Raw genomic sequence first — 115,343 nt, forward strand, 5'->3', positions numbered from 1 at the left:
CAGGGCAGCGTCGGCGGCAGCGTGAACGTCGTGACGAAGCGTGCCGACGACACGCCGCTCAACCGCCTGACCGCCGAATACGCGTCGAGCTCGGTGTTCGGCGGCCATGCCGACATCGGCAGGCGCTTCGGCCAGAACGGCGAGTTCGGTGTACGCGTCAACGCGGCCCACCGCGAAGGCGACACGCCGATCGACGAACAATCGCGGCGCAACACGTCGCTGTCGGTCGGGCTGGATTACCGCGGCCGCCGCCTGCGCGTGTCCGGCGACGTGATCTACCAGGAGGACTTCATGCGGGCACCGGTGCGCGGCTACACACCGATCGCCGGCATCGCGGTGCCGGAGGCGCCGAATTCGCGGACCAATCTCGCGCAGACGTTTTCCTATTCGAATTCCCACAGCCTGACGGCGCTCGGGCGCGCCGAGTACGATCTGTCGTCGAACGTGACGCTGTTCGGCGCGGTCGGCATGAACCGCTTTGGCTTCGACAAGCTGGAAGACCCGGGCGCGACGATCATCAATGCGCGGGGCGACGCGAGGTCCACGTCGAGATACCAGTCGGGCGCGTCGCATGCGCTGTCGGCCGAGACGGGGGCGCGGACGCGTTTCAAGACGGGCCCGATCGATCACCAGCTCGTCGTGAGCAGCAGCTACCTGCAGCAGACGACGTGGTTCGGTCAGACCGCCTACGGCAGCTACGCGACGAACATCTACATGCCGACCCGCCTCGCCGGGCCGGGGGCGCCGGTCTCGGTGTCGCCCGAAGCGAAGGACAGCGCGCAGATCCTGCGCAGCATCGGCGTGGCCGATACGCTGTCCGCCGCCGGCGGGCTCGTGCAGCTCACGGTCGGCGTGCGTCGCCAGCAGGTGAGCAGCCGCAACTTCGACACGTCCGGCGCGGAAACGTCGCACTACGACCAGGGTGCGACGACGCCGTCCGTCGCGCTCGTCGTCCGGCCGCTCGACCAGCTGTCGTTCTATGCGAATTACATCGAGGCGCTGACGCCCGGTTCGGCGCCGCCGCCCGACGCGGCGAACCCGAACCAGGTGTTCGCGCCGTTCAAGTCGAAGCAATACGAAGTCGGCACCAAGCTCGATCTCGGCAGGTTCGGCGCAACGCTCGGGCTGTTCCAGATCGACGTGCCGAGCGGGATCGTCGACCCGGTCAGCAAGCTGTTCAGCCTCAACGGGCTGCAGCGCAATCGCGGTCTCGAACTGTCCGGCTTCGGCGAAGTGACGCGCGACGTGCGCCTGCTGGGCGGCGTCACGTGGCTCGATGCGCGGCTGCGCCGCACGCAGGGTGGCGTGTACGACGGCAATCATGCGGTCGGCGCGCCGTCGCTGCAGGCCACGCTCGGCGCGGAATGGGATACGCCGTTCGTGCCGGGCGTCACGCTGACGAGCCGGATGATCTACACCGGCAAGGCCTACGTGAGCCAGGACAACACGCAGCACGTGCCGAGCTGGACGCGCTTCGATCTGGGCGGTCGCTACACGACGAAAGTGGCCGGCCGCGACGTGACGCTGCGAGCGAACGTGACGAACCTGTTCAACCGCGACTACTGGCAGGCGAACCCGACCGGGTATCTGTTCACGGGGGCGCCGCGCACGTTCTGGCTGTCGGTGTCGACCGACCTGTGATGGACGCCGTCAATCTGGTCGCATTCGCGAGCGGGCAGGGCGCCACCGCGACGATGCTGCTGCGCAAGTTCGCGTGCCGGCCGGGCGCGCTGGTGAAACAGGCCGGAGCGACACGATCGTGAACGAACGGCCCGTGGCGGCAAAGCGCCTGCGCATTTCACGGCCGGGTTCGGCGTCCGGGGGGCGGGCGCGTGTCGGCGTGATCGCGCTCGCGCTGATCGTCGGCATCGGTGCGATCGCGCTTGCGAGCCTGTGTGCCGGCAACCTCGTGCTCGGCCCTGCCGTCGCGCTCGATGCGCTGCGCGGCGGCGACACGCCCGCCGCACAGATCGTGTACGCGCTGCGTCTGCCTCGCCTGATCGCGGCGCTGATGGTCGGTGCGAGCCTCGCGGTGTCCGGCGCGCTGATGCAGGGCATCACGCGTAATCCGCTGGCCGACCCGACGTTGACGGGTGTCGTCAGCGGCGCCGCGCTCGCGGTCGTCGCAGCGACCGTACTGGCGCCGGCCCGGACCGCAGGCATGCTGCCGTTCGTGGCGCTGGCCGGCGGCGGCATCGCGGCAACGCTTACGTTCGCGCTGGCGTGGCGCGCACGGCTGTCGCCGTTGCGTCTCTCCCTGGCCGGAACGACGATTGCCGCACTCGGCAGCGCGGGTGTCATTTCGCTGATGATCGTGGCGGGGCCGCAGGCCGGGCCGTTGTTCTACTGGCTGGCCGGCGGCTTCGCGGGTGTCGGCTGGCAGCAGGTCGCGATGGTCGCGCCGTGGACCGTCGCAGGTCTCGTTGCCGCCCTTGCCGGCGCACGCGTGCTCGACACGCTTGCGCTCGGCGACGAAGCCGCGCAGAGCGTCGGCCTCGACCTGTTGCGCTGGCGCTTGATTCTCGGCGGCATTGCGGTCGCCTTGTCTGCGTCGGTCGTTTCGATCGCGGGGCCGGTCGGCTTCGTCGGTCTGTGCGTGCCGCATCTCGCACGCGTCGCACTCGGCGGCGGCTATCGGCGAACCTTGGCCGTGACGGCGCTTGGCGGCGCATTGCTCGTATCGGTAGCGGATCTCGTCGCCCGCACGGTCGCGGCGCCGCGCGAACTGCCGGTCGGCTTCCTGACCGCGCTGGTCGCGACCCCGCTGCTGATCGCGATGATTCGCCGCGACGAAGGCGTATCGACATGACGGGCGTCCCGATCCGGCCGATTCGTACGACGCGCGTACCGGGCATCGCGAGGTGGCGGACGTTTGCGCACGGCGCAGGGTGGGCGGCGATCCTGATGCTCGCGGTCGTCCTGTCGGTGTGTTTCGGCGCGGCCGACTTTCCGTTGACGTCGGCCGTGCAGGCGCTGATCCAGCGTGACGGCGCGCGCGACGTCGCCTTCGTGATGTGGGAGCTGCGCATGCCGCGCGTGCTGCTTGCGCTGATGATCGGCGCGCAACTGGCAGCGAGCGGGCTCGTGCTGCAGACCGCGCTGCGCAATCCGCTCGCGGAGCCCGGCGCGATCGGCGTGTCGTCCGGCGCGACGCTCGGCGTGATGCTGCTGCTGCTCGTCGCGAACTTCGCGGGGTCACTCGACGGCAGCCGGCTCGACGCGTACGACATCACGTGGATGCCGCTCGTCGCGCAGGTGGGCGGCATCGGTGCGGCGCTGGGCGTCTACGCGCTTGCATGGCGCGACGGCACGGCGCCGTTTCGGCTGATCCTGATGGGCGTCGCCGTCAGCGCGGCGATGTATGCGGTCGCGATGACGATCCTCGCGGGCTGGGGTTCGAGCCGCATCGAGGTACTGCTGACGTGGCTCGCCGGCAACCTCTACGCGCGCGGCTGGCAACACGTGCTGCTGCTCGCGCCGTGGACCGCGGCGACGATCGCGTTGCTGCCGGTCGTGTTGCCGGCGGTGCAGGTGCTGTCGCTCGGCGACGACGCGGCAGCGAGTGTCGGCCTGAACGTCGAACGCTGGCGCCTCGTCGCGATCGCCTATGCAGGCTTCGCGGCCGCCTGCGCGGTTGCGATCGCCGGTCCGGTCGCGTTCGTCGGCCTGATCGCGCCGCATCTCGCGCGGCTGGCCGTGGGCGGTTCGCTCGCGCGGCAGGCGCCGTTCGCGCTCCTTTGCGGTGCATTGATCGCGGCGCTTGCGGATCTGACCGGCCGCGTCGTCGTTGCGCCGGCCGAAATTCCCGTGGGAGCGGTCACGGCGCTGTTCGGCGCACCGCTCTTTCTTTATCTGCTGTCCCGCTCCTCACGATGACACTCGTTGCCCGCGATCTCTCGCTCGGATATGGCCCGCGCCGCATCGTCGACACGCTGTCGCTGTCGATCGAGCCCGGCCGGATCACGATGTTGCTCGGTCCGAACGGCTCGGGCAAAAGCACGCTGCTGCGCGCACTGGCCGGCCTGCTCGCGCCGCGCGACGGCGATGCGTTGCTCGATGACGTGCCGCTGCGGCAGTGGCCGCGTCGCAAGCTCGCGCGACGCATCGCGTTCCTGGCGCAGACCCAGGACATTCCGTCCGGCCTGACGGTGCAGGCGCTCGTCCGCCACGGACGGTTCGCACACCGGAACTGGCTGCGCGGAGAAACGGACGACGATCGGGACGCAGTCGAATGGGCGCTGGAAATGACCGGGCTGGCCGCGATGCAGGATCGTGCGCTCGTCGCGCTGTCGGGCGGCGAACGTCAGCGCGTATGGATTGCGATGGCGCTCGCGCAGCGCGCGGACATTCTGCTGCTCGACGAACCGACGACCTATCTCGACCTCGGCCATCAGCTCGACGTGATGCAGACGCTGCGGCGGCTCAACGAGGAATTCGGGCTGACGCTCGTGATGTCGCTGCACGACCTGAACCAGGCGATGCGTTTTGCGGATCGGGCGATCGTGATGCGTGACGGGCGGCTCGTTGCCGACGGCGCGCCGGTCGACGTGCTGACGCCGTCGTTCGTTGCGGATGTATTCCATGTGCGCAGCGAACGATTGCATGGTGCGAGCGACGGCGTGCCTGTCTGTCATCCGCTCGGTTATGCCGCACCCGGCAGCGGGGAGGGCGATGCGGGGCCGCCCGTTCGCGACGCGGTGTCGTCAATCGGAGCGGCCGGCGATGATTGATCGCAAGCGCCGTACGCTGTCGTTCGCGTTGCCGGCTTCGCTTGCATCGGTGCTCGCGCGGCCCGTTCGCGCGGCGGTGCCGGGGGCGCCGTACAGTGTCGTCGACGATCGCGGCGCGACGCTGCGCTTCGATGCTGCGCCGCGCCGGCTCGCCGCGATTTCGTACTTCGGCGCCGATACTGCACTGGCGCTCGGCGTGCAGCCGATCGCGTCGACGTTTCTCGTGCGCGACCGGCGGCCCGCCTATCTGCTGGACAGAATGGATCGCGTGATCGACCTGGGGCAGCGCGCGAGTCCGAATCTGGAATTGCTGGCGAGCGCTCATGCGGATCTGATCGTTGCGATCCGGCGCTACACCGAAGCGAACGCGGCGCGGCTTCAGCAGATCGCGCCGTATCTTGCGCTCGATATCGAGGTTGGCGCCGACAGCGACCGCAGTATCGCGCTCGTCGGCGCAGCGCTGGGTCGTGCCGAGGCTGCTGCCGCGCTCAACCGGCGCTTCGCCGATGTGCTGGCGGGATTCCGTGCGCGTGCAGCATCACGCGCCGCGCCGCGCTACCTGTTCGTCTGGGGGGCGGGGGTTGCGCCGTGGGCGTTCTACGACGAGAACATGACCTGCTCGCTCCTGAATGCGCTGGGCGGCGTCAACATCGCCGGACGCAATCCGTTGCCGTCGCAACGCGACAATACGGCGTTCCAGATGAGCCTCGAGACGTTGTTGCTCGCGAAGCCCGACACGATTTTCGTCTACGACGACAGCGGTCGGCGCGGCTTCGAGAAGAACCCGGTCTGGCAGCACCTGGTTTCGACGCGCAGGGTGAGGATCGTGAGCGTGGGCGATCACTGGATCGAATCGTTCGGACCGATTGCACGGCATGCCGTGCTGGCTGAAGCGGCCGCGTTCCTGCATCCGGGCTGGTTCGCGCCGCCGGACTTGCGGGAGATCGCGTCATCCTATTTGACACGTGCGGATTGATGCGCGGTCCTGGGGCGTGACGGTCGCGACGAGATCTTGCCGGTGCGTTTGCGCGTACGGACACAAAACGGTCTGACAACGACCGGGATGTCGGGTGGGGCGATCCGGATTTCTCGCGCTCCAGATGCGTTGAGGCAATGCGCTTCAGCGGAGCGTGGGGTGATGCAGCGATCCGTCAGTGCTCGCGTGACGCCGCTTCGCGACTTCCGCATTTTTGGTGTCCGCGCCCGGACGATGGAAATCGAATCTCAAGGGCCGGAACGAAAAGCCTCGCCAGTCCTGGCTCCCGGCACCCGCACGTCGCCATCGCCATCGCAGCCGCTTGCGGCATGCCGGGCAGCGGCGGTGCGCCGCCGCAACGCCAATGCGCGCACGGTCGACGATGCGCCGCCCGTTCCTCCGTAGCAAAAAAACGTCGATCGCTGATGGAAATGGCCAGTCGCATGTGCGATGCACGGATTCAACAATGAAACGTGTCGAAGGATGCAAACCCGAATCGCGCAAACCGGAAAGTGTTCATAGGATAGGTAAACCGCGCGCGGATGCCGCGGCGATCGCCATCGATACGGGGTGTCGATGGCGCCTGGAACCTGGGTGGTGACGTTCGGTGGCGGCCGCGATGCAGCGAGACAGGCGCGCGGCCGATCGCGATTGCCCAATCCGGGTCCGTTCGTTTTCACGGGGGGCAGCATGGTGAACTGGATCAGCCGGTGGGCGCTGCGTCACGCCCCGACGCCGGAAAAAACTGCCGCGTCGATGCTGGTGACTGCTCGCATGGAATTGTTCGCTGCCGAGCAGCGTGTCATCGATGCGAAATTGCGAGCAAGCTACTGGAGCACACGCGTTGCGTTTCTCGAAGAAGTGCAGCAGCAGGGCATCGATCCTTGGGTACACGCACTGCCGTCGCCACGGCCTGAAGCCGAGTTAATTCCGCTTGGCGCGGGCCCGCGTCTCGCCGCCGGCACTTGACGGCCATCCGCTGCGTGATCGCTCGCGGTTTCCAGAAAAGACGATCCGGTAAATCCGGATCGATCAGTCAGGACGCCGGTGACGGACGTCGCGAAAGGTGCGCCCGCCGGCTCCGAGGCCGCCAGCGCGTCGCTGGATTCGGCGATTGCCGCCAAACGCGCTTTGCGCAACACTGCAACGAACCGGCCAACAGGCGGTCCAGGTCGCCCGAAGCAACCTCGACATGGCCGTGATGGCAACCTCGACATCCACCCGGCGTGCTGTCGGGCCGGCGGCACAGGCCACCAAGCGGTATGTCTGACTGCCGTTGGAGAGGTGGCCAGGCGTGAGCGCTCGCGGCTCGCGCTATAAGGCACCAGGGGTTCCGGTGCCCGCAAATCGCGGCGCGATCCGATCCTCTGGTCTGTTGCCATTGTTATTGCTGGAGCGTGCCGGAATGGGAAAACACTCTGATGTTCGCTTCCGTTTTGCTTTCGTCGCCGCCGTTGGCCTGGCTGCTGCGGGCTTTGCGCATGCCGACGAAGGCGCGCCGGGTCCGTCGAATGGGCTCGGCCCGGGGCAACACACACTCGACGCGTACGCCGTTTATGGTAATGGCCGCGCGAGCGAGGGCGGCAACATGCACTGGCGCGCTTATGAAATCGGCTTCGGCCAGGCACTGAACGATTACGCGTCGGTGTTCGTCGCCTACCTGAACGAAGGCCATCCGACGGACAACCATCGCGACGGTTTCGCGCTGCTCGGCGCGGCGCGCTTGCCGCTTGGCGGGAGGACGGCGCTCGAGTTTGCGGCGGGCCCGTATTTCAGCATGAACACGACGCACGTCGGTGATGGGGCGCACAACGAAAAGCGTCTCGGGATCCGCGCGTCGGCGGCGTTGCGTTACGAGCTTACGCCCAATGGCATCTACCTCAAGGCGCAGTACAACCGTGTTCAGATGGCGGGCGGCCACTCATCCGATGCGGTGCTGTTCGGCATCGGTTCGGGATTCGGCGGCGACCCTCATCCGTCGCTTTCCGACGGCAGGACTCAGCTGAGCGTCTGGGCCGGAACCTCGCAAACGAACCGGCCGAGGGTTCCGATCCAGAAGGGTTACCTGGTCGAGCTCAAACGGCCGATCGGCACTGCCTGGGCATATTCGGCAAGCTTCGTTTACGAGGGCGTCAACGACGTCGCCGCCAGAAGGGGCGCCGCAGCCCAACTCTGGTACGTTGCGCCGATCTTGAGCAGATGGAGTCTCAGTGCCGGAGTCGGCCCCTATCTTGCATACGACAAGAGTGCGCCGTCTAGCCGGATGAAGCTTGCTGCGCTTTTCAGCGCGCAGGTTGGCTATGAATTTACCAGGGACTGGACTGCGAATCTTCGCTTCAACCGGGTCGCGACCGGCAACAACACGGACCAGGACATGTTCATGATCGGATTGGCCCATAATTTCTGAGGTGGGAGGGACGTACAGGAATCCTGACGATTATGCTAACTTCGTGTCAGTGAGGGGCTGACCTCTGGCCCCTGTCGTGGAAGTCCTTGCCGATCGATTGCGATGTGCTCGCGCTCGGCGCAGGAAGCCGACCCGAGCGACGCGTTCGAGCGCGGCCGGGCCGTTACGCTCCCATGCCGCCATTGCTCGACGCAGCGGGCCGACGTCTCCGTCCGATCCCGAATACTGCTGCCTTACCGGCCGGGAGAGGTCGTACGGCCTGCGCGCGTCGCTTGCTCGGGTTCGACCTTCGCCGGCGCGTGTGCCTGTGAAGCAGGCGGCGCCGCACCCATATACGCCGGTGCAGCCTTTTTCTCCTTTCGTATTCCCGGTGGCGGCGCGGTCGGGCGCTGCTCCATGTCGGTCAGCATCTGCTTGCACGGCAGCGGCTGATCGCGGCCCGGCTGGAGCAATGCGAGCAAACTCGCGAGCGGATTCAGCAGGCCCAGCGCCACCGCCGCCCCGCCGCGCGCGATGAGCGCCTCCGGCTTCACGCCCACGTGAGGCTGCCTGAAGGTGCCGGTGACGTACAGCGGCGAGCGCAGCGATATCACCCGGAACCCCTTGGTATGCGGACGAATCGTCAGGTTCATGGTCTCGTCCCGCAAGTTCACGTTACCGTTCATGCCGATCACCGCATCTTCGGTGTCGAGCGCGAATACGCGCGAGTCGAGCACGCCATTGGTGGCCACGAAATCGGCCGCCGCGCAGTTGATCTTCACGTCGCGATCGCCGAACAGCTTCTCGTACACCACGTTCGCCACGTTCAACCCGGCCGCTTCCATCAGCACCAGGCTTACGGTGCCGTCCGTGACCAGCGTCTTCACTTCCCCGTTGGCCGTTGAGGCGAGCGCCGCCGGCGAGTTGCCGGCGGCCGACAGTGCGGCATCGCCGTTGACTTCGCCGAGCGCCGTCTGCATGACCGCGAACGTCGGGAATAGCTGCTTCAGCTTCAGGTGCCGCGCCTGCAGCGTGAACCGCCCCTTGAGCGGCGTGCCACTGCCGTCCAGGTGGATGTTCGACGCCAGCGTGCCGCCCGCGACGCCGAAGTTCAGCGGGTTGAGCGTCAGCACGCCGTCCTGCATGACGACGTGGGTCGTCAGATCGGTGATCGGCAAGCTCGGGGACTTGATGATGCGCTGCCCGGTGAACCGGACGTCGGCGTCGATCTTTTTCCAGCGCTCCGTGCGGAACGCCTCGACCGGCAGCGTCCTGTTCGCGGGCTGCGCGACCGCCGCGCCGCGGCGCGCCTTGCTGGCATTCGTGTCGGCGCCGATGAGCGGCGCGAGGTCGGCGAACCGCAGCACCTTCGACACGAGCGTGCCCGACAGGAGCGGCCTCGGTTCGCGCGAAACGTACACCAGCGTGCCGGAGAGATCGCTGCCGCCGACACGACCCGTGAAGTCCTCGTACTTGAAGACATTGCCGGACGCGCGGAATTGCCCGATCAGCCGTCCGTCGGTCGCATAGGGCGGGGTCTCGGGCAGCGTGATGCCGGTGACGTCGTACAGGTGCGCCATGCTGGTGCCCGCGAGCCACAGTCGCAGGTCGACCGCCGCCAGATGTGCCGGATCGGTCAGCGTGCCGACGAGCGCCAGCTTCGTATCGCCGAAGCGCAAATTGGCCTGGACCGGAAACGGGCGCTGAACGCCTTGCAGCCCCAGCACGTTTCCGATCTTGCCATTGCCGGCGACGTGCCCTTTCTTGTAGGTTCCGTCGACGGTCCACCCGATCGTGTAATCGCCCGCGCTGACGGACGCCGCGGGCGCAGCACCTGCCGACGCGCCGGACGCTGCCGGGGCCGTCGCGCCCGACGCCGCTGTCGCGGACGCGCTCGACGCAGCCGATGCCGCCGGAGCGATCGCGGTAGTGGATATCGCGGCCGACGCTTGCGACGCCGCGGCCACTGCCTGCGACGCCGCTGCCGATGCGCGGGAAGCCGCATCGATACCCGACACGGGCGCCGGGGATCGTGCCGAATCGTGGTGCACCTGTGCCGCGAGTTTCTGTTGGCCCTCCTGGCCGACGGTCTGCGCCGATTCGCTGCGCGCCAGCGCCGCCTGCTGCTTCAACGCATCGCCGAACGCAATTGGCTTGCCGAGCGTGTCGATCACGCCGCTCAGGTCGAACTGCTTCTGTTGGTCGTAATAGCGGAGCTTGCCGGTGGCGAACGCGATATCGTGCAGGTCGAGCGTCCACTTGCCCGGACGATCGGAACGCTTGAACTGGAACGTCCAGTTGACGCGCCCGTCCGCGAGGCGTTCGAGGTCGACGGACGGATTGACGAGGTCGATGGCCGGAATCACGATGCGGCGCGCGATCAGCGGCAGCGCCTCGACTTCGAAGCTGATCGCGTCGAGCGTGGCGAAATGCTTCGTGCGCGCCCAGTCCGGGTTGGCGATCGTGACATTGCGGGCGCTGAATCGCGGCCACGGCACCCAGGCGCGCCAGCCATGCTCGCTCACGGGCCGGTGCCATCCGACACGCAGGTCGCCGTTGATGGCGAACTGCCGTCCGATCGCGTCCGATACCTTGTCATCGACCCAAGGGCGCGCGCGGTTCCAGTCGAACGTCGCGATGAAGACGAACACCGCGGCAATCGTCAGGGCAACGACGACGGCGAGCCACGCGGCCACCTTGCCGACGGTATGGCCGTTGCGCATCTTTCACTCCCGGGTTGGGCTTCACCGAAACGATAGCGCAATTCGTGTTTCCGAATGCATTCGATCGGCCAGCCGATCTGTTTCAGCGTTGTCACCAGGCAGGCGAGTCGGATGCATCGCGATGGCATATCGCTTGCTACTGAGATTGCGCCCGCAGACTAGTGATCCGGGAAATGGCGTCCAGGTGCCGATCGTCTTCATGAGGATCGAGCGGAAATCGTAATGACCATACTCGCGACTGACACGCTCGCATTGCAGCACGGCGGCCATGCAACGTTCTTTATTCCTCGGAGCGGCTGCCCATCCGGCGCGGCCCGGTTTTTCCTTGCCGCGCATCTGACCGATGGTGCTGGGTCGCTCGCCGACAGATTTCATCGGGCGAACAGGTCTGCCGAGCTGACTTCACCCGACGCGCATGAGAATGTGTCCTATCGCTATATGGTCGATCTCGACGGGCATATCCTCGCGTTTCGGCGCGACTCGGATGGGAACGAGTGGGAGCGGTTTTTCTCGGGGCACTACGCAGAATTCATCAATGGGCACGCGCCGTTCAAGGAACTCGGCGACGGCGTGCTGAAGCACATCAAGGCGTCCTGCACCGGCGGAAATGACGAATGGGTGACGCGCGGGCAGCTTGTCAGGCGTCATGCCGCAGCCCTGGAGACGCTGTCGTTGCAACGCGAACGTTTTCCGGAGCGGGCGAATGTCGTTTCAAGCTATCAGAGCGATGTCGATGCACTGGCCGTTTCTCTCCGGCGATACAGCGAGGGTGAGGATTTCGAATGAACGCGGCAGAATGTTTCGAAAAAAACATTCACCTGTATTATCTGAAATCTTCAAAAATGACTGGTATCGATTGATATATGTGAAATATAGAGTGATTTATATATTCACACCATTTGGCATGGTTGCTTAATTTAGATCAATGGTAACGTTTCCGAATCAGGGCATCCACCTACGAGGAGACGGACCGGAAATGCATGCGAGCGCGTTAGAATGTGCCCACTAAATTTCGCATTGAATCGTCGCAGGAAATGGTGGAGTCGTTACAAACTCTCGAGCACCTTGTTGCGTTGAAAGCGGGAGGCATGCGTTCGCGCATGTATACACAATCCAATTGTCCGACACGAGCATTCCATGCAGACCATGCTAAGTCCGCACGAAATTACTACTTTAATGATCGTTTGGGGTGCTCCGGATCAGATCGAACTGGATCGCGACGAACTCGTCACGCTCATCGAGCATCGTCTGATCGCTCTTGATCAGCCGGCATCGGGCTGTCGGCGTGTCCAGGTTACCGCAGAGGGTCGCGCTGTCCTGAAAGCGGTTTCGCGAATGCGTTGAGTGATCCGGAGTTGGCCGAAAAAGACGGAGGCTGCGATGAGCGGAGCATGGGTCGGATTCGTGGGCGGCGCGTTCGTGCTGGCGTTTGCGGCAATTGCCGCAATGAACCGCTATCGCCGCGAGCATCGTCGCGCGGAATTGCTTAGAAATCTGGACCACCATGAATGGTGGCACTGGACTCATCACTCCACGGCGGGTTCGCGAACCGCGAAACGATGAACCCGGCACATCGCAGGCGAGGCATCCGGCAGCAGGTCGCGCGCAACACGTTGCAATAACGCGTCGAGCGCGGCCATCTCTATCGGCTTGACGAAGTGATCGTCGAATCCGGCGCGCGCGGTGCGCAGGCGGTCGGACGGCGAATCGGCCGACATGCAGCGGGCCCGGCAGTCCTCGGTGCGGTCAGCCATCGCGGCTGGGCGCAAGTGACGCGCATCCGCTACACGATTGCATCGGCGACGCCCGACGGGCTCTACGCGAACGTCGACTTTGCAACCACGCTGACGAGCGGCGCAATCGTGACGACGATGAAGCGCGACTACGTGGCCTTCATGCCGAAACCGGATGCAGCGCTGGCCGTGCAGAATCTCGCCGATGCGTTCGAGCATGACGACGAGAAGCATCCCCATAGCGCACTGAAATATCGTTCACCACGCGAGTTTCGACGCGCCGTGGATTCATCGACGGTAGTGCGAGGCTGTGTCCGGGACGACGGGGGGCAACTCCAGTCCATTTAGTGTTCGGGCGGGATGACGCAGATCTAATTTTAGGGGCCGTATCGAAAAGCCTTGCGGGTAGCGGCTCACGGCACGGGCACGATCCAAAGTTAAATGAAATGTGATCACTTGCCGCCGCAAAATTTTGCACAATGTCGGCAGCGTGGCTTTCCGCCCCGATTCGCCCCGGGCCACCGGCCAGCCGGACCGGGGCCGGCCCGAACCGGCCACCGATCGCCTGCCGACCACCAACCATCACTACCGAGCCCACTGTGCCGCCGCCCACCGCCATGGACCATCCGAAACGCATCCTGATCGTCGAGGACGACGCCGACATCGCCGACGTGCTGAGCCTGCACCTGCGCGACGAGCGCTACGAAGTCGTGCACAGCGCGGACGGCGCGGAAGGGCTGCGCCTGCTCGAACAGGGCAACTGGGACGCGCTGATCCTCGACCTGATGCTGCCGGGCGTCGACGGCCTCGAAATCTGCCGGCGCGCACGCGCGATGACGCGCTACACGCCGATCATCATCACGAGCGCGCGGTCGAGCGAGGTGCACCGGATCCTCGGCCTCGAACTCGGCGCCGACGACTATCTGGCGAAGCCGTTCTCGGTGCTCGAACTCGTCGCGCGCGTGAAGGCGCTGCTGCGGCGGGTCGACGCGCTTGCGCGCGATTCGCGGATCGACGCGGGCACGCTCGACATCGCCGGGCTGTCGATCGACCCGATCGCGCGCGAGGCGAGCGTCGACGGCGCGCGCATCGACCTCACGCCGCGCGAATTCGACCTGCTGTATTTCTTCGCGCGGCACCCGGGCAAGGTGTTCTCGCGGATGGACCTGCTCAATGCCGTGTGGGGCTACCAGCACGAAGGCTACGAACACACGGTCAACACCCACATCAACCGGCTGCGCGCGAAGATCGAGGCCGATCCGGCCGAGCCCGTGCGGATCCTCACCGTGTGGGGACGCGGCTACAAGCTCGCCGCGCCGGGCCAGCGGGACGCGTCATGAAACTCACGCTCACCCAGCGGCTGTCGCTCGTGTTCTCGATCCTGCTGCTCGCGTGCTCGGGCGCGTCGGCGTGGCTGCAGATCCGCGCGAACGACATGCGCGAGAAGGAAGTCGTGCAGGCGCTGTCGCGCGACCTGGCCGCCAACATCGCCAACAGCGCGCCGCTGATGGACACGAACGGGCTGCGCCCCGACGCCGTGCGCACGCTGTTCGGCCAGCTGATGGGCGTGAACCCGAGCGTCGAGGTGTACCTGCTCGACAACGCGGGGCGGATCAAGGGCGACGATGCGCCGCCCGGCCACGTGAAGCGCGATCGCGTCGACCTCGCGCCCGTGCAGCGCTTCATCGCGGGCCAGCCGCTGCCGATCCTCGGCGACGATCCGCGCAGCCCCGACGCGCGCAAGGTGTTCAGCGCCGCGCCGCTGCAGCGCGCCGGGCAGCCGCCGTCGGGTTATATCTACGTGGTGCTGCTCGGCGAGGCGCACGACCGGCTGGCCGCGCGCGTCGACGCCGGCAACGTGCTGCGCACGACGTTGTGGTCGATGGCGCTCGTCGCGCTGCTCGGCCTGCTCGCCGGCCTCACCGCGTTCAGCTTCATCACGCGCCCGCTGCGCCGGCTGACGGACGCGCTGCGCCGCTTCGACGCGAACGGCGCGCCCGACACGCAGCCGCCGATGCCGCGCTCGCTGCCGGGCCGGCGCGGCGACGACATCGCGGTGCTCGAATCCGCGTTCGCGCAGATGGCCGACCGGATCGGCGACCAGTGGCGCGCGCTGACGCACCAGGACCAGCAGCGGCGCGAACTGATCACGAACATCTCGCACGACCTGCGCACGCCGCTCACGTCGCTGCACGGCTATCTGGAGACGCTGTCGCTGAAGTCCGACGCGCTCGGCGAGCCCGAACGGCGGCGCTACCTGTCGATCGCGCTCGCGCAGAGCGCGAAGGTCGGCCGGCTCGCGCAGGCGCTGTTCGAGCTCGCGCGGCTCGAATCGGGCGGCGTGCAGGCCGAGCGCGAGCCGTTCTCGCTCGTCGATCTCGTGCAGGACGTGTTCCAGAAATTCGAGCTGGCCGCGCAGGCGCGCGGCGTCGCGCTGCATGCGCGGATTCCGCCGCGCGTGCCGGTCGTGTCGGCCGATCTCGGGATGATCGAGCGCGTGCTGACCAACCTGCTCGACAACGCATTGCGGCACACGCCTTCGCACGGCGAGGTCGAGGTCGCGCTGGCGCCGCAGGGCGACTGCGTGGTCGTGACCGTGTCGGATACCGGGGAGGGGATTCCGGTGGCGCGGCGCGAAGGGCTGTTCCAGCGGCCGCAGCGGCCGATGAGCGGCGGCGCGGTGACGAGCGGCGGGCTCGGCCTGCTGATCGTGCACCGGATGCTGGCGCTGAACGGCAGCAGCATCCGGCTCGTCGACCGGGCCGGACGCGGTGCGGTGTTCGAATTTGCGCTGGCAGTCGCGGCGCCGGCGGCCGGCGACGCACGCTGAAATTCGTCGGCGTCGGCGTCGTTCGGGTTCAGCCGCCGCGCTTGCGCCGCACGTCGCTCGGCGTGGTGCCGGTCCAGCGCTTGAACGCGTGGCGGAATCCGACCGCATCGCTGAAGCCGAGCGTCAGCGCGATGTCCTCGGTGCTGAGCGTGGTCGTGCTCAGGTAGTCGATCGCGAGCGCCTTGCGCACGCTCGTCAGCAGTTCGCTGTACGACGTGCCTTCCGCTTCGAGCTTGCGGCGCAGCGTGCGCGACGTGATGCAGAGGATGTCCGCGATCGCGTCGATGTCCGGAAAGTGTCCCGGCGTGCGCGTGAGCTCCTGATAGACGCGGCGCGTGACGCCCGACTGGGTGCGAAGTTCGTCGAGCAGGCGCGCGCAATGCGACGACACCTGCGCGGCGGTGATCGGATTCGCGAGCTGCGGCGCGCGCGCGAGCCACGCAGCCGGGTAGTCGAGCACGTTGCGCGGCTGGCCGAACGCTAGCGGGCATTCGAGCGCGTCGGACAGCAACGCCACATGCGGCGGCTCCGGCTGCGTGAACTGCGCGCGCGCCGGCACGCACCATGCACCCATCACGTCCTTGATGATCGTCACGTGCAGCGCGAACTGCATGTCGATCAGGAAGCGGTACAACGGCGGGTCGAGGCAGGGCAGCAGCACCTCGTCCTGGTTCGGAAACAGCCACGACGCCGTATCGCCCTGCGCGACCCAGTGGATCTCGAGCGCGCGGTTCGCGAGCTGGTGATATTTGACGGCCGAGTCGAACGCATGGGCCATCGACTCCGAGCACAGCATCGCGTAGCCGTACATCCCGTAGCTCGATGCATGCAGCAGGCGGCCGACGCGCACGCCGAGATCGGAACCGTCGTACCGGCCGATCGCATTGCGCGCGGCCGTCAGGAACTGCTGCGACGACGTGAGCGTGAACGGGTCCGCGACGTCGGCCGGCGTGAGGCCGGTGCCGTCGAGCACCGTGGCCGGGTCGAGACCGGCCTGCGCGGCGACGTCGATCAGCACGGCCAGCTTGGCCGGCGAGAAGCGCTGCTCGCGCAGCGCATGGGCGGGTGCGGCGTCCGGCAGGCGGGCTGCGCGGGCGGCCGTCGGGGTCAAGAGCGCACTGCGCGGCATGGCGGGTCCTGCGTCCGATTCGATATCGTTGACGGAACGCCATTCTGAGCGGGAACGGTTCCGGACGCCACAGGGTTCACCCTGATGCGGGCTGCCGCACGCGGCCTGCCTGGGCCCGGCGACCGGCCGGCCACCGGGGTCGTGTCCGTTTCGATCATCTTTTCGGCCGGCCGGATCATTTTCAAAGCATCACGCGCGGGCGATAGTCGCCGATCAGGCGACGGCCCGCGCCACCGAGGCGTGCAGGCCGTCGTGCGAACGGCGCGAGGCCGGCCCGGGGCGGTTCCCGGCCGGCCTGCGCGCCGTCCTCCAGGAGCGAGACATGACGAACAGACACTGGACCGGGTCGTATGGCTCGATCCCCGCGGAGATCGACGCCGATCGCCATCCTTCCGTCAGCGCGCTGCTGGACGACGCGATGCGTCGTTTCGCCGATCGCCCCGCGTTCCATTCGTTCGGCCGCACGCTGACCTATGCCGACGTCGACCGCCTGTCGAGCGCGCTGGCCGCGTATCTGCAGCAGGTCGTCGGCGTGCGCAAGGGCGATCGCGTGGCCGTGATGCTGCCCAACGTGCTCGCGTTTCCGGTCGTGTTCGTCGCCGTCGCGAAGATCGGCGCGATCCAGGTCAACGTGAATCCGCACTACACCGCGCGCGAGCTCGAGCATCAGCTCGACGACGCGGGCGTCGAGGTCGCCGTGGTGTGCGGCGGGTCGATGGGCACGTTCGCGGACGTGGTCGGCGGCACGCGCGTGCGCACCGTGCTGAGCGTGGGGCGCGGCGATCTGGGCGCGGTCGATGCGCCGGCCGGTGCGTGCGACGCGCTGCCGCCCGGTTCGATCGCGCTCGCGGACGCGATCGCCGCGGGCGGATCGCTCGCGGGCGAGCCGGTCGCGCTGGGCGGCGCGGACCTGCTGCTGCTTCAATACACGGGCGGCACGACCGGATTGTCGAAGGGCGCCGCACTGTCGCACCGCAACCTCGTCGCGAACATCGAGCAGTTCGCGGCGATCGTGCCGGCCGCGCGTGAGCCGGGCGAGGAAGTCGTCGTCACGGCGATCCCGCTGTACCACATCTTCGCGTTGACGGTGAACTTCCTGTCTTACTTCGCGATCGGCGCGGCCAACTGGCTCGTCGCGAACCCGCGCGACATGGACGCGTTCATCGACGTGCTGAAGGCCGCGCGGCCGACGGTGTTCGTCGGCGTCAACACGCTGTACGCGGGGCTCGCCGGCCATCCGCGCCTGAAGGAAGTCGACTGGTCGCGGCTGAAGCTGTCGGCCGGCGGCGGCGCGGCGGTGATCGACGTGATCTCGTCGCGCTGGAAGGCAGTGACGGGCAACTTCATCCGCGAGGGCTACGGGCTGTCGGAAACGTCGCCGGTCGTGTCGTTCAACCCGCAGTCGATCGATGCATTCACGGGCACCACGGGCCTGCCGCTGCCGTCGACCGACGTGAAGCTGCTCGACGACCAGGAGCGCGAGGTCGCGATCGGCGAAGCGGGCGAGATCTGCGTGAAGGGGCCGCAGGTGATGAGCGGCTACTGGCAGAAACCCGAAGCGAACGTGTCCGCGTTCACGGCGGACGGCTATTTCCGCACCGGCGACGTCGGCATGTTCGACGCAGCCGGCTTCCTGCGGATCGTCGACCGCAAGAAGGACATGATCATCGTGTCGGGCTTCAACGTGTACCCGAACGAGGTGGAAGCCGTCGCGACCGCGCTGCCGGGCGTCGCCGAATGCGCATGCATCGGCGTGCCGGACGCGCGCACGGGCGAGGCCGTGAAGCTGTTCGTGGTGCTGGCGCCGGATGCCGACGTGACGGACGCGCAGCTCGTCGCGCATTGCCGCGAGAGCCTCGCGGCCTACAAGGTGCCGAAGCTCGTCCGCTTCGTCGACCGGCTGCCGAAGTCGACGGTCGGCAAGATCCTGCGCCGGGAACTCAGCCGCACCGACTGATGGCGCCGAAGCGCCGCGCGGCTGCGGCTGCGCGGCCCGGCGCCCCGAAGGCCCCGCGCGGGCCGCTCAAGTACAATGCGAGCGGTTCGATCGACGGGGACGCGATGACCGGCTCAGATTCACTTTCCGCCCAGCCCGGGCGTGCGCTGCCGTCGCCGAGCGCGACGGTGCCGATCTCGCTCGTCAACGGTTTCCTCGCGAGCGCGGGGGCGCAGCGCGACGTGGTCGAACGCTACCTGCGCGGGGCCGGCATTCCGATCGAGCTGCTCGGCGAGCCGCATGCGCGCGTGACGGAGGAACAGTTCTCGACGCTGTACCGCACGCTCGCGATCGACCTCGACGACGAGATGCCCGGCATCTTCTCGCGCCCGCTGCGCGGCGGCACGCTCAAGTATCTCTGCCTGAGCCTGCTCGATGCGCGCAACCTCGAAACGGCGCTGCATCGCTTCGGCCAGTTCTTCCATATCCTGCTCGACGACTTCTTCGTCGAATCGAAGCGCGACGGTCTCGTCGCGCAGGTGCTGCTGCGCCCGAACGAGGCCATCGGCCCGATCGGCGCGCTCGGCCAGGAGCTGATGCTCAAGCTCGTGCACGGCGTGTGTTCCTGGCTGATCGGGCAGAAGATCCCGCTGCTGCAGATCGAGTTCGCGTGCCCGCGGCCGCGCCATGCGGTCGACCACCTGTACTTCTTCACCGGCTCCGTGCAGTTCGACTGCGAGCGCACGCTGATGCGCTTCAGCGCGGACTACCTCGACGCACCGATCCGGCAGAGCAAGCGCAACCTGCGCAAGTTTCTCGCGCGCGCGCCCGGCGACTGGATCTTCGAATCGTTCAGCGAACAGCTCGTGTGCCATCGCGTGCGGCAATACCTGTCGGCGGCGCTGCCCGACCTGCCCGTGATCGACCAGGCGGCCGAGCACCTGCATTGCTCGGTGCGCACGCTGAGCCGCCACCTGGCCGCCGAAGGGACGACGTTCCAGGTGCTCAAGGACGAACTGCGGCGCGACATCGCGATCCAGCGGCTGACCGATACGCCCGATACGATCGCGGCGATCGGCGCCGATATCGGCTTCGACGATCCGAGCGCGTTTCATCGCGCGTTCCGGCACTGGACGGGGAGTACGCCGGGGACGTATCGGCGGCGCGCGTAGCGCGCGGCGCATGCTGTCGTCTTTTCGAAGTCGGCTCCCATAACCGGCTCCCATCTACGGTTCCCATAACCGGCTTCCTTCGCGGGTGGAAGTGAATCGTGGAATCTCCGATGCGGCGCCGCGCGCTGCGACGCGGGGCGTGGAATAAATCCGTCATGCGCGTGTTGTCGATAGATCAGCCATCGACGCTGTTCCAGGAACGAAATGCGCTCATCTACCGATATGCCGGATGCTTCCGTCGCCGCGTGGCACGAATCGATCGATGCGTTTTGCCGCTTGCAGGACGTCGGTTCCGTGGCAACGGGCGTGCACGGAACGAAGTCGATCTACAGTGGCGCGCCCGTGCCCGTGCTCAATGCAGTGATCGGCATGACGCGCGAGCCCGACGTCGAGGAGATCAGGGGCTTTGCCGAATCGTTCAGGGATTGCGAGTTGCCGTGGAGTATCCAGACACGCGCTGCCGGCACGCAAGCTGCGGCAATTCGACAAATTGCGGGCGAATACGGTCTGACGCATTGTGTCGCGCTGCCGTTCTTGACGAAGCGGCTGGACGGCGCCGAAGCACCGGCGGCCGGCGATGGCCGGGTGGTCGTGCGGCGTGTGTCGGCAGCGGACAGCGAACGGTACAACAGCACGCTTGCCGCGGGCTACGAAGCGCCGGAGCCGGTGTTTCGACGGCTGAGCGCGCCGGCGGTGCTGGAGTCGGACGGGATGATGGGCTTCCTGGTGGAATGCGCCGGCATTCCGGTTGCGACATCGTTCGGTATCCTGCGCAACGGCCAGGTGGGGGTATTCAATGTGGCGACCGTTCCCGCGTATCGGCGACGTGGCTACGCGCGAGCGGCGACCCAGGCGGTATTGAACGCCGCTATCGCCGAAGGTGCGCATACCGCGTTTCTGCATTGCACACCGGCGGGGCGCCACGTGTATGAGTCGATGGGCTTTGCCGCCGGCGAGGAGTGGCAAGTGTACGTCGCCCGGTGACAGACGGGCGCGCACATTCGACGATGAACATTCAAAGCGACTGGGCTTTGGTCTCCGGCAACAGGAGAACCGCCAGCAGCACCACGCCATAGGCCGCCCCTGAAAAGATCGCGATGGCCATCGCCAGCCCGATCGAGTGGCTCAACATCCCGACCAGGCTCGGAAACAGGGCGCCGATTCCGCGGCCGAAGTTATAGGTAAAGCTCTGTGCATTCGCGCGGAAGCCCGACGGAAACAATTCCGTCAGGTACGCGCCGACCCCGCTGAAGATGCCGCACGACGAAAAGCCCAGCGGAAACCCGAGCCAGAGCATCTGCGCGTTGGACAGCGGAAGCGTCAGGTACAGGCATACCGATACGAGCGACAGTGCCGAAAACAGCATGAAGTTGCGCCGCCGCCCCCAATAGTCGGAAAGGTACGCACCGACGACGTAGCCGCAAAACGACCCCACGATGATCACGAACAGATAAGCGCCGGTGTCGAGCACGGACAGATGTCGCTCGACCTTGAGGAAGGTCGGCAGCCAGATGGACATCGCATAGAAACCGCCCTGGATGCCGGTGCAGAGCAGTGCGGCCAGTACCGTGCGGCGCACCTGCGGACGGGAGAAGATGATCCATGCCGAGGGCTGGCCGGCGCCTTGTTTCCGGGTGGCGTTCGCCTGCGCGAACACGTCGGGTTCGGGCACGTGCCTGCGGACGTACAGGACGAGCAACGCGGGCAGGATCCCAACCCAGAACAGGCTGCGCCAGGCGAGCGACTCGGGCAGCACGGAAAACGCGATGCTGTAGAGAATTGCCGCGATACCCCACCCGACGGCCCAGCCGCTCTGCACCAGGCCGACCACCTTGCCGCGATGGGCGGGCGAGACGATCTCGCCGATCAGCACGGCGCCGACGGCCCATTCGCCGCCGAAGCCGAGCCCTTGCAACGCGCGCAGGACGAAGATCTGCTCGAAATTCTGCGCGAAGCCGATCGCGAGCGTACAGACCGAGAACCACAGGATGGTCCCTTGCAGGACCTTGACCCGTCCGTATCGATCCGCCAGGATGCCGGCAATCCATCCGCCGATCGACGAGAAAATCAGCGTCACGGTGCCCAGCAGGCCGGCCTTGCCGCGATCGAGTCCCCACAGGTCGATCAGCGAAGCCAGAACGAAGCTGAACACCATGAAATCGAACGCATCGGTCACCCAGCCGGCGAACGACGCGTTGAACGTGCGCCTTCCCGCAGGACCGAGTTCCGCATACCAGGACGGGCGGGATACCGCGGGTTGCGACACGTGCTCGACATTTCTCGTTGACGTCATTGTTCTGTCCGGGAGTAGAAGCGGCCTTGTCAAAGCCCCGCGGGCGCGCGTCGGGTCGCCAGCGCCCGACGGACGACATCCGGCGACGCGGGGGCTTCGCGGATTCGCACGCCGATCGCGTCATGGACGGCATTCAGGATGGCCGCGGCCGTCGGGACCAGCGCCGGCTCGCCGATGCCTTTTGCTCCGTAGGGGCCGACGGTCGTCGGTGCTTCGACGAAAATCGACTGCACTTCCGGCATGTCATGCACGGTCGGAATCATGTAGTCATGCAGATTGTTGTATTGCCCGGGGTGATACTTCTCCATCAGCGCCATGCCGACGCCTTGGGCCACCGCGCCTTCGATCTGCCCTTCGAGCAGCGTCGGATTGACCGCTCTGCCGACGTCGTGTGCGGCCACGACCTTGAGCACCCGAACGCGCCCGCTCTCGCAGTCCACCACGACTTCCGCAATCTGCGCGCCAAACGCGTAGGCGGCGTAAGCGATGCCTTGCCCCGCCGCATCGAGCGACGTCGTCGGCGGATCGAAGCTTTCCTCTGCTGCGACGACGTAGCCGTGCGCATCGACGGGCAGGGCGCGGAGATCCAGTGCCGCGCCGTCGACGACGATCCCGCGCGGATCGGACGAAATCCGTGCATCGGGCGCCGCGCCTGCCAGGGCGAGCAGCCGGTGGCGCAGCGTCGTGCCGGCGAGAAAGGCAGCCCGACCGGTGACCATGGTCTGGCGCGACGCCGAAGTACGGCCGCAATCCGGCGTCAGCGCGGTGTCCGGACCGACGATCCGCAGGCAATCGACCGGTACGCCCAGCGCATCGGCCGCGATTTGCGGAATGACCGTGTTCGAGCCCTGACCGGCGTCCACTGCACCCTGGTGCAACACGATCGTGCCGTCGGGTCGAATCCCGAAGCGGACCGTCGACGGATTCGGCAGGGCGGTGTTGCCGCAACCATAGAAGAACGCGGCCAGGCCGACGCCATGGCGAAGATGGCCGGGCGACGCGCTATTCAGCGCGGCGACGCGGGCTTGCGCTTCGCGCCATGCCGGCCGCAGCGCATCGAGGCACGCGACGAGGCCCACGCTATCGTCCAGGACTTGCCCGGTCGGCAGCAGGTCGCCCGGCCGCAGCGCGTTCAGCGCACGAAACTCGAGCGGATCGATGCCCGCCTTGAGCGCCAGCTCGTCGACGAGTTGCTCCTGCGACATCGTCGTTTGCGGTACGCCAAAGCCGCGGAACGCGCCCGCGGGCGTGACGTGCGTATGAATCGCACGTGAGTGCGCCGTGTAGTGGGGAATCACGTACGGGCCGCCGGCATGCACCGGGACGCGATTGGCGACGGCGGTGCCCCAGGAAGCGAACGCGCCGGTATTGAAGTCGCCGTCGAACGTCACGGCACACAGTCGGCCATCGGCATCGGCGGCCATGCTGGACGTCATTCGGCCGGGATGGCGCTTGGTCGACGTGGCCATCGATTCCTCGCGCGACAACACCATCGCAACGGGCCTGTCGAGATGCCAGGCTGCGATCGCGAGCAACGGCTGGACCGTCATGTCGAGCTTGCCGCCGAAGCCGCCGCCGACCGCGGTTGCCACGACGCGCACCTGCTCCGGCGGGACGGCGAGAATGCGGGCGAGATCGCCGCGATGCGGATGGGGCGCCTGCGTGGACGAATGGATTTCGATGGTGTCGCCCACGCGTCGCGCCCAGCCGGCCTCGGGCTCGAGGTACGCATGCTCGACGAAACTGGATTCGAACGTTGCGCTCACGACGTAAGGAGCGCCCAGCATCGCGCGTTCCGCGTCGCCGCGGCGCACGAGCCCCTCGATCAGCACGTTGCCGGGACGATCGGCGTGCAGTTGCGGACTGTCGTCCAGCACGGCGTCGGCGATCGCGAGCACCGGTGTCTGCGGTTCCCATGTGACGGGAAAGCGGCTCAGGTCGAGCGCCGCGAGTGCGTCGCGCTCGCCGACCACCAGCGCAACCGCCTCGAGATGGTGTCGCGTCTCCGTTTCCGGAAGCACGGGCTGGTCGGCGTACGGTGTCGTGACGCCGTGCAGATTCATGCCGGGCACGTCGACGTGGGTCAACACACGATGCACGCCCGGATGGGCTGCGACAAATGCGTCGAGGTCGCCGAACGCGAAGCGAGCGCGGTGATGCGGGCAACGGACCGCGCGCAGGAACAGGCTGTCGGCGGGGTAGTCGTCAGCGCCGAAATGCTGGCTGCCATCGACCTTTTCGGGCCCGTCGAGGCGCGTCAGCGGTACGCCGACGGACGGCCCGTCGGACGGGGCTACCGTACAGCGCCGCGCGGCGGCGCCGCACCCGACCTCGGTCACCGCGTCGACGATCTTCTGGTAGCCCGTGCATCGGCACAGCACGCCATCGATGGCGGCCTGCGCACTGGCGCGGTCGGTCACGCGGTCGGCGTCGATGGCCGCCGCTGCTGCCGTCAGCATGCCCGGCGTGCAAAATCCGCATTGCACCGCCTGATGCGCGAGGAAGGACTGCTGCAGGCGGCTGCCGCAGCGGGTGCCGTCGGCCAGCCCTTCGACGGTGACGACGCGGCGCCCCGCGACCTGCCCCAACGGAATCAGGCAGGCATAACGCGCATCGCCATCGACGATCACGGTGCAGCTTCCGCAGTCGCCCTGGCGGCAACCCTCCTTGGTCCCGAACTGCCGCAAGTCCGCGCGCAGGTAGTCGACCAGCCGCTGCGACTGGTCCGCCGGCAGGTGCAGCCGCGTGCCGTTGAGTTCGAACCAGTCGAGTGGCGGCGAAACCGGCGCGCTGCCGCTTGCAGTGGTTTCGCGAACGTCGGCAAGCTCGTCAAGCAGTGGATGCGCCACGTGCGTTCTCCTCGATGCAGCCTCTGAATGCGCGCGCCACAGCCAGCCGCGCGAGATGAATGCGATGCGATGCCGTCGCCCGGCAGTCGTCGAGCGGGGACAGCTCCGCGAGCGACGCCGCTTCGATCACGCCGGCCAGATCGGCGCACCGCCGGCCCGACAGCGCCGCCTCGAGCACCGGTATCCGCCGCGCAACGTCGGATGCGCCGCCGACGGCAACGGCGGCAGCCTCTACCGTACCGCCGGCGGACACGCGCAGATGCGCGGCGGCCGAAACGACGGCGATCGCTGCGCCGTCGCGATTCGTGCATTTGACGAACGAGGTCCGATCTTGCGCGCGCGGTAGCGCAAACAGGATGGCAACCAGCAGTTCGTCCGCGTGCAGCGCGGTCCGGCGGCTGCCCGGCAAGAACTCGGCCAATGGCAAACGGCGCACGCCCCGCGTGCTCGCCAGCTCGACGCGAGCGTCGAGTGCCAGCAGCGGCGGAATGCCGTCCGCGACCGGCGAGGCATGGCACACGTTCCCGCCGATGCTGCCCTGGACGCGAATTTGCCGGGGCCCGACGGCAGCGGCCGCTTCCGTGAGCGCCACCGGCAACCAGGCGGTCCGGGCGATGGCTTCCCAGGTGCACGCAGCGCCGATACGGGCGACGCCGTCGCGCTGCTCGATGCCGCGCAACGAGTCGATGCGGCTGATATCCACCCATGCCGACCTGGCGGGCACCAGCCCGATATCCGCAAAGGCATCGGTTGCTCCGCAGACGATGCGCGGCCGCGGATGCTCCGCAAGCCGGCCGAGCACTTCGTCGATGGTGTGGGCGCGGAGATAGTTCATCGCAAGGGGGCGTGCATCTTCATGGTTACGATGGTCGACATTGGCACCGGCACGCGCTCAATCGCCGGCCGATGCATCCTTGCGAACAACCCGCAGCACGCTGTCGATCACGAACGTCTCCCAATGACGCAAGGATTCCGGCGCACTCAGCTCCTCCCCGAGGAACACGGACAACGTGTAGCGGTTCGACGTATAGAAATACGCCGTCGAGATGATCAGCAGGAACACGTCGCGCGCATTCAGGTCGTCACGAAACAGGCCTTGTTCGACGCCGTTGGCGAGAATCTTCGCGATGATCTGCACCGCATGCGACGAGTATTCGCCCCGACGCTCCAGCTTGGACACGTGCTTGCCCTTGTGCAGGTTCTCCGTGTTGAGCAGCGTGATGAAATCGGGATTGCGCCAATAATAGTCCAGCTTGAAGCGAATCACGGATTTGAGCGCTTCCACGGGAACCGCAGGATCGGGCGTCATCTTGAGTTCCGACTCGTCCATCCGCCGATAGATGCCTTCGAGCACCGCGACGAACAGGCCCTCCTTGCTCCCGTAGTAGTAATAGATCATCCGGTCGTACGACTTCGCCAGCCGGGAAATCCGCTCCACGCTGCCGCCTTCGTAGCCGTAGCGCGCGAAGACCTTGGTCGCCGCACGAAGGATCTTGTCGCGGGTTTCCTGTGCCGCTGCTTCCCGGACACCGGTTCCGCGCACAGCCTTGCTTTTTGCTGCCTGGGCCATACTGCTCCTATGGCGGCCGACAACCTGGCCTTTGCCGCCTGAAAAAACTTCCAATAGCGGGCTTCCTCGACTTTCGTACAGGGAACGCTACATGAACTCCGGATTCTACGGAACTCTTCGCGTGACTGCAACAAGACATAAAATTGTCGTAGATTCAATGAGTTATTTTTGATTTTCTCCGCCGTCCAGTCACGCGTTCGAATGAATCCTTCGTCACTTTCAGTTTTTATTTCCGGAAAGTGCTGCTACCATTCGTTTGTGGAGTACTCACTACATGAAACGCTGATTCCAGGGTGTCTGGGGCCGATGTCCGGTAAGCAGGAGATAGACGAATGAACAACGAACTCGACGATCCCTGCAGCGCTTTCGCTGCGCGGAGCATCTGGAAATCGCCGTCCGACGCGAGCGATCCTGGAATGACCCCGGTCTTCGCGGGACGTGCGTCTCAATCGCTGCTCGATCTGGACATGCTCGCGTTGCGACACGTTTCCCAGGCGATGGCGAACGAGCTCGCGCCCGCCGCGCGCATCGGAAAATTGCTCGAGGCCGCGATGCAGGGCGCGACGGCGACCTGGGGGCTGATTGCGGTCATGCGCGACGGCGGCTGGGAGGGGGCCGCCGAGGCGACGGCATCGGGTGCGCCGAACGGCGACGAGGAACGGCTGCCGATCGACCGGCTTCCGGTCTCCATCCTGGCGGCTGCCGTCCATCTGCGCAACGGACTGGTGCTGAACGACGCCCGTGCCGCCGATCAGTGGCGCATGGACGACTATGTGCGTCGTCGCAAGCCGCGCGCCGTGATCTGCGTGCCGATCCGGTGCAACGGCGCATTGACCGGCGCGCTGTATCTGGAACACGGCGACGTACCCGGCATCTTCACGCCGGCGAACACCGCGTTGATCGAGATCGTTGCACTGCATGCCGGGTTCGCGCTGGAGAACATGCGTCTTCGCGACGAGCTTGCCGCGCTGCACGCACGCCTGAGCAGCACCGAAGCAAGGATGCACGACACGCTCTCCGAGATGGATCGCGTCGACCGGCTGAAAGCCTACGGGGAACTGGCGGCGTCGATCGTGCATGAAGTCGCCCAACCCGTCACGGCAATCGACACGTCCGCGCGCGCGGGACTGAAGTGGCTCGACCGCAGTGCCCCGAATATCGATGCCGCCCGCGAGATGCTCGCCCACATCTGTGCATGCGCGGTGCGGGCGCGGACCATCATCAGCGCGCTGCGCGCGAGGGCGCGGCACGCAGCGCCCGTCTTCACCGTGTTCGATCTCGCCGATGCGCTCCGCGAGGCAGCCGAAATCGTGGAAAGCACGCTGGACGCGATGAAGGTGAGCTTGCGCGTCGAAGGGTTCTCGTCCCCGATGCCGATGCGCGGCGAACGCGTGCAGCTGCAGCAGGCCATCATCAGCCTGCTGATGAACGGCGCGGAAGCCATGCTTGGCACTCCAGAGGATCAGCGGGTGCTCGTACTGGCATGCGAATCCGCTCCCGACCGCTTGCGCATTCGCGTCGACGATCGCGGCGACGGCCTCGATCCGCAGCTGGCGGAGCGCATCTTCGAACCGCTGTTCACGACCAAGCCCCATGGCATGGGCATGGGGCTGTCCATCTGCAAGTCCATCGTGGATGCGCACCACGGTCAACTGGCGCTGATGCCTCGTCTGGAGGGCGGTACTCGGGCAACGGTGACGCTTCCGCTTGTTTCGACGTGACGCGCGCGGGTTCCACGGCGAGCGAAGTGAATCGCCGAGCGGTCGGCGGGTGGTGCGAGATGGCATGCGCATTCGGTAATGGACCGGGTGCCTATACAAACGTATGGGGCGACTTATCCTGACGCGTCATCCGGCTAGCTGCAGGTTCAATGGATCGGGTCGACACGGCGCCTTATGCTCGTCCCACCGGTACACGAATCGCATTGACGCCGGCTCGAGCGACAGGTCGTCGAGCCGGATTCGTGATGTGGCGGAAATGTGATGCGTGTGCGTCGTGACGATGCAGACGACCGGAACGTGCGTGCTTCTCGATACCCGAAATCCAAGGAACCCATCATGAAACTCCGACAAATCGTTGCAAGCGGCGGCCTGGTCGTCGTCCTGACTACCTGCTTGCAACTGCAGGCATTTGCTGATGAACGGCCCGATACGGCGGGCGCGGATGTCGCGGCGACGTCGACCACGTCGACCACGGCGACCGGCACGACGAAAAAGGCCGTGCGCGCCGCCAATCGCACATTCTCGCGCTCGGTTCAGAAAGTGCTGGCTCGCACCAAAGGACTGGAAGGGAAGCCGATCACGGTTTTCGGCAACGCTTCGACAGGGCGGGTGACGCTGGCCGGCCAGGTGGAAAGCGAAGACCAGGACCATCTGGCGGTCGAGGCAGCCAGGAAGGCTCGCGGCGTGACGTCGGTGACCAGCCGGATCACGCTGCGACCGCAAGGCGGAGCCTGAGCGACGGGCGGGCGCACTGCCGGGCCGGATGGCATGGTATCGGTGACCAGCGTGCGTTCGCTTTCACATGACCGATCCGATTGGCTGGGAGAAGTGGCGATGGCGACACTGCCTGAAGCGGACATCGTGGTTCGCACTTTGATCAATGTCCTCGATCCTTCGCTGGAACAACGCGATGTCTGCTTGCGAGCGCAGCGCGCGCGATACAAGGCGCGACGCTTCGGTTTGCGTCAATGCGACGAACCCGATGTGCCCGCGCGGGCCGAACCGCTTTCCAGCATAGCGGTGACGGAATGCCTTTCGCTATCCCAGATCAGCGTGTCATGGAGCGACTCGTGTTCAGGGCGCTATACCGAGCAAATCTGGTGCAGGAGCCGCGCGCGCGTCCCGTCGGTCTGCGCGCTGACGGGGCGCGCAATACGGCGCGGCGATCCCGTGTTTCGTCCGCGTGCGAGCGATATCTGCCTGCCCTCCAACCGTCAGCGAATGATTCTTGCCGCGACCGTTCAACCATGCAGCGGCGCGTCTGCACCCGACACGATCTAGCGGTACGGATGAATCGGCCGCGCATCCGCGGGCGTGGCGTGAGCCGGGCCTAACGCGACGGGACCGTCACGACGATCAATGCCGCACCGTGCAGGCGCTCGGCCAGATCGAAGTGAACGGGACGCTCGCGCCACCAGCGCGCGAACCCGATGCGGGCGCAATGTCCGACGACGACCAGGTCCGGACGGGTTGTCATCGCATGTGCCGCGATGGCGTCGGCCGGGCGTCCGAACCGCACGTAGCCGCGCGCCGCGATACCGTCGTCCGCCAGTGTGCCGATCGCCCGTTGAAGTTCGTGACGCGCGAATTCCTCGATGCGGTGGTGGGCGAGATCGCCGAGCATTCCGGCCGCCTGTGCATTCGCGGTCACGGGGTCGACAACGGCCACGACGTCGACCTCGGCCGACAATGCCCGCGACAGCGCTGCACACCGCGCGAGCGCGGCCTTTGCCTCGTCGGTCCCGTCATAGACGAGTAACATTCTGGAAAGCGATGACATGTGTTTCGCGTTGGTTGTGGGAATAGACTCGTCCGTGGCGCGCGCCGGCATGCGTGGCGCGTGCCCGGATACTTCCGCCGCAGCGGATGCGATTGCCTACACTGAACACGCGACGCATCCCGTTTATTCCAGCGTCATTCGGACGTCAGCCGCAGGTTTCGGTGTCGACGAAATTTTCCGCCGGCATGCGTGATTCGCCGGGCTCGTCGAACGCCGTGCGAATCGCTTTGCGCGCGCGGGATATCCGGCTCATGATGGTGCCGACGGGGATGTCGAGCGTATCGGCTGCTTCCTGATAGCTGAACCCGTCGATGCTGACGAGCAGCAACGCGATGCGCTGGGGTTCCGGCAACCGCGCCACGGCATCGATGATCTGCCGGACGGCCAGGCCGGTTTCGGACGTGGCGCGCGGATCGGCGACCGTTTCCATCAACGCATCGTTCCAGTCGAGCAGCAGGCGGTCGCGATGATTGCGTTGGCGCAATTCATTGAGCCATATCGAATGGATGATCGAGAAGACCCAGCTCAGGGGCGACGTATCGGAGCGCAGTTGATGGGCCCGCTCGAGCGCGCGAACGCAGGCGCGCTGAACGAGTTCTTCTGCATCGTGCCGATTCCCGGTTATGCGCATGGCGAACGACCGCAGGCGTGGCAGCATGTCGGGAAGCATCATTGAAAGTTCGGTTTGCTTCATGGGCTACTCGAGTCCGGCACGGGATCCCGGCTGCACATCGCGCGATGCGTCGACCTGCAGTACGCGCGGAATGGATCCCTTGGGAAAGAATGTCCAGATGCGGCGGTTGGGCCGATGGCGTGGTTCGTTGCGATCCAGCCAACCGTGCGACGTCTGTACCGACGTATTGGAACGTCGCAACGTATCGGGCTTATTTCGTCAGACGGGATGAATGCAACGCCATGTACCTGCGACGGGGCCGGATACATAGAGAGACAATTGACGGCGCTATACGGGCGACGGCTTGCAATCGCAGCGTCGTGACTCGACAGCGGTTCCCGTCATCGACGGGCACGATTGCGGGATGCAGGCGTTCGTGCGGCGGGATGGATCGCTGATGGCAACGCATCGGCGCGGCAGGCTCGAATACCGATGGGGCGGGTCGCTGTCGGGTGACCGGTTTGCGTCGATCGAGAGCAAACGGCCAATGACGTGGGCAGCAGGTTGCGCAGGATGCGGGGAATCGGCACGCGGGCGCGACACGGCGAACGTCTGGATGGAATCCAGGCCAGACGATTCGCCGGACGGCCGGCCGCGCTGCAATCGAATCACGCATCCGTCAGGCGGCCGTGCGGATTGAAAAGATTGAACATTGGAATGGGACCGGGGCAGGGTGCAGTGGCGGTCCGGGCGCCGCGGGCGTGCCGACATTGCCCCGCCAGTGCCGGGCCTGACAAGGAGGCCGGTGTTCAATGTCCGGAATACAGCTTCCTCAGTGCGTCGAGCTCGCCGCTCTGCCGCGCCCGCTCGAGTTCCTGGCGTACTTCCGTACGCGTCTTTGCCATCGGCACCATGGCGACCGGCGCCCACTGATTCGTGACCTGGGCATCGTGATTTCCCGTGACCGAATCCGCGGGGGTTGCCGCATAAGCCGAGGCCGTCATCGCGATCGCGGCGAGCGCGAAGGTGATCTTCAACGTATTCATGTCGGAATCCTTAAAATAGAGCGATCGGAAAGTACGCACGGCATCTGATGAAGTCGGGAGCGCGCATGAGCCAGCCGCGTGAAGGTTTGTCGCCAGATTCCGTCGTGTGTGTATTGGGCGCCGGGAAGGTATCTCGCATGTGTCCGGGGCGCGGCATTTTGCAATGTCGTGTATCCATCCATCGGCGGGATACATTCGGATACGCAATCGCCCATCGTCGCGGGGTGCGAGCCGGCTTCGATGGCCCGCGCGCCACCGGCCGGTCGTGCTGCCCGCGTGGTGCTGCCGGGCGTCCGAGAAGGATCAGCGCAACGCTCGTTTTCCGTTTGGCGTGACAGGCGTCGCGCACGGGAGAAGGAACGTCTCCGTCGGCGAAATCCCGGTCCGTTTTCACGCCGGTTCCGATGCGACGACAACAGCTGTACATATCGCCGAAGCGATGAAACGGACGACAGTCGATTCGTACGATGTACCGCCGGAAGCGGCCCGATCCGAACGGGTGGGCTCGACTGTCGGGGCCGGGCGCCGGGGGCTCGTGATGCCGGGTTGTGCCGCCCCGGGGCCCGTTGTTGCGTTGGCGATTCCGGGCTGGAATAATCTGACGGCTCGCGTGTTTACAGTGGTGCCGGCAGAAGGTCGTTGCGATCGGTGGGGGCGGCAACGACCGAGGGGAGTCGACGACGGGTACCGGCCGTGGCATGCGCTGCGGCTGCGTGTCCGACCGAACGGATACGACCGGGTATCCCGCTCCGAGCCTGCGCACAGGTACCGACATGTCGCGTGCCGCGCCGCCGTGCCAGCGGCGTCCGGGTTCATGCCCGCCACCGTTTCCTTACTGCATCTGCATGATCGAACTTTCGACACGACGCTTGATTGAGCTTTGCCCCGGCCCGCCGCGGCTGCAACGCGCGATCGACGACAATGCGCCGTCCGTCCTGATCGCCGGGCGCGGTGCGGCGGCACCGTCGGCCGTCGCGGCGATGCAACGCGAATACGTGTTGCGCGCAGTGCTGCGCGATGGCTGGTCCGCTGTTCCGCAAGCGATCGTGTCGCACGGCGGCGGGGCCGTGCTGGTACTGGCCGATCCGGGTGGGGAGCCGCTGTCGGTTGCCGGCGTACCGCAGGAAGGGCCGGCCGCGTTTCTGCGGCTCGCGATTGCGCTCGCGACGACGGTAGGCGCGATGCATGCGGCCGGTGTCGTGCATCGCGCACTCGCGCCGCATCGCTTCCTGGTGGACGGCGACGGCCGTGCGTTCCTGACGGGCTTTGACCTTGCCGACTGCCCCGGTGTGATCGACCCGTTGCGCGATGCGGAGCTCGATTGGGGCGACACGAATTTCGTCTACATGGCGCCCGAATTCGGCGCGCGCATGAACACATGTGTCGACGCACGGGCCGACCTCTACTCGCTCGGGTGCATTCTCTATGAGCGGCTGGTCGGTGTGCCGCCGTTCGACGCGACCGATGCCGCCGCACTCGTGCATGCGCACGCCACGCATTCTGCGCGGGCGCCTCACGAGCGTGCGCGGCACGTACCCGAGCAGATCTCGCGGATCGTCATGAAGTTGCTCGAGAAAGCCCCGGACCAACGCTACGGCACCGCCACGGCGCTCGTCGCCGATCTGCGGCGATGCGAACAGTGCTATTGCCGCGACGGTCGCATCCCGATGTTCGTGCCCGACGGGCAGGCAGCGCTGCAACGTTTGCAGCAGACTGCTCATGTGGTGGGCCGGGAAGAGGAGCTCGACGCGTTGCTCGCGCAGTACCGTGTCGTCGCCGCCGGGGGCGAGGCGCGCGTGGCGTGGATCTCCGGCAACTCCGGAATAGGCAAGTCGACATTGCTTCTGGAGGCCGTGGTGCGAATCCGGCAAAGCGGCGCGCCACTCGTGGCCATCAGCAAGGGCGAGGAGGGGAGCCGCGGAACGCCCTATGCCATGCTTTCGCAGGCACTGGGGTCGCTGCTGCAGTTCGTGCTCGGTTGCGTGGACGACGAATTCGAAATCTGGCGCGCCCGCATCGGGATGGCGGTGGCGCCTGTCGGGCGCACGCTGACGAGGTTCCTGCCTGCGCTCGCAGCCGTGCTTGGCCCGCAAGCGGCCATGCCGGAACAAGCCGACCTGGCTCCCGCGCTGGAGCGGGCCCGCGTGTTGCAGGCGCTTGCCCGGCTGATCGCCTGCTTTGCGGCACCGGAGCGCCCGCTCGTGCTGCTGCTCGACGATCTGCAATGGGCCGATGCCGGCACGCTGCAGGTACTGGAGTGTCTGCTGGTCCAGCACCGCGAGACGGCGTTGCTGCTGGTCGGCGCCTATCGCGGGAACGAGGTCGATGCGGGGCACCCGTTGCGGGTCGGCACGATGGCCGGCATTCCCGACGCGTTGACGATGGAACTGGGGCCGCTGAACGAGCGCGCGACGACCGAGCTGATTGCCCGGGCGCTGCATCACGATACCGAAGCACTTCGCCCGTTGTCCGACGTGATCGGACGGAGAACCGGCCGCAATCCGTTCTTCGTGCATCGTCTGCTGCGTCTGCTGGCCGATGAAGGCATGCTCGATTACGATGCGGGCGCCGGCCTTTGGCGCTGGAACATCGCGCGCATTGCCGCGCATCGCGGGAGCGATGACGTCGCCGCGATGTTGACGCGCCAGTTCGAGCTGCTGCCGGACGCCGCGCAATTCATGTTGCGTCTGCTGGCCTGCATCGGCCAGCGCGCATCGACGCGCCTGCTGGCCGTGGCCGCTGGCCTGACCGAGGGCGACGCGACGCAGTGTCTGCAGGCCGCGCTCGACGCAGGCAGCCTCCAGCGCGACGGCGACGACTGGACGTTCCGGCACGACCGCATTCGCGAGGCCGCTTACGCGTCGATCCCGGAGGGCGAACGGGCGCCGCTGCATCATGCGATTGCCTGCCGCTTGCTCGCGGGCGAAGACGCCTGCGCCGACGCCTTTGTGCTGGCGGCACAAGCGAATCTGGCAAGCACGGTCATCGATGCACCCGCGGAACGCCGCGCGTTCGCGCGCGTGAACCTGGATGCCGGGCGGCAGGCCAGGGCGGCAACCGCGCATCATGCCGCGCTCGGCTTTTTTCGCGCGGCACTCGATTTCCTCGGCGCACGGAACACCAGCGAGGATGGACTGAGGGCGCGCATGCTGTGCGGCGAGGCCGAGTTCATGACGGGTGCGCTCGAAGCCGCCGAAGCGCGCCTTGCCGAACTGGAGGTCGTGGCCGGGGACGGTACGTTCGGCGCCGAGCTCACGCGCCTGCGCGCGGCGTTGTACACGGCGCTGGGCCGCTTCGACCTTGCGCTCGGCGTCGGGCTCGCCTTCCTGAAGCGGGCGGGCATCGATATCCCGCCCCATCCCGGCAGCGCGGACGTGCATCGCGAATACGTTCGCCTGCGCGGCTGGCTGGACCGGCACGGGATCGAAGCGCTGCGCGATCTGCCGATCATCGCCGATCCGCTGCAGCGGGCGATCGTCGACATCTTTGTCGACCTCATCCCGCCGGCACTGTATTCGGACCAGGATCTGGTCGACGTGATTCTGCTGCGCGCGGTCAATCTCGCGATCGAGCATGGCCATTCCGACGCCTCCGCCGACGTATACGTCTGCATGAACCAGATCTTCGGTGCACGCTACGGCGATTACGCCGCGTCGCTGGCGTTCGGTGAGCTCGCGCTGCACCTGGTCGACGAGCGCGGACTCGATCGTTACCGCGGCCGTGTGTACATGGCGTACGGGACGATCGTGGTGCCGTGGGTGTTGCCGGCACGTTCGGCCCGTGGCTATATCGCGCGGGCGTTCGAGATCACGGTCGAGTGCTGCGACCACACCTTCGCGATCTATTGCAAGCGCAACGAGGCAACCGGGATGCTGTTTGCCGGCGAGTTTCTCGGCGACGTGCGCGACACCGTGGCGCGTGGGCTGGCCATCGCACGCGACGCGAATTTCCAGCTCGTCATCGATGCGCTGCTCGCGCAGCAGAATCTGGTGAGACGGTTGCAGGAAGGCGAGACCGGCGATCGCGACGCGTGGCTGCCGCCGCCGGACGAAGGCCGGCCGGCGACGCTGGTCGATCTCGCCTACTGGGTCTATCGATTGCAGGCGGCGCTGCTGTTCGGCGATCTGCCGGACGCGCTCGAGGCGCGCCGCCGCGCCGAAGCATGCGAGCATGCCGCGCGCTCGTTTGCCGAGCGGGCCGATTTGCCGTTCTACGGTGCACTCGCCCTGCTCGCGTTGCCGCGCCGTGACGCGTCGCAGGAGGCTGCGCTGCAGCGTCATGTCGAGCAACTCGACGTCTGGGCGCGAGCCTGCCCGGCGAATTTCGACGCGCGACGCGAACTGGTGCGCGCGGAGGAGGCGCGCGTGCACGGTCGATCGCCGGACGCCGCGCAAGCGTATGCGCGTGCCGTGACTCACGCGCGCGTGCATGGCTTTACGCAGGTCGAGGCGCTGGCGTCCGAGTGCGCGGCGCGATTCCATGCGGGCCGCGACGAGATCGCTGCACAAGCCTATTTGCGCCATGCGCAGGGCGCCTGGCAGCGGTGGGGGGCGCTGGCCAAGGTGCGGGAACTGCAGGCAGCGCATGCCGATGTATTCGATGCGCAAGCGTGGGAGCCCGCCGGGAATCGTTTGCACGAGCTGGATGTCCGGGCGGTGCTGCGCATCTCGAACGCGCTGGCGAGCGACATCGTGCCGGCGCGCCTCGTGGAGACGCTGTTGCGCACGACGCTCGAAAGCGCCGGGGCCGAACACGGCGCGCTCGCGGTGGTGCGTCAGGGCGTCTGGCATGTGCCGGCGCGCGCGGACGTGGTCGACGGTACGATCGTCGTGACGCAGGCGGCCGAGCCTTTCACGGCGAGCGTGCTGCCCGTGTCTCTGGTGCAGGCGGTGGCGCGTACGCAGGAGGGCGCGGTGATCGACGATGCGTCCGAGTCGCCGGTCCACGCACAGGATGCGTACGTTCGGCGCAAGCGCCCCCGTTCGGTGATGTGCGTGCCGCTGATGCGTTATGCGACGCTCGTCGGCGTTCTGTACCTGGAAAACAATCTGGCGGCGCGGATGTTTACCGCGGCGAAGGCCGCCCTGGTGGAAGTGATTGCGTCGCAGGCCGCGTTCGCACTCGAGAATGCGCGGCTCTACGAGGAACTGGTCGAGCAGAACCGTCAGCGCACACATGCCGAGGAACAGCTGCGGGCCGCACTTGCCAGCCTCGAGCGCGCCAGCCGCCTGACAGCGATGGGCGAGCTCGTCGCGTCGATCGTCCATGAAGTCGGACAGCCGATTGCGGCCGTCGATACGTCGGCGAGCGCGGCGTTGCGCTGGCTGAACCGGGAGCCGCCGGACGTCGGCGAGGCGCGGGAAATGCTCGTGCATATCAACCGGGGGGCGGCGCGAGCCAAGAGCATCATCCAGGCACTGCGCGCGAAGGCGCGCAAGGCCGCACCGCAATTCACGACGGTCGATCTCAACGAGGCCGTCCGGGAAGCCGCGACGCTCGTCGCACGGCAACTCGACGCGCTCGACGTCGAGCTGGAGCTGCACGGCCCGGACAGCCCCGTCTATGTCCATGGCGACCGGATCCAGCTCCAGCAGGTCGTGATCAACCTGCTCACGAACGGCGCCGAAGCGATGGCGGAGCTCGAGACGGTGCGTCGCCTGTCGCTTGCTTGCGAAGCGGACGGCGTTGACAGCGCACGCGTGACCGTGGAGGATCTCGGCAGCGGGATTGCGCCGGAGATTGCAGACCGGCTGCTCGAACCGCTCTTTACGACCAAGGAGAACGGGATGGGCATGGGCCTCGCCATCTCGCATTCGATCGTCGATGCACACGGCGGGACGTTGACGTTGTCGACCCGCGACGGCGCCGGTACGTGCGCGATCGTCATGCTGCCGCGCGCCGATCCCTGACCGGGCCGTCCGCCGGCGCGCGGCGCGGCGGACGGACAGGTCCTTCGCGATGTCTTCGAGCCGCCACGCGGCCATCCCTGCAAATTCACCAGCGAATACTTCGATGCCCGAAACCAGAATGCCCTACCCGAATCCTTCATCTGCGGATCGGAACGGCCGTGTCGTCTACGTCGTCGACGACGACGAGTTGATTCGTGCCGCGCTGATCGGCCTGCTGCGATCGATCGACCTTGACGTTCGCGCATTTGCATCGACTGAAGAATTTCTCGCGGCGCCGAAGGGCGCCGGACCGTCGTGCCTCGTGCTCGACGTGAGGCTGCGCGGGCAGAGCGGGATTGCGTTCCAGAAGTCGCTGGTCGAGAACGGCGGTCCGCAGATGCCGATCATCTTCATCACGGCGCACGGCGATATCGCGATGACGGTGAAAGCAATGAAAGCAGGCGCGATGGATTTCCTGACGAAGCCGTTCCACGACCAGGAAATGATCGATGCGGTGATCGCGGCGCTCGATCGCGACGCGAAACGGCTGGAGGCCGATCACTCGCTGCTCGATCTGCGCGCGTGTTGGGAATCGCTGACACCGCGAGAATGCGAGGTGCTGCAACACGTCGCGGCGGGCCTGATGAACAAGCAGGTCGCGGGGAACATGGGCATTGCGGAGATCACGGCCAAGATCCACCGCGGTCAGGCGATGCGCAAGATGCAGTGCCGCTCGGTCGCGGAACTGGTGCGCAAGATGACTGCGCTCGGAATCGGGCCGCCCGCACGCTAGCGGCGGCACCGTCATCGGGGAAAGCCTACCCCATACGTAGATATGGTGACGGTGCGGCGGCGTGGCGGTATGCTGGCAACTTGGGTAGCCGTAGTCGGGACGGTCCGTTCCGTTCACTCGCCATAAGCAGGGATGCCTTTCTCACTCTCAGCCACCGATCTCGTATCGATTGTCGACGACGACCCGTTCGTGCGCGCCGCCGCGAAAAGCTTCGTGCGTTCGCTGGGCGGGGAGGCGCACGAGTTTGCGTCGGGCCCGGCATTCCTGGCTTCCGACGTGGCGTCGCGAACAGGCTGCCTGATCTGCGACATCCAGATGCCGGAGATGGATGGCCTCGAAGTGCTGGAGCGGATCGAAGCACGCGGCCTGAATATTCCGACCATGTTCGTCACGGCATTCGCCACTGCCCGCGAGCGCGAGCGCGTGCGGGCCAGCGCCGCGCTGTGTCTGCTCGAGAAGCCGATCGACGCGCAGGAGCTCGAGACGTGGCTCGCCCGCGCGCTCGGCTACGGCTGATCCGCCGCGGTTTGCCGCCACGGCAACCTAAACCTTCGTAGGGGGTGGATGGCCGCTCGTTTGATGGTGCGAGCCCCCGTCTGCGTGTTTTCATTCTTCCTGTACCGTCCGCCGTGGCGGCGACAGGAGAACGAAGATGGCGAACCTTCCTACCTTATCGTGCGGGGCCTTGTCCGAATTCCGCATCGCGCGTCGCATACGCAACGTCGCCCGCGCAGGGTTCCCGTATGTGCGCGAGTTCATCGTGTGGCCCGTCCGTCTTGTCCTCGCCGCTGGCGTGCTGCTCGTCGCGGAGCGCATGCATGATGCTCGCGCCATGCTGCCGAACGCGTTGCCTCCCGTTGCCGGCGGTGGTCTGCTGCTTGCAAGTGCGGCCGGTATCCTGTTTGCGCTAGCGGCGGTGCTGTGGCTGCGTACGCGGAGGCTGGACGCGAGAATCCGGCAGCTCGCCGCGGCCATCGAGCATCATGGCGTCGACGCGCTGCCCGACGCACTGGTCGAACGCGGCGCGCCCTCGATCGCAAGGCTGACACGCGCGATCAACGACGCGCATCGCCAGCACGCGGAACGCGTGACAGAGTTGCTGCATGTACTGGCCGCGTACGCGCATGATCTGCGCACGCCGTTGACGCGGATGATGCTGCGTAGCGGGATGCTGGAAGATGGCGCGTTGCGTGACGCGATGGAGCGCGATCTTGCCGAGATGGGGGAACTGGTCGAAGCAAGCCTTGCCTGCGCGCGGCTTCAATGCAGCGTGGCGGAGCCGCCGCGGCGCGTCGACGCGGACGAGTTGCTCGGCGTGCTGGTCGACACCTATCGCGACGCGGGCCTGACCGTCGGCCTGGACGGGCGGGTGGGCCATCCGCTGGTGACCTGCCCGCACGCGCTGCGCCGCGTGCTCGTCAATCTGATCGACAATGCGCTGCGTTACGGCGGCGACGTCCGCCTGTGTGTCCGGGTCGAGGCAAGACGCGTGATGCTCAGCGTGGTGGATTCGGGGCCCGGCATCGTGCCGGCGGAGCTGGAGGCGGTGTTCGCGCCCTGGTATCGAGCGCCGCAGACAGCGGCGCGCGCGTCCGGATCGGGGTTGGGGCTGGCGATCGCGCGCCGTCTGACGCAGGCGATGCAAGGGGAATTGCAGTTGAACAACCGCAGTACCGGAGGCCTCGAAGCGAGAGTGACGTTGCCGCTCGCCGTCGCATGACGGCATGGGGCGATGTCATTGGCGAGCGTGACGACATTGCCCCGCCGGGCGAAGCCAAAGCGATCGTCTAGGCGTGGCGCCGGGATTGCAGCGAGAGCCTGCGTCGCTCGGTTCTCAACGAGTTGGCGCCAACTGAATTCGGTCGTCGGCTGGTGCTTTCGAAGATGCCGGTGTTTTCCGGCCTGACGGCGGCCGAAGGGGCTTGCCGTCATCGATGCGCAACGTCAGCCACGTCGATCAATCGGCGCGCCATGGAATGACACGAACCGGTCAGGTGTTATGAGCGAGTAGCACGTCAATGGGTTGGCGCGCCGTCCCTGAACCAGACCTCTTCCAGATGAATTCCATAGACTCGCGTCAGATTCCGGTTGTACCGCATCGTCCGCTGGCAGGCAGTGATCACCGAACGCTGGTACTCGCCGCGTTAGGCGGGGCACTGGAGTTTTACGATTTCGTGATTTACGTGTTTTTTGCAGCGGTGATCGGCCATCTGTTCTTCCCGCCGTCGATTCCCGACTGGCTGCGCCAGGTGCAGACATTCGGTGTATTTGCGGCAGGCTATCTCGCGCGGCCGCTCGGCGGCGTGATCATGGCGCACTTCGGCGATCTCGTCGGTCGCAAGCGCATGTTCACGATGAGCGTGATGCTGATGGCCCTGCCCACGCTGATGATGGGGCTGCTGCCGACCTATGCGTCGCTTGGCGTTGCTGCGCCCGTGCTGCTCCTGCTGTGCCGGGTGGTGCAAGGTGCGGCGGTGGGCGGCGAGGTGCCGGGGGCCTGGGTGTTCGTCTCCGAACATGTGCCGCCGCGTCATGTCGGCTATGCGTGCGGTCTGCTGACGGGCGGCCTGACGTTCGGCATCCTGCTCGGCTCGCTGATCGCGTCGGCGATCAACCATCACTATTCGCCTGCGGCAATCAGTGCCTATGCGTGGCGGATGCCGTTTGTCATCGGCGGCCTGTTCGGAATCCTGTCCGCGTTTCTGCGACGCTGGCTCAATGAAACGCCCGTGTTCATCGAAATGAAGCAGAGCCGGTTGCTGGCCGGCGAAGTGCCGTTGAAAGCCGTGCTGCGCGATCATGGCCGGGCAGTGCTCGTATCGATGATCCTGACGTGGACGCTGACCGCGGCGATTGTCGTCGTGATCCTGATGACGCCGACGCTCGTCGCAAAGCGCTTTCATATCGACCCCGCGCTCGCGCTACAGGCGAATTCGGCAGCCACGTTCTGCCTGACGATCGGATGCGTCGTCGCCGGTTCGGTGGCGGGGCGGATCGGCACCGGCCGCACGATCTTCGTTGGCTGCCTGCTGCTCGGCGCATCGTATTTCCTGATGGCCAGGCAACTCGCCGTGGATCCGTCGTTGCTGCTGCCGCTCTACGCGGTATCCGGCTTCTTCGTCGGTGCGGTTGCGGCGATTCCGGTTGCGATGGTCAACGCGTTTCCGCCGATCGTGCGCTTTTCGGGCATCTCGTTCTCGTACAACGTCGCGTATGCCGTGTTCGGTGGTCTTACGCCGGTGTTCGTGTCGGTGATGCTGAAATCGAATCCGCAGGCGCCGGAAATTTATGTGGGCGCGCTGTGTATCGTCGGGGCGCTGGCAGGTCTCGCGTTGCGCCCCGCGCGCTAGGCCGATGCCGTAGCAGGCGCACCCAGCTTCGCACCGAAGAAGTCGCCGAGCTTCGATACGGCAGCATCGACGTACGGCGCTTTGTCGTACAGGGCGACATGGGTGGCGCCTTCAACCCAGCACAGTTCCTTGGGTTCCTGCGCATTGGCGAAGGCGTCCGTCGACATCCATGACGTCACGGCCTCGGTGCCGACGATCATCAGCAACGGACGCGGCGCGATCAGGTCGATGAACCGGAATGCGTCGAAGTGTGCGATGCGATCGACACTGTTCCAGGTGAAGAAGCTGGCTGAGCGAGGGTGATGCGCGCGCGGCGAGCAGTAGTACTCCCAGCCTTCGAACAGATGCAGGTCGCCCGACCGTGCAAGTTCTTCAGTCGGGAAAATCTGAAACACGCCCACGCCGTCACCGTTGACCTCGGCAATGCGAGCCGCTGCGGCGGCATCGAGCATGCGTTGGAATATTGCGGGATCCTGATGACCATCCGCGCCGAAGCGAAACTGCAGGTTGATGTCCGCGGCGCTGACCGTCGCCACCGCCTTGATGCGACGGTCGGTGGCGGCGGCGGGAATGACGTAGCCGCCGGATGCGCAGATGCCCAGCGCACCGATGCGATTCGGATCGACGTCGTCCCGTGTCGCGAGGAATGAGACGGCGGCCTTGAAGTCCTCGATGCGGTGGGCGGGATCTTCGAGTCCGCGCGGTTCGCCCTCGCTCTCGCCCTGGTGGGCCGCGTCGAAAGCAAGCGCGATGAACCCTTGCTGGGCCAGACGCTGCGCGTACAAACCGGCAGCCTGTTCCTTGACGCCGGCGCCAGGGTGGCCGACGACGATTGCAGGACGCAGGATCCCGGCTTTGGCAGGCTGAAGGTAGAGGTGGCCGGCGAGTTTCACCCCGGCGCTGTCGAAGCTGACGAATATTTTCATGGTTGATCCAATGGCGTGCAAAAGAGGCGTTTCCCGATATCGGCCCGCAGGAGCCACCACGTCACGCCGCAGACTCGTGCGAATCACTGCCCACATACGTTCGTATGTTCATCGCCTGTTGCCTGGGCCGACGTGAAGTCCTGCAATTGCCGCTGCGCCGCTTGCAAACGGCGACAACGGAAAGGAATCCTGAAGGCGTGCAAATAGCCTCGTTGGAGAACCCGGACCGTTATGCCGTGCGCGCGTGCGTCGCGTCGCGATGCCGGTCGGGCGAAGTCGCATCGGCGGTATTGTCGCCTTGGGATTTCGACGGGCTGTTCTGGTCCGAGCGTGCGATCTGCAGCGCGGCGGCGATGTCGTCCGGATAGCGCGGTTCGCTGCGGGCCGGGTTGTAGCCGGCCTGCTCGAGCCGAACGAGATCGGCGCGCACGGCGGCGCGCGTGAGGCTGTGTCCGGCATCGGCGAAGGACACGACGGGAACGATGGCAAGCAAGGCGGCAGCGAGGATTCGAGTGGCTTTCATCTGAGGGCTCCTGAAGTCAAGTGATCGGATCGACCGTCGGACATCCGAGTCAGCGTCGTATGTCGCATGTCTTCCGCATGTCGACAGTAGAACCCGCCAACGTATCGGCGATGTTTCCGCAACCCGGGCTTCGTGCATGCTGATGTTTCGGGCGCGGCCCTGGATACGGTGCGATACAAAATCGGGCGATGCCGTATCGGTCTTGCCGCGACGGCTTCGCTCACTGCGGCGGCGGTGCGGTTCGCATCGCATCGGTCCGCGCAACGCCCCGAACCCGATCGCCACGACAGGTGGCTGACGGGGAGGGCAGCTGTGCTGCATCCGCCCGTCGATACCCCGGGCCGTGTCGGCGCGTCTGTCGTCGACGTACCAGGCCGCTGCGTTCCGGTAAGCGATACGGGGCGCGGGTGACGGCAGTGTGTGATTCAACGTCGATAGGGTCCGGTCAAACCATCGATTGCCCTGATCATCCCTTCGTACAAGTAGCCCCGTGCATCCGGTTTCGATACCTTGTCTTCACTGCGCCGCGGGTTGCGTTCGCAGTCCCGTTTCACGGCGGCGCTCAGGCGCTTTGCCCGAGAAACCCCTTACCGCTCGAGGATGAAGGCAAATGTCGATCAGTGAACGGATCCCGGTGTTCCTCGCCGTCAGCGAGGTCTTTTTTCGCGGCGCCGACCGGGACTTCGCCGGCGAAGCGCGTGTGCCGACCGTGCGCACGATGTCGATGTGCCCGGATGCCGTGTCGCCGCTTGATGACGGGCGATGCCAGTCGACCGAGCCGTGTGGTCGTCATCACGCAGTGGTTGCCTGACGGTAGCAAGGCAAGCGCTGCCGCCTCTGGCGGCGTGTGCCCAGGGACGATTGGAGGTGTTGACGCAATGAGGACGACGATGGATTTCGCGACGAGCGCGATGGCGGTGGATCCGTGGACGCAGACGCTCGGTCTGCTTGCGCAATTGAGCGGGAGCAGCGATGCGCGCGTGGTGGCGCCTTTGTGCGAGACGCAGCGCGGGTGCGTGTCCGGATACGTGGCGCACCAGCGGCCGGTGAGCGTCGTGCGTCGCTCGGGCTTGGTCAACTTTGTCGATCGTCCTACTGCAACGACCGTGACGATCGCATGGCGCGATTCGACGCATTGCTCGTACGGTGACCAGCTCTGGCAGGCGTCACGTGCCATAGTGAACGGCGTCTGTGCGGTGAGCGGGCATCCGATCCACCGTGGCGACGCCGTCTACCAGCCGCGCCCGGATCATCCGAAGCCGCTCAACGCCGACGCGATGATTCTGGCGTCGGCGTTGCAGGAGATCGAAGAGGACTGATCGATCCGCGTGGGTTTTCTGAACGGAGCCGGGCGTTTCACGAACCATCTGCCGTAGACAGAAGGCTGTATTGCCGCGCGAATTCGATCGGCACCGGATCGCCGCAGGCATGATGAACAAGCAGATCGCGGGCAACACGGCGATGGCGGACATCGCGGCCCGGATTCATCGCGTTCAGGCGATGCGGAAGATGCAGTGCCGTTCGGTCGCCGAGCGGGTGCGCAAGACGGAGGCGCTCGGCATCGGGCGCGCTTGCGCGCTGGCCTGGCCGCCGTCGTTGGGGACGCCAGACCTATACGCACATATGATGGCGGCGCGGCTGCACGGCGGTAAGCTGGCACGTCGGGCAACGGTGTTCTTGACGGGCCTGTCCGTTCGCCTCGCCATGGTGCACGGTTTGACGGTGTTGAGTGTGGTTCGACTTCGAAGACGAGGGGCGCTTGGATACGCTACAGAACATGCGGATATTTGCCAGAGTCGCGGAATGTGGCAGCTATACGGCTGCCGCGCGGCGTATGGAGATCTCCACCGCTTACGTTTCCCGGTCGGTGTCGGATCTCGAAGCGCACTTGCGCACACGACTTCTGAATCGCACGACGCGCAGGATTGCGTTGACCGAGGCCGGCGCACGCTATCTCGATCGCTGTCGCGGCATTCTGGCCGATATCAATGCGGCGGAACGCGAGGCCGCCGACACGCATGCACGTCCGATCGGACGATTGCGTATTCATGCGACACCCAGCCTCGGACAGTACTACGTCGCGCCCGCCGCGGCACTGTACCGTGAGCGTTATCCCGACGTGTCGATCGAGCTGACGCTCGGACAGGAAATTCCCGACCTGCTGAATGATGGCTACGACGTCACGGTGCAGATGACGCTCGGCAACCTCCCGGATTCCGGGCTCGTGGCTCATCGGCTGGGAACCTCATACAGCGTGCTTTGCGCGTCGCGGGCCTATCTGGAGCGCAATTCCGTGCCGCGGGACGTCGATGAACTGAGGAAGCACGCGTGCGTGCAGGTCGTGACGCCGTTCTTTTCCCCCGACAGCTGGTCGTTCGATGGGGCTGCCGGACGCGCCGAGTTTGCAATGACCGAAACGTTTTTTCGCGTCAACAACGCAGAGGCGCTGTCGGCTGCATTGGGCAGCGGAATCGGAATCGGAGCGCTACCGGTCGCGAGCGCGCTACCCGCGTTGAGGGCCGGCTCGCTGATACGAGTCTTGCCCGAGTACCGGCTGCAGACCGTCACACTGCATGCGCTTTACGCGTCGCGGCAATATCTGGATGCGAAGATCGGCACCTGGGTCGAGCTGCTGCGCGACGCGATATCGGTCAAGCTGACGGCTCAGGAAGCCGAGTTGCGGGACATGGAAACGCGCCGAAGCTGCAGCTTGGTCTGAACGCCCGTGTTCCGGATCCTGCAACCCTGGTATCCCGATATCGCATACCGGAATGGAAAAGTTTGATCGTCCGGCGGTTCTTGAACCGTCACGAAGCAGGCGTTGATTCTGTATTTCCTGCCGGGCGGCAAGATCGAGTACCGACCGCCGCCGGCAGATCGCAACCGATCGGAACGCCGATCTACTGATATCGAGGAGTGTGATGAGCATCAGGATTCTTGCAATCAGCGGCAGTACGCGCCGCGACTCGCTGAACCAGAAGCTGCTGAATGTGGCTGCGAGCGGTGCATCCGACGCGGGCGCGACGGTGACGCCGGTACGCCTCTCCGATTACGAACTGCCGATCTACGACGGCGACCTGGAGGCCGAAATCGGTGTGCCGGCGCGGGTTCGCGCGCTGCAGGCGCTGGTGGCCGCGCACGACGCGGTGCTCATCGCGACACCGGAGTACAACGGCGGCTACAGCGCATTGTTGAAGAACGCGATCGACTGGATCAGCCGGCCGCGCGAAGACGGAACGGCCGGCGCGGCATTGCTTGGCGGAAAGGTGGCGGCGCTCGTGTCGGCTTCCCCGGGGCAACTCGGCGGACTGCGCTCGCAGATGGGCATGCGGGCCGTGCTGGACAAGCTCGGGATGCTGGTGATCCCCGAATCGTTCGCGCTGAGTGCAGCGCACGACGCATTCGATGCCGAGGGGCAGCTCAAGGACGCGAATGCCGGGAAGCTGGTCCGGGGTGTCGGCGCCGCGCTGTACCGAACGGCTTCGCGTCATGCCGGCCGTCCGGCCTGATCGAGCGCGATCTTGCCGGGACCGGGGAGCGGGCCGGCAACGATGCTGTCGACGCACATACGAACGTATGCGGCGCATCACCGGAACGGTTCGTTCCTTTGCCGGCAGATTGCATGGATCATGGTGCGACCGGCTCCCGCCTTTTTCGCGGTGGGCCTGAATCGATGGGCATGGGCTCATGCGGCTGGCCGGTCGAGCCGGACGCGCGCGGCGACGCGTGACATCACGCCGGCGCGTCGCTCCGGCGCCGCCAGCTCGAATGGGCCGGATTTTTGAAAGAGGGGAGCCATGATGGCCTATCCACGCACGATGTCCCCGCGCGTCGCGTCGTTCGGGCTGCTCGCCGCGCTGCTGACTGCATGCGGATACGGCGCGACATTTCTTCTGTCGATGCATTTTCGTTCGGCAGGAGGCAACGACGTCGATACGGGGGCCGCACTGGCCGAAGCCATGGTCGGCACGCTGATCGGCCTGCCGCTGGTCGCGTGGCTTGCACACGGGATCGGGGCGGCGCGTACGACCGCGCTGGCCGCGCTGGTCGTCGGCGCGGGCGTCGTCGGCTTCGCCGTGATCGGGCGCACCGGCTCGCTGAGCGTCGTGCCGGGATTGCTGGTCGGCGTCGGTTGGGGCGGGTTCTACCTTGCGGCGCCGATGATGCTGGCGGAGCGGACTACCGATACCGAGCGCGAGCGCTGGTTCCTGCGGTTCGGCTCGTTTCAGATGGCCGGAGTCGGAGGCGGCCCGGCAGTCGCCGCGCTCGCGATACGCAACTGGCACTGGACGACGGGCACCGTTTTCTTCACCGTCGGCGGATTGTGCGCGATGGCGGCGTTGATGCTGGAATGTTTCGGGCGCCTGTCGCCTGCGCCGCTCGCCGTCGCGCCGCCGATACGGGAACGGTGGTTGCGCGAGATTCGTGCGATCGCCCGTACGCATGCGATCTACCCGATCGCGATCATCGCGCTCGGCTCCAGTGTGTTCTCGGGCCTGATGACGTTCCAGATGTCGCTGGCACAGGAAACGGGCGTGAAGGCGGGCACGTTCTTCGGCCTCTATTCGGCAACGGTTGTCGTCACGCGCTGGCTGCTCGGTGCGATCGTGATTCAGCTGCGTGTCAGCGCGACCACGCAGATCCTCCTCGGCTTCATGATCCTGAGCGTCGCCGTGACGTTCGCCGTGCCGCACAACACGATGCTTCATTCGGTCAGCGCCGTGCTGCTCGGTACCGGGTATGGCCTCATCTATCCGATCGTTCAGGCGCAGGCCGTCAACAGTACCGATGCGCGGCACCGCCACGCAGTGCTGACCTGGTTCGTGGCGTCCTATTTCGTCGGCGTGTTCGGATTTCCCGCTGTCGGCGGGCTGGTGCTGGTCAGCATGGGCAAGACGACGCTGCTGATGCTCATCGCCGCGTGCGGCATGGCCGCGCTGCTGCTGTCGATTGTCGAGCACCGGAAGCGAGCCTCGCTCGTGGCCTTCTGATGGCGCGGGAACGTTCCGGACGCGCAAGGGTTCGGAACATTCCTGCAACGGAAGCGGTGCGAGTCGGATTCCCGCAAGGCAACACGCTGAGTCATGCGGAACGGGAATCGCCGTGACACGCGTGCGCGAAGCCTTTCCGAACCCGCTGCGATTTGCGTCGCTTCAACGCGAGGATTGCAACGCTGCGGAGCGCACAGCCGCAATGAAATTGTCCCGGGAATCCGCTTCGATGCGCTTCTGGATTTCCTTCGCAGCCACCACGCCGTCTGCCATCGCCGTCACGCAGCACGGATGCATTCTCTGCGCAACCTCGCCGATCGCGAAGACGTTGGATATCGACGTTTCGGTCGTGCTGACGTCCGTCGACACGAATCCCCTGGCGTTGCGCACCAGATCGAAACCATGCATGAACTCGAGCGCCGGAGCCCAGCCGTAGAGAACCACGATCACATCGTACGGGCATCCCGAGACCGTCGACGTGCAGGGGCAAACCTCGTATGGCCCGATACGCACGTCCGTCACGGGAATCCGCTCGAGGAACTCCCGTCTCGCACGAATCGATCTCGCATGGATGTGAACCCTGGCCGCGCCTTTGGCGCGAATCAGCTCGTAGTTTTCGAACGCGTTGTCTCCACCGCCCAAGATCGCGACCGACTTGCCGTGGAAATCCCGGTCGTCGATCCGCTTGCCCGGTCCGATCACCCGATCGGGGCCCGCGAGAAGCCCGCCGTCCGCGGGACGTACGCCGGACGCGAGTACCAGGTAGGGGCTGGAAAGGAAATCTTGCCGGCCCGCGGCATCGACGACCCGGACGACAAACCGGCCGTGGTCGATCGTTGCGGACTCCACCGATGTGCGCAGGCGGCATGCGATACCGCGGGAGAGAATGTTGGCATGCATGCCGCGCGCCACGTCTTCGCCGTGCAGGCCGACCACCGGCGCGATCCAGTTATTCGGGTAGGGGTTTTCGTTTTGTAGTCCACCCAGTTTCGGGCGCCGCTCGACAATGCAAGGTTGAAATCCCAGCTGTTTGAGCCACAGGGCGCACGATGCGCCGGCAGAGCCGCCGCCCACGATAATTGCGTCAAAAGCAGACATAAGCGATATCTTTTTCGTCTCCGTCACCGGAGAAGGCGCGCGAATCAACGAGTGAAGATTTTTTCATGCGAAAGAATCTTCACCTGGCCTCGTCATCGGCGTGACGGTGCCGTCACGGCTTCGTCGAGAATCGCCCGGACTTCGCCGAGCAGCCCGGGTATCGCGCCATAGCTCGTGTGCGTGAGCCGCAGAATGCCGTCGATCGTGCACACGCCGATGGCCTGGTCGTCGGCGAAGCCCGAAGTCACGACGGGGCCCCATAGCGCTTTGAGCGACAAGCCGTCGTAAGCGGCGGCAATGGGCTGATTGCCCAGATTCGACAGCAGGACGTCGAAGGCCAGCACGGCCGACAGGAACCCGGCCGCGTGTTCGACGCTCGGCCGCGCGGACATCGCGGCATCGAGCGTTTTCAGTTCCGCTGCGACGCTCGCGCGCGTTTGAAAAGGTGCGAGATCCTGTTTGATCTTGCGAGCGACAGTCCATAGATCAGTACCGCACGGGTAGTCGTCGACCGTGATGGTCTGCGTGATGTACACGCCATTGGCGACGCCGATTTCATCGGCAAGATGGCGCAGGTCGATCGGCGTGACGGTGCGCAACGCGCGCCCGGACCATTCGCTCGACAGACGCCGGCCCGCTTCGTGAACGGCCGCGGCTACGGCGCCGTGCACGGTGGTGTGCTCGACACGCGCGCGAGCAATGAGCCGGCGCGTGGATTCAGCCGAAAGCTCGACGGCGTCGACACGCGGCACGTCCGCGGCGTCCGGGCGAAACGGCTTGGGTGCGGGCGCAGGCGGTGCGTCCGGCAAGACGTCGGTCCGGTTCAGGTCGGCGTCGAGCACGGTCTCCAGCGACTGCACCAACGGCAACGGCGCCAGCGACTCGCCCGACAGCAATCGCAGCAGATCGTCGATCAGATACGCGCTGCCCATGCCGTCGACCGCGGAATGATGCGCAACCAGGATCAGCGTCGAGTTGCCTTCGCCTTGCAGCAAGGTCGCGCGCAACAGCGGCGCTGCCGACCAGTCGAAGCGCGTCGCGATCTCGCGGGCCGCTTCCGCGCGCCACGAAGTGTCGCTCTGCTCGATCACGCGCAATGGCACCACGGCATCGGGTGCGCGATGGAAGCCGGAATTCATCTGCGCGTCTTCGGCGATACAGGTCGACAACAGCGGATGCCTCCGCTGGAGCGCGCGAAAAGCCGCATGCCATGCTGTCGGCGGAAAACGGCGGTCGATCTCCGCAACCATCGCGAAATGCGTCGGCCGATTCTGGTCGAGCAACCAGAACAGGTGTTCCGTACTGCCGAGTCCGCGGACGTATGCCGGCGCGGTCGATTGATCGTTGTCGATTTCCTGTTGCGGGTTCTGCATCGTCTCGCTCCTGCGGAAGGGGTGTCTGTATGACAGAACACGCGAGAACGGATCGCTATTCCGCCTTTTTCGGATTAGCCGATATATCGGACTGCTTTTTTGCGTCGTCGGGGCTGTAGGTCACGTAGAGTTTGGTATAGCCAGGCGTGTCGAAATGCCCCGTCCATCCGTTGGGAAGCGTGACGGCTTCGCCGGTCTTCACGACCATCACCGAACCGTCCGACGAGGTCAGCTTCACGCTGCCCGACAGAAAGTACAGGAACTCGTTGTACGGCAATCCTCGCGGCCCCTTGATTTCTTCATGCGAAGGCCCGGATCGATAGACGCCGGTCTGATAAGCCGTGTCGGTCGACGTGAACGTCACGACGTCGGCGCTCCGCTCGCCGTTTTCGTCTTTTTTCACGGCATCGGCGCGAGCGAATATCGCACCGGCCAGGTCGGACTTCGACGCCTTGATCGGCTTGATTGTTTCAGCGCGCGCGCCGGCCGAGGTCATGGCGCCGACCAACACCAGCGTTCCGATTGCGTATCTGATCATCGGTGATTTCTCCTTGGGTTTTCCTGTGGCAACGACGCAAATGGACGGGCTCGCCATTGCGGCGTCATTTCATTGGAGCGTCATTCTGTCGGAAAAGCGATTTCCATTTTGGAAAGTTATCGAAAATGGAACGGCAGATTTGTTTCTTAATGTGTACGAGACCGGAATAGATACATGGCATTGCAATAGCCCCGTTATCGAGACACACGCCAGATACGTGGCCTGGATTTAATGCATCTCAACGACTGGGTCCGATCGAGGCACTCGGGCAGACATCGCAGGATGAAGCCGCCACCGAGTACCCGGCTGGATTCGCGAAACTTGAATTGCTCCAGGAGAACGACATGAAGGCAAAGACGATCGCTTTGGTTTTTGCGGCTTGTGCCGCAGTTGCAACCGCCGCTTCTGCTTACGCAGGCAGCCCCGCCGACACGAGCGCCAACGACCATGGCGCACAGCAGGCGCGCCAGTCGGCGTCGGTCGCCCCGTCGCCGAAGGCAAGGACGCGTGCCGAAGTGCGCGCGGAACTGGTTCGAGCGGAGAAAGACGGCCAGCTCGCGGCGCTCGACAAGCTCTATCGGGGCGGCTGATTTCCGGCTGCCGACGCAACGCCGAATTAAAGCATCGCCATTCACCCACCGCTGTCACCCACCCAGTTCAATACGACACCGATCATGAGCCAAGAAACGAAAGTCCTGTACACCGGCAAGACCCGCACCACCGGCGGTCGCGATGGCGCTGCCCACAGCTCGGACGGCCGCCTGGACGTCAAGCTGTCCGGACCCGGTTCGGCCGCGCCCGGCACGAATCCCGAGCAGTTGCTGGCCGCAGGCTGGTCGGCATGCTTCATCGGCGCGATGGGCCTGGCCGCGCAACGGCTGAAGATCGCGCTGCCGCGCGACACGCATGTCGATGCGGAGATCGATCTGGCCATGAACGACGGTGCGTACTTCCTGCAGGCACGACTGAACGTCAGCGTGCCGGGCGTCGACGCCGCCGTCGCGCAAGCGCTGGTCGACGCGGCGCACCAGACCTGCCCGTATTCGAAGGCCACGCGCAACAACATCGACGTCGTCGTCGCCGTCGTTTGACTCGCCTGCTGCCGGACCCGCGCACGACGCCGTTTGCATGATCGGCGCGCCCGGCGTGGTGCGCGCTTCCAGTAAACACTCCCGCGTGTCGCGATCGATACGCGGTTTTCTTCTCGCGCCAGGATACCCATCATGTCATCCACACCGTTTTCTCCCCGTCGACGCCACGTGCTTGCCGCTTCCGTCGCTGTCGGCGCCATGGGGCTGATTCCCGGATCGGTGTTCGCCGCAACCGGCAACACGGCAATCCGTCCGTTCAAGGCCAGCGTGCCCGAGGCCGCGCTCGTCGATCTGCGGCGCCGCATCGCGGCGACGCGCTGGCCCGCCAAGGAGACCGTCAACGACGAATCGCAAGGCGTGCGGCTCGCGAGAATGCAGGCGCTCCTCCAGTATTGGGGTTCCGACTACGACTGGCGCAAAGGCGAGGCAAAGCTGAACGCGCTGCCGATGTACATGACCGAGATCGACGGCCTCGACATCCAGTTCATTCACGTGCGTTCGCGCCACAAGAACGCGCTGCCGTTGATCATGACGCACGGATGGCCAGGTTCGATTTTCGAGCTGATCAAGGTCATCGGCCCGCTGACCGATCCGACCGCGTACGGCGCCAGCGCGAACGACGCGTTCGACATCGTGATTCCGTCGCTGCCCGGCTTCGGCTTCTCCGAGCAGCCGAAAACGACCGGCTGGGGCTCGGATCACATCGCCCGCGCATGGGGTGAACTGATGGCCCGACTCGGCTACACGCGCTTCGTATCGCAAGGCGGCGATTGCGGTTCGGTGATTTCGCACCGCATGGCGATGCAGAAGGTGAAGGGGCTGATCGGCATCCATGTCAACATGCCGGCCACCGTGCCGCCGGACATCGCGTCCTTGCTCGCACTCGGCGAACCCGCGCCGGGCCGGCTGTCGCCGAAGGAAAAGGCCGCATACGATTCGCTCAACGTCTTCTACAAGGACAATTGCGGCTATTCCGCGATGATGGTCACGCGTCCGCAAACCGTCGGTTACGCGTTGGCCGATTCGCCCGCCGGCCAGGCCGCGTGGATGTACGACAAGATCTCGCAATGGACCTATAGCGGCGGCGTGCCGGAACGTTCGCTCACCCGCGACGAAATCCTCGACGATATCTCCCTCTACTGGCTGACGAACAGCGCGACGTCCGCCGCGCAGATCTACTGGGAAGATCATTCCAACAACTTCAACGCGGTGGACATTTCGATGCCGGCTGCCGTGACGATCTTCCCCGGCGAGATCTATCAGGCGCCGCGCAGCTGGACGGAGCGGGCTTACCACAACCTCATCTACTTCAACGAAGTCGACAAGGGCGGCCATTTCGCCGCGTGGGAAGAGCCGCAACTGCTCGCAAGCGAAGTGCGCGCCGCGTTCCGGACACTGCGCTGAGCAAGCAGGTTTCGACGGCGATCGCGTGCCGCGGTCGCCGTCGCGTTCCGATGCCGACGCGACGCGAGCACGGTCAAGCCAGGAATTGTCATGTCTGAATCCCCCGATACCCGAAAGGCAGCCGCGGCCATCGCGCTGTTGATACTCTCGATTGCATTGCGCCCGCCCATCGTTTCGATCGGGCCGGTGCTCGAATCGATCCAGCAGAGCTTCGGCCTGAGTTACACGCAGGCGTCCCTGCTGACCGCGATTCCGGACGTCTGCATGGGCGTCTTCGCGCTCGCCGCGCCGGGCGTCGCGCGCAGACTGGGCACGGACAACGCGGTCGTGGCCGCGCTGGCCCTGCTGGGCGTCGCGATGGTCGCCCGCGCGCTGGCCGGCTCCGCCGGCGTGCTGCTTCTGTGCACCGTCTTTACCGGCATCGGCATCGCGATTTCGGGTTCGCTGATCGGCGGCTGGGTGAAGAAGCACTTCGCGCGCGACGCGACGTTCTTCATGGGTATCTACAGCGCGGGGCTCAGCGTCGGCGCGACGGTCGCGGCGAGCGCGTCGGGTTATATCGCGCTGCATTTCGGCGGCTGGCGCGTGGCCGTCGCGTTGTGGAGCGTGCTTTGCATCACCGCGATCCTGAGCTGGCGCGGGCTGGCACGGCGCTTCCAGGACGCGAAGGCCGCGGAAGCGCAACCTCGGCAGGCTGTGCAAGCGCCGTCGGCCGTCGGCCTTCCGTGGGGCAACATCCACGCGTGGCGGGTCGCGGCTTATTTCGGCGCGAGCCAGTTCATCGTGTACGCATGCTTTGCGTGGCTCGCGTCGTCGAGTGCCGAGCTGCATATCGAGACGCTGTCGCCCGGTCTTGTATTGGGCCTCTTCACCTGCGTGTTCGCGCTCAGCAGCTTCGGAATGGGGATGAAGGCCGGTCGCTCCACCGACCGGCGCGGCCGGCTCGGCCTCGCGTCGGCCATCACGGCAGTGGGCATCGGCGGGCTGGCGTTCGCGCCGACCGCCTATCCGGTGTCGTGCATCGTCCTGATCGCGATCGGACAAGGCATGTGCTTCACGCTCGCGATGACCTTGCCGCTCGACCACACCCATTCGCCCGCCGAGACCAACGCGTGGAGCGTATTCATGCTCTTCATCGGTTATCTGGTTGCCGCATTGGGGCCGCTCGCCTTCGGGTATCTCCGCGACCGGACGGAGGGTTATTTCGCGTCCTATTTCATGCTGTTTCTGGTGGCCACGGGTATCACGCTGATGGTGCCGCTGCTTCGGCCCACGTCGGCGCCGAAAGACGAGGCCTTTCCCGCGGTTTCCGAATCGCCGTGATTTCGCGGAGGCTTCTGCGGAATTCGATATATGGCGGACGATAGCGGCGACACTAGTCCGTCACCGCGCCGTCGGAATAAAGCCGGCATTCAAGTGTTCTGGTCTGGCAAGCGGGAATCCGGCAGAGCGTCGTGTACGCCGGCTTCCGTTACCGACCGTCCTCGAGCTGCGCGAGCCTGCGTGACGTTCGGTCGGCCATGCTCGCGCATTTCGGCGTCGATCTGGTGCAGTTCGCGTTGCTGACCTATCCATCGATCGCTCGAGCATGAGCGAACGCGCTTCCCGGCCGCAACGCGCCGGGATCAGGCAATTCGGTCAACACACGACGGCGATGGAATATCTTCGCCGACCAACTGTTTACCTGGGGGGTATCGCCCGCTCAATTTCGCCTAAACCCATGGATACATGTCAGATACTGCAGTTTCTCAACGTCGGCTTGGTCGCACCGCGGGAGGATCGACGTAGATGACCGCAGCCGAACTGTCCGCCATGCTGCCTTCGATGCTCCCGCGTCTGTGGGCATTCGCGCTACGGATCTCGGGTGATCGCCACGATGCTGAAGATCTCGTGCAGTGCGCGTGCCTTCGCGCACTCGAGCGCGCGCATCAATTGCGACCGGACACCGCGCCGCTGAGCTGGATGTTCTCGATCGTCCAGTCCACCTGGCTCAACGAGCTCCGCGCACGCAGCGTGCGCAGGCGCGCGGGCATGGAGTGGGACGACGACTTCCTCGAAACCGTCTCCGATCCGGCTGCACCGACGCTGGAGCAACAGGCCCTGGATGGTCAGATCGTCAGGGCAGTGCAGCAGTTGCCTGAAGCCCAGCGGGTGGTCATGCTGCTGGTCGGCGTAGAGGGGCTCAGCTATAGCGAAGCGGCCGACGCGCTCGGCGTACCCATCGGTACGATCATGAGCCGGCTTTCGCGAGCTCGCCAGACGATCGGTTCCCTGTTCATCGATCGAAAAGAACGACGTGTGAAAAGGGCAGCGAATAGCGAGGATCGGGGGGCATGAAAATGGACGACATCCTGCTCATGGCATACGTGGATGGAGCGCTCACGTCGCACCAGCGCGAGGAAGTCGAGAGGGCGATCGGAACGTCGGCCGATATCGCCACACGCGTTGCACGGCTCGAAGCATCGGTGTTGCCGTATCGGCGTGCATTCGAGCAGCAGGAATGGCCGTCGGTTCCGCAGAGCCTGGTGCGCAAGGTCGCCGACATCGCGCAGGCGTACGCCGCGCCTTCGGACATCTCCGCGGTTGGCGTCAGTCATCCGATGGATGTGCCTGCGTCGCAACCCGAGGTGCGCGCGGCGCCGATACGCTCGCGCGTTCGCACGATGGTGCCGTGGCTCGCCGTGGCCTTCGTCGCGGGCGCGTTCTGCGGCGGCGCCATCCTGCGCTTCGCGCCGGGCGCGGCTCACGGTGGCTTCGCACCGCAGGGCGCACCTGTGGTTGCGCAGACGAAGGCGTCCCCTTGGGTCATGGCCGCCGTGAATTATCAGCGACTCTATACGCGCGACACCGTTGCTTTCGATTCGTCGAATCTCGCTGTCGCGGCGCATACGGTGGAAAACATTCGCCGTGACGACGGGCTGCCGATACGGATTCCGGACCTGCGCGCGGCGGGGCTGACGTTCAAGCGCATACAGCGCCTGCACTTCAACGACAAGCCGCTGGTGCAGATCGTCTATCTGCCGGAACAAGGCATGCCGGTGGCGCTGTGCGCGATGCAGGACGACAAGCCCGACACGGCGCTCGCCCGACAACAGGTCGGCAGCATGGACGTCGTGACATGGCGGCGTGCCCGGATCACTTATGCGCTGATCGCCCGGCCCGGCGACACCGACCTCGGCGCAATCGGCAAGCAGATAGCCGAAAACGGCGTGGGGGAAGTGCTCGGTCAGTTGCCGCATGCCGACCACGCGATCGCGAGTTGAAGGAGATCGCCGGGTTTCCAGCGCATTTCGGTCGCAAGGCGCGCATTTCCACGCCAGTTTCGCGTTGAATTCGCGGCGGCACTGCCGCCGAGCGGCGACGCGGTATTGACGCCGCTGGTGCGGCGCAGGCTTGCCGATATGCAAGCGCGCTACGCTTCGCCGGGTGCGTCGGGCGTCGGCGCGATCAGCCGTTTCAGGCTGGCGTCCATTTGCCGCGCCTGCTCCTGAAGTTCAGCGATGAACCTTCCTTTTCCGTTGGTTTGCAGACGGGCAACTTCGTTGTGCAGGACCGACGGCGAATCGCGCCGTTTCCCGCGGCCGTCCGGGCCGAAAACGGCAGCGAACACCTGGCCGCGTGCGATCACGGCCTTGCCGCAGCCTTCGCTTCCAGCATTTTCACGAGCAGACAGAGCGTCTGATTGACCGGTGTGCCGATGCCTGCGGCAAGGCCGCGCCGAACGACCGCGCCGTTCAGATGGTCGATTTCGCTGCGTTTGCCCCGCGCCAGATCCTGCGCTGTCGACGAATACTGCCCCGGCGGAATCGTCGCTTCGATTTGCTCGACGATTCGTGCGGGCGGGTCGGCGAAGTGGACACCCTCGGCGGCAGCAACGGCGATGCACTCGGCGACGACTGCGCACATGGTTTCGCTCAGTGCGGCGCGATGCGGCATCTCGCCCAACGGCAGTTGCACGATAGCCGAAACCGCGTTGTAGGCGCAGTTCAGGATGAACTTCTGCCAGAGCGTCGCGCGTACGTCGTCGGCGATCCGGGTGGGAATGCCCGCCGCACGCAGGACGCCCGCGAGCGGTTCGCTGGGCGGCGCTGCTTCGATCGCGAGATCGCCGCGGCCGTGATGCAACAGATGCCCCGGGCCGGCCATCTCGCTGGCGACATACACGGCTGCGCAAATGACGGGTTGCGAAATCTCGGCACGCAAGAGCGCGGCGTTGTCGACTCCGTTTTGCAGACTGACCACGGCGGCGTCCGGTGCGAGGATGCGGCCTAGCTTGCGCGCCGCTTCGGCGGTGTCGCCCGATTTCACGCACACCAGGACTACATCGACCGATTTGGCCGCCTCGATATCGGTCGACGCGTTGGCGGGCACGCGCTTGTCGAACGCGCGCGTCTGGAGGCGCAATCCGTTATCGCGAATCGCGTCCACGTGCAACGGCCGGCCAACGAAGACGACATCGTGGCCGTGCAGCGCCAGCATGCCGCCGAAGTAGCAGCCAACCGCGCCGGCGCCCAAAACTGCAAACCGCATGATTGCTCCAAGGGAACCCGTGAACACTTCACGCATGCACAAAGTGCACGCGCAAGACCGGCCCGTCGGGCCGTCCATCCACATTGAACACGCAAGTGCCGCTGTTTATTCCCGAAGTTGCGGAAGGTTGTCGCGCACGGTCCGGTGAATGAACCGGCTCCCATAACCGGCACGCGTCGTCAACGCGCTCGCCGCTTCGACCCCATCACCCGGGCATACCGACGGCCCGCCGCTGCCCCGATCCGGCCAAACCCCTATCCGGCGGGCCGTTACCGGCCGCGCCCGCGCATCGCGTGGCCGATTTTGTCACCATGTGGGCCGGATATGACAACGGGAATCGGCCCTCGCGGCATTACGATGGGTCACGTCGTCGCCCGGGTCTGGCCGATTTTGCCGTACCGGCCCGGTAGCGCGCCTCATTCACCGCCTGATTGGAACATCAACCATGAGCTATAACGCCCCCGTCAAGGACATGCTGTTCGTGCTGAAGGAACTCGCGGGCATCGACGCCGTTGCGCAGTTGCCGGGTTTCGAGGATGCCGGTTACGACACGGCGCAGGCCGTGCTCGACGAGTCCGCGAAGTTCTGCGGCGAGGTGCTGGCGCCGCTGAACGTCGAAGGCGACCGCAACCCGAGCAGCTGGAAGGACGGTGTCGTGACCGCGACGCCGGGCTTCGGCGACGCGTTCCGCCAGTTCGTCGAAGGCGGCTGGCAGGGGCTGCAGCATCCGGCCGAGTACGACGGCCAGGGGCTGCCGAAGCTGATCGCGACGCCGTGCATCGAGATGCTGAACGCGTCGAACCTGTCGTTCGCGCTGTGCCCGCTGCTGACCGACGGCGCGATCGAGGCGCTGCTGACGGCCGGCACCGACGAGCAGAAGCAGCGCTACGTGCCGAAGCTGATCTCGGGCGAATGGACCGGCACGATGAACCTGACCGAGCCGCAGGCGGGCTCCGATCTGGCGCTGGTGCGCTCGCGCGCGGAGCCGCAGGGCGACGGCACGTACAAGGTGTTCGGCACGAAGATCTTCATCACGTGGGGCGAGCACGACATGGCGGACAACATCGTCCACCTGGTGCTGGCCCGCACGCCGAATGCGCCGGAAGGCGTGAAGGGCATCTCGCTGTTCATCGTGCCGAAGTTCATGGTCAACGACGACGGCTCGCTGGGCGCGCGCAACGACGTGCACTGCGTGTCGATCGAGCACAAGCTCGGGATCAAGGCGAGCCCGACGGCGGTGCTGCAATACGGCGACCACGGCGGCGCGATCGGCTACCTGATCGGCGAAGAGAACCGCGGCCTCGAATACATGTTCATCATGATGAACGCGGCGCGCTTCGGCGTCGGGATGCAGGGGATCGGCGTGGCCGACCGCGCGTACCAGAAGGCGGCGGAATTCGCGAAGGAACGCGTGCAGAGCCGCCCGGTGGACGGCTCGGCCAAGCAGTCGGTGACGATCATCCATCACCCGGACGTGCGCCGGATGCTCGGCACGATGCGTGCGCTGACCGAAGGCGCGCGGGCGCTGGCCTATGTGGCCGCCGCGCACAGCGACATTGCCCACCGCCATTCGGACGAGGCGACGCGTGGCCGTCATCAGGCAATCTACGAGTATCTGGTGCCGGTCGTGAAGGGCTGGAGCACGGAGATGGTGAACGACGTGGCGAGCCTGGGCGTGCAGGTGCACGGCGGGATGGGCTTCATCGAGGAGACGGGCGCGGCGCAGTACTACCGCGATGCGCGGATCCTGGCGATCTACGAAGGGACGACGGCGATCCAGGCGAACGACCTGGTCGGCCGCAAGACGATGCGCGACGGCGGCGCGGTGGCGAAGGCGCTGATCGCGGAGATCGGCGAGACGGTGGCGGCGCTGGGCCGGCTGGATGGCGCGGCGGCCGCGTCGATGAAGGCGCAGCTGGAACAGGGGGCGCGCGCGCTGTCGTCGGTGGTGGATTACGTGGTGGCGAACGTGAAGCAGGACCCGAACGCGGTGTTCGCGGGCAGCGTGCCGTACCTGAAGCTGGCGGGCGTGGTGCTGTGCGGGTGGCAGATGGCGCGCGCGCTGGTGGCCGCGCAGGCGAACCGCGCGAGCGATCCGGCGTTCTTCGACGCGAAGATCGCGATTGCGCAATGCTATGCGGAGCACATTCTCGTGCAGGCGGGTGCGCTGGAAGCGTCGATCGTCGGCGCGAAGGGCAACGAGAGCGTGCTCGCGTTGACGGAAGACCAGTTCTGACCGATTGACGGTCGGGACGCAGGAGGAGACAGGATTTTGACCACACAGGACTTGCTCGCGCAATACGGCCCGCGCGAATCGATGGAATACGACGTCGTGATCGTCGGCGGCGGCCCCGCCGGGCTGTCGGCGGCGATCCGGCTCAAGCAGCTGGCCGCCGAGAAAGGCACCGAGATCGGCGTGTGCGTGCTCGAGAAGGGTTCCGAGATCGGCGCGCACATCCTGTCGGGCGCGGTGATGGACCCGCGCGCGATCACCGAGCTGTTCCCCGACTGGAAGGAACAGGGCGCACCGCTCACCGTCGAGGTGACGGAAGACCGCTTCCTGTTCCTGTCCGAAAAGAGTGCGGTGACCACGCCGAACTGGGCGTTGCCCGAGAACTTCAAGAACCACGGCAACTACGTGATCTCGCTGGGCAACGTTACGCGCTGGCTGGGCACGCAGGCGGAAGCGCTCGGCGTCGAGATCTTCCCGGGCTTCCCGGCTGCCGAGATTCTCTATAACGACGACGGCTCGGTGAAGGGCGTCGCGACCGGCAACATGGGCGTGGGCAAGGACGGCGAGCCGACCGAGAACTTCCAGCTCGGCATGGAGCTGCACGCGAAGTACACGCTGTTCGCGGAAGGCTGCCGCGGCCACCTCGGCCGCCAGCTGATCTCGAAGTTCAAGCTTGACGCGAACGCCGATCCGCAGGCGTACGGGATCGGCATCAAGGAACTGTGGGAAATCGATCCCGCGAAGCACAAGCCGGGCCTCGTGATCCACACGGCCGGCTGGCCGCTGAAGTCGGATACCTACGGCGGCTCGTTCCTGTATCACATGGACAACAACCAGGTCGTGGTCGGCTTCGTGGTTGGCCTCGGCTACACGAACCCGTACCTGTCGCCGTTCGAGGAATTCCAGCGCTACAAGACGCATCCGTCGATCCGCGCGTTCCTGGAAGGCGGCAAGCGCGTGTCGTACGGTGCGCGTGCGATCACCGCGGGCGGGCTGCTATCGCTGCCGAAGACGGTGTTCCCGGGCGGCGCGCTGATCGGCGACGACGCGGGTTTCCTGAACGCATCGCGGATCAAGGGCAGCCACGCGGCGATCAAGACCGGCATGCTGGCGGCCGACGCCGCGTTCGACGCGGTGCAGGCCGGCCGTCAAAGCGATGAACTCAACGCGTACCCGGACGCCTTCAAGCAGTCGTGGCTGTACACGGAGCTGTACCGCGCGCGCAACTTCAAGCAGTGGATGGCCAAGGGGCTGTATCTCGGCACGCTGATGGTCGGGCTCGAGCAGAAGGTGATGGGCGGCAACGTGCCGTGGACGCTGCATCACCGGCACGCGGACCACGAGATGCTGAAGCCGGCGTCGCAGTGCGAGCCGATCGAGTATCCGAAGCCGGACGGCAAGCTGACGTTCGACCGGCTGTCGTCGGTGTTCATCTCGAACACGAACCACGAGGAGAACCAGCCGGCGCACCTGACATTGAAGGATGCGAACGTGCCGGTGAACGTGAACCTGCGCACGTACGCGGGGCCGGAGGGGCGCTTCTGCCCGGCGGCGGTGTACGAGTTCGTGAAGAACGACGACGGCAGCGATCGGCTGGTGATCAACGCGCAGAACTGCGTGCACTGCAAGACCTGCGACATCAAGGACCCGACGCAGAACATCGTGTGGGTCACGCCGGAAGGTGGCGGCGGGCCGAATTACCCGAACATGTAACGCATCAACGCGCATGCGTGCGCGAACGAACCGGAGCAGACGATGAGCAATGCAGCGAAAGAAGTCGTGGTGGTGAGCGGTGTCCGTACCGCGATCGGTGATTTCGGCGGCAGCCTGAAGGATTTCTCGCCGACCGACCTCGGTGCGAAGGTCGTGCGCGAGGTGCTGTCGCGCGCGAACGTGCCGGGCGATGCGGTCGGGCATGTCGTGTTCGGCCACGTCGTGAACACGGAACCGAAGGACATGTATCTCGCGCGCGTCGCGGCGATCGACGGCGGCGTTGCGCAGCACGCGCCGGCGCTGACCGTGAACCGCCTGTGCGGCTCGGGCCTGCAGGCGATCGTGTCGGCCGCGCAGACGATCATGCTCGGCGATGCCGACGTCGCGATCGGCGGCGGCTCGGAGAACATGAGCCGCGCGCCGTACACCGTGCCGGCCGCGCGCTTCGGCCAGCGCATGGGCGACGGCAAGCTCGTCGACATGATGCTCGGCGCGCTGCACGACCCGTTCCAGACGATCCACATGGGCGTGACGGCCGAGAACGTCGCACGCAAGTACGACATCTCGCGCGACGCGCAGGACGCGCTTGCGCTCGAATCGCATCGTCGCGCGGCGCGCGCGATCGCGGAAGGGCGCTTCAAGGACCAGATCCTGCCGATCTCGATCCGCACGAAGAAGGGCGAGGTCGCGTTCGACACCGACGAGCACGTGCGTCACGATGCGAGCGCGGACGATTTCACGAAGCTGCGCCCGGTGTTCGCGAAGGAGAATGGCACGGTGACGGCCGGTAACGCTTCGGGCATCAACGATGCGGCCGCGGCCGTGCTGATGATGAGCGCGGACGCCGCGCGTGCGCAAGGCGTGAAGCCGCTCGCGCGCCTCGTCGCGTATGCGCACGCGGGCGTCGATCCGGCGTACATGGGTATCGGCCCGGTACCGGCCACGCAGAAGGCGCTCGAACGCGCGGGCCTGAAGATCAGCGATCTCGACGTGATCGAGGCGAACGAGGCGTTCGCCGCGCAGGCCTGCGCGGTCACGCAGGAACTCGGCCTCGATCCCGCGAAGGTCAACCCGAACGGGTCGGGCATCTCGCTCGGTCACCCGATCGGCGCGACCGGTGCGCTGATCACGGTCAAGGCGCTGTATGAGCTGAAGCGCATCGGCGGGCGTTACGCGCTCGTGACGATGTGTATCGGCGGCGGCCAGGGGATTGCTGCGATCTTCGAGAACATCTGATAATCGGACACTCAGCACCCGAACACACAGGAAATTTCATGGCCATCGAAATCGTCGGCGTCGTGGGCGCCGGAACCATGGGCAACGGCATTGCGCAGACCGCCGCCGTTGCGGGACTCAACGTCGTGATGATCGACGTCAGCGATGCCGCGCTCGACAAGGGCATCGCGACGCTGAAGGGCAGCCTCGAGCGGCTCGTGTCGAAGGACAAGCTCGACGCGGCAGCACGCGACGCGGCGCTGGCGCGCATCACGACGTCGACCGACTACGCGAAGCTCGCGTCGGCCGACATCGTGATCGAAGCCGCGACCGAGAACGTCGAGCTGAAGGGCCGCATCCTGAAGCAGATCGAGGCCGTCGCACGGCCGGACGCGATCATCGCGACCAACACGTCGTCGATCTCGATCACCGCGCTCGCGGCGCCGCTCGCCGATCCGTCGCGTTTCGTCGGCATGCACTTCTTCAACCCGGTGCCGTTGATGCCGCTCGTGGAGATCATCCGCGGGCTGCAGACGAGCGACGCGACTGCGTCGGCCGTGCGCGAACTGACCGAGCGTTTCGACAAGTCGCCGATCGGCGTGCGCAATTCGCCGGGCTTCGTCGTGAACCGGATCCTCGTGCCGATGATCAACGAGGCGTTCTTCGTGCTGGCCGAAGGCATCGCGTCGGCCGAGGAGATCGACGCGGGGATGAAGCTCGGCGCGAACCACCCGATCGGGCCGCTCGCGCTGGCCGACCTCGTCGGCCTCGACGTGTGCCTCGCGGTGATGGACGTGTTCGTGAAGGACTTCGGCGATCCCAAGTATCGTGCGTGCCCGCTGCTGCGCGAGATGGTGTCCGCAGGGCGGCTCGGGCGCAAGACGGGGCGCGGGGTGTACGACTACAGCGCGTGATGCGAGCGTCGGGCGCGGGTGGCGTGTACGCTGCCGCGTGAATCCGGCGACGGCATGAAGCCGGCGTGAAGGCCGGTTTGGCACCGCACCCCGGAGGCCGGATCTCGATCCGGCCTCCGGGGTGTTTTTTCGAATGAAATATTCGCGTCCGTTATTCGCCGAAGATCAACCGCTATGGGTTGGTGCCCGTCGCCCATACCGGTACGTGCGGTTCGCAAACCACGAGGCTCGATAAACTGCAACGCCATGGGTGACCGCCATTCGTCGTAAGGCTTCAATGGGTGCGGCACCGGGCGCCATCGAGGCGCCCGGTGCCGATCCGACGCACGCGCCGATCAGGTCTGGATCGTGTTCATCACGTTGGCCGGCGTGATGAGATCGAACACCACGGTTTCGGGAATCGCGGTGGCGCCCGGATGTGCGTTCAGATAGTTCGCCGTATCCCTCGCCTGCCGCGCGCCGATCGCCTCGCCGATCTTCACGACATCCCGGTAGTACTCGAACACGGCGTCCCGCAGCTGCGGGTCGACGAAACCGTAGCTGTCCTGCAGGAAGTCGATCGAGGGCTCCAGCACGCCGCGCCCCGTCACCGTTTCGGGGTAGGGGCCCTGGCCGGTCACCGACGCGTTGATCTGAACGTCCATGAAGTTCATGCCGCCGAGGGTCGGGTAGGTGGCCGTTTGCGACGGCAGGCAGGCCAGCACGTCGGCCGGCGTCCACCGCGAGGACAGCTTGCCCGCCGGCAACGGGTACATCAGCGTCGATGCGTTGGGCACGAACGCTGCATGGTTGTACGCGCCATCGTTGACCACCGTGTGCTGCACCGAGAACTGCCAGATGAACATCGTGAGCACGTCGCGCAGCGTCGCGACGGTCTTGACCTCGGCCGGGAAGCGATGGGCGAACGTCGCATTGTCGACGAAGTTGAATGCGGGAATCAGTTTGTCGAAAAAGCGCTGAAGCTGGATGTCCGCCGCGATCGCCGGATCGCCGTCCGGATACCGAATCGCGATGAACTTGCCGACGAACCGGAAGATCGCGTCGTACCAAAGGCCGGCGTCATGAACGTACGCGTAGGAGAACGGCGTCTGCTCGACGCCGCGCCGCTTCGTATCGGCCGGAAGGGCCTGCTCCAGGAAGCGAAAGCGATCGTTGTCGTAGTACATCTTGTCCTGCAGCTGATAGTTGCCGATCCGCCCGCACGAGAAGATCAGGTCGTAGACGAAGCCGATGTTGTACACGCCGGGTGCGCCGTTGGCCTCGCGGGTCGCCGGGAAGGACTCGGCATACGGGTCGTAGGCACGGTTGTAGATGGTCTGCTGGAATTCCACGGTCTTCACCACGTGCGGCCGCAGCAGCTTGAACACGGGGTGCTGCTGGAACGGCTCCGCGGAATGGGGCAGCGTGTCCGGGTTGAAGACCTCCTCCGAGAACAGCGCGATCGACACCATCGCGCAGATCTGGTGCGTCAGCAACTGATGAAAGCCCACGTCGTGCAGCGTCTGGCCCGCGCAGTTGGTCTGCATCTTGGCCAGCAGCCACGCATTCTCCGCATTGACCATGTCCGGAGTGAACAGCTCGCCGCCCGGTTCGAGCTGGATGCCGACCGGCATCAGCTCGTGATGGTGGTTCACGGTGAAGAAGACGAGTGGCTTGGCGAGGTAGTAGCCCACCGGCGTCACCGTGCAGGCGTCCAGGTAGTGCCGGTAGTTGGCCACGTATTGCACCGCGCCCGGCCGGCCGAGACGCGCCGCGTCGACAATGCCGGCTTCCGAAACCAGCCGGTCGAAGTCCGCCGTCGACACCTTCTCGAGCAACGTCGGCATGAAGCCCGCGAGCTGCTGCCGGGCAAACTCGTCGTCGCTCTTCAGCCAGAATTTCGGCGCGGGGATCGTCTGGAAATTGTTGCCGTAGTAGATGTCCTCCAGCATCTTCACCGCGTTTTCCATATCCACGGGCCTGGGCGGCAGCTTCGCGCGCCAGGCGACGTTGTCGTCCCAGGCCGAGTTCAGCATCGCCAGCACCTGCTTGTCGCGGTTGATGGCCTTCATGGATTGCGGCACCGTGTCGTAGTCCGCCACGAACGCGGGCACCTGGCCATCGAACACGTATTGCGCGTCGCCGTAGATGCTGTCGCCGCCGCCCGGCGGCTTCGACGCCGCATCGCGGTCTGCCAGGTTGTACGTGTAGGCATACGACATCTGGTTTGCCGTGGCCGGGTCGCCTTCGATATCCGGCGCCAGGAACTTGCCCCAGGTCTGCTGCATGGCCTCGATCTTTTCAGCCTCGCCCGCATGCAGAAGGATGTTCAGCACTGCGTTGTAGGCCGAATCCAGCGCCCCGACGATCCAGCCGTGATGCACCGAGCAGCACTCGCCGGCGAAGTTCAGGCAGCCGTCGAACTCGGGCGTCAGCAGCGTCGGGTAGAGCTGCTTGAACTGCCCCGGCTTGAACAGCGCGAACGCGCCGCCCCCTGCGTGCTCGTCCCAGAACCAGGTCTTGGTCGTCACGCCGTCCTCGTAGCCCGCGAAGTACTCGTAGACATCGACTTCGGGGTACAGGTATTGAATGCCCTTGAGGCATTCCGCGATGCGCTCCCGGTCGTCGAGCGCCCCCAGCTTGCGCGCATCGAGCGCCCAGCAATACACCTGCAGCACGCCCTGGTCCGCCGCATAGCCGTACGACGGATAGATGATCTGCCGGTTCGGGCGGTCGGTTGCCGCCGCGCCGTAGCCGCCCGTCTGCTCCTGGCGCTCGCCCGCGTCGGCCCAGAACTGGCGCTTGAAGGTCAGGAAGGCCTTGAACGACGCCATGTAGTTGCATTCGCGGATGGCCTGCGCCTTGTCGAAGGAGATCCCTTCCAGCAGGTTCACGTGCTTCTGGCCGTTCAGGTAGGCGCCGGTGGGCAGCGTGGTGACGACATAGGGATAGGTTCGCTCGTGCTCGCGGCCGTCGTGCGTGCGGCGCACCTTGACCCGCATGCCGCCCTGGCCGTCGTTCAGGCTCGGGTCGTGGCGCAGGCTCGTCACCTCGTGCTGAAGGTGCACGCGCTGCTTGTAAGCGGCCCGCGACGGCTCGCCGCGCGACGCGCCTTCCGGATAGCGGGCGGTGGATGCCGGCGGCCTGGCATCCGGCGTGAGATTGGGCGGATCGTAACGGTAGGGGCCGCCCGGTTGCGGCAACATGCCGACCTGAATCTGCGCGGTGACGCCATCCTGCACCGTGACGGCGTCCTGCAGATCGAGCACCATCCGGCACGCGTCCGGGAAGCGCTGCATCCCCTGGTCCACGGTGAGCATGTAGATCGCGTCGTCGTCCGGCCGATAGGGGTCCTTGCTGCCGCCCCAGTCATAGACGGCGATCACCATCTCCACGAATGACACCGAGTACATCCCGCTGCCGACGTTGGTGGTCTCGAGGAAATTGGCCACGGACCACGGCAACAGGTCGTTCTTCGCGCCCATCGCCGGATCGTAGTACTCGCCGAGATCCCCGAGGCGGAACTGCGTCGTCAGGTAATCCCACATCGAATACTGGTCGTACTGCATCAGCAGGTCGAAGCCCTCGGCAAACGACCGGTTGATGGCCTTCAGGAACGGCGCGTTCACCTGATCCAGCACCTTGTTGATCGGCAGGTATTGGTCGTTGCCGACGCCCTTCGGCGTCACCCAGACCAACGGCACGTCGCCACCGTTCGCCACGCCGAAGTTGAAGCTGTCCAGCGTCGACTCGGCGGCCGTCGTGGGTACTGCCATGTTGTTGTAGCGCAGCCGCTGCTGCGGCGAGTCGTAATAGAACTTCCGCCAGTACACGCTCTGGTCGTCCAGGCCGTTGCGGGCCAGCACCGCATTCACCGCCAGCGCAAGCTGCTGCACCGGCAGCATGTCCGCCGAAAACTGCGGCAGGCGCATCCCGCCGACTTCGCCATACAGGCCGGCGCGCTGCACGTCGTTCGGATCGTAGTCGCTCGAGTACCACGTGTGAATGCGTCCGCCCACGCGGTCCGACGATTCGAACAGCTCGAACTCGATGTCGAGCGACTGCAGGATCAGCCCCGCGAACATCCCCGCGAAACCGCCGCCGACGATCCCGACCTGGGGCGCGTCCGCTTTCGCCGACAGCTTGTACGCGGCAGCGCCGCGCGTCGCGCGGATTTCGGCGGCCTTCGCGCGCTGCGCTTCGATCCTGGCGCGGTAGGTGGCCCCATGGTTGGCCAGTATCCAGTTCGAGAACGCGGCGCCGAGCGGGCGCCGCTGCCGGGCGTGGCGCACCGGCGAGACGGTCGTGGCGTTGAAATGAAGGAAGCTCATGATGACCTCTTTGCGTGTGGTGTGACAGCGGGGACGGCTAAGTCATTGGGCGATGCCGATCAGTCTCCGAATCGACATCGGACACGCGACGTGCGCGGTGCGCGACGCAAATGCGTACTCGATCGACAGGGAGGCTGACTTACTTCGGGAGGGGGCGTCCGGTGGACGCGTATCGAAACGGGGAACCGCGCCAGGCGCTATTGCGACCAAAGCTGTCCATTTTGAAATGGTCTCCGTGACAGAGCTGTTCAACCCGATGGCGTGGATCGGGATTTTTTAAATAAATATTGAATTTAAAATCAACAAGGCGCGACAGCCGCCATGCAGTCGTCGGCCAAATCCGCACAACCTGGCTTTTGAAATATTGTCCTTTTACCGCTTGGAAGCCCGGCGCCATTGATGCTGTAATCAACTCGTCACATTTGCCGATTCGAGGATGTCTGATGCGTGTTTCGGCGGGGCCATTCTGATATTAGTGGTCGGGTATTTAATATTCCACCTGTTATTATCGACAGTGTTTTTAAATATTGGAATTGTCGACAGTATTTTTTCAATATTCGAGAGCGATCGGGCGGCGCCATACGATATTTCCTGATCGAAACGATACGGATGCCTATACTCGTCGATTACCGTGCTGCACATTCGAATTCGATCGACATCACATCGCACGCCGCACGCCGCACGACTGCAGCACGCGGCCGTGCCGGCGGCCGCAGAGCCTCTGCGTGTCGATCCAGTCCCGGCAAATGCTTCCCGGCGTCGTCGGGATTCATATCGGTCGAGTCGCCGGCGGGCGAGCCGCCGGTGCCGGCGAAGCGCTGACCGGCACGGGCCGGCGCCGCGTGATCGGACGCCGGCCACCGTGGCGCCCGACGCACCAGAGCAGGGAGCAGGAAGCGGCCCTCGAACGGAAGTTCGAGGGCCCCGTCGCGTCGACATGACGCGCCGCCACCGCGCTAGCGATCCGTGCCGATGTCGGCAACATAGTTTGCAATACTGAAGAATCGATAGTCGCTCAGCAAATCAGGCGCCGGGAACCCCTCCGGATGAATCCGCCCGTAAATCGGGCTGTCGGGGCGTAGGCCGGCGAGGGTCAACGCGAGCGTGAATTCGTTGAACGGCGCCATGAACTGACGCGACACGAAATGCATGCCCCAGTTGAACACCGACGGAAGCTGCTCGGTGCGCAACCACGTGTCCGGCCCGCCCGGCGCACGCGCGCAAAGATTCTCCGCCCACGGGCTATGTCCTTCCACGATGAGAAAGCCATGCTTCGCGTGGCGCTTCCAGCGGGTCAGGAAATCGATGAGATCCGCAGCCGCCACGTAACCGGGAACAAGGCCTTCCGCGTCGCTATACGCCACCTTGAACGCACGCTTGATCTGGTCGAGCGTAATCGGCAACTCGGCCCGATCCGATACCGTCAGCGCGCCCGCATAGTGCTGGTCGATAACCGCGCGCAGGCGTGCTCGATCGACGGTGCGGAGATGGCGCTCGAGGATCGCTTCGGCGTCGTCCTTGCGCCGGATGCTCAACCGGCGGTTGTGGACCAGGAACATGAAGGTATGCAACAGGTCGCTCAGCCGCGCCGGGCGCACGCTGCCGTCCGGCTGCCCGACGGTCAGGCCGCTTTCGGCCACGGCTAGGTCGTAGCGGTCGGGCTGGGAAATGTCGGCGGCGATCACGCGTACCTGCACGCCGGAGATGTCCTTCAGCGCAGACAGCGTGGCGGCGGCGCGGCCGCGTGCGGATTCGTTGTAGTCCGCGCCGATCACGAGCAGCGGATGGGTCGCGAGGTGCCGGCCGCGCCGCGTCGACGCAATGACGTATTCCGCCAGGCGCTTCAGCGCGCTGCCGTCGCCGCAGCCCATGTCGGCGATGCCGGCCGGCTGGCGATCCAGCGGCGTGTCGTCGAACAGTTCGTGCAGGATTTTCGTCGTGATTTCCTGCGACGCCGGCCCGGACCCGGCGCCGCTCGACGCATACACGTTCATCACGCGATCGATGTGGCCGTCGCTATCGATATCGAGCGGATCGGGGTTGCGGAACAGGAGTTCGTCGAGCAGCGCATACGAACGCAGATAGGACGCGGGCAACCCCGCGTAAGGGGCAGCAATCGGCCGGTGAATCCGGCCCGACTCGGTGAGGCGCACCTTTTCCCGATCGATTTCCGCCATGCCGAACTTGCACATCAGCGCCCATGCCGCGTGCAGCACGACAGGATCAGCCTGCGTCCACGCGCCGACCGCGACCCCGTCGGGCTGCGCGTCGAGCTTGCCGAGGATGCCGGGCGCCGACTGCGAGTACTGGCCATCCGGCTGCCTGTCGAACACCGGCATATCGAGCGCGACCCAGGTCGGGCCGAGCAGCAGGCCGTCCATCGCCGTGCGCAGCTGTCCATTCACCTGGCGCTCCAGATCGGTGGCCGGGAGCGGAAACTCCGGCCAACCCGCCACGCAGATCCGCGCGAGCTGCGCATACAGCACGCTGTCGTTGGCCGCCACGCGCGTTCGATGACACAGTGCGTGCAGATGCTGGAGCACCGGCGTGGCATTCGCCAGTTGCTCGAACAGCGGCCGGGCGTGCTCGACGCACGCGACGACATATTCACCGGCCGGGGTGAGCGCATATTCGGCGTCTTCGTCGCCGCGATCGAGGGTCAGCCAGCCGGCCAGGCTCATCAGGTTGAGGGCGCCCCACAGCACTCCCAGGTTACGGGTCGGGTCGGGCTGGTGGGACTCCGCGAACGCGCGCATCGCGCGGGGCGCGCCGGCCCGCAGGCCGCGGAACGCGCCGGCAAACACCAGGCGTACCAGCGTCGGCACCAGCACGATGCCGTTCGCCCAGTTGCAACTGCGCGTATAGGCCATCACGCGCTGAGCGTCGTGGCGGCCGATGCGCAGCGTGGCTGCATGCGTATGTTGCTCGAGCTTGACCGGCAGTTCCATGTCGAGCACCTCGACGCCGATCGCGGTACCGGCCGACAGGCCGAGCAAGGTGCGCGTTTCGTCGGGAAAGGCGTGGAGATAGTGTTCGAGTTGTCGGGCCAGCGCGGCGGTGGAATCACCAAGGTCGAATCGGGCGTGCATGTTGGACGGTCTCACAGGGTCGAAGGTTGGGCTGCAATGGGTGAAGGTGCATCCGGATCGGCGTGCGCGACGGCAATCGCCGGCGCGGCGCCGTGAGTTCTGGGCGCGAGATGGGCGGCCAGCGCGCGAATGGACGGGTAATCCCAGGCCGCGGACGGATCGACGGTCACGCTGAACGCCTCGCCGAATACGAGCGTCATTTCGACGGCGAGGATCGAATCGAAGCCGATCTCGGCGAACGTCGACTCGCGCGTCAATCGAAGCTTGCGGTGCTTGAGGCGTTCGCCCAGCCACGCGATGAGCCATTGTTCGACGGCATGAACCTGCTGGCGATCGAGCAGGCTCGCCGGCTCGCTCACGATCGGGGCCGCCGAACCGGCGTCTTCGCCGGCTGGCGCGTCGGGCGCGCGGGAGACCGAACGCGCGTCGGCATGGGCGTCCAGCAACGGATCGACGAGTTGGCTTGCACCCGGGATCGTTTGCTCGATCGCGCCGATCTCGAACCCGGTGCGCGCTGCCCAGTCGTTCAATTCCACCGACGTGGACAGGGCAGAGCGCAGGCCGACCTGCCGCTGCGCCGCCTCGATCGCGCGTTCGTACTGGCTCTGCACCCAGCGCAGCGCGGCATCGCCGATGCGCTGCTGCGCAGCCGCGCGTTCGATCACCGCAAGCAGCAAGCCCCATTGCGCGACCGTGCCGAGCCAGTAATTGACCCAGACGGCGGCATGCGCGGTGCCGCCGAGTTTCGACGCATTGGCGAGCCCGTCTTGCGCCAGCTGTGCGCCCAGCTCGCGCAGCTCCGTGGCCAGCACGCCGGCGCCCAGCGCATGCTCGAGATAGCGCAGCAAATCGTCGCTCCCGTTGAGCAGACGGCTGCCCAGGTGAACCAGCAGCGTTTCGGTCGGCCCCTCGAAGATGCGGGTCAGGCGCGCGTCCCGGAAGATCTGCGGCGCAAGGTTGGTCTCGATATAACCGCGGCCGCCCAGGAACTGCATCATCTCGTCGGCGGATTGCGACAGCAGCTCGGAGCCGAGAATCTTCGAGATCAGCAGGCAGTCTTCAGGCAGCGCGACGCCGAGGTCCAGCTCGGCGGCCAGGTGCTCGACCAGCGCATTGAGCCCGTCGATGCGGTCCCGCAGCTCGCCCAGGCGCAGGCGGCTCAGCGGGTTGTCCAGCAGGAGGCCGGTGCCGACCTGGCGCCGTGCCCCGTAGCGATGCATCAGCTGCGCACAGCGTTTCATTCCGCCCACGCAGACGGCCGCGATACCGAGGCGCGCAATGTTCATCGCGTGCTGCGCCACGAACATCCCTTGCCCGATGTCGCCGAGCCGGTATGCGTCGCTGATTCGTGCCCGATCCAGATGCAGCGAATTCTGGATCATGCCGCGCACGCCCATCGTCAGCTCCTCGGCGCCGATCCGCACGCCTGGCGTGCCGGGGCGCACCGCCAATCCGACCATTCCCGTGCCGTCGGCCTGCTTCGCGAACACGTTGATGATCCCCGCCCACGCGGATGAGCCGCTCCAGCTCTTGTTGCCCGTGACCAGCCAGTCGCCGGACTCGATACGCTGCGCGCGGGACGCGATCGCGCGTACATGCGAGCCCGCCGCCGGCTCCGTGATCGCGAATGCGGCGAGCATCCGGCCGCTCGCGAGGCTCGGCAGCAATTCCTCGCGCAACGGCGGCTGCGCATGCTGCATGATCGGCAGGATCCCGAGCGTGTTGTTCAACGCGACAAAGAAAGCCAGCGTCGAATCGATCGCGGCCAGCTGCGCCAACACGCGCGACATGTCGCGCTGGCCGAGGCCGAGGCCGCCATGCGAACGGTCGATCGGCATGCCGAGCAGGCCCCGGTTCCCGAAATCGAGCACGACGTGCGGCGGAATGGTGCGACGCTCGTCGATGGTGCGCGAATCGATCCGCGTGCGGGCGTAGTGCCTGAGCCAGTCGTTCAGTTCGTCGACGGTGGCACTGGCATCATGCCGGCGATCGTTGGCCGCCGGTTTGTCGATAACCGCTGCCGGGCGCGCGGGCTGCCGGCGATCGGGCGCGGGCGGTTGGACGCCGCCCTCGACGTCCCACTGCGCGAGGATCGTCAGCGCGCCGTCGTGCAACTGCGTGCGGCACGTGCTGCGGCGCACCTTGCCGCTCGACGTTTTCGGCACGCTGCCGGGCGACACCAGCACGATCGCGCTCGGGCCGATGTCGAGGCGGTTCCAGATCGCCTGGCGAATCGCGTCGATGAAGCTGTCGAGATTGCCCTTGCGCTGCGTGCGCTCGACTTCCGCCACGACGATCAGGCGTTCCGCGTCGACCTGGTCGTCCATGAAGGCCGCGCAACCGTTCGGCACGAGTTCCGGTACGCCGACGATCAGCGCGTACTCGATGTCTTCCGAGTAGTAGTTGCGGCCGGCGAGAATCACCATGTCCTTGAGCCGGCCGGTGACATACAGTTCGTTATCCAGAATGAAGCCGAGATCGCCGGTGCGCATGAATGCCTGATCCCGGTCGGCGGCCAGCGTGTGCCGGAAGGTCGAATGCGTCTGCTCGTCCAGACGCCAGTAGCCGGCGGCGATGCTCGGGCCGGCCACGCAGATTTCGCCGATGGTCCGATCGTCGCAACGCGCATTGGTCTCCAGGTCGCGCACGATCACCTGTTGTTCGCCGTCGGTGCGGCCCACACCGACCAGGACCCGCTCGCCCGGGCGGTCCAGCGGCTGCGGCGATACGCCCTGGAATTCGCTGCGCAATACGACGGATTGCCGCTGGAGCGCGGCCTGATCGACGCACAGCGTCCGGATCGGATGCTGCTCCGTGCGGCCGGCGACGTACAGCGTGCCCTCCGCCAGCCCGTAGCACGGCAGGAAACCGTCGGCGGCGAAGCCCGCGGCGGCGAAGCGCTGCGCAAAATCAGTCAGGGTGCTGGCGCGTACCGACTCGGCGCCGTTGTAGGCGACCCGCAGGCAGGACAGGTCGAGCGTCGCCAGCTGTTCGTCGGAGATCCGCCGGCAGCACATCCGGTACGCGAAATCCGGCGCGCCCGTCAGGTCCGCGCGGTACTGGCTGATCGCACGCAACCACAGGTACGGATGCTGGATGAAGCGTTCCGGGGCCATCAGCACGCTCCGGAAGCCGCCGTAGAGCGACGTCAGGATCACGCTGATCAGGCCCATGTCGTGATACGGCGGCAGCCAGCTGACGATCGTGCTTGCCTCGTCATAGGCGAGCCATTCGCGCATCAGCCCCAGGTTGTGCATCAGGTTGCCGTGCGACACCATCACGCCCTTGGGGCTGCCGGTGGTTCCCGACGTGTATTGCAGAAAGGCGATGTGGGAGGGCTGCACGCCGGCGGGCGAATGCACGGGATCCAGCCCCTGCGCGCCCCCGACGTCGAGCAGCGTGCTGCCTGATGCGTCGGTATCGGCGAGCCAGGTCGTGCAGCGCGCGTGGTCGTCGGCCGAGCACAGGATCGTGTTCGCGCCGGCGTTCTCGACGATGCCGGCGATCCGCACCATGTGCTGCCTGTTGCGCGGCGGGTAGGCGGGCACCGCAATCGCGCCCGCATAGAGGCACCCCATGAAGGCGCTGACGTAATCGAGCCCCGGCCGGCACAGCAGCAGCACGCGGTCGCCGATCTCGACCGCGTTCTGCCGCAGCAGCGCGGCGACCTGGCGGGCGCGTGCGTCGAGCGCCGCGAAGGTCATCGATTCGGCCTGTTCCTGCTCGGGCGGCCCGCTCAGGAACACGTAGGCGGTTTTGTCGCCGAGTGTGGCGGCCCGGTTCTGAAGCAATTCGCTGAGCGTGGTCGGCAAGGTCGCAGTGGTCATGATGTCGTCGGAAGAGGAATGAAAACAGCGAGCAGCGGCCTGACGCCGGGCGGCGCCCATGCGTTGCTGCGGCGGGAATCCGAAGGAGGCTATTCGGCGCGATGGAACAGATCGATCATGTGCATCATGCTTTTGAGATGCAGGAAATGCGGCACCACCTTTTCGCTTCTTGCTGCGTAACGGGCAGTCCAGTGGTGGGCCAGTTCCTGCGTGGCGGCGGCGTTGCCGCGAACCGCGCGCGCGTCGGCCTCGCGCGCATCGAGGCATGCGCGTGCATGCCGCGCGGCCGATCGGGCGAGCTCGCCGGCGAGGATGCCGTGGTGCCCCAATGCAAGCCGCGGCGCGTGCAGCTGCTCGATGACGTCCAGCGAGTGCCGATACGCAAACAGATCCTGAAAGACCAGCGGCAGCCAGCTGGTGGCGCCGTGAAACTCACCGAGCGCATCCGACACGAAACCGATGTCCAGCTGCGGGCAGTAGTAGCCGAACTGGCAACGGCTGTGACCCGGCAGTGCGATCGTGCGAATCTGCATCCCGACGCCGATGTCGAGCTGCGTGCCCGGATTGACCGGATAGAACGGCAGGTCGGACAGCTCGGTGAAGTCGACGCCGACGACGGGCGCCCACGGCCGTGACGCGTGCGCGTCGAGCTGACGGATGGTTCGGCAGGCCGACGGGCTCTGGAACGCATCGAACGCGTCGGGAGAACCGGATACATGGAGCCACGGCATGCGCGACTTGAGCGTCATCAGCAGGCTGCAATGGTCATAGTGCGAGTGGGTGATCAGCCAGTAGCGCAAATGCCGGATGCCGCCGAAGTCCCGCAGCAGATCGTGAAGCTGCTGCCACACGAGTTCCGTCATGCCGCTCAGGCCGCCCTCGACCAGCGTCGCGGCCTCGTCGTTGACGATCACGTACAGCGGCACGTCAGCCGTGCCGACGAGGGCCAGCCGCGGCTCGATCCACCCCGGGGAAGCGTTCAGCATGTCGTTCAGCTCCGATAGAGCGCACAGGCCCATGTCGCGCCCGCGCCGTAGGTCACGAAGAGGTTGAGTTGCCCGGCCGGCATGCGGCCTTGATCGCGCGCGATGGCGAGCGCGACCGGAAACGCTGCGCTCGCCATGTTGCCCAGCTGATCGACGGAGATCATGCAGCGCTCGCGGGGCAGACCGAGCCGCTCGATGACCGCGTCGAGGATGCGCAGGTTCGGCTGGTGCGGCACGACCAGGCCGATATCTCCGATCGTCAGCCGGTGCTTGTCGAGCATCTGCCGGCACGCGTCGACGATGCGCCGCGTGGCGTCTTCGAACATGGGCCCGCCTTTCATCCGGAAATGGTGCCGGCCGGCCGCGATATCGTCTTCGTCGATGAAGCGTGGGCGCCGCGCGCCGGGCGCTTCGGTGCTGAGCAGGTCGAACTGGGTGCCGTCGGCGCCGAGCGTCAGGTCGATCAGCCCGTGCGCCGGGTGGTCTGTCGCTTGCAGCAGCAGCGCGGCGGCACCGTCGCTCAGCAGGATCGACAGATTGCGGCCGGCATTGCTGGTATCGATCCGCCGCGACAGGGCTTCGGCGCAGATCAGCAGCACGTTGCGATACAGGCCGCTCGCGAGGAAATGGCGCGCGATCTCGACCCCGTAGAGCCCGCCGCTGCATTGCGCGCGGATATCGAAGCACGGAATCTCCCGCAAGCCGAGCCGGGGCTGGATGTAGCACGCCTGCGACGGATCGTGATGATCCGGCGACAGCGTATTGACGATCAGCAGATCGACGTCGTGCGCCGTGACGCCGGCGTCGGCCATCGCCCGTTCCGCGGCCGGGCACGCGAGATCCGCCAGATGCTGATCGGGGGCGAGATAGCGTCGCGCCACGACGCCGGTTCGTTCGCGAATGAACGTGTCGCTGGTGTCGATCATGCCGGCGACTTCGTCGTTGCTGACGATCCGGTCCGGCAGCGCGTGGCCCATCCCGGCGATGACGAGTCTGGCGGTCATGCCCGCACCTCCTGCTCCGTGACAGCGGCGACGGTTTCGCCCGCATCGGTCACGACGGTTTCGCCCCAGCGCCACAATTGCGCGCCGAAGCCCCAGCCGGCGCCTGCGCCGGCAATCACGACCAACGATCCCGGCCGGATCACGCCTTCCCGGATCGACTCGAACAACGCAAACGGCACGGCAGCCGACACGAGGCACGCACAATCGGCCACGCGAATCACGTATTGGTCGGGCTTGAGCCCGAGCCGCTGGGCCCATGCGCGCACGAGCAGCGCCGACGGCTGATGGAACACCATCGCATCGACGTCGGCGATGCCCGTTCCGCTCCGTTGCAACAGCCGCTCGACGATATCGGGAATGGCCACCGGCATGAAGCGCGAGATCGCCTCCTGCGCTTCGGGCTTGAGCGTGAAATACACGCCGAACGGGTTGTCGGCGTCGGTTGCCGCGTCGTCGTCTGACGCGGCCCGGGCGTTGCGCCACTGCATTGTCACGAGGTCGTAGTGCGTTGCATCGCTGCGATACGCGGCATCCAGCCAATCGGCACCGCCGGGATCGGCCGGCTCGGCGACGAGCACGGCCGCGGCCGCGCCATCGCCGAAGTTCGTCGACGATTTGCTGGTGTAGTCGACCACGGCCGACATGCGCTCCGACGAGCACACCAGCGCGCGCTTCACCCGTCCCTGCTTGATGAGGTTGGTGGCGAGCTGCAGTTGCAGCACGAAGCTCGCGCATTCCATCTCGACATCGGCATCGAGCGCGCGCGTGGCGCCGAGCCGGTCGCGCAGCGCGCGCGACAGCCGCGGCGCAAAACGGCGCCGGCCATCGGCGAGCGAGACGAACGGCGACGTCATGTTGAACAGCACCAGATCGAGTTCGGCGGCCTCCACGCCGGCACGGGCGAGTGCGTCGCGCGCCGTGCGCTCGGCCAGCGCAAGCTCGGATTCGCCGGCATCGGGATCGATCATGTAGCGCGATTCGATGCCCCAGAATTGCCACCATTCCGACGGAATGGGCTCGACGCCCGCGAACACGGGATCGTCGTTGGGTACCTGGCGTGCCGGCAGGCGGCACGCGAGACTTGCGATTCGAACGTTGTGCACCATCAGACCTCCATCGTGCTGCAGGCAATGCGCGGCCTGAACGGATCCAGCGTCATGGCGACCACCGACCGTTCATCCTCACGCAACGACATCGAATGTGCGACGCGGGACGCGAGCCACGCGGGCAACTGGAACGGGTTAGGGATGTCCGTCGAACCGGCGACGACATCGATGTGGAAATCGCGACCCACGCCGGTGGCGATCGATGGCCATCCGCTCAACCACGATTCGTAAAACAGCGTGGCGGCGCGATGGTCGATGCGGCTCCGCACCGCGTCGACCATTGCGCGCACCGCAGTGGCCGCATTGGCCGGTTCGTCGTCGAATCGACCGGTTGCGTGATCGAACCGGCTCTCGAAGCGGGCCAGCGACAGGATGCCGTTCACGCGCCGGGCGGGCAGCGCGGCGAGCGTCGCGAACGGGGGCGAATCGAGGTCCGCGTAGCGGCTGGCATCAACGCGGTCCTGGCCGGCAGGCGTCAGGACGATCGCCCCCGCGCCGTCGGCGAAGCCGCTCGTGGCCACCTGTTCGACGTCCGCGAGCGCCTCCGCGCGAACGACGAGCGCGCGTCGATAGCCGAGCTGTTTGCAATGGCTTTGCGCGAGATCGAGTGCGAGCGTCCAGTCCGCGTCGAGCAGGTCGAACACGGCCGCATGTCGCGCACGCAGGTCGCGCTGCACCGAGTGCGCCAGCCGCGGCCCGGCGATCGTCGGCGCGTCCGCCATCCGGCTGGGAGAAATCGACAGGCTGACGATCAGATCCAGTTCCGACGGCAGGCAACCGGCTTGCTGCAGCGCCTGCCTGGCTGCCTTGATCGCGTAATCGTTGGCGCAGGATTGCGCGGTGATCGCGGGGTCCGGAATGGCCACCGCGGCGCCGAGAATTTTCATAGGACGTGCTCGTTGAGGACTGCTTGATTCAGGGGGGGCGTCGCGCCATGACCCGCCTGCCGGAGCACGGCGCGCCGCAATTTGCCCGATTCGTTGCGTGGCAAACCGCCGGCGTGATAGGTCACGCGATGCGGACATTTGTACGGCGCAATCACGTTCTTGACGTGCTGCTGCAACTGCGTCGTCAACGCTTCCGAGCCGCCGACGCCCGGTCGCAGCACCACATGCGCGCAGATGAGCGTGCCGCCCCATTCGTCGATCTGTCCGACGACGCCGCATTCGGCGATATCGGGATGGCGCAGCAGCGCCTGCTCCACTTCGCCGGGAGACACCGTGTAGCCGGAGCTGATGATCATGTCGTCGGCGCGAGCCTGATAGAACAGATAACCGTCCTCGTCCAGGTAGGCGCTGTCGCCCGTCAGGTTCCAGCCGTGCTTCACGTAGTCGCGTTGCCGCGCGTCATTCAGGTAGCGGCACCCGGTCGGCCCCTGCACGGCCAGATAGCCGATTTCGTAGGGCGGCAGGCATTGGCCGTGCTCATCCAGGACGGCAAGGCGGTAACCGGGCACGGCCTTGCCGATTGCGCCGTCCTTCGCGCCGGTGTCGCCTGTCGACGCGAAGATATGCAGCATCTCGGTCGACCCGATTCCGTCGATCAGGTGCAGGCCGGTGCGCTCCCGCCACGCGTCGCGCGTCCAGGACGGGAGCGCCTCACCCGCCGACACGCATTTGCGCAGGGACGACATGTCATGCGTGTCGAGATGATCGAGCATGGCCCGATAGGCCGCCGGCGCCGTAAACAGGATGCTGACCCGATGCCGGTCGACCGCGGCCAGCAGCCGTTCCGGGCTCGCTTTCGGCAACAGCACGACGCTCGCGCCGACGCTGATCGGAAACAGCAACAGCGCGCCGAGGCCGAACGTGAACGCGAGCGGTGGCGACCCGCAGAAGACGTCATCGGCCGTGGGCCTGAGCACGTGCTGCGGAAAGCAGTGACAGGCCGCCATCACGTCGCGATGAAAATGGACGGTGGCCTTCGGTTCCCCGGTCGTCCCCGACGTGAACGCGATGAGGCAGGGATCGTCCGCGCGCGTGTCGGCCGCCGCGAATGCCGCTGAATAGCCGCCGAGCCAGCGCGCGTCCGGATGCGTGTCATCCGTTTCGTAGTACCGAACGTCGCCGCGCCACTGAATGCGCGCCATCGCCGTGTCGAACTCGGTCGACAGCCCGGCTTCGCAGATGACGTGCGTGACCCGGGCTCGCCCGATGATGGTCGACAGTTCTCCCGCGCGCAGCTTCGGCATCGTCGCGACGGCCACGCCGCCGGCCTTGACCACGCCGAACCACGCGGCGGCCAGCATCGGGTGATTGGCGCCGTGCAGCAGCACCCGATTGCCGGCCACCAGGCCCGCATCGCGGACCAGCATGTTGGCGATCCGGTTGCCGGCATCGCGCAACTCGCGATACGACCACGTGATGCCCGACTCGGTCCTGATCGCAACGCGATCGCCCCAGCCCCGTTCCTCGACTGCGGTATCCAGCAGCGCGGCGGCGCAATTGAGAAACGGCGGAAACTGCAGCCCCGGCAACTCGAAGACAAACGCCGGCCAATCTTCGGCAGGGGGCAGGTTCGCGCGGCAAAAGTCGTCCATCGTCAGCGCTCGCAAGAGTGTGAGTTTGAAGTCAGCGATAGCGGTACGGCGCCGCCGGGCCATAGGATCGGGCCCGTCCCGCGCAACCTGAATCGCGATGCCAAAGAGGCGTGGTCGGGGCGGCAGGCACCTGTCGCCCAGCGACGCACGGAGAGCCCGGTCAATCACATGATGGCTTGCCGGTTTTTATGGATTAATTCCATCTCATTTGATTTTCAAAATAAACAATAATCGATCGATTTAATGCGAATTGCTTGGGGTTGGAAATTCGTCGGTCGATTTGGTGGGTTTAAAAACGTGCCGTAAGCTTAGCGGAAGTAAACTTGGAAAGTAAATGGTCAAATGGATGGATGGTTGGAATTATTGATTGAAATCGATTCCATTAAGCATCGGCATTTGATTGAGTTAATCGATTTCGGTTAATCATCTCGCGATTTGTTGACTCCGGTGGAATCTGGCTGCCGGAGCGCTGAATAAAGCGTCGCGACGTTCACCGGGGCGAAACGAGCGTTGCGTCACGAAGCGGATTGCTTCGCGCGAAAGACGAAAGACCCGCGCTCCCGGGAGCAGCGGGTTATCGAGTCGGTTTGGATGGGAAATCAGGGGGCGGGCGCCGGGGTCTCGGGTTGCGCCCATATGGATTTTCGTAATTGTATTAACGAATATTTTGTTTCAGGTGAGAAATCGGAATGCCGCGGTTCGAGGATTCGAGCACATCCTAGCTGTCGAGCACCGATAAATCTCCCGGCAATGTCCGCTTGAACATCGCGAGAATCCTGCGCGCCGCCTTCGGCGGCAGCTCGATCGCATGCCGCACCGCCGCAGCGATCAACACCATCGTCAATTCCGAGAATGCCGCCAACTGCGAGTCGGGTACCGCCGGCGCGAGATCCCGCAACGCACCGGTCAATAGCCCGGCCAGAAACACGCCGTCCGCCCGGTCCAGTTCCTGCAGCGCGCGGTCGGCTTGCGTGGCCCGCCAGATGTCCCGCATCAGCGGCTCGTCGACGAACATCCGGTAGTAGCTGTCCGTGATGCGGGCGAGCGTGCCGTGCAGGTCGTCGAGCGTCTTCATCGCGGCCAGATCGCGCCGCACGCAGTCGTGCCCGACTGCGTTGTAGCGCTCCGCGAGCGTGCCGATCACGGCCGCCTTGTCCGGAAAGTACTGGTACAGCGAACCGAACGAGATGCCCGTGCGTTCGACGATGTCGCTCATCCGGAATGCGTCGCAGCCTTTCTCGATCATCACTTCCGACGCGCACGCGAGGATGCGCTCGAACCGCTCGCGGCTGCGCTGCTGCGTCGGCACGAGCCGCGCGCGCGCCGGTGCATCCGCTGCCGCCGCTTCGGGCTCGTCGTTCTGCCCCGATTTTTGTCGGCCCATGCCGCCTCCAGAAAAACTTGACGTTGCTAATGCGAGAGTCTATCGTGTTTTTTGAAACGCGAGACATTCTCGTATTTTAGTCAAAGGAGACGCTCATGTCGGCACTTCCCATCCTCATCGTCGGCGGTTCGGGCAAGACAGGCGCCCGCGTCGATGCACGGCTGCGCGCACGCGGCATCGCTACCCGGCCCGTGTCGCGCACGTCGGCCGTCCGCTTCGACTGGACCGAGCCCGCGACATGGCCCGCCGCGCTCGACGGCGTGTCGGCCGCGTACGTGACCTACCAGCCCGACATTGCCGTCGAAGGCGCGGTGGACGCGATCGCCGCATTCGCGCGGCTTGCGCATGAAAGCGGCGTCGAGCGCGTGGTGCTGCTGTCCGGGCGCGGCGAACCCGGGGCGCAGGCGGCCGAGGCCGCGCTGCAGGCGTCGGGGGTAGGCTGGGGTGTCGTGCGCGCGAGCTGGTTCAACCAGAACTTCTCCGAGGGTTTCCTGCTCGACAGCGTGCTGGCCGGCGAAGTCGCGCTGCCGGCCGGTGCGGTGCGCGAGCCGTTCGTCGATACGGACGATATCGCGGACGTGGCCGTGGCCGCGCTCACCGATGCGCGCTTCGCGAACCGCGTGATCGAGGTCACGGGCCCGCGCGCACTGACGTTCGCCGAAGCCGTCGGCGAAATCGCGCGGGCCGCAGGCCGGCCGATCGCTTATCGCGAGATTCCGCCCGATGCGTTCGTCGCGGGGCTGCGCGAGGTCGGCGTGCCGGAGCCGGTCGTCGAGTTGCTCGACGAACTGTTCGGCACGGTGCTCGACGGGCGCAACAGCGCGGTGACGCACGGCATCGAGCACACGCTCGGGCGGCCCGCGCGCGATTTCGCCGACTATGCGCGTGCGACGGCCGCAACCGGCGTGTGGAGCGCATGACCATGATCGCGTTCGTGACTTCCGCATTGCTGTGGGGTTCGGCCATCGGCTGCGGGCTGATGGCCGGCGTGTACTTCGCGTTCTCGACGTTCGTGATGACGTCGCTCGGACGGATCGCGCCGCAGGCGGGCGTGGCCGCGATGAATGCGATCAACGTCGACATCGTGCGTTCGCCGTTCATGCCGCTGTTCCTCGGCACGACGCTGATGGCGCTTGCGCTGGTCGTGATCGCACTGTTCGATCGCGATCAGCCGGGCGCGATGGCGGCACTCGCGGGCGGCGTGCTCTACGTGTTCGGCATGTTTGCCGTGACGTTGGCCGTCAACGTGCCGCTCAACGATGCGCTCGCCGCGGCCGATCCGGTCACTGCGCAAGGCGCGGCGCTGTGGACGCGCTACGTGCACGACTGGACGATGTGGAATCACGTGCGCACGGTGGCGTCGGCGGCCGCGTGCGTGTTTTTCATCGCGGGGATTGCGGCGCGGTAGCACCGCGGTCGAGCCGAACTCGCGCTACGCATGGAACGCCGACTGGCGAGAGGCGGGTAGTTGGGCGGGCACGATGACGTTCCGATTCACGCCGCGGTTCGAACCGCGGCTCCGTGATGTCGCGCCAGCCGTGCCGGAAGCGAAAACACCGGCGGCCTGCATGGCCAATGAAGGACGCCGGGAATCGGTGTCCGTGACGCAGCGATTTCGTTTTCTTCATCCCGGCATCCTGGACTCGCCAATGTGACAAGTGCCATGGAAGCTGCATTTGTTTCTGGTTTCCGGAAATTTATTTTAATACGACCCCGGGTTGCCAGAAAGAATGCAGCCCGGCCGATTTTTAGCTGATCGAGCCGATCACGACGAAACTGAAATTCCGGTCGCTATATTTTCCGTATGAGTCGCCGGTTTGAACCGTGGCTCCGCTGCCGGAAAGTCCCGGGAAAATCACGTTGTCCAGCGTGCTTTGCCCGCCGCCGTATCCCCATTGCGAGCCGACAATCGCGGGCGTCTTGATGAATGCGGTATTGAACGAGAGCTGGTACGTGCCGGTGCTTTCGCGTTTCACGATGAATCCGCCCGAGCCATCCACGACCGTGCCGTTGCCCTGGACGCTGCCCCACAGTGTAACTTGAGCCATGATCGTTTCTCCTTCGCTATTTTTTGAAACAATATCGGGAATTGAAACGGAATGTCGATCTTGTGTGGCCGGGATTCTCCGGATCGACAGCTGTATTGTATGTGATGGATTTTTAAAGTCAGGGTGGGTGGTAAATAATTTATTCGGATTTGTATTTTAAATAAATCGATTTTGTAGTGGATTGCGCGAATTGTTGCGTAATGTCGGCGGGTGGGTGTCGGACAGGCAATCGTTGGGTGTCGGCAACCGATAAAGGCCCGTATTTACCGGGATTTCCGTGCGAACCCGAAATGGCCGGCGTCGCGGCGCGAGACCGCTGCGGCATGAGCACGCAAGGGGCCGGCGACGCGTCAGGCGCCACGCGTCGAGTACGATGGCGGGCCCGTGCCGGCGCCCGCCCAAAGCGTGTTCGCGCAACCGGCCTTCGCGTGCAGCGCTCGCGTGCGAAAGCCGACCTCCGCGCGTCAGTACCCCGAATCGCTGCCACCCTGATCGGTGACGATCGCCACCCCCGAACTCGTGCCGAGCCGCGTCGCGCCGGCTTCGAGCATCGCGAGCGCGGCCGCGCGGTCGCGCACGCCGCCCGATGCCTTCACGCCGAGATCCGGGCCGACCGTGCGGCGCATCAGCGCGACATCCGCGAGCGTCGCGCCGCCGTGGCCGAACCCCGTCGACGTCTTCACGAACGCGACGCCGAGATCGCGGCACATCTCGCACACGCGCACCTTCTCGTCGTCGGTCAGCAGCCCCGTTTCGAGGATCACCTTCAGCGGCACCGCGCCGCACGCATGCTGCACGGCCGCAATGTCGGCCTTCACGTCGTCGGCGCGGCCGCTCTTCAGCGCGCCGAGGTTGATCACCATGTCGATCTCGCCGGCGCCTGCCGCGATCGCGGCCGATGCCTCGAATGCCTTCGCGGCCGACAGCGCCGCGCCGAGCGGAAAGCCGACCACCGCGCAGACGAGCACGCCGGTATCGGCCAGCTCGCGTGCGGCGAGCGGCACGTTCGCCGAATTCACGCAGACCGAGTAAAAGCGATGCGCGGCCGCCTGGCGGCAGAGTTCGCGGATCTGCGCGTCGCTTGCGTCAGGCGCGAGCAGCGTGTGATCGATGGTTTGAGCGAGTTGGGCGTTGGAAAGCGGCATGTTTCAGGACTCCACGGATCGCGTGCCGGAAAGGCACACGGAAAGTTGATGTTTTCACATCGGTTTGTTACAAATACGACATTCCGGCCGGGCCCGCGTGCCCGGCACGACACGCGACGAGTGCGAATGGCACGCAGGATACAGGCATGGAAACGAAGAAGGGCGAACGGATCAAGACGCTGATGAATGTGCTGCAAGGGCAGAACGCGATTCATCTGAGGGAAGTCGCCGAGCTGTTCGGCGTGTCCGAGATGACGATCCGCCGCGATCTCGCGGACAACCCGCACGGCCTCAGCCTGATCGGCGGCTACGTGACGCGCCATTTCGCCGCGCAGCGCAGCGACATCGGCGAATACCTGATCAGTGCCGAGAACAACCGGCAGACCGAGGAAAAGCGCCGCATCGGCAAGCTGGCCGCGCAGTTCGTGACGACCGGCGACACGATCTTCGTCGACTGCGGCTCGACCACGCCGTTCATCGTCGACTTCATTCCGGACGACCTCGAATTCACGGCCGTCTGCAATTCGCTGAACGTGTTCGCGAAGCTGCAGCAGAAGCCGCACTGCAGCGTGATCCTGTGCGGCGGCGCGTACCACCGCAAGAACATGGTGTTCGAGTCGGTCGCCGAAACCGGCATCCTCGACACGGTGCGCGTGTCGAAGGCGTTCATCTCGGCGGCCGGCGTGAGCGACCGCTGCGGCGTCACGTGCTTCAACTTCCACGAAGTCGACGTGAAGAAGAAGGTGATGGCGCGCGCGCAGAACCGCTTCCTGCTCGCCGACCACACGAAGTTCGACGAAGTGCGCGCGGCCTATTTCGCCGAACTGACCGACTTCAACTACGTGATCTCCGACGGGCAACTGAGCAGCCGCTACGAAACGGCGATCCGCGAACACGGGATCGCGCTCGTGACCTGATGCAGCGCGGCTGCGCATCGCGTTACGCATCGCGTGCTTCCGCCGCGCTCAGGTAGCCGGTGACCACATCGAAGCGGCGCGTCGCGCCCGGCGCGAGTGCCGCGACATGGCCCTTGCGGCGTTCGGCTTCATAACCCTCCGGCTCGCAGGTCGACGGCAGCGCGAACGCGGCGACCTGCTGGTCCGCGTTGTGCAGGATCCAGCGCGTCGCATGCGGGAACTGTTCGGGGCGGTACGCGGTGTGGAATGCGCCGCCGTCCGGATGCGCGAGCAGGAAATGCGCGACGCCGTCTGCGTCCGTTTCCGCACCGTTCATGAAAAACACGATCTCGGGGTCGTACAGCGCGGGCGTATCGAGTGTCGCGAGCCGTTCCGGTTCGCGCGCGAGCGTGGCCGTATAGTCGCGCCACGCGGCGGTCGGCTTCACGTGCGCGGGCACGCTTTCACGCAGTCGCAACCCGCCGCGCGACAGCGACTGCACGAAACGACCGCCCGGCACGTACGCGTAGTTCAGGTGTGCCATGTACATCAGGTCCATCGGTGCGCCGCCGAGATTCGTCACGTCCATCGTGATCGTCACCTGCGCGTCGTGCTCCGCGAGCCGCACCGACGGACGCGCGACGTAGCGGCTGCCGAAGCCCTGCACGTATTCGTATTCGCCGGTCACTTCGACCGTTGCGCCGTGCGCGTCGGTGCCGACGACCAGGCTCGCCCGATCCATCGGCGCGCACGGCATCTCGCCGTGCAGCGCGTGCGTGTCGTCCGGCCCCGGGCAGCCGTTGCGCAGCAGCCCGCTGTGGAACATGAAGCAGCCGTAGGTATCGATGATCGACGCCGCGCGCTTCGGCTGCCGGAACATGTGCTTCATCGTCAGGTCGCGGCCGTCGAATTCGGCGGCCCAGATCATCTGGCCGAGATACGGCAGCACGACGAGATGGCCGCGGCGATTCTCGAGCTTCAGCGCCTCGACGCCGGACGGATACGCGAACGCGGTGACGGCGAGGCCGTCGGTGCGGTACAGCGTGCGCGGCGCTTCGCGGAAGTCGTCGCGCCGCAGTTCGATCTCGCCGCGCATGGTCAGGCTCCCGACGTGTTGCGCGTCGCGGCGTAGCGTGCGGACGACGCACGGCCGTCGGCCGCCGCGTCGGGCGTCGCCGCCGGCAGGTGCCGCAGGCAGTAGAAGCCGTAGTACACGATCACGACGAAGCAGGCGAGCGGCACGACGAACGCGAGCTGCATGTTGCCGCCGGTGTGATCGGAGATCAGCCCCTGGATCAGCGGCACGACCGCGCCGCCGACGATGCTCATCACGAGGATCGAGCCGCCGTATTCGGTGTCCTTGCCGAGGCCGTCGATCGTGAGGCCGTAGATCGTCGGCCAGCACGGGCCGAGGAACACGCTCACGCACACGGCCGCATAAACGGCCGTGATGTCGTGCACGCTGATCGTGTATGCGAGCAGCGCAATGCACAGCACGCCGTAGACGATCAGCACCTTGGCCGGGCCGACGCGCTTCATCACGAGCGTCGCGATCAGCTTGCCGACGAAGAACGCGAAGAACGTCGCGAGCAGGTAGCGCGATGCGCCGCGTTCGGTGAGGCCGCCGATCTGCATCGCGAGCCGGATCGTGAAGCTCCACACGCCGACCTGCGCGCCGACATACAGGAACTGCGCGACGACGCCCGCGACGAAGCGCCGGTTGCCGAACAGGCGCGCGAGCGTGCCGCGCGCGTCGATCTGGTGCGTCGCCACGCTTGGCCCGTTGCCCTTGCAGGAGGGGTAGGGCGTGAGCGCAAATACGATGAACACGGCGACGAGCACGACGATCAGCCACTTGTACGGCTCGAGCGTGGCCTGGATCATCGCGAGCTGGTGCACGTGCGCGTCGGCCGCCGACATCGCCGCGAGCTGCGCATGCGACGCGTCGCCTTCCTTGAAGATCAGGAAGCTGCCCATGACCACGCCGGCCATCGCGCCGAACGGATAGAACGTCTGCGAGACGTTCAGCCGCCGCGTGCTGGTGTCGCGCGGGCCCATCAGCGTCGAATACGAGTTCGACGCCGTCTCGAGGAACGACAGGCCCGCGGCGATCACGAACAGCGCGACGAGGAACATCCCGTACTTCGCCGTCGACGCGGCCGGGAAGAACAGCAGGCATCCGGTCGTGTAGAGCAGCAGGCCGACGAGGATCGTCGTCTTGTAGCTGAACTTCTTCACGACGGTCGCGGCGGGGATCGCGAGGAAGAAGTAGCCGAGATAGAACGCGGACTGCACGAACGCCGATTCGAAGTCGGACAGGAAGAACGATTTCTTGAACTGCGCGATCAGCACGTCGTTCAGGTTCGCGGCGGTGCCCCACAGCGCGAACAGGCAGCACAGCAGCGTGAAGGCGAACAGCGGCGTGCGGTTCAGGTAATAACCGTCGGGTGTGTGTTCGATCCTGGCTCGGCTCATGGGTGTCTCCTTCCCAATTGTCTCGTCGATGAAGGCGCCGTTCAGAAGTCGGCGTCGCGGAGGAAGCGTTCGAACGTCGCGGCGTCGGCGTACGACTTCTGCGTGCCGAGGCCCGTGACCGAATGCGCGGCGTACGCGGATGCTTGGCGCATCGCGTCGATCACATCGCGCGACGCGGCATAGCAGCGTGCGAAGCAGCCGATATAGGCGTCGCCGGCGCCCGTCGTATCGCGCGCGTCGACCGGCACGCCCGGCACGTGCTGCACGCCGTCGCGCGACACGAGCAGCGAGCCCTTGTCGCCGAGCGTGACGAGCACGTGTTTCAGGCCGCGCGCGACCAGCGCTTCGGCGGCGCGCGCCGCGGTGTCGCGTGAATCGACCGGCATGCCGGACACGATCGCGAGCTCGGTTTCGTTCGGCACGAAGAATTCGACGGAGCGGATCCGCTCGAAATCGAGATCGGCCACCGCGGGCGCGGGGTTCAGCAAAACGGGGATGCCGTGCCGCGCGCCGAACGCGATCGCGTGATAGACGGTGTCGAGCTCGATCTCGAACTGCAGCACGATCAGCGCGCATTCGGCGAGCGTCGGCGCGGCCGCGTCGATGTCGGCCGGTTTCAGGTGGCGGTTCGCGCCCTTGACGATCAGGATGCTGTTGCTCGAATCGGGTTCGACGAAGATCGGCGCGACGCCGCTCGGCACGCCGGCGACCTTGCGCACGTGCGTGGTGTCGATCCCTTCGCGCTCGAAGTTGCGGATCGTGTTGTCGGCGAACACGTCGTCGCCGACCTTCGTCACCATCACGACGCGCGCGCCGAGGCGTGCGGCCGCGACGGCCTGGTTCGCGCCCTTGCCGCCGCAGCCGAGCTCGAAGTTCGGTGCTTCGAGCGTTTCGCCCCGGGCGGGCATGCGCGTGACATAGGTCACGAGGTCGACCATGTTGCTGCCGATGACGGCGATTGTCTCCATTTGCGTCTCTTCCTTGGTATGGGGTGCGCCGCATGCGTGGTCGGCGGCGGCCTGCAACTAATGATAATAAAATCACATTGTATGTGAGAATGCAATCTCCTGATGTTATGGGGATCACGGTCAGTGGTGGGGGAAGGTGCGGTGGTTTGGCCGTCTCGTTGCGGCTTCTGATGATTTTTTGTCTGATGTCGTATAAGAATTGCCGAGATGAAACGAGCATGACGACGGAGTTACATGCGGGATTGGCTGGCCTTTACGTGGCTCGCATTATCCGATGACAGACCACAATGGCGACCCGGCGTGATGCAATCGATCGACTCGCGTCGCATATCGCCGGATCGGATATCCATCGCAAAAATAACCATTTGGTACACGAATCGGCAGGCATTACAGTCTCGCCTCCTGCCGGTTGCGACGCCGGTGATTCCGACGTTATTTCAGAATTCAGCCAAATGAATCGTTTGACGCATTCCCGGGCGCGCACCGCCGCGGCCGTGCTGTTCATGCTTGGCGCGGCGTCCGCCGCGCATGCGGCTCAACCGGCGCTGCGCGTCGGCATCGACGCCGAATCGTACCCGCCGTTCTTCTCGAAGGACGCCACGGGCAAGTGGAAGGGCTGGGAAATCGATGTGCTCGATGCCGCGTGCAGCAAGCTGAACGTGCGCTGCGAACTCACCGACATTGCATGGGACGGCCTGATTCCGGCGTTGCAGAACCGCAAGATCGACGTGATCTGGTCGTCGATGACGATTACCGGCGAACGGCAGAAGGCCATCGACTTCAGCCGTGCCTACTACGAATCGCCAACGGTATTCGTCGGCGCAAAAAGCGATCGGCGCCGCGTCGATTGCGCGGTGCCCGCGAGCTTCAAAGGCCGCGTGATCGGTGTCGAGGCGGGCACGAACTTCTCGGCATTCCTCGACGCCCGATTCAAGCAGGACGCGCAGATCAAGGCCTTCGACAAGTTCGACAATGCGCTCGCGGATCTGGTCTCGGGCCGGGTCGACTATGTGCAGGAAGCGAAGGGGCTGTTCACGGCGTTCCTGTCGTCGCGCGACGGGAAGGATTACGAGGTCAAGACCGTGTGCGCGGACAATCCGGTGCTGGGCCTCGGCATCGGCGCGGGCGTGCGGCAAGGCGACGCGCTGCGCGGCAGGTTGTCGACCGCGATTGCGCAACTGCAGCAGGACGGCACGTGGGATGCAATCACCGCGCGCTATCCGAACCTGAAGGGCACGATCGAGAAGGGCCGCTGAAGCGATGGCCGCGGACGACTCGCTGCTGGCGCTGCTCGCATTCGGCGACGGCGGTTACGGGCGCATCTTCGCGGGTGCGTTCGCATTGACGCTGGGCGTCGCGGCTGCGTCGTTCTGCACCGGGACGCTGCTCGGCATCGCCGGTGCGCTCGGGAAGCTGTCGCGGTATGCGCCGCTCGCGTGGCTCATCCGCCTTTACACGATGCTCGTGCGCGCGCTGCCCGAACTGTTGTGCCTGCTGCTCGCGTTCTACGCGGTCGCACCGGCTGCCGAGGCGGCCCTGCGCCGCAGCGGCCTGGTGTCCGACGGCTTCGCATTCGATCCGTTCCTCGTCGCCGCGCTGTCGCTCGGTTTTATCCAGGGCGCGTATCTCACCGACATCTTCCGCGCCGCGCTCGTCAATGTTCCGGTCGGCCAGATCGAAGCCGCGCACGCGTACGGGATGACGCCGTGGCAGACCTTGATACGCATCCGGCTCCCGGCCGCGGCGCGGCTTGCGCTGCCCGGTGTCGGCAACGTGTGGCTGAACGCGACCAAGGATGCGTCGTTCATCAGCGTGCTCGGATCGTTTACGGATCTGCTGAAGGCGAGCCAGCTCGCCGCCGGTGCGACCCGGCACTACGTGTTCTTCTACGTGGTCACGGCGGCATTGTTCCTGCTGCTGAGCATCACGTCGACGGGGATCTTCGCCGCGCTCGAGCGGTACGCGAACCGCGGCATGCCGAGCGCGAGCACATGATCTTCTCGATGCCGTTCCTGCTCGATACGGTGATGCCGAAGCTGCTCGCCGCGGTGCCGACGACGATCGCGCTGATGCTGTTGTCCGGCACGGCCAGCGTGTTGCTCGGCGCGCCGCTCGCGCTCGCCGCCGGCGCGCGCCATGCGCCGCTTCGCTGGTCCGCGCGCGGCTGGATCATGCTGATTCGCGGCACCCCGCTACTGGTGCAGCTTTATCTGCTGTACTACGGATTCGGCCAGATCGTGCCGCGCGAATGGATGCGTGACAGCTGGGCATCGCCTCTGTTGCGCGACGCGTTCTGGTATGCCGTCGTTGCGTTGAGCGTAAACGAGAGCGCGTATGTCGCGACGATCCTGCGCGGCGCGATCGCCGGCGTGCCGGCCGGCGAGATCGAAGCCGGCTACGCGTACGGGATGACGCGCATGGGCGTGCTGCGCCGGATCGTCGGCCCGCGCGCGTGGCGGCTCGCGCTGCCCGCGCTCACCGGCGAAGCGATCCTGTTGCTGAAATCGACCGTCCTCGCGTCGACCATCACGGTGTTCGACGTGATGGGGACGGCCAACACGCTGCGCTTCGAGACGTTGCGCGTATACGAACCGCTGGCCGGTGCGGCGATCATCTATGTCGTGCTGGTCGCGCTGCTGACGATTCCTGCCGCTCGCCTCGAGAGACGCCTCAATCGCTACCTGACGCGCGAGTCGGACGACCGTGCACCCGCGCGCGCACGTGACGCGTCGTCGGGCGTGTGGGCGGCCCCCAACTGATTCTCCTGTTCCGCATTGAGCATGACGATGTCCGATCCTCGACCCCTGCTGTTTTCCCTCTATGAACAAGCCAGCGTCGGCTGCGGCGGTGCGCCGAGCCTCTGGACCCATCCCGCCGACCAACGGCTGCGCGCCAATACGCTCGCGTACTGGTCGGACCTCGCGCGCAAGGCCGAGCAGGCCGATCTCGACATGCTGTTCTTCGCGGACGTGCTCGGCCTGTACGACGTGTACGGCGGGTCGGCCGACGCCGCACTGCAGTGGGCGGTGGAGTCGCCGGCCAACGATCCGATGATGCTGATCCCGGCGCTCGTCGCGCAGACCGAGCGGCTGGCGTTCGGCGTGACCGCGAGCACGACCTACGAACATCCGTTCGCGCTTGCACGCCGCTTCAGCACGCTCGATCACCTGAGCAACGGCCGGATCGGCTGGAACATCGTGACGTCCTACCTGACGAGCGCGGCGCGCAATTTCGGGCTCGACCGGATGATCGGCCACGACGAACGCTACGCACGCGCGGAGGAGTTTCTCGATGTCGTGTACAAGCTGTGGGAAGGGAGCTGGGCGGACGATGCCGTCGTGGCCGACAAGCAGGCGCCGCGCTATGCGCGCGGCGACCGCGTGCGGCCGATCGCGCACGAAGGCGCGCACTATCGCGTGCACGGTCCGCACGTATGCGCGCCGTCGCCGCAGCGCTCGCCCGTACTGATTCAGGCCGGCTGGTCCGGGCGCGGCCGTGAATTCGCGGCAAAGCACGCCGAAGTGGTGTTCGTCGCGAAGTCGAATCCGCACGAGATCCGCACCGGTCTCGACGAGATTCGCCGGCTTGCAGTCGAAAACGGCCGTGCGGCGGACGACGTGAAGGCGCTGACGGTGCTGCGGATCGTGACGGCGCGCTCGTCGAGCGACGCGAAGGAGAAATACCACGCGCTGCAGCAGCACTATCACGTGCAGGCGCAGCTCGTCAGCTACGCGGGCGACACCGGCATCGACATCGATCGTTATGCGGACGACGAGCCGCTGACCACGCAGACCGAAGGGCTGACGTCCTACGTGATGCGGCCGGACGGCAGCGGCAAGCCGCTGACGGCCGGCGACGTGCGGCGCAAGTTCGCGAGCGTGACGCGCGGCACCGACCTGATCCTGGTCGGCTCGCCGGAAGAAGTCGCGGACCGGATCGCCGAGCATGCGCGGCAGTCGACGACGAGCGGCTACATGCTCAATCCGCTGATCAGCCCCGGCACATTCGACGATTTCGCCGAACTGATCGTGCCGGAATTGAAGAAGCGCGGCCTTTACCGGACGACGCCGCCGGGCGGGACCTTCCGCTCGCGCCTGCGGGGCGGCGATCGCCTGCCGGACAGTGCTTACGGTGCGTCGTTTCGGCAATCGTGATGCCCCCCGGGGCCCAAAGGACGTACGCTTGCCGCTCATCGTAGAGCAATCTCGACGCCGGGCAGCGGCCGGCGCTCGCGTCCGTTATCGTCGGTCCTGAATCGATTCATTGGCGTGAGCGGCTCGCCCGCGCCCGCGGCCCGCCGATCGTGTGTGCGCGCGACGCGTCGGTCGCGCCGGACCCTGTCGGACGGGCAATGGTCGACCGCCCCGGGAGCGACGTGCGTGTGTAACATGCCGTAATCATGCGTCGTCAAGCTCGTTTCCACGATCGGCAGCCGGACAGGTCAGAAGGCCCGATGCTTGAGTCAACGGTTTTTCGGTGTGCTCTTCCACTCCTACGGTATGCACCGGCACAGCTTCGATCATGTGATCACGAGGCTGTTTTGATTTGCTCTAGAGACATCGCGATACAGCACGGATGTCGCGACGTCGCCGTGTCCGCCGCGCGATCTGCCGTTACCGTCGCAACCAGCCTGGACGCGGGTCCGCGTCGCGTTACCTGTCGACTTCGACATCCATGTGCCGAACACATCGTTGGCTCGACATTGATGCACCAATCCGCGCACTCGTTCATGGGTAAATTCGAATTCAACGAGAACGTTTACCCGAAAATGTAACGAAATATTCGACGACTACACTGATATTCGATTGTCGATACACGCGGTTGCACGAATTTTCAATTACATCCGCTGAATACTTCCGCGGCAAACGTTCGCGAGAAATCGACGCGTATGCGATTCGCACGCGGCGCCGTCGATTCGTGTTCAGCGATCGTCGGACAGAACTCACGCAATTTCCATTGATTGCCGTCTGCATTGCGTTTAACGCGCGGCGCGCTCGGCGTCGACTTAAGCGTGCTGCCGGAATGCACGAATAATCGGAATAGCTGACCGGATTTTCGCCCGACGGCACGCAAATATCGCCGCTCTGTCAGCGGGCGCCGGCTTCAACCGAACGCGGGCGGTATCTGACGACCTGCGGTCGAAACGGGCTCCGCAGTGTCGGCGCATGGTCGCCGCGACACCGTCCCTCATCAGTTTCCGCATTGCCGAATGGCATTTACAGCGCATTGGACGGCCCCGATTCCTTCATAATCCCGTGGCGCTGGAAGGGCTTCGCGCTAACCCATTCGATATCCCGGGTCAATGATTTACGTCAATTTTGCGTCGGGTCTTGTGAATCCATTTGCATCGGATTCGACGATTGTCAATAAATAGTGCCGTATCATCGGCTTGATTGATTCCGACAACAACACGGCGAAAACAGACATTGATAAATCGGCGAACGAGGGCCGCCGCATATGATGCGGCGCAGTAATGAAGAAATGTAAGAAATTGTCAAAGGGCCGTAAGATGCAAATAGTGTCGAATCATTCATCGACGGGGTTAAGCGTGAATCGTGGTAGAGGCCCCGGAAACGGGCATCAACGAGCAAGCGTAATCATACTGTTGCTCGAAGGTTTTTCGATTATGCAGATGGGCAAGCTGGCTGCGGTTTTCGAACTCGCCAATGAACTTGGTCGAGCCGAAGGCGCATTCGTCGACCATTATGAATTACGGCTTTATTCGATTAATGGCGGCCCGGTTCGTTCGTCGTCCGGTGTCGGGATCTGGACGGACGCAGCCCGCACGCTCGAGGCAAGCACGCTTCACGCGATGTTCGTTCTGAGCGGTCAAGGCGGGATCGATGAACTCGACGAGCAGTTGATCGCGTGGCTCAGGCACGCGCATCAGCGCGCGCGTGTCGTCAGGGGCAGCAGTGGCGGCCGGAAGTTGCTGACGCAGATTCATCTGGGGCAAAAGGAGGTCGACAAGGCGTCGCCGGCGGTGGACGGCGGCGGTGCTTCGCACGCCGGACGCGACGACGTCGAACATGCCGGTGACGAGGACGACGGGCCGTTCTCGGATGCGTTGTCGATCGTGCGTGTCGACATGGGCTACGAAATCGCGCAGGAAATCGTGACGTGCATGGTGTCCGGTGCGAATCGCAAGCTGACCGACGTGCTGTTCGGCGCACGTGTCGCGCGGGCCAGCACGTTGATCCGGAGGGCGGCACATCACCTGCGCGTCAACAGCGAGAATCGAATCTCCATCGCGGACGAGGCGCAGGCCGCCGCAATGAGCGAGCGCAATTTCCTGCGGCGCTTCAAGAACGAGATCGGTGTCACGCCAACCGAGTTCGTGTTGAGAATCCGCCTCGAAAAGGCCTGCCGCATGCTGATCGAGACAGATCTTCCGGCCGACAAGGTCGCGAGACGAACCGGCCTCGGCAGTGGCGACCGGATGGCCAAGTTGTTTCGCCAGCACTTGCAGACTTCGCCGACCGAATACCGGACCGCCGCTCGAAATGGCGGCGACGCTTCGGCGGAGACGCTGTATGCGTCGGACCTGAGCGGCTGGATGAACGGCGCGACATCCTAGACGCGCGATCATCGTTCGCCACTCGAAACCGATGCGCGGAAATTCATCGCGCTGAAAATAATCCCTATCCGGATAAACAGTATTCCGTTCGAATGACACGCGGGTCATTCCGGAATAAAAAATACGGATATCCGTCGATCGCCATGCGACGAAGGTGGATTCGGCCACAATCGTGGCGCGGTCCGACACCAGCCGTCCAGAACACGTTTCCACTCGATTAAGTTATCGACTGGCCTTTCGAGGAGGCGGCACCCCGGCTCTCCTCGGAATTTTGCCTGCCGTGTCGCCGTGAGCGCACCGTGCAGGCCTTTTTATTCCGCGAGCCAGCATTCGCGCCGACGTCATCCGGCCGATGCTCGCTCGCATGTTCCGGGCGGTGACCGGCGATGCAATCGCTGCCCGGTGCAGCGGATAAGGTCGGCGAGATGAATCACGCATTGGCGGGAAATGGCGTGTCGCCATGGCGATCGGGATTCGAGAATCGCTCATCGAAATCGCACGTCATTTGGAATGGTATTTCACCGGGTCAATCGTGAAATCACTCGAATAATCCCGCCGCGAAATCGGCCTTGATTTCTTCCGCCATCAACAAGGCGAATTCGGACGCAAGCGATAAAAGCGCGAGTCGCGCCGAATATGATGCACTGCGGAAACACTGCGGAAACACTGCGGCAACGACGTCGCGACGAGCAAGCGGCAAGCCATGCGAACCCGCAAGCCCCCGGCAACGCGCCGCGGCATGACCGGACGTGCGCCCCGGGGCGAAATGGAATGCAGACGTGAAGCGCCGGTGCGCCGAGCGAACGGGTGTTGAATGATGAATTAGGAGTTCATATCAATGAATTCGTTGATCAATCGAGCGACCGATATCGGACTGATCGTGCTGGGCGCGTTCATTCCGGCGTTGATCGGCGCCACCGGCGGTGCGCGGGGATCCCTGTTCGACGGTGCGCTGGTTGCCTTTGCCGCCGCGCTGGCGTTGTCGGTATTTCCCGCCTGCGGCATCTACGAGATCACGCGGACGCGATCGCCGCTGCACGTGCTCGGCCGGACCGTGCTCGCGTGGATCGTCGTGCAGGGCATGAGCACCGCGCTCCTTTACATCCTGCATCGCGCACACGTGCTGTCGAGCGAATGGTTCGTGTACTGGACGCTCGCGAGCGGGATCGGCCTGATTGCCTTCCGCGCGCTGACGCTCGCGATCTTCGGGATGATCGAGCGTGCGGGCGGCCAGGTTCGAGCGGCCGCGATCGCGCACGCCGACCTGCGCGGCCAGCGCGAACTCGGCCACCGCACGGTCGGACGAATCAAGCAGATGGTCAAGCGCAGCTTCGACCTGGTCGGTGCGTTGGTGCTTCTCGTCGTGCTGGCGCCGGCGCTGCTGGGCATCGCATGGACCGTACGGCGCGACGGCGGCCGGGCGATCTTCGGGCACGAGCGCGTCGGCCGCAACGGCCGGCCGTTCAAGTGCCTCAAGTTCCGCTCGATGGTGACGAATGCCGATGCGGTGCTCAAGGCGCTGCTGGAGCGCGACCCGGAAGCCCGCGCGGAATGGGATCGTGAATTCAAGTTGAAGAACGACGTCCGCATCACGCCCATCGGCCGCTTTCTCCGCAAGACGAGTCTCGACGAGCTGCCGCAGTTGGTGAACGTGCTGAAGGGCGACATGAGCCTGGTCGGGCCGCGACCGATCGTCGAGGCCGAGCTCGAACGCTACGGCGCCGACGTGCGCTACTACCTGATGGCGAAGCCCGGCATGACCGGCCTCTGGCAGGTCAGCGGCAGAAACGACACCGACTATTCGACGCGTGTATCGCTCGACGTGTCCTACGTTCGCGAATGGTCGCTGCGCCGCGACATCGGCATTCTGTTCCGGACGATCAACGTGGTGTTGCGCGGTTCGGGCGCGTACTAGCCGTCGCCGCGGGCCCGCCGGGGAATGCGCGCGGCGAGCCGTCGCGATGGCAGGCGCTGCAGTTTGTAGTGGCAGGAAGCATGTCCGATCTTGACAGGGGTGCTGTACTCGCGCCGGCACGGCGCGAGGCGATCGGAGCAATTTCAAATTAGAACAAGTGCGAGGTTGTAATGCAGAGGTTGCATCAAATCGAGTCGGCGCGCTTGTCCGCGCCGCGCCGACCGTCGCGCGTCGGTCCGCTGGCGATGATTCTGCCGCTGTGCGCATTGCTGGGCGCGTGCGGCATTGCGCCAGGCATGCGCATGCAGCAACCTCCGTCGATTCCGCTGCAGAGCGGGGCCACGCCGGACGAGAATGTCGCGCTGCCGGTTCCGGTCACGAACATCGACCTGTCGCTGATTCGGCGGATGCGCGAGACGGAGCGCGGTACGCGCGGCGAAGCCCGCGACATCGTCGCGTCGCCGGACGCCTACACCATCGGCCGCGGCGACGTGCTGCAGATCACGGTCTGGGACCACCCCGAACTGGCGGCGGCGCTCGGCGCGCCCGCACAGGCCGCGCCGCGGGTGGCGGACGCGCCGCCGGGTTTCGTCGTCGACCAGGACGGCACGCTGCAGTTTCCTTATGCGGGCCGGCTGCCGGTTGCGGGGCTGACGGCCGAGCAGGTGCAGACGCAGCTCACGCGCCGTCTCGACAAGACGTTCAGGAATCCGCAGGTCACGGTGCGCATCGCGTCGTTTCGCGCAAAACAGGTTTATCTCGAGGGCGAGGTGCACACGCCGGGCTCGCAGCCGCTGAACGACATCCCGATGACGCTGTACGACGCGATCGGGCGGGCGGGCGGCTTTTCGGCGGCGGCCGACCAGAGCCGGATCGTCCTCGTGCGCGACGGCGTCGAGCGCCGGATCGACCTGACGGAGATGGCCGAGCAGGGCCGCAATCCGTCGAAGATCGTGCTGCGCAACGGCGACCTGGTGCGCGTGCTGCCGCGCGACGAGAGCGGTGTGTTCGTGATGGGCGAGGTCAACAAGCCCGTGACGGCGTTGCCGATGCGCAATGGCCGATTGACGCTGAGCGAAGCGATTTCGCAGGCCGGCAGCCTGAACGCGAACACGGCCGATGCCGCGCAACTCTACGTGGTGCGCGGCACGCAGGACGAGCAGCCGCAGGTCTACCACCTCGATGCCAGGTCGCCGGTCGCGATGGTGCTGGCCAACCAGTTCCAGCTGAAGCCGAAGGACATCGTGTACGTCGACGGCAACGGCCTCGTCCGGTTCAGCCGCGTGCTGAGCCTGTTGCTGCCGGCCATCAATGCCGGCCTGACCGCGGCAATTGCGACCAAATGATCGAATCCATTCTGATCGTCTGCGAGGGAAACATCTGCCGCAGCCCGATGGCCGAAGCGATGCTGCGCCAGGCGATGCCTGGGCGCCGCGTTGCGTCGGCCGGCCTGAACGCACTCGTCGGCATGCCGGCCGCGCCGTATGCGCAGGACGTCATGCGCCTGCGCGGATTCGACGTGTCGACGCACCGCGCGCAGCAGATCGGCCGGTCGCTGTGTACCGACGCCGACCTGATCCTCGTGATGGACAGGCGGCAACGCGCATCGCTCGAGAACCAGTTCCCGTTCGTGCGGGGACGCGTGTTTCGCGTCGGCGAGTACACGGATTTCGACGTGCACGACCCGTACCGCCAGCCGAGGTTCGTATTCGAACGCTGCGCACGGCTGATCGAGCTCGGCGTGACCGAGTGGTCGAAGCGCCTTCGTATCGTTTGACGCGGCCGTCGGTCGATACCCCACTGGAACTCATTCGCCTCATATCGTCATGACTCAACAATCCGCTCCGCCGCAGCAAACCGCCGAAGACGGCAGCGAGACCGATTTTGTCGCGGTGCTCGACATCCTGCTGGAAAGTCGCTGGCTGATCGCGACGATCACATGCGTGTTCCTGGCCGCGGGCCTCGCGTATGCGATTCTCGGCAAGCCCGTGTTCGAAGCGAACATCATGGTCCAGGTCGAGGACAGTCCCGACACGTCGGCCGCCAAGTCGTTGCTGGGCGACGTGTCCTCGTTGTTCGACGTCAAGTCGTCGGCCGCTGCCGAACAGCAGATTCTCGCGTCGAGACTGGTCGTCGAGCGCGCGGTGGACAAGCTCAACCTCTTCATCGACGCATCGCCGAAGCGCTTTCCGCTGATCGGCGACTGGATCGCCCGCCACGGCGACGGCCTGTCCGATCCCGGCGTGGCCGGGCTCGGCGGCTACGCATGGGGCCGCGAACGGATCGACGTGACGCTGTTCGACGTGCCGCGCAAGAATGAAGGCGACACGTTCAAACTGACGAGCCTGGGCGGCAAGCGCTATCGGCTCGAAGGCGGCGATCTCGATGCCGCGGTCGACGGAACGGTCGGCACGCTCGAGCACTTCCGGTCGCCGCGCGGCCCGATCGTGCTGCGCGTCGACGCGATCGTCGCGAAGCCCGGCGCCGCGTTCGTGCTGGTCCGCAACTCGCGGTTGAAGACGATCGAGGATATCCGGGATCGCCTGAACGTCCAGGAGCGCGTGAAGCAGTCGGACGTCGTCGTTGCCAGCCTGCAGGATACCGATCCGAAATGGGTCAGCGACACGATGAACGAGATCGGCCGCCAGTATGTGCGGCAGAACATCGAACGGAAATCGGCGGAGGCTGCACAGTCGCTCGAATTCCTGACCGCGCAACTGCCGCAGCTCAAGCAGCAACTGACCGATTCCGAGGCGCGCCTGACGAAATTGCGCAACGAGCACGGTACGGTCGATCTCACCGAGGAAGCGAAGCTCGCGCTGGTCCAGACCGCCGACGCGAAGACGCGCCTGCTCGAACTGCAGCAGAAGCGGCAGGAACTGATGTCCCGTTTCACCGACCGGCATCCGAGCGTGGCCGCGCTCGACGAGCAGATCGCGGCGCTGAACGGCTATCGGAACACCGCCGAGCTGCAGATCCGGCGCTTGCCGGACCTTCAGCAGGAAGCCGTGCGGTTGATGCTCGACGTCAAGGTCAACACCGATCTCTACACGGCGTTGCTGAACAACATGCAGCAACTGCAGCTCGTGCAGGCCGGCAAGGTCGGCAACGTGCGCCTCGTCGACGTGGCGGCGGTGCCGGAAGTGGCGGTGCGGCCGAAGAAGGCGCTCGTCGCGGTGGCGTCGCTGCTGCTCGGTCTGCTCGCCGGTTGCGGCGCCGCGATCGTCCGCTCGATGCTGTTCCACGGCATCTCGGATCACAACGAGATCGAGCGCCGTCTCGGCCTCGCGGTATACGCGACCGTGCCTATCAGCGAGCATCAGCGCGATCTGGCCGAGGAGGCCGCGCGCAAGAGCGGCCACAAGTCGGTCCTGTCGATCGACTTCCCGAACGAGCCGGCCGTCGAGTGTCTGAGGAGCCTGCGGACCGCGCTGCAGTTCGCGATGATCGAGGCGAAGAACAACATCGTGATGATCGCCGGCCCGGCGCCGGGCGTCGGCAAGACGTTCATCTCGGCGAACCTCGCGGTCGTGATGGCCAGCGCCGGCAAGCGCGTGCTGCTGATCGACGGCGACATCCGCAAAGGCCGGCTGCACGACTATCTCGGCTTTCCGCGCGACCGGGGCTTCACTGAACTGATCGCCGGCAGTGCGCGGGTGGAGGACGTGATGCATCGCGAGGTGGTCGACGGTCTCGATTTCATTTCGACCGGGACGATGCCGAAGAATCCGGCCGAACTGCTGCTGAACCGGAATCTCGCATCGCTGCTCGACGATCTGTCGTCGCGTTACGACATCGTCATCGTCGATTCGGCGCCGGTCCTCGCCGTGCCCGATAGCGGCATTCTCGGCGCGTTCGCCGGCACGGCGCTGCTCGTCACGCTGGCCGGCAAGACGAAGCTCGGCGAGATCGGCGAATCCGCGAAACGCTTCGCGCAGAACGGCATTCGCCTGAACGGCGTCATCTTCAACGGCGTCAATCCGCGGCTCGGGCAGTACGGATACGGTTCGAAGTACGGCGGCTACCGGTATGTCGCATACGAATACGGGACGCACGATGCATGACGCACGCGTTGCCGTCGGCGGCCCGGCACGCGATCGCGGCCGCGCGCTGCGCAGGGAGGCGCAATGATCAACCCCAGGGATTCGATCGTTTCGCTGGCCGGCGTCGTGATCGGGCAGATCGCGCTGTTCGTCTGCATCTTCGTGATCGGACGGCGGTTCGGGCCGGAGTCGCTCGGCCACTTCAACTACCTGCTCGCGCTGGCGACGTTCGCTGGCACGTTGCTCGCATTCCGCTTCGAACTCGCATGCGTGGACGACTCGCCCGGCGCGTCGTTCAACGCGTTCGTCAACGTGACGGCGCTGAGCCTGGTCGTCGTCGCCGCGTTCGCGATGGTGATCGCCATTGCCGGCCGTACCGACCTGTATCTCGTCGCGGTCTATGCGCTGGCAACGTTCGTGCAACTGGCCGCCGGGTCCTACCTGAACAGCCTGAGGCGCTACGGTTGGATCGCGCTGTCGCGCGTGGTGGTCAACGGCGTGTTCCTCGCCGGCCTCATGCTGTCGCTCGCGTGCCCCGCGTGCGGGCACGTCGACGTGTTCGCGCTGTACGCGTGGGTGACCGCGGCGGTCTCGGTCGCGATGGCCGGTGCGATCCTGCTCACCGGTTATCGCGCGGGCTATTCGTTCAGGCTTTCGCGCGGGTTCTTCGTCAGGAATCGCCGCTTCGCGCTGTATATCCTGCCGTCGACGCTGTGCGCATCGGTGCTGACCTATGCGCTGTCGATCGCGATTCCGCACTGGTTCGATGCGCAGAGCGCCGGCTACTTTGCCGCCGCCTACCGGCTCGGCTTCTTTCCGGTGTCGCTGATCGCGCAGAGCGTCGGCGGCGTGTTCCGGCGCGACGCCATCGGCGCGATGGCGCGACCGGATGCGGGCACGACGGTGCCGCGGGTGTACCGGACCTACGCACGCGCGCTCGCGGGGCTCGCGGTCGTGTACATGGCGGGTGGGCTGCTGCTGTTCGCGCCGCTCGTCGACCTGTTCTTCGGCGAAAGCTGGCGCGGCTCGGTCGGGTTCTATCACAGCCTGATGCCGCTGTTCGCGCTGCAGCTGATCTACGTGCCGCTGTCGCAGATCTTCCTGGCCGCGCGCGCGCAGCGCACCGATTTCCTGTTTCAGCTGACCTGCGGCGTGTGTCTGGCCGGCTCACTGGGCATCGCGCGACTGATGAACCTGTCGGCCCCGACGAGCGTGCAGATTTTTTCGCTGACGGGCGCGGCGCTGATGGCGGCCGGCATCGCGCTGACGTACCGGGTCCTCGGCACGAACCTGCCCCGATCCCACGCACCGGCGTGATGTCGCCGATACGAAAAGCGAGCACACCATGATCCTGATAGTCATCGATTCTCTCGAGCGCTACTACTTCGCCACCCGCCTGGTCAGCGCGATCCGGCACGAGTACGAGTTCGCATTCCTGACGAGCGAGCCCGTCGCGCATCTCGGCCTGCTGCTGGGCGGCTACCGGTCGGTGTACCTGAACCGGCTGCTGCCGATCGACGTGGCCGACAGCCAGCCGGCCGACCGCACGCCGTACCAGCTGTCGATCGAGGTGCTGAACGGGCAGATGACGGAGGCCCGCGCGAAGCGCGAGTCGGCGGCGATCTTCCATATCGCGTCGGAAGTCCTGCGCGGCCTGCGGATCGAGCAATGCGTGATGTGGAACGGGCAGCAACTCGTGTGTCGCGCGGTGCGGCAGGCATGCACGGTGTACGGCGTGGCGACCCGCTTCATCGAGATCTCGAACCTGCCGGGCAAGCTGTTCGTCGATTCGCTGGGCGTCAATGCGCTATCGACGATCAGCCGGAATCCCGATGTGATCGATCGCCTGCCGCTGCCCGACGAGCAGACGCATGCGCACTGGCTGTCGACCTACGAACGCGACAAGCGGATGCCGCTGCCGCAGGCCAGAACGTCGTTCGCGCGCAAGGCCACGTCCGCGACCAACTATCTGCTGAAGGCGCTCAGCGGCGGGGTCGCCCGGCGGCGCCTGGCCAGCGTGCGTGCGCGCAACGGGATGCCGGCGCCGCGACAGGCCACGTATATGTCGGCCGACACGCTGTCGACTTGCCGCTATGTGTTTCTGCCGCTCCAGGTGTCCGGCGACACGCAGATCAAGCTGCATTCGGACGTCGGCAATCTCGACGCGATTCGCCATGCGTTCGAGTTCGCGGCGAACGAGAGCGCCGACCTGTTCGTGAAGCTTCATCCGGCCGAGACCGATGCGGCCGAGATCGACGCGATCGTGCGCCTGCAGGAGACCTATCACTTCGAAATCGTCACGTCGCCGACGACGGACCTGCTCAGGCACGCGTATGCGGTCGTCACGATCAATTCGACGGTCGGGCTGGAGGCGATGCTGTACGGCAAGCGCGTGGTGTCGCTCGGCCGCTGCTTCTACAAGGAATTCGACCGCGACCGGCTGCTGAAGTACATCCATTCGTTCCTGGTCGATGGAATCGATTACTTCGGCGCCGGGCGGATCCCCGCCGATGCGGCGCGGCGCGTGTTCGCGAGGCGGCACTGACATGGCCGTCACGTTGCGACAGACCGCCGAGGCGATCGCCGAAGACTGCCGCTGCAATGCGTTCGTCAAGACGCGCAGCGTCGTGGTCTTCTACCGGATCGTGCACTACCTCGCGTGCAGAAGCCGGCTCACGCTGCTGGCCGGCGCGCCGCTCATCGTGCTGTACATCGTGCTGTGCGACTGGCTGATGGGCATCGAGATTCCGGTGAAGACGAAGATCGGCAAGGGGCTCACGATCTATCACGGTACCGGCCTCGTGATCAACGGGTATGCGGTGATCGGCGACTACTGCACGCTGCGACACGGCGTGACCATCGGCAACACCCTGCTGAAGGACGGCACGATCAGCGGCGTTCCGACGATCGGCGACAACGTGGAATTCGGCGTTCACAGCGTCGCGCTCGGCGCGATTCGTGTCGGCGACCGTGCGCGGATCGGCGCCGGAGCGGTGGTGCTGACCGACGTGCCGGACGGCCGCGTCGCCGTCGGCGTTCCGGCGCGCATCCTCGACAACGGACAGGAACCGAAATGAAAGTGTTCATTCTGCATCCCGGCAAGGCGAACTATCCGGAGATCGCCGCCTACGGGCGTTGCCTGCGCGCGCACGGATTCGAGGTATTCGACGGCGACCTCGACGCCTACACGCGCTTTCCGGATCGGGACAGGTGCGTGCTGTGGTGCATCATGGGCTTCTATCGTGCGTTGCCGCCCGCGAAGTTCGTGATTCACGACTATCGCTCGCTGTCGGTCGGCCGGCTCGCGGCCGTCAAGGACTACATGAAGCGGATGCTCAACGTCCGGCCCGATCTGCGGATCTTCCAGAACGCGCGCATGCGCGACGCGATGGCGTTTCGCGACGACGTGCGCTCGTTGCTGTTGCCGATGGGCGTGCCTGACTGGATCTTCAATCCGGCGGGTACCGATACCGAGGTCGCCGATCGGAGCGATGCCGACGCGGATGCCGATGCCGTGCGAACACCGTCCGGAAGGTTTTGCTATATCGGCGAAATGAGCCGTGAACGCGGCTTTCACAAGGTGCTGGCCGCCTACCGCGACGCGCGGCGCGACGCGACGGACACGCTCGTGCTGGTCGGCGACCCGGAACCCGAAATTCGCGCGGCGTTCGGCGATACGCCGGGCATCCGGTTCGTCGGCCGCGTGCCGCAGCCCGACGCGCTGCGCATCGTCCGCGACAGCGAATACGCGGTGTGCTTCTTTCCGTATCACCGGCCGCATTGCTTCCAGACGCCGACGAAGCTGCTCGAATACGCGTCGCTCGGCAAGAAAATCGTCTGCAACGATGCGCCGTCGAACGTGCGCACTGCGAACGAGCTCGGCATCCCGTGCCACGTCACCGGCGCGACGATCTTCGACGAACTGTTCCCGCTGTCGCGGATCCGCGCGCGCCGTCCCGACCCGGCCACGATGAAGTCGCTCGAATGGGGGCGCGTGATCGAGCGCTCGGGCGTGCTGGCGTATATCGATGCGGCCGCGGGGCGCGGGCCGGCTATCTGAGGGCGGGACATGAATGCGATTTCACTGTTTGCGGTTCGCGGTCACGAGCGCTTGATACTGCCCGGTGCAATGGTGCTCGGCGGGGCGTTCGCGCTGCTGTTTTCGTTCGGCGCCTTCTATTTCTACCTGCTGTTTCTGGTGCTGGCGGGGGCTGAGCGAAAGCCGGACCGATTCCTGGTGCTGGTTGCGTGCATCGGCGCTGTCCTCGTGATGGGTCCGCTGATCGCGCTCAAGTTGCCGTTCCAGGACGGCGGCAACGACAAGCTTCAGTATCTCGACTTCATGTACAAGATGCAGTCGCTCGGAATCTGGCAGTACATGATCCGGCAACCGGAGATCGTGTCGTTCTCCGTTCTGCATGGTGCCGCGAGCCTGGTCGGCGTCACCGACACCGCGTTCCTGCTGATTTTCGTCGTGTTCTTCTCCTGGCTGCTCGTCGTGATCTGGCGCGAGCAATACCAGGCGATTCCGCTGTTTCTGGTGCTGTTGCTGTCTTCGTCGTCGTTTTTCGGCACGTACGGCAACCTGATGCGGCAATCGATGGCATTTCCGCTGCTGTTCATGGCCATCTTCTCGGCGAGCAGGCGCAAGGCGGGTCTGGCCATCGTGCTGGCCGGCCTGACGCATATTCCGTCGCTGATCGTGGGCGTCCCGTTTTTGCTCTATCGGTGGTTCGGTCGGATCGCAATCTGGTGTTCGCTTGCGTTGACCGCGATCACGATCGTCGTATCGAAGCTGGCGCCGGGGCTGTTCGCTGTGTCCGGCAACGACGATTCCTATCTGTCGAACAAGATCAACCTCTACTCGACGTGGGATACCTACAGCATTGCCGGGGTGGCGGCCGTGGCGTTCGCGATCTTCCTGCTCAGCAACGGACTGTGGCGTCGTCGGGAAAAGTGGTGGCGGGGCAGTGCGGAAAGTGCGCATCACGGCCTGCGGCACTGTCTGGTCATGATGAACTTCGCCGCGCTGGCGCTGGTGGCGACCAGCGATCTGACGAAGGTGTTCGAGCGCATCTACATCTATTTCTTCGTGGTCGCGCTGATGTATCTGTCGCTATGCATGGTGCATGTGCGCCGGGGCCCGTTCAAGGCGCTGATCCTGCTCGTCGCCGTGGCATACGGCGTGTACGGATTCGCGAAGAACCTGTCGATCCAGCCGTTGCTCTATGCGGGCGACCCGATCGCGTTCCTGACCGCCAGCCTGTTCGGGATGTACAGCCATTTCATGTAACGGATGCCAATGAAAATCGCTCATTTAGTCGAATCCAGCGCCACCGGCACATTGTCGATGGTGTGCCTGATAGCGAATCGCCTTGCTCGCGAAGGTCACGACGTGCATGTCATCTACTCGGTGCGACCGGATACGCCGCCCGGGCTGGCCGCGATGTTCGACGCGCGGGTTTCGTTGCGCCACGTCCAGATGAAGGGCGAGGGTCTGCTGCGGACCGTGGGCCGGCTGCGCACGACGCTCAACGAGATCGGCCCCGACGTCGTGCACCTGCATTCGTCGTTCGCCGGCTTTCTCGGACGGCTGTCGACGCTGTTTGCGTTGCCGAAGGCGGCGTTCTTTTACAGCCCGCACTGCATTTCATTCATGCGCCGCGATATCTCGGCAGTGAAGCGCCTGGCGTTCGTCGGACTGGAGTGGATCGCGTGCGTCCGGAAGTGCCTTTACGTCGCGTGCTCGGAAAGCGAAGGCCAGGCAATCCGTGTATGGCTTCGTCAGCCGGTGGTGGTGGTCGAGAATGCCGTGGGCGACACCCCGTCGTCCGCGCGTTCGGGCGACGCCGGGCGGCCGGCGGACGGCCCCCCGTGCGTGGTGACCGTCGGCGGTGTTCGCGCGCAAAAAAATCCCGGGTTGTTCGCGCAGATCGCGCACGGCATGCGCGCGAGCGGCACGCGCTTCGTCTGGATCGGCGACGGCGACGATGCATGGAAGGCACGGCTGGCCGACGCCGGCGTCGAGGTAACCGGATGGTTGCCGCACGACGAGGTGGCGCGCCGGCTCGGCGGCGCGGACGTGTACCTGTCGACGTCGTCGTGGGAAGGCATGCCGGTATCGGTCATCGAGGCGATGCTGGCCGGACGGCCCGTCGTCGTGTCCGACTGCGCCGGCAACGTGGATGTCGTGCGCCATCTGCAGACGGGCGTGGTCTACGCGACGGCGGCCGACGCGCTCGCGTGGCTGCAGCGCCTCGCCGGCGACGCCGCGCTGCGCCGGGAGCTGGGCCGGCAGGCGAGCAGCGAGGCGCGACAGCGTTTCGGCGAGGAGCGCTTGTTCGGAGAGCTCGCGCCGCTCTATGCTGCATGGGCGACTCGCTGACAACAACCATCGGCTGCGATCGATCGACGCGATCGCGCGGCGTCCGCTGCGTCGCAACACGAACAAGGCCGATCCAATTTCGTGGAGGAATGTATGAATGTATCGATCACGCCTGACGTCACGGTCGGCAACAGCCTGCCGTTCGTCCTGTTCGGCGGCCTCAACGTGCTCGAGAGCGCCGAGTTCACGCTCGACGTCTGCAGCACGTTCGTCGAGGTCACGCGCCGTCTCGGCATACCGCTGGTGTTCAAGGCTTCCTTCGACAAGGCCAATCGCTCGTCGATCCACTCGTATCGCGGCGTGGGATTCGACGAAGGGCTCAGGATCTTCGACGAGGTCAAGCGCCGCTTCGGCGTGCCGGTCATCACGGACGTGCATGAAGTGTGGCAGGCCGAGCCGGTCTCGCAGGTCGTCGACGTGCTGCAGGTGCCGGCGTTTCTCGCGCGCCAGACGGATCTCGTCGTCGCGATCGCGCAGACCGGCAACCCGGTCAACATCAAGAAGCCGCAATTCATGAGCCCGACGCAGATCGAGCACGTCGTATCGAAGTGCCGCGAGGCCGGCAACGAGCGCGTGATCCTGTGCGAGCGCGGCTCGTCCTTCGGGTACGACAATCTCGTCGTCGACATGCTCGGCTTTCGCCAGATGCGCGATGCGACGGGCGACTGCCCGGTGATCTTCGATGTCACGCACAGCCTGCAGATGCGCGATCCGCACGGCGCCGCATCGGGCGGCCGGCGGCGGCAGGTGCTCGATCTCGCGCGCGCCGGGATGGCGGTCGGGCTGGCCGGGCTGTTCCTCGAAGCGCATCCGGACCCCGACCACGCGCGCTGCGACGGCCCGAGCGCGCTGCCGCTCGCGCTGCTCGACCCGTTCCTGCAGCAGGTGAAGGCGGTCGACGATCTGGTCAAGCGGCTTGCGCCGCTCGAGATCCGGTGAGCGGCGCGATGTATTGCGGGGCCGTGCGCCTGGTGCTGTTCGACGTCGACGGCGTGCTGACCGACGGCTTGCTGCACGTGACGGCCGACGGCGAGTTCATGAAGAGCTTTCACGCGCACGACGGCGTCGCGGTCGCGCTGCTGCGCGCGCACGGCATCCGCAGCGGCATCCTGTCGGGCAAGCACAGCGGCGCGCTGACGTGGCGGGCGGCGCAGCTCGGCGTCGACGTGCTGGTGACCGGCTGCGACGACAAGGCCGCCGGTTATGCGGATATCAAGGCGCGGCAGCGGATCGACGACCGCGAGATCGCGTATGTCGGCGACGACGTGAACGATCTGGCGGTCATCGAACGCGTCGGCGTGTCGTATGCGCCGGCCGATGCGCATCAGCTCGTCCGCGCGCGCGTCGACCATGTCGCGCGCACGGCCGGCGGCCGCGGCGTCGCGCGCGAGGTGGCCGAACATCTGCTGACCGGTGCCGGGCTGTCGCTCGACGACACCTATCGGCCGTTGCTCGAACAATGGAGCGGTCATGACGTCGTGCAATAACGGGCGGCCGGTGCGCGTCGTGATTCCGGCCCGGTACGGTTCGACGCGATTGCCGGGCAAGCCGCTCGTCGATCTGGACGGCGAGCCGATGATCGTCCGCGTGCACGCGCGCGTGCGCCGCGCGCTGCCCGATACCGACATTGTCGTCGCGATCGACGACGCGCGCATCGCGGAGGTGCTCGACGCGCGCGGCATCCGTTTCGCGATGACCGATGCCGGTCACGCGTCCGGCACCGATCGCGCGGCGGAAGTCGCGCGCGTGTCCGGCTGGCGCGACACCGATGCGGTGCTCAACGTGCAGGGCGATGAACCGCTCGTGCCGACGGCGCTGCTCAAGGCATTCGCCGGCTTCTGCGGCGCGGCGCCGGACCTCGGGGTCGCGACGGTGGCCTGCCCGGTCGGCGATGCCGCGCTGCTCGACGAGCCGGCCATCGTCAAGCTCGTCGTCGACTGCCGCGGCCGTGCGCTGTACTTCTCGCGCGCGGCGATTCCGTTCTGCCGCGACGGCCGGCCGGACAGCGCGAACGGTTCGAGCCGCAGCGTGTTCCTGCGGCATATCGGCCTCTACGGCTACGCGAACGCGGCATTGCAGGCGCTTGCGAGCGCGATGCCGTGCGAACTCGAGCAGCTGGAACAGCTCGAGCAGTTGCGCGCGCTGTGGCTCGGCACGCCGATCGACGTGATGCGCTGGCACGATGCGCCGCCTGCCGGCATCGATACACCCGACGACGTCGCCCGTGTCGTCTCCCTTCTCAAACGGCAAACCCATGATGCAACAGAACCATATTGAGTCCGCCCGGCAGGTCTTCGAGATCGAGTCGCGAGCATTGGCCGGCGTTGCCGCGCGGCTCGACGCGAAATTCGACGATGCGGTCGGGATCATCCTCGAGTCGCGCGGCCGTGTCGTCGTGTGCGGGATGGGCAAGTCCGGCATTGTCGGCAGGAAGATCGCCGCGACGCTGTCGAGCACCGGCACGCCCAGCTTTTTCATGCATCCGGGCGAGGCCTATCACGGCGATCTGGGCATGGTCACGCCGGACGACACGTTTCTCGCGATTTCGAATTCCGGAGAAACGGACGAGGTGATCAAACTGATTCCGTTCCTGCGCAGCAACGGCAACGACCTGATCGCGCTGACCGGCAATCCTGCGTCGACGCTCGCGAGCGCCGCGCGAGCCCATCTCGACATCGGCGTCGAGCGCGAGGCATGCCCGCTGCAACTCGCGCCGACCGCGTCGACGACGGCGACGCTCGCGATGGGCGATGCGCTGGCGGTGACGCTGATGCGGGCGCGCGGCTTCCAGCCGGAACACTTCGCCCGTTTCCATCCGGGCGGCTCGCTCGGCCGCCGGCTGCTGTCCACGGTCGACGACGAAATGGCGTGCCGGGATTTGCCGTTCGTGACGGAAGACATGTCGACACTCGACGTGCTGGACGCGATGACGCGCGGGCGGCTCGGGCTCGCGATCGTGAAGCGCAACGCCGGCTGGGGCATCGTGACCGACGGCGATATCCGCCGCGCGATCGAGCGGCATGGCGACGGCGTGTTGCGGCGCACGGCGGCCGACATGATGTCGATCGAGCCGTCCACGGTGCGGCCCGGCACGCGGGTCGAGGATGCGTTGCTGCTGATGCAGCAGCAGCGGATCGGCGCGTTGCTGGTGGTCGACGGCGGCGACGTCGTCGGTGTGTTCAAGAAATAGGCGCTGCCGTCATGACCCTGCCCACGCTTGCCGTTCTGACGAAACGGGCTGCCGCAATCACGCTTGCCATGGCCGCGATGTGCTGCAGTTCGTGCGCGCAGTATCCCGCCAGACCGCGCCCGCAGCCGACCCCGCCGGGCATCGTGATTGCGCACAGTCCGGCCTCGAGTCGGGTCTATCTCGGTTCGCCGGCGCTCGCGATCCTGGCGGACGGAACGTACGTGGTCGCGCATGACACGTTCGGTGCGGGGTCCGCGCAAAACACCGAGACGTTGTATGCGTCACGTGATCGCGGTCGTTCCTGGCGGAAGCTGGGCGAACTGAACGGGCAATACTGGTCCTCGCTGTTCGTCGAGGGCCGGGCGCTGTACATCATCGGGACGAGCGGGTTCTCGGGCGTGCCGGTGATTCGACGTTCGCTGGATGGCGGGACGACGTGGAGCGTACCGCGCGACGGCGACAGCGGCGTGCTTGCGAACGCCGGCCGGTATTTCACCGCGCCCGTGCCGGTGGTCGTCGCGAACGGCCGCATCTGGCGGACGATGGAAGCGGTGGAGCAGACCGGCATCTCGCCGTTCATGATGTCGGCGCCGGTCGGCAGCGATCTGCTGAAGGCCGGCAACTGGACGTTCAGCAATCGCCTTGCGCCGAATCCGGGATGGCTCGGCGGAAAATTCGGCGGCTGGCTCGAGGGTAACGCGGTGGCGAGGCCGGACGGGAGCGTGGTGAATGTATTGCGCGTCTACTACAACGCGCTGCCCGAGCGCGCGGCGATCGTGACGGTCAACGCCAGTGGCACCGTGGCCCGCTTCGATGTGGCCGCCGGATTCGTCGATATGCCCGGTGCCGGCAAGAAATTCACGATTCGTTTCGATCCGCGCACGAAACTCTACTGGTCGCTGAGCAACGCCGTCACCCCGCTCTATCGGGGCAACAACTACGAACGCGCGCGCAATGTCCTGGGGCTGATTTCGTCGCCGGATCTCGTGCACTGGACCATGCGTCGCACGGTGCTGTCCCATGCGGACTGGAGCAGGCACGGCTTCCAGTATGTCGACTGGCAATTCGACGGGAACGATATCGTCGCAGTCGTGCGCACGTCCTTCGATGATCCGGAGGGCGGCGCGCACTCCCAGCACGATGCCAATTTCGTTACCTTCCATCGTATCGTCGATTTCCGAGACGGTCCGATGGCCGACTAGCGCGTGACGATCCCGGTTGCACGGCGGATGCTTGCCGGGATCGGGGTTGATCGCGGGCTGGGCGGGTGTCGCAGGCGGTTCGAACTTACCCCGCGATGCCGGGCAGGCTGATGATTTCGTGCAAGCTGACCAGGTGGAAGCGTCCGCACAGGAACGGCGAATACAGTTCGATCGCTGCCTGAATCGGCGCGTGACGGCCATAGGCGACGGCCGACACGGCAAGCAGCGAACCGGCGGCGAGCGCGCGATACCGGGCATCGACGCGCGGCACGCCATGTCGCAGCACGAACGCTAGCGCGACCGCCGAGCCGACGATCCAGCCGGCGACGACTTCCGACGGCGTATGCGCGTCGTCGAATACGCGTGCGACGCCGATCAGCGCACCGAGCGCGAGCCCGAGCGACAGCGACGTGCGCGCCCGCACGTTCGCGCAGCCGTGCAGCGCAAGCACGCATGTCATCGGCCATACCGCCGACGCGAGCATCGTGTGCCCGCTGATCACGCGGAAATCGATCGCGCGGATCTGTACGCCGCAGCCCGCGTACAGCATCTTGGTGACGCCGACCAGCGCCATGCCGGCCCCGAGCATCAGCGCCCATGACGCCGCGTGACGCTGCCCGGTTGTCGACCGCGTCAGCCAGCCGATGCATACGACGGCAAGCGGCAACGTCATCGCCGCGTCGCCGAGATCGGAGACGGCTGCCCACATGAACGAGTCCACGCGTATCGACCGTCAGGCGACCAGCAACGCCGACATGCGCGTCTCCAGATAGCTTTCGAAGTCCGCAGCCACTTCCGGGTGCCGTAGCGCGAACTCGACCGTCGCCTTCAGATACCCGAGCTTGCTGCCGCAATCGAAACGCGTGCCGTCGTAGCGGTGGGCGAGCACCTGCTCGTCCGTCAGCAGCGACTGGATCGCGTCCGTCAGCTGCAGTTCGCCGCCGGCGCCGGGCCGAAGCGCGCGCAGATGATCGAACACCTTCGGCTTCAGCACGTAACGGCCCACGACGCCGAAATTCGACGGCGCCTTTGCCGGCTCCGGTTTCTCGACGATCCCGGACAGCTTGAACAGGTTGTCCTCCCAGCGTTTGCCGTCGATCACGCCGTACGACCTCGATTCGTCCGGCGCGATTTCCTCCACGCCGATCACCGACGCATGATAGTGATCGAATACATCGATCATCTGGCGCAGCACCGGCGTCGGGCCGTCCAGCAGATCGTCGGCGAGGATTACCGCGAACGGCTGGTTGCCGACGAGTTTTTCCGCGCACAGCACGGCATGGCCGAGCCCGAGCGCTTCGGCCTGGCGAACGTAAAAGCAATCGACGTGGCTCGGTTTGATGCTGCGAACGAGGGAAAGCAGCTTGTCCTTGCCGCGCGCTTCGAGCTCGGCTTCGATCTCGTAGGATTTGTCGAAGTGGTCTTCGATCGCACGCTTGCTGCGGCCGGTCACGAAAATCATTTCGGTGATGCCGGCGTCGATGGCTTCTTCGACCGCATATTGAATGAGCGGCTTGTCCACGACAGGCAGCATCTCTTTCGGGCTGGCCTTGGTTGCAGGCAAAAATCGCGTGCCGAGACCTGCGACCGGAAATACGGCTTTCGTCACTTTCAACATGATTTCGGATTCCATCCGTTCAGGATTAGGGCCAACGATACGATCGCGGGCAATGCAGGAATGCAATCGTCGTTCGCCGGTGCTGTGCCGCTCGCGCGAATGGTTCGCGCGTCGTCCGAAAATCGTATGGGTATTCCGGTTTCGGGTGGTGACCGAATCTAGGCTGAATCCGACAGCGATGAATCGCGAATTGCAATTGCCGATTTATCGCGTGTCGGATGCCATCTAGGAATTGTCGGCATGACGTCGATCGAATGACTTAGATTCAGGCATCTACTACTGGACGGTCCGGTAACGGCGCCGCGTTCGCGGCACACGGAATCGCCGTCGGCTCAGGAGCGGTCATGACCGGACAAGGCGATATCTTCGATGCAATCGCGGAATTCAACCGCGCGTATCTCGTGCTTGCGCAGCGCATGCTGCGTATCGACCGCGAAGAGGGCAAGCGGCAATTGGGTATCTCGGATGAAATTGCCGCGTCCATCGTCTCGTTGACGCTGGCGCAGATCGATGAACTCGCGGCCGGTGGCGAACTGGTCTGTGAATTTCGTGCCGAAAACGCACCGGGG

At 65.7% G+C, this 115,343-nt stretch carries 95 protein-coding genes and 4 pseudogenes (2 of these 99 running past the window's edge); 66 read left to right on the forward strand and 33 right to left on the reverse strand.

Annotation, left to right across the window (positions count from 1 at the left end):
* From ABD05_RS30995 to ABD05_RS31025, 8 genes are all read left to right on the forward strand, one after another.
* Positions 1-1,641 carry the 3' portion of a TonB-dependent receptor gene (locus ABD05_RS30995; RefSeq protein ID WP_238594219.1) on the forward strand. 672 nt of this gene lie to the left of the window's left edge, so only the last 1,641 of its 2,313 coding nucleotides appear in the window; its start codon lies beyond the left edge, outside the window; it ends in the stop codon at positions 1,639-1,641.
* Positions 1,641-1,763 (forward strand): hypothetical protein, encoded by a 123-nt coding sequence (locus ABD05_RS39360; RefSeq protein WP_274521921.1) that lies wholly within the window; start codon positions 1,641-1,643, stop codon positions 1,761-1,763. Before ABD05_RS30995 ends, ABD05_RS39360 begins: the two co-directional genes overlap by 1 nt.
* The gene (locus ABD05_RS31000; RefSeq protein WP_238594220.1) at positions 1,760-2,809 is read left to right on the forward strand and encodes a FecCD family ABC transporter permease; all 1,050 of its coding nucleotides are present in this window, start codon (positions 1,760-1,762) and stop codon (positions 2,807-2,809) included. Before ABD05_RS39360 ends, ABD05_RS31000 begins: the two co-directional genes overlap by 4 nt.
* The gene (locus ABD05_RS31005) at positions 2,806-3,876 is read left to right on the forward strand and encodes a FecCD family ABC transporter permease (protein WP_082146302.1); all 1,071 of its coding nucleotides are present in this window, start codon (positions 2,806-2,808) and stop codon (positions 3,874-3,876) included. Before ABD05_RS31000 ends, ABD05_RS31005 begins: the two co-directional genes overlap by 4 nt.
* Positions 3,873-4,730 carry an ABC transporter ATP-binding protein gene (locus ABD05_RS31010; RefSeq protein WP_047904007.1) on the forward strand — a complete coding sequence of 286 codons (858 nt, stop codon included), beginning with the start codon at positions 3,873-3,875 and terminating at the stop codon, positions 4,728-4,730. Before ABD05_RS31005 ends, ABD05_RS31010 begins: the two co-directional genes overlap by 4 nt.
* Positions 4,723-5,706: an ABC transporter substrate-binding protein gene (locus ABD05_RS31015; RefSeq protein ID WP_047904008.1), complete on the forward strand. Its 984-nt coding sequence runs from the start codon at positions 4,723-4,725 to the stop codon at positions 5,704-5,706. The genes ABD05_RS31010 and ABD05_RS31015 overlap by 8 nt, the downstream gene beginning before the upstream one ends.
* A 690-nt stretch (positions 5,707-6,396) precedes the next feature.
* Positions 6,397-6,675: a hypothetical protein gene (locus ABD05_RS31020; RefSeq protein WP_047904009.1), complete on the forward strand. Its 279-nt coding sequence runs from the start codon at positions 6,397-6,399 to the stop codon at positions 6,673-6,675.
* 436 nt (positions 6,676-7,111) lie between these two features.
* Entirely contained in the window at positions 7,112-8,113 is a 1,002-nt protein-coding gene (locus tag ABD05_RS31025; protein ID WP_047904010.1) for a hypothetical protein, read from the forward strand.
* Positions 8,114-8,346: 233 nt separating this feature from the next.
* On the opposite strand, the gene ABD05_RS31030 is transcribed toward ABD05_RS31025, so the two are convergent.
* Positions 8,347-10,815 carry an AsmA family protein gene (locus ABD05_RS31030; RefSeq protein ID WP_047904011.1) on the reverse strand — a complete coding sequence of 823 codons (2,469 nt, stop codon included), beginning with the start codon at positions 10,813-10,815 and terminating at the stop codon, positions 8,347-8,349.
* A gap of 222 nt (positions 10,816-11,037) precedes the next feature.
* Between ABD05_RS31030 and ABD05_RS31035 the strand changes: the two genes are divergently transcribed.
* The 6 genes and pseudogenes from ABD05_RS31035 (at position 11,038) to ABD05_RS31060 (ending at position 15,378) form a co-directional block, all read left to right on the forward strand.
* Positions 11,038-11,601, forward strand: a complete 564-nt coding sequence (locus ABD05_RS31035) for a hypothetical protein (protein WP_047904012.1) — start codon at positions 11,038-11,040, stop codon at positions 11,599-11,601.
* Positions 11,602-11,952: 351 nt separating this feature from the next.
* Positions 11,953-12,159: a hypothetical protein gene (locus tag ABD05_RS37000; protein WP_141685162.1), complete on the forward strand. Its 207-nt coding sequence runs from the start codon at positions 11,953-11,955 to the stop codon at positions 12,157-12,159.
* A 360-nt stretch (positions 12,160-12,519) separates the two neighbouring features.
* A pseudogene (locus ABD05_RS38090) lies at positions 12,520-12,680 on the forward strand (DUF4019 domain-containing protein); the annotation flags it as partial.
* Positions 12,672-12,896: pseudogene (locus ABD05_RS31050) on the forward strand (hypothetical protein); the annotation flags it as partial. The pseudogenes ABD05_RS38090 and ABD05_RS31050, both read left to right, overlap by 9 nt.
* Positions 12,897-13,165: 269 nt before the next feature.
* On the forward strand, positions 13,166-13,888 hold the full coding sequence (locus tag ABD05_RS31055; RefSeq protein WP_047904016.1) for a response regulator transcription factor: 723 nt from the start codon (positions 13,166-13,168) through the stop codon (positions 13,886-13,888).
* Positions 13,885-15,378: a sensor histidine kinase gene (locus ABD05_RS31060; protein ID WP_047904017.1), complete on the forward strand. Its 1,494-nt coding sequence runs from the start codon at positions 13,885-13,887 to the stop codon at positions 15,376-15,378. Before ABD05_RS31055 ends, ABD05_RS31060 begins: the two co-directional genes overlap by 4 nt.
* A 28-nt stretch (positions 15,379-15,406) precedes the next feature.
* On the opposite strand, the gene ABD05_RS31065 is transcribed toward ABD05_RS31060, so the two are convergent.
* Positions 15,407-16,507, reverse strand: coding sequence for an AraC family transcriptional regulator (locus tag ABD05_RS31065; RefSeq protein ID WP_047904018.1), 1,101 nt, complete (start codon positions 16,505-16,507; stop codon positions 15,407-15,409).
* Between the two features lie 322 nt (positions 16,508-16,829).
* Between ABD05_RS31065 and ABD05_RS31070 the strand changes: the two genes are divergently transcribed.
* From ABD05_RS31070 to ABD05_RS31080, 3 genes are all read left to right on the forward strand, one after another.
* Positions 16,830-18,464 (forward strand): AMP-binding protein, encoded by a 1,635-nt coding sequence (locus ABD05_RS31070; protein ID WP_047904019.1) that lies wholly within the window; start codon positions 16,830-16,832, stop codon positions 18,462-18,464.
* Positions 18,464-19,615, forward strand: a complete 1,152-nt coding sequence (locus ABD05_RS31075; protein WP_047904020.1) for an AraC family transcriptional regulator — start codon at positions 18,464-18,466, stop codon at positions 19,613-19,615. The genes ABD05_RS31070 and ABD05_RS31075 overlap by 1 nt, the downstream gene beginning before the upstream one ends.
* Positions 19,616-19,819: 204 nt before the next feature.
* The gene (locus ABD05_RS31080) at positions 19,820-20,599 is read left to right on the forward strand and encodes a GNAT family N-acetyltransferase (protein ID WP_047904021.1); all 780 of its coding nucleotides are present in this window, start codon (positions 19,820-19,822) and stop codon (positions 20,597-20,599) included.
* Between the two features lie 31 nt (positions 20,600-20,630).
* Here the strand turns inward: ABD05_RS31080 and ABD05_RS31085 are convergent, their stop codons facing one another.
* From ABD05_RS31085 to ABD05_RS31100, 4 genes are read right to left on the reverse strand one after another with little or no spacing between them, the layout of a single operon-like run.
* On the reverse strand, positions 20,631-21,908 hold the full coding sequence (locus ABD05_RS31085; RefSeq protein WP_047904022.1) for an MFS transporter: 1,278 nt from the start codon (positions 21,906-21,908) through the stop codon (positions 20,631-20,633).
* Positions 21,909-21,937: 29 nt separating this feature from the next.
* Positions 21,938-24,757 carry a molybdopterin-dependent oxidoreductase gene (locus tag ABD05_RS31090; RefSeq protein WP_047904023.1) on the reverse strand — a complete coding sequence of 940 codons (2,820 nt, stop codon included), beginning with the start codon at positions 24,755-24,757 and terminating at the stop codon, positions 21,938-21,940.
* Positions 24,738-25,592, reverse strand: coding sequence for an FAD binding domain-containing protein (locus tag ABD05_RS31095; RefSeq protein ID WP_047904024.1), 855 nt, complete (start codon positions 25,590-25,592; stop codon positions 24,738-24,740). Before ABD05_RS31095 ends, ABD05_RS31090 begins: the two co-directional genes overlap by 20 nt.
* Positions 25,593-25,649: 57 nt before the next feature.
* Positions 25,650-26,327 (reverse strand): TetR/AcrR family transcriptional regulator, encoded by a 678-nt coding sequence (locus ABD05_RS31100; RefSeq protein WP_047904025.1) that lies wholly within the window; start codon positions 26,325-26,327, stop codon positions 25,650-25,652.
* Positions 26,328-26,659: 332 nt separating this feature from the next.
* Here ABD05_RS31100 and ABD05_RS31105 point away from each other — a divergent pair, with 332 nt between their 5' ends.
* The 3 genes from ABD05_RS31105 (at position 26,660) to ABD05_RS37010 (ending at position 29,329) form a co-directional block, all read left to right on the forward strand.
* Entirely contained in the window at positions 26,660-28,048 is a 1,389-nt protein-coding gene (locus ABD05_RS31105) for a sensor histidine kinase (protein ID WP_047904026.1), read from the forward strand.
* A gap of 336 nt (positions 28,049-28,384) precedes the next feature.
* The gene (locus ABD05_RS31110; RefSeq protein WP_047904027.1) at positions 28,385-28,783 is read left to right on the forward strand and encodes a BON domain-containing protein; all 399 of its coding nucleotides are present in this window, start codon (positions 28,385-28,387) and stop codon (positions 28,781-28,783) included.
* 99 nt (positions 28,784-28,882) lie between these two features.
* Positions 28,883-29,329 carry a DUF3331 domain-containing protein gene (locus tag ABD05_RS37010; protein ID WP_082146303.1) on the forward strand — a complete coding sequence of 149 codons (447 nt, stop codon included), beginning with the start codon at positions 28,883-28,885 and terminating at the stop codon, positions 29,327-29,329.
* Positions 29,330-29,378: 49 nt separating this feature from the next.
* On the opposite strand, the gene ABD05_RS31115 is transcribed toward ABD05_RS37010, so the two are convergent.
* The 3 genes from ABD05_RS31115 to ABD05_RS31125 all read right to left on the reverse strand — a co-directional run bounded on the left by ABD05_RS31115 (position 29,379) and on the right by ABD05_RS31125 (position 31,487).
* The gene (locus ABD05_RS31115) at positions 29,379-29,879 is read right to left on the reverse strand and encodes a universal stress protein (RefSeq protein WP_420796379.1); all 501 of its coding nucleotides are present in this window, start codon (positions 29,877-29,879) and stop codon (positions 29,379-29,381) included.
* A 94-nt stretch (positions 29,880-29,973) separates the two neighbouring features.
* Positions 29,974-30,522 carry an RNA polymerase sigma factor gene (locus ABD05_RS31120; RefSeq protein ID WP_047904029.1) on the reverse strand — a complete coding sequence of 183 codons (549 nt, stop codon included), beginning with the start codon at positions 30,520-30,522 and terminating at the stop codon, positions 29,974-29,976.
* 728 nt (positions 30,523-31,250) lie between these two features.
* Positions 31,251-31,487 (reverse strand): DUF4148 domain-containing protein, encoded by a 237-nt coding sequence (locus ABD05_RS31125; RefSeq protein ID WP_047904030.1) that lies wholly within the window; start codon positions 31,485-31,487, stop codon positions 31,251-31,253.
* An 845-nt stretch (positions 31,488-32,332) separates the two neighbouring features.
* Between ABD05_RS31125 and ABD05_RS31130 the strand changes: the two genes are divergently transcribed.
* The 5 genes from ABD05_RS31130 (at position 32,333) to ABD05_RS31150 (ending at position 41,518) form a co-directional block, all read left to right on the forward strand.
* Positions 32,333-37,396 carry a trifunctional serine/threonine-protein kinase/ATP-binding protein/sensor histidine kinase gene (locus ABD05_RS31130; RefSeq protein WP_047904031.1) on the forward strand — a complete coding sequence of 1,688 codons (5,064 nt, stop codon included), beginning with the start codon at positions 32,333-32,335 and terminating at the stop codon, positions 37,394-37,396.
* A 103-nt stretch (positions 37,397-37,499) separates the two neighbouring features.
* The gene (locus ABD05_RS31135; protein ID WP_047904032.1) at positions 37,500-38,168 is read left to right on the forward strand and encodes a response regulator transcription factor; all 669 of its coding nucleotides are present in this window, start codon (positions 37,500-37,502) and stop codon (positions 38,166-38,168) included.
* A 132-nt stretch (positions 38,169-38,300) separates the two neighbouring features.
* The gene (locus ABD05_RS31140) at positions 38,301-38,684 is read left to right on the forward strand and encodes a response regulator transcription factor (RefSeq protein WP_047904033.1); all 384 of its coding nucleotides are present in this window, start codon (positions 38,301-38,303) and stop codon (positions 38,682-38,684) included.
* A gap of 136 nt (positions 38,685-38,820) precedes the next feature.
* Positions 38,821-39,888: an ATP-binding protein gene (locus ABD05_RS31145; RefSeq protein WP_047904034.1), complete on the forward strand. Its 1,068-nt coding sequence runs from the start codon at positions 38,821-38,823 to the stop codon at positions 39,886-39,888.
* A gap of 337 nt (positions 39,889-40,225) precedes the next feature.
* Complete coding sequence (locus tag ABD05_RS31150; protein ID WP_047904035.1) at positions 40,226-41,518, forward strand: MFS transporter; 1,293 nt, start codon at positions 40,226-40,228, stop codon at positions 41,516-41,518.
* Here the strand turns inward: ABD05_RS31150 and ABD05_RS31155 are convergent.
* Both ABD05_RS31155 and ABD05_RS31160 read right to left on the reverse strand, forming a co-directional pair.
* The gene (locus ABD05_RS31155) at positions 41,515-42,444 is read right to left on the reverse strand and encodes an alpha/beta hydrolase (protein ID WP_047904036.1); all 930 of its coding nucleotides are present in this window, start codon (positions 42,442-42,444) and stop codon (positions 41,515-41,517) included. The two genes, ABD05_RS31150 and ABD05_RS31155, sit on opposite strands and share 4 nt — an antisense overlap.
* Before the next feature lie 229 nt (positions 42,445-42,673).
* The gene (locus ABD05_RS31160) at positions 42,674-42,967 is read right to left on the reverse strand and encodes a DUF4148 domain-containing protein (protein WP_047904037.1); all 294 of its coding nucleotides are present in this window, start codon (positions 42,965-42,967) and stop codon (positions 42,674-42,676) included.
* A 610-nt stretch (positions 42,968-43,577) separates the two neighbouring features.
* Here ABD05_RS31160 and ABD05_RS31165 point away from each other — a divergent pair.
* The 6 genes and pseudogenes from ABD05_RS31165 (at position 43,578) to ABD05_RS31185 (ending at position 47,958) form a co-directional block, all read left to right on the forward strand.
* Positions 43,578-43,778, forward strand: a complete 201-nt coding sequence (locus ABD05_RS31165) for a hypothetical protein (protein WP_047904038.1) — start codon at positions 43,578-43,580, stop codon at positions 43,776-43,778.
* Positions 43,779-43,857: 79 nt separating this feature from the next.
* Positions 43,858-44,286 (forward strand): DUF3331 domain-containing protein, encoded by a 429-nt coding sequence (locus ABD05_RS31170; RefSeq protein WP_047904039.1) that lies wholly within the window; start codon positions 43,858-43,860, stop codon positions 44,284-44,286.
* Positions 44,287-44,356: 70 nt separating this feature from the next.
* Positions 44,357-44,497: pseudogene (locus ABD05_RS38095) on the forward strand (LuxR C-terminal-related transcriptional regulator); the annotation flags it as partial.
* Between the two features lie 229 nt (positions 44,498-44,726).
* On the forward strand, positions 44,727-45,686 hold the full coding sequence (locus ABD05_RS31175; RefSeq protein ID WP_047904632.1) for a LysR family transcriptional regulator: 960 nt from the start codon (positions 44,727-44,729) through the stop codon (positions 45,684-45,686).
* Positions 45,687-45,888: 202 nt separating this feature from the next.
* Entirely contained in the window at positions 45,889-46,476 is a 588-nt protein-coding gene (locus tag ABD05_RS31180; protein WP_047904040.1) for an NADPH-dependent FMN reductase, read from the forward strand.
* Between the two features lie 288 nt (positions 46,477-46,764).
* The gene (locus ABD05_RS31185; protein WP_082146304.1) at positions 46,765-47,958 is read left to right on the forward strand and encodes an MFS transporter; all 1,194 of its coding nucleotides are present in this window, start codon (positions 46,765-46,767) and stop codon (positions 47,956-47,958) included.
* 162 nt (positions 47,959-48,120) lie between these two features.
* Here the strand turns inward: ABD05_RS31185 and ABD05_RS31190 are convergent, their stop codons facing one another.
* From ABD05_RS31190 to ABD05_RS31200, 3 genes are all read right to left on the reverse strand, one after another.
* Complete coding sequence (locus ABD05_RS31190; protein ID WP_047904634.1) at positions 48,121-49,056, reverse strand: NAD(P)/FAD-dependent oxidoreductase; 936 nt, start codon at positions 49,054-49,056, stop codon at positions 48,121-48,123.
* Between the two features lie 92 nt (positions 49,057-49,148).
* On the reverse strand, positions 49,149-50,429 hold the full coding sequence (locus ABD05_RS31195; protein WP_047904041.1) for a phthiocerol/phthiodiolone dimycocerosyl transferase family protein: 1,281 nt from the start codon (positions 50,427-50,429) through the stop codon (positions 49,149-49,151).
* A gap of 55 nt (positions 50,430-50,484) precedes the next feature.
* Positions 50,485-50,967, reverse strand: a complete 483-nt coding sequence (locus tag ABD05_RS31200) for a cupin domain-containing protein (protein WP_047904042.1) — start codon at positions 50,965-50,967, stop codon at positions 50,485-50,487.
* Positions 50,968-51,311: 344 nt separating this feature from the next.
* On the opposite strand from ABD05_RS31200, the gene ABD05_RS31205 reads away from it, so the two are divergent.
* From ABD05_RS31205 to ABD05_RS31230, 6 genes are all read left to right on the forward strand, one after another.
* Positions 51,312-51,557 carry a DUF4148 domain-containing protein gene (locus tag ABD05_RS31205; RefSeq protein WP_047904635.1) on the forward strand — a complete coding sequence of 82 codons (246 nt, stop codon included), beginning with the start codon at positions 51,312-51,314 and terminating at the stop codon, positions 51,555-51,557.
* 84 nt (positions 51,558-51,641) lie between these two features.
* Positions 51,642-52,058: an organic hydroperoxide resistance protein gene (locus ABD05_RS31210; protein ID WP_047904043.1), complete on the forward strand. Its 417-nt coding sequence runs from the start codon at positions 51,642-51,644 to the stop codon at positions 52,056-52,058.
* Between the two features lie 132 nt (positions 52,059-52,190).
* Positions 52,191-53,462, forward strand: a complete 1,272-nt coding sequence (locus ABD05_RS31215; protein WP_047904044.1) for an epoxide hydrolase family protein — start codon at positions 52,191-52,193, stop codon at positions 53,460-53,462.
* A gap of 90 nt (positions 53,463-53,552) precedes the next feature.
* A complete protein-coding gene (locus tag ABD05_RS31220; protein ID WP_047904045.1) occupies positions 53,553-54,785 on the forward strand; it encodes an MFS transporter in 1,233 nt (410 codons plus the stop codon).
* Between the two features lie 465 nt (positions 54,786-55,250).
* Entirely contained in the window at positions 55,251-55,799 is a 549-nt protein-coding gene (locus tag ABD05_RS31225) for an RNA polymerase sigma factor (protein ID WP_047904046.1), read from the forward strand.
* Positions 55,796-56,725 carry an anti-sigma factor gene (locus tag ABD05_RS31230; protein WP_047904047.1) on the forward strand — a complete coding sequence of 310 codons (930 nt, stop codon included), beginning with the start codon at positions 55,796-55,798 and terminating at the stop codon, positions 56,723-56,725. Before ABD05_RS31225 ends, ABD05_RS31230 begins: the two co-directional genes overlap by 4 nt.
* 149 nt (positions 56,726-56,874) lie before the next feature.
* On the opposite strand, the gene ABD05_RS31235 is transcribed toward ABD05_RS31230, so the two are convergent.
* Entirely contained in the window at positions 56,875-57,090 is a 216-nt protein-coding gene (locus ABD05_RS31235) for a hypothetical protein (protein WP_047904048.1), read from the reverse strand.
* Positions 57,087-57,992, reverse strand: coding sequence for a ketopantoate reductase family protein (locus tag ABD05_RS31240; RefSeq protein ID WP_047904049.1), 906 nt, complete (start codon positions 57,990-57,992; stop codon positions 57,087-57,089). Before ABD05_RS31240 ends, ABD05_RS31235 begins: the two co-directional genes overlap by 4 nt.
* A 445-nt stretch (positions 57,993-58,437) precedes the next feature.
* Here ABD05_RS31240 and ABD05_RS31245 point away from each other — a divergent pair, with 445 nt between their 5' ends.
* From ABD05_RS31245 to ABD05_RS31260, 4 genes are all read left to right on the forward strand, one after another.
* The gene (locus tag ABD05_RS31245) at positions 58,438-60,228 is read left to right on the forward strand and encodes an acyl-CoA dehydrogenase (RefSeq protein ID WP_047904050.1); all 1,791 of its coding nucleotides are present in this window, start codon (positions 58,438-58,440) and stop codon (positions 60,226-60,228) included.
* An 81-nt stretch (positions 60,229-60,309) separates the two neighbouring features.
* A complete protein-coding gene (locus ABD05_RS31250; protein ID WP_420796380.1) occupies positions 60,310-61,938 on the forward strand; it encodes an electron transfer flavoprotein-ubiquinone oxidoreductase in 1,629 nt (542 codons plus the stop codon).
* Between the two features lie 42 nt (positions 61,939-61,980).
* A complete protein-coding gene (gene bktB, locus ABD05_RS31255) occupies positions 61,981-63,174 on the forward strand; it encodes a beta-ketothiolase BktB (protein ID WP_047904052.1) in 1,194 nt (397 codons plus the stop codon).
* Between the two features lie 38 nt (positions 63,175-63,212).
* Positions 63,213-64,067, forward strand: coding sequence for a 3-hydroxybutyryl-CoA dehydrogenase (locus ABD05_RS31260; protein ID WP_047904053.1), 855 nt, complete (start codon positions 63,213-63,215; stop codon positions 64,065-64,067).
* A 335-nt stretch (positions 64,068-64,402) separates the two neighbouring features.
* On the opposite strand, the gene ABD05_RS35465 is transcribed toward ABD05_RS31260, so the two are convergent.
* The 9 genes from ABD05_RS35465 to ABD05_RS31315 form a co-directional block, all read right to left on the reverse strand.
* A complete protein-coding gene (locus ABD05_RS35465; protein WP_063847310.1) occupies positions 64,403-68,377 on the reverse strand; it encodes an FAD-dependent oxidoreductase in 3,975 nt (1,324 codons plus the stop codon).
* Between the two features lie 956 nt (positions 68,378-69,333).
* Positions 69,334-71,466 (reverse strand): class I SAM-dependent methyltransferase, encoded by a 2,133-nt coding sequence (locus tag ABD05_RS31280; protein ID WP_047904056.1) that lies wholly within the window; start codon positions 71,464-71,466, stop codon positions 69,334-69,336.
* A gap of 11 nt (positions 71,467-71,477) precedes the next feature.
* Positions 71,478-75,293 (reverse strand): AMP-binding protein, encoded by a 3,816-nt coding sequence (locus tag ABD05_RS31285; protein ID WP_047904057.1) that lies wholly within the window; start codon positions 75,291-75,293, stop codon positions 71,478-71,480.
* Between the two features lie 89 nt (positions 75,294-75,382).
* A complete protein-coding gene (locus tag ABD05_RS31290; protein ID WP_047904637.1) occupies positions 75,383-76,279 on the reverse strand; it encodes an MBL fold metallo-hydrolase in 897 nt (298 codons plus the stop codon).
* Positions 76,280-76,284: 5 nt separating this feature from the next.
* A complete protein-coding gene (locus ABD05_RS31295) occupies positions 76,285-77,283 on the reverse strand; it encodes a ketoacyl-ACP synthase III (protein WP_047904058.1) in 999 nt (332 codons plus the stop codon).
* Positions 77,280-78,389, reverse strand: a complete 1,110-nt coding sequence (locus ABD05_RS31300) for a 3-oxoacyl-ACP synthase III family protein (protein WP_047904059.1) — start codon at positions 78,387-78,389, stop codon at positions 77,280-77,282. The genes ABD05_RS31295 and ABD05_RS31300 overlap by 4 nt, the downstream gene beginning before the upstream one ends.
* On the reverse strand, positions 78,389-79,276 hold the full coding sequence (locus tag ABD05_RS31305) for a beta-ketoacyl-[acyl-carrier-protein] synthase family protein (protein WP_047904060.1): 888 nt from the start codon (positions 79,274-79,276) through the stop codon (positions 78,389-78,391). The genes ABD05_RS31300 and ABD05_RS31305 overlap by 1 nt, the downstream gene beginning before the upstream one ends.
* Positions 79,273-80,928, reverse strand: coding sequence for an AMP-binding protein (locus ABD05_RS31310; protein WP_047904061.1), 1,656 nt, complete (start codon positions 80,926-80,928; stop codon positions 79,273-79,275). Before ABD05_RS31310 ends, ABD05_RS31305 begins: the two co-directional genes overlap by 4 nt.
* 718 nt (positions 80,929-81,646) lie before the next feature.
* Complete coding sequence (locus ABD05_RS31315) at positions 81,647-82,312, reverse strand: TetR/AcrR family transcriptional regulator (protein ID WP_047904062.1); 666 nt, start codon at positions 82,310-82,312, stop codon at positions 81,647-81,649.
* 95 nt (positions 82,313-82,407) lie between these two features.
* Between ABD05_RS31315 and ABD05_RS31320 the strand changes: the two genes are divergently transcribed.
* Both ABD05_RS31320 and ABD05_RS31325 read left to right on the forward strand, forming a co-directional pair.
* A complete protein-coding gene (locus tag ABD05_RS31320) occupies positions 82,408-83,232 on the forward strand; it encodes a Rossmann-fold NAD(P)-binding domain-containing protein (RefSeq protein WP_047904063.1) in 825 nt (274 codons plus the stop codon).
* A gap of 2 nt (positions 83,233-83,234) precedes the next feature.
* Complete coding sequence (locus ABD05_RS31325; RefSeq protein WP_047904638.1) at positions 83,235-83,720, forward strand: anthrone oxygenase family protein; 486 nt, start codon at positions 83,235-83,237, stop codon at positions 83,718-83,720.
* A gap of 97 nt (positions 83,721-83,817) precedes the next feature.
* Here ABD05_RS31325 and ABD05_RS39580 read toward each other — a convergent pair.
* The 3 genes and pseudogenes from ABD05_RS39580 to deoC form a co-directional block, all read right to left on the reverse strand.
* Positions 83,818-83,940: pseudogene (locus tag ABD05_RS39580) on the reverse strand (IS6 family transposase); the annotation flags it as partial.
* A gap of 120 nt (positions 83,941-84,060) precedes the next feature.
* Complete coding sequence (locus ABD05_RS31330; RefSeq protein WP_238594222.1) at positions 84,061-84,360, reverse strand: hypothetical protein; 300 nt, start codon at positions 84,358-84,360, stop codon at positions 84,061-84,063.
* Positions 84,361-84,824: 464 nt separating this feature from the next.
* Positions 84,825-85,505 carry a deoxyribose-phosphate aldolase gene (gene deoC / locus ABD05_RS31335; RefSeq protein ID WP_047904064.1) on the reverse strand — a complete coding sequence of 227 codons (681 nt, stop codon included), beginning with the start codon at positions 85,503-85,505 and terminating at the stop codon, positions 84,825-84,827.
* Positions 85,506-85,651: 146 nt separating this feature from the next.
* Here deoC and deoR point away from each other — a divergent pair, with 146 nt between their 5' ends.
* A complete protein-coding gene (gene deoR / locus ABD05_RS31340) occupies positions 85,652-86,422 on the forward strand; it encodes a DNA-binding transcriptional repressor DeoR (RefSeq protein WP_047904065.1) in 771 nt (256 codons plus the stop codon).
* Between the two features lie 22 nt (positions 86,423-86,444).
* Here deoR and ABD05_RS31345 read toward each other — a convergent pair whose 3' ends face one another.
* The 3 genes from ABD05_RS31345 to rbsK are packed head-to-tail and all read right to left on the reverse strand — an operon-like array spanning position 86,445 to position 89,844.
* Positions 86,445-87,497 carry an aldose 1-epimerase family protein gene (locus ABD05_RS31345; protein WP_047904066.1) on the reverse strand — a complete coding sequence of 351 codons (1,053 nt, stop codon included), beginning with the start codon at positions 87,495-87,497 and terminating at the stop codon, positions 86,445-86,447.
* A gap of 2 nt (positions 87,498-87,499) precedes the next feature.
* On the reverse strand, positions 87,500-88,876 hold the full coding sequence (gene fucP, locus ABD05_RS31350) for an L-fucose:H+ symporter permease (protein ID WP_047904067.1): 1,377 nt from the start codon (positions 88,874-88,876) through the stop codon (positions 87,500-87,502).
* 41 nt (positions 88,877-88,917) lie between these two features.
* Positions 88,918-89,844, reverse strand: coding sequence for a ribokinase (rbsK, locus tag ABD05_RS31355; RefSeq protein WP_047904068.1), 927 nt, complete (start codon positions 89,842-89,844; stop codon positions 88,918-88,920).
* Between the two features lie 452 nt (positions 89,845-90,296).
* Here rbsK and ABD05_RS31360 point away from each other — a divergent pair, with 452 nt between their 5' ends.
* The 20 genes from ABD05_RS31360 to ABD05_RS31455 all read left to right on the forward strand — a co-directional run bounded on the left by ABD05_RS31360 (position 90,297) and on the right by ABD05_RS31455 (position 113,156).
* Positions 90,297-91,100 carry a transporter substrate-binding domain-containing protein gene (locus tag ABD05_RS31360; RefSeq protein WP_053060018.1) on the forward strand — a complete coding sequence of 268 codons (804 nt, stop codon included), beginning with the start codon at positions 90,297-90,299 and terminating at the stop codon, positions 91,098-91,100.
* A gap of 4 nt (positions 91,101-91,104) precedes the next feature.
* The gene (locus tag ABD05_RS31365; protein ID WP_047904069.1) at positions 91,105-91,839 is read left to right on the forward strand and encodes an ABC transporter permease subunit; all 735 of its coding nucleotides are present in this window, start codon (positions 91,105-91,107) and stop codon (positions 91,837-91,839) included.
* Positions 91,836-92,603, forward strand: coding sequence for an ABC transporter permease subunit (locus tag ABD05_RS31370; RefSeq protein ID WP_047904070.1), 768 nt, complete (start codon positions 91,836-91,838; stop codon positions 92,601-92,603). The genes ABD05_RS31365 and ABD05_RS31370 overlap by 4 nt, the downstream gene beginning before the upstream one ends.
* A gap of 27 nt (positions 92,604-92,630) precedes the next feature.
* Positions 92,631-93,998, forward strand: a complete 1,368-nt coding sequence (locus tag ABD05_RS31375; RefSeq protein ID WP_047904641.1) for an LLM class flavin-dependent oxidoreductase — start codon at positions 92,631-92,633, stop codon at positions 93,996-93,998.
* Positions 93,999-95,476: 1,478 nt separating this feature from the next.
* Complete coding sequence (locus ABD05_RS31380) at positions 95,477-96,421, forward strand: helix-turn-helix domain-containing protein (protein ID WP_238594223.1); 945 nt, start codon at positions 95,477-95,479, stop codon at positions 96,419-96,421.
* A gap of 838 nt (positions 96,422-97,259) precedes the next feature.
* Positions 97,260-98,336, forward strand: a complete 1,077-nt coding sequence (locus ABD05_RS31385) for a sugar transferase (protein WP_047904071.1) — start codon at positions 97,260-97,262, stop codon at positions 98,334-98,336.
* Positions 98,337-98,506: 170 nt separating this feature from the next.
* Positions 98,507-99,682: a polysaccharide biosynthesis/export family protein gene (locus ABD05_RS31390; RefSeq protein WP_047904072.1), complete on the forward strand. Its 1,176-nt coding sequence runs from the start codon at positions 98,507-98,509 to the stop codon at positions 99,680-99,682.
* Positions 99,679-100,113 carry a low molecular weight protein-tyrosine-phosphatase gene (locus tag ABD05_RS31395; RefSeq protein WP_047904073.1) on the forward strand — a complete coding sequence of 145 codons (435 nt, stop codon included), beginning with the start codon at positions 99,679-99,681 and terminating at the stop codon, positions 100,111-100,113. The genes ABD05_RS31390 and ABD05_RS31395 overlap by 4 nt, the downstream gene beginning before the upstream one ends.
* Positions 100,114-100,162: 49 nt before the next feature.
* Complete coding sequence (locus ABD05_RS31400; RefSeq protein ID WP_047904074.1) at positions 100,163-102,400, forward strand: polysaccharide biosynthesis tyrosine autokinase; 2,238 nt, start codon at positions 100,163-100,165, stop codon at positions 102,398-102,400.
* Positions 102,401-102,463: 63 nt separating this feature from the next.
* Positions 102,464-103,696, forward strand: a complete 1,233-nt coding sequence (locus ABD05_RS31405) for a lipopolysaccharide biosynthesis protein (protein ID WP_047904075.1) — start codon at positions 102,464-102,466, stop codon at positions 103,694-103,696.
* A 28-nt stretch (positions 103,697-103,724) separates the two neighbouring features.
* Positions 103,725-104,924, forward strand: a complete 1,200-nt coding sequence (locus ABD05_RS31410) for a capsular polysaccharide export protein, LipB/KpsS family (RefSeq protein WP_047904076.1) — start codon at positions 103,725-103,727, stop codon at positions 104,922-104,924.
* Between the two features lies 1 nt (position 104,925).
* A complete protein-coding gene (locus ABD05_RS31415; protein WP_047904077.1) occupies positions 104,926-105,456 on the forward strand; it encodes a serine O-acetyltransferase in 531 nt (176 codons plus the stop codon).
* Complete coding sequence (locus ABD05_RS31420; RefSeq protein ID WP_047904078.1) at positions 105,453-106,439, forward strand: glycosyltransferase; 987 nt, start codon at positions 105,453-105,455, stop codon at positions 106,437-106,439. The genes ABD05_RS31415 and ABD05_RS31420 overlap by 4 nt, the downstream gene beginning before the upstream one ends.
* A gap of 9 nt (positions 106,440-106,448) precedes the next feature.
* Complete coding sequence (locus tag ABD05_RS31425; protein ID WP_082146305.1) at positions 106,449-107,672, forward strand: EpsG family protein; 1,224 nt, start codon at positions 106,449-106,451, stop codon at positions 107,670-107,672.
* 9 nt (positions 107,673-107,681) lie between these two features.
* Positions 107,682-108,764 carry a glycosyltransferase family 4 protein gene (locus ABD05_RS31430; RefSeq protein ID WP_047904080.1) on the forward strand — a complete coding sequence of 361 codons (1,083 nt, stop codon included), beginning with the start codon at positions 107,682-107,684 and terminating at the stop codon, positions 108,762-108,764.
* Positions 108,765-108,857: 93 nt separating this feature from the next.
* Complete coding sequence (gene kdsA, locus ABD05_RS31435) at positions 108,858-109,703, forward strand: 3-deoxy-8-phosphooctulonate synthase (protein WP_047904081.1); 846 nt, start codon at positions 108,858-108,860, stop codon at positions 109,701-109,703.
* Positions 109,700-110,251: a KdsC family phosphatase gene (locus tag ABD05_RS31440; protein ID WP_047904082.1), complete on the forward strand. Its 552-nt coding sequence runs from the start codon at positions 109,700-109,702 to the stop codon at positions 110,249-110,251. Before kdsA ends, ABD05_RS31440 begins: the two co-directional genes overlap by 4 nt.
* A complete protein-coding gene (gene kdsB / locus ABD05_RS31445; protein WP_047904083.1) occupies positions 110,235-111,041 on the forward strand; it encodes a 3-deoxy-manno-octulosonate cytidylyltransferase in 807 nt (268 codons plus the stop codon). Before ABD05_RS31440 ends, kdsB begins: the two co-directional genes overlap by 17 nt.
* Positions 111,019-111,954: a KpsF/GutQ family sugar-phosphate isomerase gene (locus ABD05_RS31450; RefSeq protein WP_047904084.1), complete on the forward strand. Its 936-nt coding sequence runs from the start codon at positions 111,019-111,021 to the stop codon at positions 111,952-111,954. Before kdsB ends, ABD05_RS31450 begins: the two co-directional genes overlap by 23 nt.
* A 35-nt stretch (positions 111,955-111,989) precedes the next feature.
* Positions 111,990-113,156, forward strand: a complete 1,167-nt coding sequence (locus ABD05_RS31455) for a beta propeller repeat protein (RefSeq protein WP_476577968.1) — start codon at positions 111,990-111,992, stop codon at positions 113,154-113,156.
* Positions 113,157-113,241: 85 nt separating this feature from the next.
* On the opposite strand, the gene ABD05_RS31460 is transcribed toward ABD05_RS31455, so the two are convergent.
* A complete protein-coding gene (locus ABD05_RS31460; RefSeq protein WP_047904085.1) occupies positions 113,242-113,865 on the reverse strand; it encodes a phosphatase PAP2 family protein in 624 nt (207 codons plus the stop codon).
* A 24-nt stretch (positions 113,866-113,889) separates the two neighbouring features.
* Complete coding sequence (gene galU / locus ABD05_RS31465) at positions 113,890-114,774, reverse strand: UTP--glucose-1-phosphate uridylyltransferase GalU (protein ID WP_047904644.1); 885 nt, start codon at positions 114,772-114,774, stop codon at positions 113,890-113,892.
* Between galU and ABD05_RS38535 the strand changes: the two genes are divergently transcribed.
* Positions 114,662-115,003, forward strand: a complete 342-nt coding sequence (locus ABD05_RS38535) for a hypothetical protein (protein ID WP_162489613.1) — start codon at positions 114,662-114,664, stop codon at positions 115,001-115,003. The genes galU and ABD05_RS38535 overlap by 113 nt on opposite strands.
* Before the next feature lie 115 nt (positions 115,004-115,118).
* On the forward strand, positions 115,119-115,343 hold the 5' portion of the coding sequence (locus tag ABD05_RS31470) for a flagellar transcriptional regulator FlhD (protein ID WP_047904086.1). 9 nt of this gene lie beyond the right edge of the window; only the first 225 of its 234 coding nucleotides appear in the window; it begins with the start codon at positions 115,119-115,121; its stop codon lies beyond the right edge, outside the window.

Source organism: Burkholderia pyrrocinia (assembly GCF_001028665.1).
Taxonomy (GTDB): domain Bacteria; phylum Pseudomonadota; class Gammaproteobacteria; order Burkholderiales; family Burkholderiaceae; genus Burkholderia; species Burkholderia pyrrocinia.

Excerpts from the sequence above, each read along its gene's own strand:
- ABD05_RS39360 (WP_274521921.1), top strand. The coding sequence starts at position 1,641 with ATGGACGCCGTCAATCTGGTCGCATTCGCGAGCGGGCAGGGCGCCACC.
- ABD05_RS31005 (WP_082146302.1), top strand. The coding sequence starts at position 2,806 with ATGACGGGCGTCCCGATCCGGCCGATTCGTACGACGCGCGTACCGGGC.
- ABD05_RS31010 (WP_047904007.1), top strand. The coding sequence starts at position 3,873 with ATGACACTCGTTGCCCGCGATCTCTCGCTCGGATATGGCCCGCGCCGC.
- ABD05_RS31015 (WP_047904008.1), top strand. The coding sequence starts at position 4,723 with ATGATTGATCGCAAGCGCCGTACGCTGTCGTTCGCGTTGCCGGCTTCG.
- ABD05_RS31020 (WP_047904009.1), top strand. The coding sequence starts at position 6,397 with ATGGTGAACTGGATCAGCCGGTGGGCGCTGCGTCACGCCCCGACGCCG.
- ABD05_RS31025 (WP_047904010.1), top strand. The coding sequence starts at position 7,112 with ATGGGAAAACACTCTGATGTTCGCTTCCGTTTTGCTTTCGTCGCCGCC.
- ABD05_RS31030 (WP_047904011.1), bottom strand. The coding sequence starts at position 10,815 with ATGCGCAACGGCCATACCGTCGGCAAGGTGGCCGCGTGGCTCGCCGTC.
- ABD05_RS31035 (WP_047904012.1), top strand. The coding sequence starts at position 11,038 with ATGACCATACTCGCGACTGACACGCTCGCATTGCAGCACGGCGGCCAT.
- ABD05_RS37000 (WP_141685162.1), top strand. The coding sequence starts at position 11,953 with ATGCAGACCATGCTAAGTCCGCACGAAATTACTACTTTAATGATCGTT.
- ABD05_RS31055 (WP_047904016.1), top strand. The coding sequence starts at position 13,166 with ATGGACCATCCGAAACGCATCCTGATCGTCGAGGACGACGCCGACATC.
- ABD05_RS31060 (WP_047904017.1), top strand. The coding sequence starts at position 13,885 with ATGAAACTCACGCTCACCCAGCGGCTGTCGCTCGTGTTCTCGATCCTG.
- ABD05_RS31065 (WP_047904018.1), bottom strand. The coding sequence starts at position 16,507 with ATGCCGCGCAGTGCGCTCTTGACCCCGACGGCCGCCCGCGCAGCCCGC.
- ABD05_RS31070 (WP_047904019.1), top strand. The coding sequence starts at position 16,830 with ATGACGAACAGACACTGGACCGGGTCGTATGGCTCGATCCCCGCGGAG.
- ABD05_RS31075 (WP_047904020.1), top strand. The coding sequence starts at position 18,464 with ATGGCGCCGAAGCGCCGCGCGGCTGCGGCTGCGCGGCCCGGCGCCCCG.
- ABD05_RS31080 (WP_047904021.1), top strand. The coding sequence starts at position 19,820 with ATGCGCTCATCTACCGATATGCCGGATGCTTCCGTCGCCGCGTGGCAC.
- ABD05_RS31085 (WP_047904022.1), bottom strand. The coding sequence starts at position 21,908 with ATGACGTCAACGAGAAATGTCGAGCACGTGTCGCAACCCGCGGTATCC.
- ABD05_RS31095 (WP_047904024.1), bottom strand. The coding sequence starts at position 25,592 with ATGAACTATCTCCGCGCCCACACCATCGACGAAGTGCTCGGCCGGCTT.
- ABD05_RS31100 (WP_047904025.1), bottom strand. The coding sequence starts at position 26,327 with ATGGCCCAGGCAGCAAAAAGCAAGGCTGTGCGCGGAACCGGTGTCCGG.
- ABD05_RS31105 (WP_047904026.1), top strand. The coding sequence starts at position 26,660 with ATGAACAACGAACTCGACGATCCCTGCAGCGCTTTCGCTGCGCGGAGC.
- ABD05_RS31110 (WP_047904027.1), top strand. The coding sequence starts at position 28,385 with ATGAAACTCCGACAAATCGTTGCAAGCGGCGGCCTGGTCGTCGTCCTG.
- ABD05_RS37010 (WP_082146303.1), top strand. The coding sequence starts at position 28,883 with ATGGCGACACTGCCTGAAGCGGACATCGTGGTTCGCACTTTGATCAAT.
- ABD05_RS31115 (WP_420796379.1), bottom strand. The coding sequence starts at position 29,879 with ATGCCGGCGCGCGCCACGGACGAGTCTATTCCCACAACCAACGCGAAA.
- ABD05_RS31120 (WP_047904029.1), bottom strand. The coding sequence starts at position 30,522 with ATGAAGCAAACCGAACTTTCAATGATGCTTCCCGACATGCTGCCACGC.
- ABD05_RS31125 (WP_047904030.1), bottom strand. The coding sequence starts at position 31,487 with ATGAATACGTTGAAGATCACCTTCGCGCTCGCCGCGATCGCGATGACG.
- ABD05_RS31130 (WP_047904031.1), top strand. The coding sequence starts at position 32,333 with ATGATCGAACTTTCGACACGACGCTTGATTGAGCTTTGCCCCGGCCCG.
- ABD05_RS31135 (WP_047904032.1), top strand. The coding sequence starts at position 37,500 with ATGCCCGAAACCAGAATGCCCTACCCGAATCCTTCATCTGCGGATCGG.
- ABD05_RS31140 (WP_047904033.1), top strand. The coding sequence starts at position 38,301 with ATGCCTTTCTCACTCTCAGCCACCGATCTCGTATCGATTGTCGACGAC.
- ABD05_RS31145 (WP_047904034.1), top strand. The coding sequence starts at position 38,821 with ATGGCGAACCTTCCTACCTTATCGTGCGGGGCCTTGTCCGAATTCCGC.
- ABD05_RS31150 (WP_047904035.1), top strand. The coding sequence starts at position 40,226 with ATGAATTCCATAGACTCGCGTCAGATTCCGGTTGTACCGCATCGTCCG.
- ABD05_RS31155 (WP_047904036.1), bottom strand. The coding sequence starts at position 42,444 with ATGAAAATATTCGTCAGCTTCGACAGCGCCGGGGTGAAACTCGCCGGC.
- ABD05_RS31160 (WP_047904037.1), bottom strand. The coding sequence starts at position 42,967 with ATGAAAGCCACTCGAATCCTCGCTGCCGCCTTGCTTGCCATCGTTCCC.
- ABD05_RS31165 (WP_047904038.1), top strand. The coding sequence starts at position 43,578 with ATGTCGATCAGTGAACGGATCCCGGTGTTCCTCGCCGTCAGCGAGGTC.
- ABD05_RS31170 (WP_047904039.1), top strand. The coding sequence starts at position 43,858 with ATGGATTTCGCGACGAGCGCGATGGCGGTGGATCCGTGGACGCAGACG.
- ABD05_RS31180 (WP_047904040.1), top strand. The coding sequence starts at position 45,889 with ATGAGCATCAGGATTCTTGCAATCAGCGGCAGTACGCGCCGCGACTCG.
- ABD05_RS31185 (WP_082146304.1), top strand. The coding sequence starts at position 46,765 with ATGATGGCCTATCCACGCACGATGTCCCCGCGCGTCGCGTCGTTCGGG.
- ABD05_RS31190 (WP_047904634.1), bottom strand. The coding sequence starts at position 49,056 with ATGTCTGCTTTTGACGCAATTATCGTGGGCGGCGGCTCTGCCGGCGCA.
- ABD05_RS31195 (WP_047904041.1), bottom strand. The coding sequence starts at position 50,429 with ATGCAGAACCCGCAACAGGAAATCGACAACGATCAATCGACCGCGCCG.
- ABD05_RS31200 (WP_047904042.1), bottom strand. The coding sequence starts at position 50,967 with ATGATCAGATACGCAATCGGAACGCTGGTGTTGGTCGGCGCCATGACC.
- ABD05_RS31205 (WP_047904635.1), top strand. The coding sequence starts at position 51,312 with ATGAAGGCAAAGACGATCGCTTTGGTTTTTGCGGCTTGTGCCGCAGTT.
- ABD05_RS31210 (WP_047904043.1), top strand. The coding sequence starts at position 51,642 with ATGAGCCAAGAAACGAAAGTCCTGTACACCGGCAAGACCCGCACCACC.
- ABD05_RS31215 (WP_047904044.1), top strand. The coding sequence starts at position 52,191 with ATGTCATCCACACCGTTTTCTCCCCGTCGACGCCACGTGCTTGCCGCT.
- ABD05_RS31220 (WP_047904045.1), top strand. The coding sequence starts at position 53,553 with ATGTCTGAATCCCCCGATACCCGAAAGGCAGCCGCGGCCATCGCGCTG.
- ABD05_RS31225 (WP_047904046.1), top strand. The coding sequence starts at position 55,251 with ATGACCGCAGCCGAACTGTCCGCCATGCTGCCTTCGATGCTCCCGCGT.
- ABD05_RS31230 (WP_047904047.1), top strand. The coding sequence starts at position 55,796 with ATGAAAATGGACGACATCCTGCTCATGGCATACGTGGATGGAGCGCTC.
- ABD05_RS31240 (WP_047904049.1), bottom strand. The coding sequence starts at position 57,992 with ATGCGGTTTGCAGTTTTGGGCGCCGGCGCGGTTGGCTGCTACTTCGGC.
- ABD05_RS31245 (WP_047904050.1), top strand. The coding sequence starts at position 58,438 with ATGAGCTATAACGCCCCCGTCAAGGACATGCTGTTCGTGCTGAAGGAA.
- ABD05_RS31250 (WP_420796380.1), top strand. The coding sequence starts at position 60,310 with ATGGAATACGACGTCGTGATCGTCGGCGGCGGCCCCGCCGGGCTGTCG.
- bktB (WP_047904052.1), top strand. The coding sequence starts at position 61,981 with ATGAGCAATGCAGCGAAAGAAGTCGTGGTGGTGAGCGGTGTCCGTACC.
- ABD05_RS31260 (WP_047904053.1), top strand. The coding sequence starts at position 63,213 with ATGGCCATCGAAATCGTCGGCGTCGTGGGCGCCGGAACCATGGGCAAC.
- ABD05_RS35465 (WP_063847310.1), bottom strand. The coding sequence starts at position 68,377 with ATGAGCTTCCTTCATTTCAACGCCACGACCGTCTCGCCGGTGCGCCAC.
- ABD05_RS31280 (WP_047904056.1), bottom strand. The coding sequence starts at position 71,466 with ATGCACGCCCGATTCGACCTTGGTGATTCCACCGCCGCGCTGGCCCGA.
- ABD05_RS31285 (WP_047904057.1), bottom strand. The coding sequence starts at position 75,293 with ATGACCACTGCGACCTTGCCGACCACGCTCAGCGAATTGCTTCAGAAC.
- ABD05_RS31290 (WP_047904637.1), bottom strand. The coding sequence starts at position 76,279 with ATGCTGAACGCTTCCCCGGGGTGGATCGAGCCGCGGCTGGCCCTCGTC.
- ABD05_RS31295 (WP_047904058.1), bottom strand. The coding sequence starts at position 77,283 with ATGACCGCCAGACTCGTCATCGCCGGGATGGGCCACGCGCTGCCGGAC.
- ABD05_RS31300 (WP_047904059.1), bottom strand. The coding sequence starts at position 78,389 with ATGGTGCACAACGTTCGAATCGCAAGTCTCGCGTGCCGCCTGCCGGCA.
- ABD05_RS31305 (WP_047904060.1), bottom strand. The coding sequence starts at position 79,276 with ATGAAAATTCTCGGCGCCGCGGTGGCCATTCCGGACCCCGCGATCACC.
- ABD05_RS31310 (WP_047904061.1), bottom strand. The coding sequence starts at position 80,928 with ATGGACGACTTTTGCCGCGCGAACCTGCCCCCTGCCGAAGATTGGCCG.
- ABD05_RS31315 (WP_047904062.1), bottom strand. The coding sequence starts at position 82,312 with ATGGGCCGACAAAAATCGGGGCAGAACGACGAGCCCGAAGCGGCGGCA.
- ABD05_RS31320 (WP_047904063.1), top strand. The coding sequence starts at position 82,408 with ATGTCGGCACTTCCCATCCTCATCGTCGGCGGTTCGGGCAAGACAGGC.
- ABD05_RS31325 (WP_047904638.1), top strand. The coding sequence starts at position 83,235 with ATGATCGCGTTCGTGACTTCCGCATTGCTGTGGGGTTCGGCCATCGGC.
- ABD05_RS31330 (WP_238594222.1), bottom strand. The coding sequence starts at position 84,360 with ATGGCTCAAGTTACACTGTGGGGCAGCGTCCAGGGCAACGGCACGGTC.
- deoC (WP_047904064.1), bottom strand. The coding sequence starts at position 85,505 with ATGCCGCTTTCCAACGCCCAACTCGCTCAAACCATCGATCACACGCTG.
- deoR (WP_047904065.1), top strand. The coding sequence starts at position 85,652 with ATGGAAACGAAGAAGGGCGAACGGATCAAGACGCTGATGAATGTGCTG.
- ABD05_RS31345 (WP_047904066.1), bottom strand. The coding sequence starts at position 87,497 with ATGCGCGGCGAGATCGAACTGCGGCGCGACGACTTCCGCGAAGCGCCG.
- fucP (WP_047904067.1), bottom strand. The coding sequence starts at position 88,876 with ATGAGCCGAGCCAGGATCGAACACACACCCGACGGTTATTACCTGAAC.
- rbsK (WP_047904068.1), bottom strand. The coding sequence starts at position 89,844 with ATGGAGACAATCGCCGTCATCGGCAGCAACATGGTCGACCTCGTGACC.
- ABD05_RS31360 (WP_053060018.1), top strand. The coding sequence starts at position 90,297 with ATGAATCGTTTGACGCATTCCCGGGCGCGCACCGCCGCGGCCGTGCTG.
- ABD05_RS31365 (WP_047904069.1), top strand. The coding sequence starts at position 91,105 with ATGGCCGCGGACGACTCGCTGCTGGCGCTGCTCGCATTCGGCGACGGC.
- ABD05_RS31370 (WP_047904070.1), top strand. The coding sequence starts at position 91,836 with ATGATCTTCTCGATGCCGTTCCTGCTCGATACGGTGATGCCGAAGCTG.
- ABD05_RS31375 (WP_047904641.1), top strand. The coding sequence starts at position 92,631 with ATGTCCGATCCTCGACCCCTGCTGTTTTCCCTCTATGAACAAGCCAGC.
- ABD05_RS31380 (WP_238594223.1), top strand. The coding sequence starts at position 95,477 with ATGGGCAAGCTGGCTGCGGTTTTCGAACTCGCCAATGAACTTGGTCGA.
- ABD05_RS31385 (WP_047904071.1), top strand. The coding sequence starts at position 97,260 with ATGAATTCGTTGATCAATCGAGCGACCGATATCGGACTGATCGTGCTG.
- ABD05_RS31390 (WP_047904072.1), top strand. The coding sequence starts at position 98,507 with ATGCAGAGGTTGCATCAAATCGAGTCGGCGCGCTTGTCCGCGCCGCGC.
- ABD05_RS31395 (WP_047904073.1), top strand. The coding sequence starts at position 99,679 with ATGATCGAATCCATTCTGATCGTCTGCGAGGGAAACATCTGCCGCAGC.
- ABD05_RS31400 (WP_047904074.1), top strand. The coding sequence starts at position 100,163 with ATGACTCAACAATCCGCTCCGCCGCAGCAAACCGCCGAAGACGGCAGC.
- ABD05_RS31405 (WP_047904075.1), top strand. The coding sequence starts at position 102,464 with ATGATCAACCCCAGGGATTCGATCGTTTCGCTGGCCGGCGTCGTGATC.
- ABD05_RS31410 (WP_047904076.1), top strand. The coding sequence starts at position 103,725 with ATGATCCTGATAGTCATCGATTCTCTCGAGCGCTACTACTTCGCCACC.
- ABD05_RS31415 (WP_047904077.1), top strand. The coding sequence starts at position 104,926 with ATGGCCGTCACGTTGCGACAGACCGCCGAGGCGATCGCCGAAGACTGC.
- ABD05_RS31420 (WP_047904078.1), top strand. The coding sequence starts at position 105,453 with ATGAAAGTGTTCATTCTGCATCCCGGCAAGGCGAACTATCCGGAGATC.
- ABD05_RS31425 (WP_082146305.1), top strand. The coding sequence starts at position 106,449 with ATGAATGCGATTTCACTGTTTGCGGTTCGCGGTCACGAGCGCTTGATA.
- ABD05_RS31430 (WP_047904080.1), top strand. The coding sequence starts at position 107,682 with ATGAAAATCGCTCATTTAGTCGAATCCAGCGCCACCGGCACATTGTCG.
- kdsA (WP_047904081.1), top strand. The coding sequence starts at position 108,858 with ATGAATGTATCGATCACGCCTGACGTCACGGTCGGCAACAGCCTGCCG.
- kdsB (WP_047904083.1), top strand. The coding sequence starts at position 110,235 with ATGACGTCGTGCAATAACGGGCGGCCGGTGCGCGTCGTGATTCCGGCC.
- ABD05_RS31450 (WP_047904084.1), top strand. The coding sequence starts at position 111,019 with ATGATGCAACAGAACCATATTGAGTCCGCCCGGCAGGTCTTCGAGATC.
- ABD05_RS31460 (WP_047904085.1), bottom strand. The coding sequence starts at position 113,865 with ATGTGGGCAGCCGTCTCCGATCTCGGCGACGCGGCGATGACGTTGCCG.
- ABD05_RS38535 (WP_162489613.1), top strand. The coding sequence starts at position 114,662 with ATGAGCGGCTTGTCCACGACAGGCAGCATCTCTTTCGGGCTGGCCTTG.
- galU (WP_047904644.1), bottom strand. The coding sequence starts at position 114,774 with ATGTTGAAAGTGACGAAAGCCGTATTTCCGGTCGCAGGTCTCGGCACG.